Source organism: Pseudidiomarina atlantica (genome assembly GCF_000753735.1).
In the GTDB taxonomy this organism is placed as follows: domain Bacteria; phylum Pseudomonadota; class Gammaproteobacteria; order Enterobacterales; family Alteromonadaceae; genus Pseudidiomarina; species Pseudidiomarina atlantica.
Window position 1 is genome coordinate 111,509 of the sequence record NZ_JPIN01000007.1, and the last position, 115,343, is coordinate 226,851.

Genomic DNA, 115,343 nt, shown 5'->3' on the forward strand with positions numbered 1-115,343 from the left:
ACGCAACTGCATCATTGCCAAGCGCATGTGAACGAGGTCTGTGAGCGCTTACGGGCGCTGCCACAGGGCGGTACAGCCGTGGGTTCTGGCATCAACGCACCGCGTGAGTTTCGCAGCAAGTTTTGTGAACATTTGAGCGCCCGCACCAAGCAACAGTTTTACCCAGCCGATAATCCTTTCGCCGGCATTGCGGGGCAAGAGTTAAGTTTGCAATTAGCCGGCGCGCTGAATAGTTGCGGTGCTGTCTTGCTGAAAATCAGCAACGATTTGCGCTGGATGAACAGTGGTCCGTTAGCTGGGCTTGGTGAAATCAGCCTGACCGCCTTACAACCCGGTAGCAGCATCATGCCCGGCAAAGTGAACCCGGTGATCCCTGAGGCTGTCGCCATGGTTGCGGCCCACCTCGCCGGGAGCTATCAAACCATCGCCACAGCTGCGCAACAAGGCAACTTTCAGCTCAATGTCATGCTGCCATTGATTGCGTATCACCTCATCGAGTCCATTGAATTGAGTGCAAATGCGATGCGAGCCCTTGCAGATCAAGCCATTGCCGATTTCAGTGTCAATCATGAGCGACTTGAAGAAGCCTTGGCGCGAAATCCCATTTTGGTCACCGCCTTAAATTCGGTCATCGGCTACAACGAAGCAGCTAAAATTGCCAAACGCGCGTACCAAGAACAACGCCCTGTCATCGATGTTGCGGAAGAGATGACCGATTTATCGCGCACTGAGCTCGAGCAATTACTCGATCCGAAAAAGCTCACCCGCGGCGGAATTCCGGGCGCATCTGATTAATTAATTCATATTGAAACAATAGAAGGAGTTTTCATGAGTCAACACGTCGTTATTACCGGAGCGAATCGCGGCATCGGCCTAGCACTCGCCAAACAGTACCAGCAGCAAGGCGCTGAGGTCACTGCGGTTTGCCGTACGCCTTCTGCTGAACTTGAACAATTGGGCGTTGCCATTATCGATGGGATTGATGTCACCGACGCCAAAGCGCGCGAATTGTTAGCCGCGCGCCTCGCAGAGGATCCCATTGATATTCTCATCAATAACGCTGGCATCCTTGAAGGCGACAACTTCGACAGCTTCGCAGCCGACAGTATCCAACGCCAATTGACCGTGAATGCGGTGGCGCCGCTCGAGCTGAGTCGTACCCTGCGCCCTCTGTTAAAGAACGGTAGCAAGCTCATTCTCATCACCTCACGAATGGGCTCAATGACCGACAACGGCTCTGGTGGCCAATACGGCTATCGCATGAGTAAGGCCGCGCTCAACGCCGCTGGCGTCTCGTTGGCTAACGATTTAAAAGACGCAGGCATTGCCGTTGCCCTGCTTCACCCCGGCTACGTGCAAACCGACATGGTCGGCAATCGCGGCGACATTTCGGCAACCGAGGCCGCCACGCGCTTAGTTCAACGCATCAACGAACTAACGCTCGCCAACACAGGCTGCTTTCGTCACAGCAACGGCGAAAAGTTGCCTTGGTAAACGGCTGCGCGCGTCAATTGAATACGAATATGGACATGCTCGCATGTCCACAGGGCGAGAGCCATGGATGGCTCGAGTCACTCCTAGCGGGTGCGACATTTTTATTGGCCTGGAGCGCACCTCACTGATTTTATATTCTTTTGTATTTAGGCGCTATGAACAACGACCTCTCCACTTTTCCAATTGTTTTTCGGGCAAGCCGAGAACCATATAGTCTCCACGGGGTGTTAAGAACGTAAACATCGTTACCTGCCGATTACTAAATTCAACTTTCTTTATAGCTTCAGCGCCAATCGCCAGTTCACCACCAATACAATAGTACACATTTCCATTCGGGTAGCCTTGTTTCATCATTTCAGCCGAAAACTCAAACCCTGCGGCACCATTTGTGAATGGATCAAAAACCACCAAGGGAACACATGAACTCGACCTCGGCGCGCAAGCTTGATAACTCGTAGTTTCGGTCATTTTTCGCCAGGTATAAACTGCATCAAACGGTGTGAAATAATATGGACTGGACGAAAAATGGAGTTTAGAAGCCGAAGTAACTATGTAGTGTGTCCCAAGCATTTCCTGCAAAATTGTATGGCTTTCTGCAGTTACCGGCGCAAGTTCTTGTTGCAGCCAAAACCGCGCGCCATCCGCATATTTCAAAAGAAAGTGTGAAGCAACGAGAAAAAAGGTCACACTCACGACAAACGTACCAAATGGCGACAATGGATTTTTCATCTTAGCAAGCTTCCACATGTCCCGACCGCAACAACCAGCATAACTCCTAGAGTGCCAGATGCAGCGTCAAAATTATTAGCCTGCGCCCAATCAGCGTGAGCGACACTCATCTTCTGATACAAATCCCTCATTTCGCTCTGCTTTAACTGTAATTCCACTTTTCTTTCGAGGTTGTTACAGCTATTTGCTGCTGAACCGAGTTCGTCAACAGCTTGACCCAACATTGCAACCCCACGAGCATAAGGATTGTTTTCATAAGCGTTCATGGCAGCAGTTCGCACTCCCGCAGCATCAAAAGCAAACGCTCCAACTGACATCCCCAAACACACAACGCCAACCATTTTTTTACGAGATATACCGTCTGGGTCGCTATAAAGCAAAGGATTGCTATCGACGTAGGCATAAGTGTTTAAACCACCATTTAACCCAATCGGGTCTGACTGAATATAGCGCCCCGTGCTTGGGTCATAATCACGATGCCAGTTCTCATAATAAACGCTTGGTGAGCACGTAAAATAATACACTCGGCTGTCCTCTCAATATCAGAACTTATCAGATCAGCCAGCCTGTATTACTCGAACTGACGTTTAAAATAATACTAATACTCACACTGACTAGCATCAGAATTCCACCGTCCCCCACTATCCAAGCATTTATCTATATCAAAATACCCAAACGAAGCGATAAATAAACTAATTAAGAGAAGAAGTATTCCAAGGCCCAACGCAATCCAAAAAACGTGTTTGCGTGCAAGCGTCTTTTTCCTAAATAAGAAAATGGTGACGAAAATAAGTGCTATGACGATAAAAATGATCATAAATATCAATCTTAATATTTACCTGGAAGGCCCGGAGGTCTAAAAGGACTACAAATCTCCGAACAACTTTCATAAGAGCTATTCGAGCCATGTTTGCGACCATAATCATTTGCCTCACGATCTTCGTTACAGGCTTGCTCTGAGTCCCCTTTGAGATACTGATCAGTCAGCTCTCGCACCTCACTGACGATCATAGATTCAATTTGTCCTCCTAGCCCTCTACTCGCAGCTTGACAGTTCGCTTTGCAATGAAAATATTTATCTGCTCCGATAGTATTTGCGTTGCGCATATCTTGATAATTATTGTAAAAATCAAGATCAGCCATAATCGCGTCAGGGAAAATGGTTATGATATCTCGAATCGCATATAAGCCATATTTGTCAGTGAATAGTAATGGATTTCCACCCACATAAACATACGTATTCATCCCACCGCTCAACCCAATCGGGTCTGACTGGATATAGCGCCCGGTACTTGGGTCGTAATCACGATGCCAGTTCTGCCAAGTGCCGCTCTCGTTGTCCCAATATTGACCGGGGAAGCCGATATTCAGTGCACCAATGCTAGAGCTCACAATACTGCGGTCAAAGCTTTGCAAATCGGCCTCCCAAACTACCGCTTTCGTGTCATCGGTCACTTTGTGCGGGCGACCTAAGTGGTCGTTGTGCACAAAGTACAATTCATCATTATAAACAAGCGCAACCAACTCGCCTTCAAGCCAAATATAGCTTTTCACATGTGGCCCGTTCTTGGTTTCGCTCAGCAGTTCACCGCTTTGGCCATACAAAAAGGGCCATTCGGTCGTCGTTGAGCTCTTGGCGACCCGTTGCCCGTTAGTGTCATACCAGTTTTCGTAATAAAATCCTGATGAATGTGTCAGCCGGCGTACGCGGTTATCACCGCCATAGGTCCAAGTGTTGGTCTCTTTTTGGAGCTGATTACCCGCATAATCGTAAGCCCATAACGATGTATAGCTACCACTGGTTCCGACACGGTGCCCGGTCAATTGGTTGCTGTTTGCATCGAACGTATCACGATTAAAACAACATACCAACATCAGGTTCGACAAAACGGCAGGAACGCCGTTTTGGACATGCAAGCATGCCCACAGGGCGAGAGCCCTGTATGGCTCGGGTTACTCCTGTCGGGTGCGCCATTTCTACTTTTCTTAAAGATTGCCGTTACAAGCCTTTTGAGACATTCGTATGCGTCCTTAAAACCGCTTGCGTTGAATAAATAGCCAAACAAACGCTTTTTTGAGCAGTCGCGCCAACAAAAGCGTATTTTTGCGAAAAAGAGGTTGACGCTCGAGCCCCTGATTTGCATAATACGCGCCGCACTCACCGAGCGCAGTTTTAAAAAAATTTGGTATGGCTACGTAGCTCAGCTGGTTAGAGCACAGCACTCATAATGCTGGGGTCGCAAGTTCGAATCTCGCCGTAGCCACCAACCGAATCTCTGAGCGGACGTGGTGGAATTGGTAGACACGCTGGATTTAGGTTCCAGTGCCTCACGGCGTGAGAGTTCAAGTCTCTCCGTCCGCACCAACTTCGCATCGATGAGGGCAAAGTTTTTAAGCCTAGTTGGGGTATAGCCAAGCGGTAAGGCAGCGGGTTTTGATCCCGCCATTCCCAGGTTCAAATCCTGGTACCCCAGCCACTTAAAAGCTGTTTTCCGAGAGTTGGGGTATAGCCAAGCGGTAAGGCAGCGGGTTTTGATCCCGCCATTCCCAGGTTCAAATCCTGGTACCCCAGCCACTCTCCCTGCTTGTTGCGGTGGTGGCGGAATTGGTAGACGCGCTAGCTTCAGGTGCTAGTGTCCGAAAGGACGTGAGGGTTCAAGTCCCTCCCTCCGCACCATCTAATCCATGGTGATCGCAACAATGCTAAGAACCGCCGCCTGGCGGTTTTTTTTCGTCTAGCGCTTGCTCGCGTTCTCGTGTGTATTCGGCAAAAGTCTTCGTCACTTCACGCTCACATTCCATCCGTTGCATTTCGCTTGGCAACCGTTGGCACTGTTCCAAGCGCTCATCTTGCGCACCATAATACCAACCGGCGGCAGAACAACCGCTGACAATCAACGCACTGAATGTCATTAGTATCCACTTCATCGTTAGCTCCAGCCCATAGCGGCTTTAATGATCTGTTGTTTAATCGGTTTGATCTTCGCGACCGCTTGCAAACCTAATCCGACGGCCAAGCGCGGCAGCAAATGTTCACTGCGGAAACCAAAGTGAATTGCATCCATCATGCGCATCATTTGTTGATTCACTAGAGTTTGTTTTCTTTCATACGTTTTCAACGCAGTTCGCAACTCACTCGCTGCCAACGCGCTCATTAGTGTTTGTACGTCAACGAAACCGAGATTCACCCCTTGCCCTGCAAGCGGATGAATACTATGCGCGGCATCGCCAATGAGGACAACACCGCGAGAATCGAAGTAGCGTAATGCGCGCTGGCGGCGCAGCGGAAAACTCGCATGCTTTTGCAGGGTAAAAGCGCCGAGCACCGGCGCAAAGGTTTCATGGAGTGCTTGCTCAACCTGCTCGGTACTGGCATCACTCCACACAGCCTCTGCGCGATAATCAATCAGACAAGCCAAATGGTCGTTTAACGGTAACAACGCATAGGGTCCCTCGGCGCGAAAGACTTCCCAGGTTTTAGCCGCTAGCGGCTGCTCGACTTCGGCAATGGCGAGCAAGCAGCGCATATCGTAATCCCAACCACGCATACCTATCTCGGCAGCGCGTGCAACCGCAGAATTTGCGCCATCGGCACCGATGAGTAAGTCAAATAAGAGCGTCTCGTCATTGTTCAGGAGCAGGTGTTGCGACTCGAGCTCATAAGTTTTGATCTCAGTTTCAGCGCGTAAAGTCACGTTCTCAAATTCGCGCAACACTTGCCAACAGGCTCGCACCAAGGCGTCGTTTTCAACCATCACACCGAGTCGAGGCGCAGCCACGTCGGCCGCAGCAAACTCCACCGTTTGGCGGTCGCGCGTGGTAACACTCAAGCCGGCGTAACTGAAATATTTAGCACTGTCGACTTGCGTCCAAACACCCAGCTGTTCGAGCCACTCGACGTTTTTCTGGTGCACCGACGAGATGCGTAAGTCCCACTCCTGACTTACAGGCTGGTGATCAGGTGCTGCGCCGCGTTCGAGTAGCGTCACTTGATAGCCTTGACGTGCTGCGGCAACCGCCGCGGCCGCGCCGACCAATCCGCCTCCAACAATGACAATGTGCATCATTAAGCCTTATCCTGTTAACTTAGCTCGCATAATAAAAAAAACTGCTCCAAGAATACACAATCCAGCCCACAAATAATCCCAAGTCAGCTTCTCTTTCATGTAAAAAATAGCAAACGGCACAAATACAGTCAGCGTAATGACCTCCTGCAGAATCTTGAGTTGACCGAGATTCATCACTTCAAAACCGATACGATTTGCCGGTACTTGCAGCAAATATTCAAACAGTGCCACTCCCCAACTCAAAAATGCGGCAACAATCCAAGGCTTGTCAGCGAGGTTCTTTAAGTGTGCATACCACGCGAAGGTCATAAAAACATTGCTAAGTGTCAGTAAACTGATCGTGATAAGATAACGGTTCATGCGGTCCTTCCTTAATAAAGGCGGTTATGGAAACTCCTCAACGCACGGTGGTGATTGCCTCACTTTTGGTGTTGGGTGCAGAAATGTGTTTTGCCGGTGTCAGTGCGCTGGTGAAATATTTGAGCACCGACGTGCCCTCAGAACAACTGGTATTTTTTCGCAGTGTAATGACTTTTGTCGTGTTATTGCCGTGGCTCTGGCGCAAAGGCCCAAGCACTTTTAAAACAAAGGCTTGGCGCTTTCACTTGAGCCGTGGCCTAGCCGGACTCGCGGCAATGTATTTGTTCTTTTATGCCATCGCCACCATTCCGCTTGCACAAGCGACTTTAGTCCTACTGTTGTCGCCTTTTTTAATACCTATCATAGGTCGAATTTGGTTAGGCGAGCGTGTCTTGCCGCAAACTTGGATAGCTATCTCCATCGGCTTTATTGGCGTATTTGTCTTTTTAAATCCAGCCGCAACAAAATTATCGCCGGTGGTTGCCATCGCTTTTATTGCGGCCTGTCTTGCGGCCTTTACCAAAACCTTGATTCGGCAAATGTCGGCGACCGAGTCTTCAAGTAAAATCGTATTTTACTTTGCCGCCATTTCAACGGTAGTTTCAGCTATCCCCCTGCTATGGCTAGGGCAACCCATAGCGGCGGAACATTGGCTAGCGATAGGCATCATGGGATTACTCGCTGTTGCTGGACAATTGGGTATGACCAAAGCGTTCTCGCTCGCACCCGCTGCACGCGTAGGTGTTTTTACCTACAGCTCGGTTATGTTTGCCGCACTCATGGGTTATTGGTTCTGGGATGAAGCCATCACTTGGCACATGTTAACAGGTGCGGCCATCATCACCGTGGCAGGGTATCTTGCCATTCGCACGCGACGAAAAGCAGAAGTCGGCGGCAAAGTTGGCAGTTAAGGTCAGAACAGGCTAAAATAACGTCCCTTTTGAGATACACCAACGCAAGTGAGTACAACGAGTTTATGAGCAAGAAGTTATACATCAAAACTTGGGGTTGCCAAATGAACGAGTATGATTCTGCCAAAATGGCTGATCTACTGAAGGCAACTCATGGCTACGACGTAGCAGAAGAGCCAGAAGATGCTGATTTGATCCTGCTCAACACCTGTTCGATTCGTGAAAAAGCACAAGAAAAAGTGTTTCACCAACTCGGTCGTTGGAAGAACTTGAAAGACAAAAATCCCGATCTGGTGATTGGTGTCGGTGGCTGCGTGGCTTCACAAGAAGGCGAACATATTCGCGCACGGGCTCCTTATGTCGATATCGTATTCGGCCCGCAAACCTTGCATCGCTTACCAGAAATGGTCAAGCAAGTGCAAACTGAACACACGCCTATGGTCGATATCTCGTTTCCTGAAATCGAGAAATTTGACAGCCTGCCAGAGCCAAAAGCTGAAGGCCCAACTGCCTTTGTTTCCATCATGGAAGGTTGCAGTAAATATTGTACTTTCTGTGTGGTGCCCTACACCCGAGGTGAAGAAGTCAGTCGCCCCGTAGATGACGTTTTATTCGAAATTGCGCAACTTGCTGAGCAAGGTGTGCGCGAAGTAAACCTACTCGGCCAGAACGTTAACGCCTATCGTGGCGAACACTTCGACGGTAGCGTCTGTCGCTTTGCTGAGTTGTTGCACTTAGTTGCCGCGATTGATGGCATCGACCGGATTCGCTACACCACTTCGCACCCAGTCGAATTTACCGATGACATTATCGAAGCCTATGCCACCATTCCAGAGTTGGTGAATCATTTGCACTTACCGGTGCAAAGTGGCTCTGACCGAATTCTGACCTTGATGAAACGGGGTCATACCGCTCTGGAATACAAATCACAGATCCGTAAGTTGAAGAAAGTTCGCCCCAATATGGCGATGTCTTCTGACTTTATTATTGGTTTCCCAGGCGAAACCGATGCCGATTTCGAAGCGACGATGGATTTGATTCAAGCCGTTGACTACGATTTGAGCTTTAGTTTCATCTACAGCGCTCGCCCAGGCACACCAGCCGCTGATTTGCCTGACGACGTCAGTGAAGAAACGAAAAAACAACGTCTGCAACTGTTGCAACAGCGTTTAAATCAGCAGGCGCACGCGCACGCCCGGCGCATGGTCGGCACCGAACAGCGGATTTTGGTAATTGGTCCATCGAAAAAAGATCCAATGGAATTGAGCGGGCGTACCGAGAACAATCGCGTGGTCAACTTTGTCGGTGACCATCGCATGATCGGCCGTTTCGTTGATGTCAAAATCACCGATGTCTTCGCCAACTCACTGCGTGGTGAAGTCATTCGTGTGGAAGACGAAATGGGCTTACGGGTAGACACCGCGCCGCAAGCCATTCTTGCCAAGCAAGCGCGCACCCAGCCCGACGCATTAGGTGTGGCGAGCTATGTGCCGCCGCAGCAATCTTAAGCATTAGAGGTTTTTTTGAGTCCTAAGATCACAACTTTAGATATTCAACTAGAGCCGGCGGATAGTCGGCGCCTAGCTGAGCTTTGCGGCGCTTTCGATGAAAATTTAAAGCATATTGAACGCCGCCTCGGCATCGAAATCACTTACCGCAACCAAGATTTTCGTTTGATTGGCCCGCAACACACCGTCAATGCCGCCGCGAAACTGCTGCGTGAACTATACGTTGAAACCGCGCCAGCCAAAGGTGCACCCGGTGAAATCGAACCTCAACGAGTGCATTTAGCGATTCAACAGGCGAATGTGCTTGAGCAAGGGCATGGCGACCCCGCCGCTGAGAAAATGACGCACATCAAGACCAAGCGTGGCCTGATTAAGCCGCGCAATCATAATCAAGCTGAGTATGTTCGAGCGATTTTGAGCCATGATGTGAACTTCGGCGTCGGTCCTGCGGGCACCGGCAAAACCTATTTAGCGGTTGCAGCCGCGGTCGATGCACTGGAACGTCAAGAAATCCGCCGCATTTTGCTTACCCGCCCAGCGGTTGAAGCAGGTGAAAAACTGGGCTTCTTACCTGGCGATTTGGCGCAAAAAGTAGATCCTTATTTACGTCCGCTTTACGACGCTCTATTCGAAATGCTTGGCTTCGAAAAAGTTGAGAAGCTGATCGAACGCAATGTGATTGAAGTCGCGCCACTGGCTTACATGCGTGGCCGTACGCTCAATGACGCATTCATCATTTTGGATGAAAGCCAAAACACCACGTGCGAACAAATGAAGATGTTCCTGACCCGTATCGGCTTTAACTCCAGAGCGGTGATCACCGGCGATATCACCCAAGTCGACTTACCGCGCGGGCAAAAATCTGGCTTACGCCATGTCATCGAAGTGCTGCGTGATGTTGAAGATGTCAGTTTCACCTTCTTCCAAGCGGGCGACGTGGTCCGACACCCAGTCGTGCAACGTATCGTGCAAGCGTACGAGAGTTTTGAAGAGCCTAAAGCATGAACCTTGCGGTCGATCGACAGGTAGCAAGCACCGCGAGCGAACTACCGACTACTGAACAGCTTACAGCTTGGGTCGCGGCCGCTATCAGCGCTGCCCAACAGCAACTGGAAGACTGTGAGTTAACAGTACGTATTGTGGACGAAGCCGAAGGCTTAGAACTCAATCAGACATACCGTGAACGCGACTATGCGACCAATGTCTTGTCTTTTCCATTTGAAGCCCCCATTCCTCTGCCTGTGACCTTGTTGGGTGACTTGGTGGTATGTGCCCCGGTCGTCGCACGCGAAGCGACCGAACAACACAAGCCATTGGTCGCACATTGGGCCCACATGATTGTACACGGAACCTTGCATTTGCTAGGTTATGACCATATTGAAGACGACGAAGCTGAACATATGGAGCAGCTGGAGACTTCAATTTTATCGGAATTAGGGTATTCTGACCCTTATGCCACTGTTGGTGAATAAACGGAGCACTACCCGCTAATGAGCGATGACCATCCCCACTCTACCAACGGTTCTGCGCGTAAATCATGGGCTAGCAAATTGTTAGCACTGTTTACCGGAGAACCGAACAGTCGAGAAGAGTTAGTTGATCTCATTCAAGACGCTGAAGAACGTGACTTGATTGATAACGACACCAAAGAAATGATTGAAGGCGTGCTTGATGTCGCTGAACTTAAAGTCCGCGATATTATGGTGCCGCGTTCGCAAATGGTGACCATCGATATCAATCAAACGGTTGATGCTTTTTTACCTATCGTGATTGACTCACAACATAGCCGTTATCCGGTTGTCAGTGAGAACAAAGACCACGTCGAGGGAATTTTGCTTGCCAAAGACCTGTTGTCCTATGGTTTTGGCATGACTGACGAAGAATTTTCTCTGCATAAAGTGATTCGTCCCGCGGTCATCGTACCTGAGGGCAAACGCGTGGATGTGTTGCTCAAAGAGTTTCGCTCACAACGCTACCACATGGCGATCGTTGTTGACGAATACGGTGGGGTTTCGGGATTAGTGACGATTGAGGATATCCTCGAAGAAATCGTCGGTGATATCGAAGACGAAACCGATATCAATGAAGATACGCGCGCTGATATTCGCCGTATCAACAAATCGCGTTATTCGGTGAAAGCACTTACCACTATCGAAGATTTTAACGACTATTTCGGTACCCAGTTTGGTGATGAAGAATACGACACTATCGGCGGTATGGTCGCGCATGGTTTCGGTCACTTGCCCAAGCCCGGCGAAGAGATCAGTATTCAAGACATTCACTTTAAAGTGACAAGTGCCGATAAACGCCGCATTCAACAGCTGCAAGTGAGCTTTCCTGAGCCACCACCGGCCACCACTACGGATTCGTAAGCCATGTTCTGGCAATCACGACGCTGGCAAGCTGCGCTCACTCGCGTAGCTTGTTTTGTTTTAGGCTTGCTGATGGTATTCAGCTACGCCCCCTTCTATCAAGCGTGGCTGCCGTTTGTGGTGTTAAGCTTACTTATCGGGTTGATTCACAACAAATCGAGCGGTAACGCGTGGCGTTTAGGTTATTATTTTGGCTTTGGTTGGTTTACCGCCAGTCTGAGTTGGATTTATGTCAGTATTGATACCTTTGGCGGCCTTCATCCGCTGGCTTCAATAGGTATCTTGCTACTACTGTTCTTATACCTCAGTCTGTTCCCAGCGTTGGCGCTGTTCAGTTGGCGTTGGCTGACGCTGCGGGTCCATCCACTTGCCTACTGGAGTTTGCCTCTCACTTGGGCACTTGCGGAGGCCTTACGTGGTTGGTTGCTCACCGGTTTTCCGTGGCTGGAACTCGGTTACACGCAAACTGACACTTGGCTCGCGAACTACGCCAGTTGGCTTGGCGTGAGCGGCTTAAGCTTAGTGATTGTGAGTACCGCACTCATCATTTTTCGGGCCTACCAACAACGCTACTGGCCAACGCTTGCCAGTGCAGCGTTATTGCTCGTTACGCCTCTACTGTTACCGCAACTGACTGCTATCGAGCGCACCGGTGAAGTAGTGAAAGTTGGCATCGTGCAAGGCAATATTCAGCAGTCGATAAAGTGGAACCCCGATCAACACTGGCCAACGCTCAATCGTTACCTCGATTTTAGTCGTCAGTTGTACGCAGAACACGACCTCATTGTTTGGCCTGAATCTGCGGTAACCATGCCAGAACCCTATACCGATGACGTGCTGGCAGTGATTCATGATGAAATGCGCAAAACCGAAACTGCACTGATTACCGGTATTATCGATATTGAGCAAGACCAGTACTACAACTCAGTGATAGCACTCGGTCAAGATGCCAGCAATGGCGTGCAAGAAGCGTATCAGCACGGCCATGCCAATCGTTATCAAAAGCATCAATTGCTCCCCATTGGCGAGTTCGTTCCCTTTGGCGATCTGTTGCGTCCGCTAGCGCCATTGTTTAACTTACCGATGTCGTCATTTACCCGTGGTGAGTATCGACAGGAGCCACTGCGTGCCAAAGGTTGGCTGCTTACTACAGCAATCTGTTACGAAATTGCTTTTCCACAGCAGGTGCTTGCTAACTTCACACCAGCGACTGACTTTTTATTGACAGTCAGCAACGACACTTGGTTTGGACGTTCCCATGGACCTGCACAACACATGCAGATAGCTCGCATGCGCGCTATTGAGCTAGGTCGCCCACTAATTCGCTCGACCAACAATGGTATCACCGCGGTCATTGATGAACGTGGGCAATGGCTCGCTGCGTTACCGCAATTTAAAGCGGCAACCTTGAGTGCTGAAGTACCAGTGGTGCAAGGAATCACTCCCTATAGCCTCATCGGTAGTTGGGCAACATGGATTTTTGCGCTACTCGTATTGATTTGTGGCGCCATACCCGTAGTCATTCGGCGTCAAAATCAGTAAACTGTATGCACAATTTCGTTTCTCATCATACTGAGTTGGAATAGACCATGGAAAATATCTTTGCTGCCATTCTTTTTGCGATCCTAACAGCCGCTGGTACGCTCGGCGTTTCGAGCCTCGGCATGTTTATCTTTCACCGCGATCCGGATAACGCGGAAGCACAGCAAGAAGCGCGCGTTGAGTACGCGTTCTTCGGTATCGCTGGTTTAGTCATTACCCTGTTAATGTGGTACGCGCTGTAAGCAACAGCATCGAACAATGGATTCAAAGATGTCAAAAATAACGCAGGATAATTACGATCCAGCTCACATTGAAGCAGCTGTACAACAGCGCTGGGAAAATGATCAGGTTTTTCAGGTAACCGAGCAACCTGGCAAAGAAAAATTTTATTGTTTATCGATGTTTCCCTACCCAAGTGGCAAGCTCCACATGGGGCATGTGCGCAATTACACGCTTGGCGATGTGGTTTCGCGCTACCAGCGCATGCAAGGAAAAAATGTGTTGCAGCCGATGGGCTGGGATGCGTTTGGTCTGCCTGCCGAAAACGCTGCTATTGCTAACGAAACGGCCCCAGCGAAGTGGACCTACGAAAACATTGCCTATATGCGCAAGCAGCTAAAATCCCTCGGATTTGGCTACGATTGGTCACGTGAACTGGCAACCTGCAAACCTGATTATTATCGTTGGGAACAGTGGTTCTTCACTAAGCTTTATGAAAAGGGCTTGGTTTATAAAAAGAATGCCACCGTCAATTGGGATCCCATTGATCAAACTGTACTAGCCAACGAACAAGTCATTGACGGTAAAGGATGGCGCTCGGGTGCCCCAGTTGAGCAAAAAGAGATACCGCAGTGGTTTATCAAAATCACCGATTATGCCGATGAATTACTTGCTGATTTAGACCAGTTAGACGGCTGGCCTGAGCAAGTCAAAATTATGCAGCGTAATTGGATTGGGCGCTCTGAAGGGGTTGAGATCGATTTTAGTATCGTCGACAGCGATGAGCACCTGACGGTTTATACCACTCGCCCCGACACGCTGTTCGGTGTCACCTACATGGCCGTCGCAGCACAACATCCGCTCGCGCAACGCGCCGCTGCCGCGAATCCTGAATTAGCTGCGTTCATTGAAACCATCAAAAATACCAAGATGGCAGAAGCTGAACTTGCCACCATTGATAAAAAAGGTATGGCCACAGGCTTCTTTGCTGAGCATCCATTAACCGGTGAGCGGCTCCCGATTTGGGTCGCCAACTTTGTCCTCATGGATTACGGTTCAGGCGCTATTATGGCGGTACCAGGCCATGACCAGCGCGACTGGGAATTTGCTACTGTGTATCAGTTACCGATTGTGCCGGTTATCGAGCCAGCGCAAGGCGAACACGATATTCAGCAAGCCGCCATTACCGAGAAAGGCACGACCATCAACTCGGGTCCTTACTCTGGTTTGAGTAGCGAAGATGCCTTTAATGCTATTGCCGACGAACTGCAACAGCGCGGTATCGGCCGGCGTCAAGTAAACTACCGTTTACGCGACTGGGGTGTATCACGCCAACGCTATTGGGGCGCCCCCATTCCCATGCTGAACTTACCCGATGGAAGTTCGGTCCCGGTTCCTGCCGAGCAGTTGCCGGTTAAGTTGCCTGAAGATGTGGTAATGAATGGCACCCAGTCACCGCTCAAAGCCGACCCAGAATGGCGCAAGACCACCTACAACGGGCAACCTGCGGAACACGAAACCGATACCTTTGACACCTTTATGGAGTCTAGCTGGTATTACGCTCGCTACTGCAGCGCCAATTTCAACGACGGTATGCTAGATCCGGAGCAAGCGAATTATTGGTTGCCGGTCGATCAGTACATTGGCGGCATTGAACACGCGATTTTGCATTTACTGTACTCGCGTTTCTTCCATAAACTGCTGCGTGATACTGGCTTAGTAAGCTCAGACGAGCCGTTTAAGCGCTTGTTAACGCAGGGGATGGTGCTAGCCGACAGCTATTACCGTGAGGCCGAAAACGGCAAAATCACTTGGTACTCACCCACTGATGTCGACATTGTTGAACGTGACAATAAAGGTCGTATCGTTAAAGCAGTCCTGCGTAGCGATGGTAAAGAAGTCATCTACGGCGGCATGACGAAAATGTCGAAATCAAAGAACAACGGTATCGACCCGCAATTGATGATCGACAAATATGGTGCCGATACGGTTCGGCTATTTATGATGTTTGCCGCACCACCGGAAGCAACCTTAGAATGGTCAGATTCCGGTGTTGAAGGTGCACAGCGCTTTTTGCGCAGGGTCTGGCGCTTAGTTGCCGACTATCTCGAGCACGCTGACGCTGAGCATAGTAACGACTTTAGCCAGTTAAACAGCGCACAAGAAGAGTTACGTCGAGAAGTACATCGCACTATCGAAAAAGTCAGTGATGACATGGGGCGCCGGCAGAACTTCAATACCGCGATTGCCGCGATCATGGAGCTGTTGAATCGGCTACAGAAAGCGCCGCTCGAAAGCCCAGTGGACCGTGGCATTATGCGTGAAGCGCTAGACGCCGTCGTATTGATGTTGGCTCCAGTTACACCGCACTTAAGTGAGGTCTTGTGGCAACATTTAGGGCACCAAGATGACATCGTGTTTGCCGAGTGGCCACAAGTTGATGCCAGCGCCTTGGTAGCGAGCAGTATTCTCGTGGTAGTGCAAGTGAACGGTAAAGTGCGCGGTAAAATCGAAGTCGCCGCAGATGCCGATCAGTCAACGGTGATCGAGGCGGCTTTAGCCGACGAAAACGTGCAACGCTTCATCACCGAGAAAACCATTCGGAAACAAATCTATGTGCCAGGAAAACTGGTCAATATTGTTGCTAACTAAGGTTTGAACTGGCTATGACTCAACTGCTCAAATGCGCACTCTTGCTAACGTCAATTGTTGTTTTGAGCAGTTGTGGTTTTCGCTTACAAGGGAGTTATCAACTCCCTGATCAACTGCAACAAATGCAACTACAGGCGCCGCAATTCAGTGAGTTTGCCGAGCAAGCTAAAGATCGCTTCACGCAAGCAGGTATCGAGCTCGTTGAGCAGTCCGGTGTCTATCAAGTTGAAATTGTTGACGACACTCTGACGCGGCGTACCTTGAGCTTATCGGCGAGTGGCCAAGTTGCAGAGTATGAACTGATTTATAAAGTCAATTACCTGTTGCGTGATCCTCAGGGTCGCAGTGCCGCGCTAGAAGTGGAAGTGTTTCGCGACTACCAAGATGATCCTAATTTCGCCTTGGCAAAAACGCGTGAGCGTGAAATTATCGTTGCAGAAATGCGGGAACAGGCAGCACAGCAACTTCTGCGGCAAGTGATCGCGCGCGTCAGCGCCAGCACTAGCGAGTAAAACCATGCAACTAGCGCAGCTTCCGGAGCAACTCAAGCAACACGGCTTGCCCGCGCTTATCGGAATTTTCAGCGATAGTCCCCTGCTCATTGATGACACCCTACAATTGATTCGTCAGCAAGCAAGACAACAAGGTATCGATGAACGCTTACGCTGGGTGCAAGACGGTCAATTTGACTGGCAACAACTGCATAATGAAAGCGCAAACTTGGGGCTATTTTCAACGCAACGGTTAATCGAGCTTGAACTACCAGAAGCAAAGCCCGGACGTGAGGGTGCTGACGCCCTAAAACGTTACTGTGAGCAACTTCCCGACGACCAAATCTTGGTACTTACGGGGCCGAAACTCAAACAAGAGCAATTAAAAGCTAAATGGTTTCAGTTGCTGCAACAAGCTGGGCCGATGCTGCAAGCCAATAGTCCCGACCGACGGGAGATGCCGCGCTTCGTGCAGCAGCGTGCACAACGCTATCAACTCAGCCTAGCGAATGATGCAGTGCAGTTACTCGCCGATTGGTACGAGGGCAACCTGCTCGCACTTGATCAAGAATTGCAGAAGCTAGCGCTTAGCGATGTCCCCGCGCCCATTACTGCGCAAGCCCTCAGTGCAGTGAGCCAAGATCAAAGTCGCTTCACAGTCTTTGCCTTGCAAGACGCAATTGTTGCTGGTGATTTAACTACCGCACTCAAACGGCTGCAACGCCTACTCGCCGAAGAGACAGAAGTGGCGATTTTGAATTGGATGTTGCAACGTGAATGGCAAAAATTACAAGCCTTGCAGCAAGCAGAGAAACTTGGTCAAGGGCTTGGCCAACGCGAGCTTATGGCACTGGGCATCTGGCGTAATCAAGAGCCTGCTTATCGAGCCTTCGCCAAACGTCTCACAACGAGCCACATGGCCCAAGTTAGTCAGTTACTTGTGCGCCTAGAATATGCTTTTAAACGTGACTCCGGTGAGTCGCTCGCGACACTTTATACGCACTTGCTGATCTTACTGTGCGCCCCGCAGCAAGCGCCGAGTTTATAGAACATGTTACGACTTATTTTTGGCGGCACTTTTGATCCGATTCACCGCGGACACATCGAAACTTCTCTGAGCGCTTTTGCGCATTTGAGCGCCGACTGCATGCATGTGGTCCCTAGTGCACAACCGCCCCATCGGGATTACCCTGGCGCCAGCGCAACACAACGACTACGCATGACCGAACTAGCTTACGCCGAGCTGCCGCAAGTCTACGTTGATGATTGTGAATTACGCCGTGAGGGGCCCTCCTACAGCCTCTTGACCTTGCAACAGATGCGCGCACAGTGGCCCACCGATAGTCTGGTATTCTTATTAGGTGATGACGCTTTCGCTAAACTCGATACCTGGCACGGTTGGCAACAGCTGTTAAGCCATGCACATCTGGCAGTCATGCAACGTCCACATCATGCCAGCCAATGGTCGCCGACAGTCCAAGCCTTGTACCAACAGCATCGGGCTACCGAGTGTGAGGACCTTCATCAGCGCACAGCGGGTCACATCCTCACCCTAGCGACTCCAGCTATCGATGTTTCGGCTACCAGCTTGCGCCACGCCATTGCCAGCGGCGGTGAATGGCGACACTGGGTCGCCCCAGCAGTCGCTGATTATATTCAACAACAAGGCCTTTATTTAGCCAAGTAACCCCAGTGCTCAGGCACTGCTTTTCGCTGCTAGTCGTGGTAAACTTATCGGCATTTTTGCAAGCCATTTTGTAAAATAACTACGATTTGCCCGATGTGGGCTTTTTTCTGGAGAAATTTTCTTTGCAAGCAGAACAATTACGCGACTTCGTGGTCGATAAACTTGAAGACTTAAAGGGTCGTGACATCAAAGTTCTCGATGTCCACGATCAAACCGATATAGCCGAATTTATGGTGATTTGCTCAGGCAACTCGAAAACCCATGTGAAGAGCCTAGCCAATCATGTTGCCACCGAAGCCAAACATCACGGTGTGCCGCCGCTAGGTGTTGAAGGCGATGACAGCTCAGAATGGGTGTTAGTCGACTTAGGTGACGTAGTGGTGCACGTCATGCAAGAATCGATTCGTGACTTTTACGAATTAGAAAAGCTCTGGGGTCCGCGTTAATGCGAATTCAGCTGATTGCAGTGGGCCAAAAAATGCCTGATTGGGTCAGCACTGGCTTTACCACTTACGCAAAACGTCTACCTGCCGATTGTCAGCTACAACTTATTGAAATTGCAGCTGGCAAACGGGGTAAAAATGCCGACATTGCGCGCCTGACTAAGCAAGAAGGTGACGCAATGTTAACTGCCATTGGCAAAGGTAACCGCGTGGTAACGCTCGAGGTAAATGGACGCCCGTGGGATACCCCAAAACTTGCTGAACGACTCGGTCATTGGCAAATGGATGGTCGCGATGTCAGTCTGCTCATCGGTGGACCTGAAGGGCTTGCTGCCGAATGTTGTGCCATTGCCGATGAACGCTGGAGCTTGTCCCCGCTCACTTTACCGCACCCACTGGTGCGCGTGATCGTTGCAGAGGCGCTGTACCGGGCTTGGAGTATTAATAATAACCACCCTTACCATCGCGATTAACTATGAGAAAACGCCGTACCGCTATTCGAGATCGTCACGCTGAGGCAGCTTTATTTGGCCGCCGGGTGATATTTTCTTTAGTTGTAGTGGTGGCGGTTTTCAGTGTCTTGTTAGTCAACATGTACCAACTCCAAGTGGTCGAGTTTCAAACATTTCAAACGCGCTCTAATGACAACCGTATCAAGGTTGTTCCCCTCGCCCCTAATCGTGGCATTATTTATGACCGTAACGGTCGGATTCTTGCTGAAAATCGGCCGGTTTTGAGTTTGGAGTTAATTCCTGAACGAGTGCCTAATCTCGAACAAACACTCGCTGACCTCACTGAGCTACTTGGCTTGACCACCGAAGACCTTGAACGCTTTGAGCGCAATCGCCTACGTGAACGACGGTTTGAGCAAGTTATCTTGCTTGATCAACTCAGCGAAGAGCAGGCTGCCACTTTTGCTGCGCGCCAGCATGAATATCCCGGTATTAGTATCGAAGCTCGACTGGTTCGTCACTACCCCTATGGCGAAGCACTCACTCACGCTCTGGGTTATGTTGCAAAAATCAATCAACGCGATGCCGAGCGTCTGAAAGCCGCTGGTGTTGCCGCTAACTATGCAGCCACTCGCACCATCGGTAAATTGGGTGTTGAGGGCTATTACGAAGAGCAACTACATGGCACTGTTGGTTATCAACAAGTTGAAGTAGATATTCACGGGCGCCAACTACGCACACTTGCTGTTGAACCACCTATCCCCGGTCAAGATTTAGTGCTTGAAATAGATGTCGAGTTGCAACAGGCCGCACAAGAGATTCTCGCGGATAATCGTGGTAGCTTGATCTTGATGGACCCACGCGATGGCGCAATCTTGGCGATGGTCAGTCAGCCTAGTTACGACCCGAACTGGTTCGCGCAGGGCATTACCGTAGCACAGTACCAAAGCCTACTGAATTCGCGCCACTCCCCGTTGCTGAATCGCGCAACTCAAGGCGGTTACCCGCCCGCCTCGACGATCAAACCGCACCTTGGCATTGTCGGCCTTGAAGAAGGTATTGTGACCGCTGACACCCGCATTTGGGATCCAGGTTGGTATCAAATCAAAGGAGTTAATCATCGCTACCGTGACTGGTTGTCTTGGGGCCATGGTTGGGTTGATATCAATACAGCGATCATCGAGAGTTGTGATACCTATTACTATGACCTTGCACTGAAACTTGGGGTCGATACTATCTCCGAGCACATGACGCAATACGGCTTTGGTGAGCGCACCGGCATAGATATTGGCGAAGAGTCCGCAGCAGTGATGCCGAGTCGAGGCTGGAAGCGTGCTCGCTTTAATCAACCTTGGTACGCGGGCGAAACCGTTTCCATAGGTATCGGGCAAAGTTACTGGACGGTGACACCGATGCAGCTTGCCGTCTCAACTGCGGTCTTAGCAAATCGCGGTAAACGCCCAGTTCCACGCCTGTTGCGCGCGATTCGAGATGGTGGCATCGAATTGCCTGCGGTGGTAGAAGAGCGACCGCCAGTGCAATTGAAGAATCCCGAGCATTGGCAAATCGCTTTAGATGCTATGCAGGGTGTTGTCACTAGTATTAAAAGTTCGTCGCGCAGAGCTTTCAGTGATACCCCTTACACTTCGGCAGGTAAAACCGGTACTGCTCAAGTAAAAAGTATTGGCCAAGACGAAGAATACGATGCCGAGGCGATTGACGAACGTTTTCGTGATAACGCGATGTATATTGGCTTCGCTCCGGTTGAAGCGCCTGAAGTTGTGGTGGTAGTCGCCGCCGAGAACGTGATCGGTGGTGGTAGTAGCGTCGCTGCACCGATGGCACGCCAATTACTCGACGCCTACTTTAAAGTAGACAAGGTAGTTGCCAATGCACCATGATCACCAACGCCCATCGCTGCTACAACGGCTGCACATTGATGCGCCACTGTTTATCGCCTTATTCATTACCGCTCTGGTGAGTATCGTCACGGTCTACTCCGCAAGTGGTCAAGACCTTGGCATGACAGAACGCCAAGCAATTCGAATTGGTGCCGCATTTTTTGCCATGTTCGTGATTGCCCAAATCCCGCTCGATACCGTTCAACGTTGGTCATTGCCGCTGTTTGCGCTTGGCATTGCTTTGCTCTTGGCAGTGCTATTAGTGGGCGAGAGCAGCAAGGGTGCCCAGCGCTGGCTTAATCTGGGAATTGTTACCATCCAGCCCTCCGAATTAATGAAATTGGCGGTTCCTATGATGATCGCCTGGTTTATTTCTGAGCAAGGCATGCCGCCGACCCTTGGTCGTCTGGCTATGGCCTTTATTTTATTGATTATTCCGGTGCTGATGATTGCCAAGCAACCCGATCTCGGCACCTCGCTGTTGATCGCTTCATCGGGTATTTTTGTACTATTTTTAGCCGGCATGTCGTGGCGTTTGATTACGTTTTTTCTGGTCGCCGTAGGCTCATTTGTGCCCATCCTCTGGATGTTCCTGATGCGTGACTATCAACGCCAGCGCGTGTTGACCTTCCTCGATCCGGAACGGGATCCGCTCGGGGCTGGCTATCAAATCATCCAATCCAAAATCGCCATTGGCTCGGGAGGCATCGAAGGTAAAGGCTGGTTACAAGGCACCCAGTCGCAACTCGAATTTTTACCCGAGCGACACACCGATTTCATTTTCTCCGTCTTCAGTGAAGAATTTGGACTTATTGGCGTGTTGGGGCTTTTATTGCTGTACGGCTTCATCATTTTTCGTGGCATGATTATCGCCAACCGCGCGCAGCGGGTGTATCAAAAATTGCTAGCGGGTAGTCTGACACTGACCTTTTTTATCTACGTGTTAGTCAATATCGGTATGGTTTCAGGACTGCTACCGGTCGTGGGTGTCCCATTACCGTTAATTTCCTACGGTGGTACATCGATGGTGACATTGCTAGCTGGTTTTGGTTTACTTATGGCTATAGCGACGAATCGGCGATTGATTCACGCCTAATCATAAGTGCATCGCGGGTAGCGTTTGCAAGAGTTTTACCTAAACTAAAGTTAACTTTTGAAGGCGTTCTATGCGATCGTAGCGTATTCCATAGGATATTTTGCCACTCACTCGAGGTGATCATGCGTTTGCGTTTAATCTTCCTTCCGCTTATCACTTTTGCGCTATTTGCCTGTAGCTCTTCGGCGCCGCCAAGTCGTTACAGCCAAGAACATGACAGTATCCCATCGCGTCTGCCCACCCCCGATGAGCTGATTGAACCAGAGCCACGGGTCGAACCGCCAAGTCGTGGTGGCAATCGTACCTATACTTTATTTGGTCAAACCTACAACATTATTCCTGATGCCCGTGGTTTTAGTGAAGAAGGTTTAGCTTCTTGGTATGGCGAGAAATTTCACGGCCATTTAACTTCCAACGGTGAAACCTACGATATGTATGCCATGAGTGCCGCACATAAAACTTTGCCGTTGCCAACTTATGTACGCGTTACCAATCTTGCCAATCAACGTTCTGTAGTAGTTCGGGTCAATGACCGTGGTCCCTTTCATAGTAACCGCATTATCGACTTATCCTATGTTGCGGCCTACAAGCTAGGTATGTTGGCAAACGGAACTGCACGCGTTCGGGTCGAGGCATTACACCCAGAAAACACCAATCAACAACTAGCACTAACGACACCGCTAGCAGACGCCGGACAGTATTACGTGCAGGTTGTCGCCTCAAGCGATCCCCAGCGTAGTCGTGAGACCGCTGATCAACTTGCCGCAACCTATGATGTGCCTGCAACTACTCAGCTGAAAAATGGTCTACATGCTGTGTTGCTTGGGCCCTTCGCTGCAACTGAAACGGATCAGATGCTGCAAAGATTACGTGATGCTGGATTAGAAGGTGTATTTCGCGTTCCAGTGACCCCTTAAGCAACTGCCTTTGCAGCTCAGCTGTGGTAGTATTTGTGCGCTAGATTTCCATTTAAAAAAATTAGAGAAAGACAACCATGCAATCTGTATTCAAACAGTTCACGCGAATCCTCACTGTGTGTGCCAGCCTAGTCATTGTTGCTGCCCACGCGCAAATCATTCCGCCACCTCCGCAAGTCAATGCGAAGGGTTATATTTTAGTGGATTACACCACCGGCTATGTGATCGCTGAAGGTAATGCTGATGACCAATTAGCCCCCGCTAGCCTCACTAAAATGATGACCAGTTATATCATTGGTCGCGAGATTCAAGACGGCCGCATCGCACCTACTGATTTGGTCACCATCAGCGAAAATGCGTGGGCGAAAAATTTCCCTGAATCATCGAAGATGTTTATCGAAGTCGGCAAACAAGTCAGCGTCGAAGACCTCAACCGCGGCATCATCATCTCATCAGGTAACGATGCCTGTGTGGCGATGGCTGAACATATCGCCGGTAGCGAATCAGCCTTTGCGGATATGATGAACACCTACGCGATTGAGCTTGGCATGAGCAATAGTAACTTTGCCAACAGTCATGGCCTGCCTGATCCGAATCAATACACCTCGCCGCGCGACATGGCAACATTAGCTGCAGCTCTGATTCGTGACGTTCCGCGCGAATATGAAATCTACGCTGAAAAAGAATTTACTTATAATTCCATTAAGCAATACAACCGTAACTCCTTGCTGTGGGATGCCAGCATGAATGTGGACGGTATCAAAACCGGCCATACTGAAGAGGCTGGCTACAGCCTAGTGACTTCTGCGTACGAAGGTGACACCCGCCTGATCGCAGTGGTCATGGGTACCAGCAGCGAACAAGCGCGTAAAGTAGAAAGCAAAAAGCTGTTAAATTACGGCTTCCGTTACTACGAGACCGTGCAGGCCTATAGCGCTGGTGATAGCTTCGTTGATCAACGTGTATGGGGCGGTGAAACGGACACTGTTGCGCTCGGTATTGCCGAAGACGCAGTGATGACCCTGCCACGCGGCCAGCGCGAGAATCTGAAAGCGAGCATTCAGCTCGACACAGTGCTTGAGGCACCGCTCACCAAAGGAACAACCGTCGGCACCGTGGCCATTCAATTTGAAGGTGACACGCTCGCGAGTTACCCTCTAGTGGTGCTTACTGACGTGCCTGAGGGCGGTATCTTTAAACAACTTACCGACTGGGTCTTACGCAAATTTGAGGAATAACACTCAATGAGCTCTACAGTCTACCTGAACGGCGACTGGCTCGCCGCAGAACAAGCAAAAGTCTCGGTTTTTGACCGAGGCTTTTTGTTTGCGGATGGCATTTATGAAGTGGTGCCAGTTTATAGCGGCAAACCTTTCTTGCTTGAGCAACATTTGGCACGGCTTCACCGCTCGCTTGCGGCACTGACGATTCCCAGTCGCCCAGACCCCTTCTGGCACGATTTGATCACGCAGTTGCTAGAGCGCAATGCGATTGCCGATGGTTTGATTTATTTTCAGGTCACGCGCGGCGCCGAAGCACAACGCTCGCATTTACCGCAGACCGAGCTCGATCCCACCATTTTTGCCAGTGTCTCACCAATGCCAGTGCATTGGGACATCCCAGCGCCCGCCAAAGTCACACTATGTGAAGACATTCGCTGGCTGCGCTGCGATATTAAAAGCATCAGTCTACTCGGCAATATCATGCTGAAACAGGTCGCCCAGCAACGTGGAGCACTCGAACCACTACTGCACCGTAATGGTCTGATCACCGAGGGCGCCTCCAGCAATTACTTTGCGGTTAAACATGGCATTTTATACACCGCCCCTGCTGACCACTTGATTTTGCCTGGCATCACCCGCATGTGGGTGCTGGAGTTAGCAAAACAGTTAGGCCTCGAGGTCCGCGAAGAAGCATTTAGTGCCACTGATCTAGCACAACTGGACGAGCTATTCCTTACCAGCTCGAGTCGTGAGGTACAGCCTATCGGCCAAATTGATGATATAATCATCGGTGCTGGTCGTTGTGGCCCCGTTACCGCTAAGCTAGCGGAGGCCTTTCACGCGAGCAAGCAAGCTTATTTAAGTAAGGAGTCGTAAGACATGCAAAAAACCCGTTTCGATGAGCTGGTTGAATTTCCATGCCACTTCACTTTCAAAGTGATGGGCTTGGCTAAACCAGATCTACCCGACGCGGTGGTGGCTGTTGCGCAAGAACATGCCCCTGGCGATTATAGCCCGAGCGTAAAGCCTAGCAGCAAAGGTAATTACCACTCGGTTTCGATTCAGGTCAAAGTCGAAAGTCAGACCCACATCGAAACCCTTTACAAGGCGTTAGCTGACATCGAAGATGTGCGCTATGTCCTCTAAGCTGCTCATCCGACAGCTCGGTAGACAAGCCTACGAGCCCGTTTGGCACGCGATGCAAAAATTTACCGATGAGCGCGATAGCGACTCGGTCGATCAGCTGTGGGTGTTGGAACATGACCCCGTGTTTACCCAAGGTCAAGCCGGTAAAGCTGAGCATTTACTAGCGCCTGGTGACATCCCTGTGGTTAAAGTCGACCGCGGAGGTCAAGTAACCTACCACGGCCCCGGACAATTGGTGGTTTATTTTTTACTCGACCTTCGTCGTTTAAAAATCGGCGTCCGCCAATTAGTGACCCACATTGAAGAAACGATCGTAGCTGTTATGCAAGAGTATGGTATTGAAGCCGCGGCACGACCCGACGCTCCTGGCGTGTATGTAGGCAGCGACAAGCTCTGTTCGTTGGGTTTAAGGATCCGTAAAGGATGCTCGTTTCACGGTTTAGCGCTCAACGTGAATATGGACTTAAGTCCATTTTTACGCATTAATCCCTGCGGCTACGCCGGCATGCAGATGGTACAAAGCAAAGATTTAGGTGGCCCGCAAAACGTTAGCGAAGCAGCAGCAAGAGTCTGCAAAATATTCGCCGAGCGTTTGGGTTACCAAGACATTCATGAACAGACAGGATTTGAACAAGCCTATGTCGAAGCCAGTTAGAGTTGAACCCGGAGTAAAACTTCGCGACGCCGATAAAATGGCGCTGATCCCGGTGAAAGTGGTCCCAACTGAGCGTGACCAGATGTTGCGTAAGCCAGAGTGGTTGAAGGTAAAATTACCTTCTTCAACTCAACGCATCGACGAAATCAAGCAAGCAATGCGCAAGCATGGCTTACACTCAGTGTGTGAAGAAGCTTCGTGTCCTAACCTACCCGAGTGCTTCAACCACGGTACCGCGACCTTTATGATATTAGGTGCGATCTGTACCCGCCGTTGCCCATTTTGTGACGTTGCCCATGGTCGTCCACTGCCAGTAGACCCAGACGAAGCAGTTAAACTTGGCGCGACTATTCGCGATATGAAAGTAAAATATGTGGTGATCACCTCGGTAGATCGTGACGATTTGCGCGATGGCGGTGCTCAGCACTTCGCCGACTGTATTCGTGAGATCCGTGAGCAGTCACCTGGCATCCAAGTTGAAATTTTGGTGCCTGACTTCCGTGGTCGTATGCAAGTTGCGCTGGACATCTTGCGTGATGAAGCCCCTGATGTATTCAATCATAACCTTGAGACTGTGCCGCGCATGTACAAAGCCGCACGTCCTGGGGCTAACTATCAGTGGTCATTGGACCTACTGCGGCGCTATAAAGAAGAGCGCCCTGACATTCGTACTAAATCCGGCTTAATGGTTGGACTTGGTGAGACCAACGAAGAGATCCTTGACGTGATGCGTGACTTACGCGCGCACAACGTCGACATGTTAACCATCGGTCAGTATTTGCAACCGAGTCGTCATCATTTGCCGGTCACTCGTTATGTAACTCCTGACGAATTTGAAATGTTCCGGATTGAAGGCGAGAAAATGGGCTTCACCCATATCGCTAGCGGTCCTTTAGTGCGGTCTTCGTATCACGCCGACTTGCAAGCAGCCGGCAAAGAAGTCAAATAGGAGTGATCCCATGAGCACGTTGATTTGGTGTTTGCTAATTGCTGGACTTTTACCCATTGCCGCAAAAGCCCCAGTGGTCTACTTCCAAAACCGTGACAACGGTTACGATAACCATCATCCTCGTGCTCAACAACAACGTTTGACTGGTGCAGGTGCCCGCGCTGTTGCAGGCCACTATAATGCCTATGAAGCTTTTCCACTGTTTGCCGCCGCGGTCATTTTAGTGATCGCGACCGGACATACAGGTGCTTTTAATCAGTGGCTCGCAGTGGGGTTTGTGGTTTTTCGTGTGTTCTATCACATTCTCTATTTGGCCGACTGGGATAAACTACGCAGTTTAGTCTGGTTATTCGCCCTGCTCTGTCCAGTGATCATGATCGCGCAAACCGCTATCCAAGCCAGCTAAATAAGCTTTGGCCAGGCTGAGATACAGTTCTGGCCAATAATTTACATCGTGATACTGCATCGCCGTCCACTCAGCGATCGGCTTCCAGCTAAAAACACCCTCGACGTTAGCACATGTAGGACTGGGAAACAGTCCTATTTCCTGCTGCGCTGAGCTGCCTAATCGCCAACGGCCGTTGGCTTGTTGTTCACCAAGTTGCCGCCAATCAGGCACCGCATCGCGCCATGGTAATTGCTGCCACAAAGCGCGCAATGCGGCTGGCGACATTTCGGTCGTATCCGTTAGCACCACATTCAGCGAAGCGTGCTGATAACGCCCCTGACAGAAGCGCTCAGCGAGCTTTACCGACATCGGGTACTCATCGGCAAAGCCAAGCCAATGGCCGATTTCATGGGCCAGCAGATCAACATCAGCGTCGAGCGGCAATACTATTTGTGTTGCGTCAGCACTGGCGGTTTGGGTAGCAGTTAATATAATCTGGCGTTGATCAAGCTCACGCGGTAACAACGCGGGTTTACAACGCGCTCGCTGGCGTTCACCTTCAGTTTTGCACTGTAAATCAGTCGTTGTTTGATAGCTACGTAAGGTCAGACAGTCAAACAGCGGAAACAAGGGATGCTGCGCCCAATCGTCAAGTAACTGGGTAACTGTCGCAGCGGCAGTAGCAGGAAACCACAAGGTTGCATCGGCGGTGCTTTCGGTGCAAATGACAGCAGGCGATTGCGCTACAGTTGGCGCCACACTGCTAGGCAGCGCCGGCATCCCCCATTGCTGCAGTAATAATGCGAAACTAGCGCTGTGCGGCAGCCAACGCTTGCTGTTGGCTCCAATCCATCTCAATCCCAGCATAGCGGTGCTCCAAAAACATGTGAACATTGGTGGTCAGCGCTAGGCGGAAATAGACCGCAGCAGTATCCCATTCGCCCTGGAGTTGTTTGTATTTGCCTAAATAGAAATACACTTCGCACATTCTTTCAGCGAGGGTTTCATCACTGGCCATCGATTGCGTTGCATAGGATTGCAGAAACTCTTGTTCGCTCATGGCGCCCAAGTACAAGTCAACAATACCCCACGCCCACTTATCACTTGCGTGTTCTAAGCGCGCTTCAGCGAGTTGTTCAGTTGCATCTTCGAGCTCTACTTCAACCTCGATAAGAAAGCGCCAAATGGAACGGTACGGGTCACTGGGGTCGAGCTCAAAATAACGTTGTAAATCAGCACTGGCTAAGTCAAAGCGTGCGTCATAATAGGCGGCCACACCACGATTCAAATACGCATAGGGATGTTCAGGCTCGAGTTCAAGCGCGGCATCCAATGCCTCGTAGGCATATTCGTACTGGCCAATTTGCGTGTACTGAATACCGAGATAATTATAGGCGTCGGCTAAGCGCGGTTGATAGTCTAGCGCTCGATTAAAATCGATACGCGCCAGTACATTCAGGCCCAAGGCATCGTATAAACTGCCACGACGGTAGAGTAATTGCCCGATCGCTTCACTATCTAATTCTTCAGCACCATGACTGAGTACTTCATTGAGCTTCGCAACTTCTAACTGGTAGCGTTCATCGGCAACTTGTGGCGCAGCGACCACCAACTGTCCCAGCGGCGTCGAGGTTCCATCTGGCGTGCCCACGCAACCGCTTAGCAACCAGCACCCAAGCACGGCAACCGTTATCTTTCGAAGCTTCATACGACTTATCCTTTACCTTCTCTTTGCTGCCATCATACCCCAGCTTGCTAACAAAAAGAAAAGGGGCCGAGGCCCCTTTTCATACTTACTTTGTAAATAAACCTTTAGTTTGGTTTATTCAGCGTCGTCTTGCTGCTCTGCTGCAGGTTCAGCTGCTGGCTCAGCGGCTGGCTTTTCTGCCGCATCTTTCATGCTCAAACGAACGCGGCCTTGACGGTCAATTTCGAGTACTTTGACTGGCACGGTATCGCCAACTTTCAAGTATTCGTTGACATCGTTCACGCGCTCTTCAGCGATTTGTGAGATGTGCACCAAACCGTCTTTACCCGGTAGAATCGTCACAAAGGCACCGAAATCAACGATACGAGCAACTTTACCATGATAAATGCGACCTACTTCAACATCGGCAGTCAAAGCTTCAATACGGCTAATGGCTGCTTGCGCTGACTCAGAATCAGTTGCCGCGATACGCACTGTACCATCATCATTAATTTCGATGTTAGTGTTGGTACTTTCAGTCAACTCGCGAATAACCGCACCACCTTTACCAATCACATCACGAATCTTGTCTGGATTGATTTTCATGGTGTGATAACGCGGTGCAAAATCAGATAGCTCTTCACGTGCACCTGAAATCGCTTGGTCCATCACGTTAAGAATGTGCAAACGAGCGGCTTTTGCTTGCTCTAATGCCTGCTCCATGATTTCACGAGTGATACCGTCAATCTTGATATCCATCTGCAAGGCAGTGACGCCGTCTTTGCTACCAGCAACTTTAAAGTCCATGTCACCCAAGTGATCTTCATCACCTAAGATGTCAGAAAGCACCACAAATTTGTCGCCTTCTTTTACTAGACCCATTGCGATGCCCGCAACAGATGCTTTGATCGGTACGCCCGCGTCCATCAATGCCAGTGAAGTACCGCACACTGATGCCATTGAGCTTGAACCGTTTGATTCAGTGATTTCTGAAACCACACGAATGGTGTACGGGAATTCATCTTGAGATGGCATCACCGCTTGTACGCCACGTTTAGCAAGACGACCGTGACCAATTTCACGACGCTTCGGCGAACCGACCATGCCGGTTTCACCCACACAGTACGGAGGGAAGTTGTAATGCAACATGAAGCGGTTATTGCTTGAACCAATGAGGTCATCGATCATCTGTGCATCACGCTCGGTACCAAGCGTAGCGGCGACTAATGCCTGCGTTTCACCACGGGTAAATACGGCAGAACCATGCACCCGCGGCAAGATACCGGTGGCGATGTGTAAGCCACGAACCATATCTGGGTCACGACCATCGATACGTTTCTCACCGGCGATGATACGGCTACGTACAACGTCACTTTCCAAGGCGTGGAAGATATCGCCGATTTCTTTTGCGTTCAGTGTTTCGTCTTCAGCTGTCAATTGCGCGACAACTTCATCACGTAATTTTGAGATTTGCTCATAGCGCTCAGCTTTTTCAGTGATGCGATACGCATCGCCAATGCCTTGCTCGGCAAGTGCTTTAATTTTGTTCTTCAGTTCCGTATTTTCTGCAGGTGCCTGCCAATCCCACTTCGGTTTACCCGCTTCAGCAGTAAACTCGTTGATGGCGTTGATCACTGTTTGCATTTGCTCGTGACCATAAACCACTGCGCCTAACATGGTGTCTTCAGACAACAATTGCGCTTCAGATTCAACCATCAATACCGCTGATTCAGTACCCGCTACCACCAAATCAAGCTTCGATTCAGCAAGCTCATCTAAAGTTGGGTTCAGCACGTACTCATCGTTAATAACACCAACGCGTGCCGCACCGATTGGACCTGCAAATGGGACACCGGCAATCGACAAGGCAGCAGATGCGCCGATCAATGCAACGATATCAGGGCTCACTTGCGGGTTTACTGAAACCACGGTGGCAATGATTTGTACTTCGTTCTTGAAACCCTCTGGGAACAGAGGACGAATCGGACGGTCAATCAGACGCGACGTCAGTGTTTCGTTTTCTGAAGGACGACCTTCACGTTTGAAGAAGCCGCCTGGAATTTTACCTGCAGCGTAGGTACGCTCTTGATAATTGACTGTTAATGGGAAGAAATCTTGACCTTCTTTAGCTTCTTTTTTAGCCACTACAGTTACTAAAACAGTAGTGTCGTCCATGCTAGCTAGCACGGCTCCGGTCGCTTGGCGCGCCATCGCACCGGTTTCTAGGGTCACTGTGTGACGACCGTATTCAAATTGCTTGGTAATTGGATTCACGTTTTTTTCCTTTCCTACTTTCTTCTCTAAATTCGTTACTCGTTACTCGTTATTCGTTAATTGGCAGACTTACTCCACTAACGAATAACGACTAACGAATAACGCTCTCGGTATTCTATAAGTAAAAAGGGGCCTTGCGGCCCCCTTTCATGAACATTGCTTAGCGACGTAATTCGAGTCGCTCAATCAGAGTTGCATAACGCTGATTGTCTTTACGCTTCAAGTAGTCCAACAACTTACGACGTTGGCTTACCATGCGCAACAAACCACGACGTGAGTGGTGGTCCTTTGCATGCTCTTTAAAGTGGCTTTGCAGTTCGTTAATGTTAGCAGTTAACAAAGCAACTTGGACTTCTGGTGAACCAGTGTCGTTTTCGCCTTGACCGAATTCTTTAACGATTTCAGCTTTCTTTGCCGCAGTTAGTGACATATAAAACTCCTAGTTTGGATAAAAACGTTGGCGCCAATCACTAATTCAGCACCAACAAGATCGCTGCACATTATACGGGCTTAACTAGCGTTCCGCAATGCTAAGCACACGCTTGGGCACGATTTTATTGTCACGCCAAAAACCTAATCCTAAGAAGCGCTCTGAGGTCTCACTATACACGCGCAAAACCACTGCTTCATCGCGTACGTCGGCCGTTAGCGCCCGCGCCGGATTACCCGCACTAAACTTGATGGCATCGGCTTCCACTATGCGCACCACGGGGATTTGTTGAATAACACTATCGCAGGGTTGCAGTAAGGCATCGAGCACTTGGTAATCGTTATTCTCAGAATCGCACTGGGCCGCTAGTTGCTCTAATTCAGCAAAGCTAATCATGTTGCCAGTTACGCCTTCGATCCAAGTGCGGCGCAGCTCAGCTACGTGCGCGCCACAACCGAAGAACTGTCCCATATCGTCAATTAAGGTCCGAATGTAAGTGCCTTTCGAACAAGTGACTTCTAGTTTAAGCGAGCTGGCGTCAAGCGCCATTAAGTTGATTTTATGAATACAAATTTGCCGTGTTTTCCGCGGTACTTCAATGCCTTGCCGAGCGTACCAATAGAGTGGTCGGCCTTCATACTTTAACGCTGAAAACATCGATGGTGACTGTTCTTGCACGCCCGTAAAGTGGGCAATTGCCGCTTTGACCTGGGCTTCGTCGACGGCTACCGCTGCAGTGGCAACCACCTCACCTTCAGCATCGCTAGTGGTCGTTCGCACACCTAAGCGTGCGACTACCTCATAGGTCTTGTCGGCCTCGAGAGAGAAATGCGATAGCTTAGTGGCCTCACCAAAGCACAACGGCAGAACGCCTGTGGCAAGGGGATCTAAGGCGCCAGTATGTCCGGCTTTACGCGCATTAAAAAAACGCCGCACTTTTTGGAGAGCGGCGTTTGAGGTCAATTCTAGAGGTTTATCCAAGACAATCACGCCGCTGATATCGCGGCCTGACTTACGTCGTCCCATTAGTCCGCTCCGTTGGAATCCTTGTGATTGGCTTGCTCATCGCTGCTATCATCGTCGCTCGGCCCTTGACGTTCATGATCCTTGCGGATCGCTTCGTCAACCAACCGCGACATACGAATCCCTTCGTTCAATGAGCCATCGTGCACGAACTTGAGCTCGGGCACGATCCGCGCTCGAACGCGCTTGCCAAGCAGCGAGCGAATAAAACCAGAAGCATCATTCAGCACTTTCAGTGCTTGTTTCGTCTGCTTCTCGTCATCATGGAAAAAAGTGACAAAAACTTTCGCATAGGCCAAGTCTCGCGACACTTCAACGTCCGATACGGTGACCATGGTCACCCGCGGATCTTTGATTTCACGTTGCAGTATCAACGCGATCTCACGTTGATACTGCTGACCTACACGTTCGGTACGGCTATAGTCTTTTGCCATCTAACTTACAGACTCCGCTCTACTTGAACTGTTTCAAAGACTTCGATTTGGTCACCGACTTTAACGTCGTTGTAGTTCTTCACGCCGATACCACATTCCATACCGTTGCGAACTTCTTGTACGTCGTCTTTAAAGCGACGTAACGATTCCAGTTCACCTTCGTAAATCACCACATTATCACGCAGTACGCGAATCGGTGCTGAGCGTTTCACCACACCGTCAATTACCATACAACCTGCAATGGCACCAATCTTCGGCGACTTAAATACATCACGTACTTCTGCCAAGCCAATGATTTGCTGTTTGAATTCAGGCGCGAGCATACCGCCCATCGCCGCTTTCACTTCATCAATCAGGTCATAGATAACGCTGTAGTAGCGCAGATCAACGTTTTCTTGGTCGATAACTTTCTTCGCTGCGGCATCCGCACGTATGTTAAAGCCAACCACGATCGCGTCTGATGCACTCGCCAAGGAAGCGTCAGTTTCAGTGATACCACCAACACCACTACCGATGATGTTAACCTTCACTTCGTCAGTAGACAGCTTCTGCAACGAGTCCGCAATGGCTTCGAGTGAACCTTGAACATCTGACTTCAAAACGATGTTCAATTCTTTGACGTCGCCTTCTTGCATGTTGGCAAACATGTTCTCAAGCTTAGCTTTCTGCTGTTTCGCCAGTTTCACTTCGCGGTATTTGCCTTGACGGTAGTTGGCAACTTCACGGGCTTTACGCTCGTCTTTCACGACCGTTGCTTCATCACCTGCTTGCGGCACACCGGACAGACCCAAGATTTCCACTGGAATTGACGGCCCGGCTTCTTTAACTTCTTTACCGGTTTCATCGCGCATTGCACGAATACGGCCATATTCCAAACCACACAAGACGATGTCGCCTTGGCGTAAGGTGCCTTCTTGAACCAAGATAGAGGCTACAGGGCCACGACCTTTATCAAGTCGTGATTCAATCACGATCCCGTGCGCCATACCGTCAGATACAGCTTTCAAATCGAGCACTTCTGACTGTAGCAAGATAGCCTCAAGCAAGTCATCCATACCTTGTCCAGTGTGCGCTGATACTGGTACGAACTGCACGTCACCACCCCAATCTTCTGGAATAACATCACGTTGAGCAAGTTCGTTTTTCACTCGGTCTGGATCAGCTTCTGGCTTATCCATTTTGTTAATTGCGACCACAATCGGCACCCCTGCCGCTTTCGCGTGCTGGATGGCTTCAAGGGTTTGTGGCATCACGCCGTCATCTGCAGCAACAACGAGGATAACAATATCGGTTGCACTGGCACCACGGGCACGCATCGAGGTAAACGCGGCGTGGCCAGGAGTATCCAAGAAGGTGATCATGCCATGACCGGTCTCTACGTGGTAAGCACCAATGTGCTGGGTGATACCACCTGCTTCGCCACTGGCAACCTTCGCTTTCCGAATGTAATCCAGTAACGAGGTTTTACCGTGGTCAACGTGCCCCATAACAGTCACCACAGGCGCCCGTGTGATAGCGGTACGCTCTTCACCATCGTGACGTTCAGCTAACACTTCTTGCTCCAACGCGTTATCGCTAACCAGTTGGACTTTGTGACCCATTTCTTCAACCACTAGTGAAGCAGTCTCTTGGTCTAAAACCTGGTTAATCGTGACCATTTCACCCATTTTCATCATGGTTTTGATCACTTCGCTGGCTTTCACTGCCATGCGGTTTGCTAGTTCACCAACGGTAATGGTTTCGCCAAGTTTAACTTCGCGCTCCACCGGTGCTGCAGGCTTCGTAAAGGCTTGCTGTAGTGTTGAACGTTTTGAACCTTTACGACGTTTTTCACGACGTGGGGCTTCATCTCGTTCATCGTCTTTGGCACGACGTTTTGACTTCTTGCGATTACGACGCTCTTCATCAACGTCTTGCTCGTCTTCCGCTTGCTGAGCGTATTGTGAAGTGGTGAAGTGCACATCTTCTTGCTCTGCTTGCTTACGCTTAGCTTCTTCTTCTTGCCAACGCGCTTCGTTTTCTTCAGCAAGTTTACGTGCTTCTTCTGCCTGACGAGCCGCTTCTGCTTCAGCTTTTTTACGTGCTTCTTCTTCTTGCGCTTTACGCAAACGCTCGGCTTCAGCTTTCGCTTCGTCCGCTTTCTGACGCTCTTCTGGGCTCATTGCCGCACGTTTTTCAGCTTCTGCTTTGGCTTTTGCTTTTTCTTTCTCTTTGCGCGCTGCTTCTTGCTTCGCTTTTTCTTCCGCAGCTTTCTTCTCGGCTTTCGCTTTTGCTTCAGCCGCCGCTTTCGCCTCTTCTTCCTGACGCTTTGCCTCAGCTGCTAGACGTTCTTGTTCAGCTTTTTCTTGTTCTGCTTTTTGCTGCTCTTCAAGTGCAGAACGCTTCACGTAGGTGCGCTTCTTGCGAACTTCTACTTGCACTGACTTGCTGCGACCCGGACCACCACCGATGCTCAAGGTGCTTTTTTCTTTGCGCTTCAGTGTCATTTTGCTTGGTTCTTGCGGACCTTTACCGCCATGCTGCTTGTTCAAATGCGTCAACAGGCGTTGCTTTTCATCTTCGGTCACACTGTCGCCAGGGCTTTTCTTCATGCCCGCTTCAGCAAATTGCGTTACCAAACGATCAACTGTCGTACCTACATCTTTAGCTAGTTTATCCAGCGTTACTTCTTCCATAGTCTGTCGTACCCCCGTTGATCTTCTTATTCTTCGTCACCGAACCAGCAGATATTACGCGCTTGCATAATTAATTCGCCAGCTCGCTGCTCGGTTAACTCTTCGATGTCAGCAAGGTCGTCGATACCTTGTTCAGCAAGGTCTTCCAACGTGACGATCCCTTTGCTTGCTAACACATAGGCCAGATGTTTATCGAGGCCTTCTAAATTCAATAGACTTGCATCTGGCTCAGCGCTTTCCAGAGATTCTTCACTTGCCAGAGCTTTAGTCGTCAGCACGCCGCGCGCACGATTGCGCAGCTCTTCGACGATTTCTTCGTCCATGCCTTCAATGTTCAACAACTCATCCATCGGTACATAAGCAATTTCTTCAAGTGATGAGAAGCCTTCGTCTACTAGCACCGTAGCGAAATCTTCATCAATACCAAGGCTGCTGGTGAACAAATCGAGTAAGCGTTGATTTTCTGCTTCGTTTTTCTCAGTAAAGTCTTGGACTGACATGACGTTTAACTGCCAACCTGTTAGCTGACTTGCCAAGCGCACGTTCTGTCCTGCTTTACCAATCGCTTGTGCCAGATTACCTTCCTCTACAGCGATATCCATAGTGTGGGCATCTTCATCCACAACAATCGAAGCAACTTCAGCTGGTGCCATGGCGTTAATGACGAACTGCGCAGGGTTATCATCCCACAGCACGATATCAACACGTTCACCGCCAAGTTCACCAGAGACGGCTTGCACACGCGCACCGCGCATACCTACACAAGCGCCGACGGGGTCGATACGACGATCGTTACTTTTCACCGCAATTTTCGCTCGTGAACCTGGATCGCGAGCTGCGCCACGAATTTCAATCATCTCTTCGCCAATTTCTGGCACTTCGATGCGGAACAGTTCAATGAGAAAATCTGGATTTGTACGGCTCACAAACAACTGCGCGCCGCGCGCTTCTGGGCGCACGTCATACAACAAACCGCGTACACGGTCGCCAACACGAACAGATTCGCGCGGCAACATTTCTTCGCGGTAAATGATAGCTTCAGCGTTATTACCAAGGTCTAGCAACACGTGTTCGCGGTTTGCCCGCTTGACAATACCACTGACCAACTCACCTACTTGATCTTGGTATTCCTCAACAACTTTCGCGCGTTCTGCTTCACGTACTTTCTGTACGATAACCTGCTTCGCCGTTTGCGTCGTAATACGATCGAATTCGATAGACTCGATTTGCTCTTCGACATAATCACCAGCATTGACGCTTGCATCTTCATACTGCGCTGCAGCTAAGCTGATTTCGCGATAAGGATGCTCAAGTGGCTGTTCGCTATCATCTACCACCAACCAACGACGAAAAGTATCAAACTCGCCCGTTTGGCGGTCAATACTTACACGTACGTCGATATCGCCATCGTATTTTTTCTTGGTCGCATGAGCCAGCGCAGACTCTAGCGCCTCAAAGATCTTGTCTTTCGAAACGTCTTTTTCGTTCGATACAGCTTCTGCGACTAATAAAATTTCTTTTGCCATTATCCTGCCTCGCCTGCGCAATCCTTAGTTAAACTGAGGAACTAAATGAGCTTTTTTGACACTAGAATAGTTCACCAGTAATGGCTCACCATCTACGTTGAATTCGACGGTGTCACCTTCAACTTTGCTGATGACGCCTTTAAATTTGCGTTTATTCTGCTGCGCTACATTGAGCTCTACAGCAGCTATCTCACCAAGGTACTGTTGCATTTGCGCCGCACTGAAAAAGGGGCGTTCCATACCAGGTGAGGAAACTTCAAGGAAGTACTCGCTCTTGATGGGATCTTCGACGTCGAGCAACGCGCTTGCCTGATAACTTACCTCGGCACAGTCATCAACGCTGATGCCATCTTCGTGATCGATATACACCCGCAGGGTTGAATGCTTGCCCGCGCGGACAAATTCGACACCCCACAAGGTAAAGCCTAATGCTTCAACTGCTGGCGCTAATAAACTCACCAATTGTTGTTCGATTCTTGCCAAATTCTTGAACTCCTGAAACAAAAAAAGGGCGTAAACGCCCAGTGTTAGACTGCTTTGAGCAGTCGAGGTCACATAGTAAAAAGCCCCGAACTGCTGCGGGGCTTTTCAAACACTGGACCCTTTGTTAAATGGTTGCGGGGGCAGGATTTGAACCTACGACCTTCGGGTTATGAGCCCGACGAGCTACCAGACTGCTCCACCCCGCGTCCGAAAACGTGTCCATATTATAAAGATTCCCGAAGGAAACGCAACCGTGCAAGGCTGCTAATTTGGTGCGGATGGCGGGACTTGAACCCGCACGCCCGAAAGCACTACCCCCTCAAGATAGCGTGTCTACCAATTCCACCACATCCGCGTAAAAAGACCTACTTTACTTCGACTGCACTTAGTTCGATCCAGGAACTTCGCTGTCAGAGGCTGGTACTTCTTCAGTCATTGCCGGTGCTGAAAGATCTTCAAATTGACTTTCAGTGTCACCGTTGCCTGATGACAAGTTACCAAGCACTAAACTTAAGATAAAAAATACAATCGCAATAATTGCTGTCGTGCGAGTCAAGAAGTTACCTGAACCACTTGAGCCAAACACTGTGTTCGATGCGCCGGCACCGAAAGAAGCGCCCATATCTGCGCCTTTGCCTTGCTGAATCATGATGAAACCAATCAGCACTAGCGAAATAATTAAATAAGCGATAAGCAAAAATTCATACATATTGACTAACTCCGGGCTACTGCCGCACGACAGATGGCTACAAACGCATCGGGCTCGAGACTTGCGCCACCGATGAGGCCACCGTCGATATCTTGTTCAGCAAACAACGTCTCGGCATTATCTGCTTTTACACTGCCACCGTAAAGCAATGGCACTGTATCTGCTGCAGCGTATTTTTGCTGCAACCAGCTGCGAATAAATCTGTGAACCTCTTGCGCTTGAGCTGGACTTGCTGTTTTACCAGTACCAATCGCCCAAACCGGTTCGTAAGCAATGACGACGTGTGTCATCTGTGCCGCTGTAACTTGCTCTAAAGCGGCGCTCAGTTGCGCTTCAACAACTGTGGTTGTTTGATGCGTTTCACGCTCGGCTTCGGTTTCGCCAACGCACAAAACAACCTTTAACTGCTGCGCCTGATAATTCAATACGGCGTTAACTTTGGCACTAATACGTGCGTCCGTATCGCCATAATGTTGGCGCCGTTCCGAATGACCGATCAAGATGTATTCGGCACCCGCTTCGCCTAGCAACGCTAAACTATGTTCGCCGGTATGCGCACCATGCTCAAATTCGTTTACGTCTTGTGCACCTAAATGCACCGCATCGTAAAACACATGCTGCTGCCACGCTGGTAATAACACCGCCGGCGGGCATACTACGACTTGCACTTGACTCAACAACCCAGCTTCTTCGCGCAATGCTTCTGCCATTTGTTTGGCGAGCTGGCGATTGCCGTTCATTTTCCAGTTCGCGATCACTACTGGTTGCCGTTGCATCTAGACCTCTGCTACTAAGCTTTTAAGGTTAAGCGCTTGCTTCGTCAAGAGCGGCGAGATATTACATAACCTGCCGACAACTTACAAGCGCTGAATGAGAGAAAAAAGCGCGATTGCCTATTAATTCGCCGCAGCTTCAACTTCTCCGGCAATTTGCTGTGCGAGGGTTTTCACCGATTGTGGATCTCGCCCCTCAACCATGACCCGAATCAAGGGTTCTGTTCCTGATTTACGCAACAGAACGCGGCCTTGATCGCCGAGGCGTTGTTCAACATCTTGCACCGCTGCTTTGACGGCTTCGTCCTGCAACGGATCGGCACCCGCTTGAAAACGCACATTGACTAAAGCTTGCGGATATTTCTCGAAACCCTTTAACAAGTCGCTCAAGGCGCATTGTTCGCGTTGCATAGCGGTGAGTACTTGCAAACCTGCAATGATGCCGTCTCCGGTACTATGATACTGGCGATTGATGATGTGGCCAGAATTCTCCCCGCCCAATTTCCAATCACGCTTGACCAGTTCTTCCATGACGTAACGGTCGCCAACTTTAGCGCGGACAAATGGAATATGGTGATCAGCGAAGTGCTTCTCAAGGGCAAAGTTGGACATTAATGTGCCCACGACTCCCCCTTGCAACAAGCCGTCGTTCTGGGCCGTGCGCGCAAGAATATAGAGGATATCGTCACCATCAATAATACGGCCGTCTGCGGTCACCATCATAATGCGATCGCCATCACCATCGAGCGCGAAACCAACATCTGCATGATGTTCACGCACGGCGTTCTGCAACGCAGCTAAATCGGTTGCGCCACATTTATCATTAATATTGATGCCATTCGGCGCGGTGCCAATTTCGATGACCGTTGCACCAAGCTCTAATAACACATCAGGCGCAATGTGATAGGTAGCCCCGTGGGCACAATCCACCACGATTTTCAGACCGCTCAAGGATAATTCCGTGGGGAACACACTCTTGCAAAATTCAATATAACGCCCCGGCGCGTCGTCGATACGACTGGCGCGGCCCATTTGCTCCGACGGCACACACACGAGCGGCTCATCAAGCAAGCGTTCAATTTCACTCTCGACTGAATCAGCTAATTTACTGCCCGAATCAGAGAAGAATTTGATGCCATTATCGTAATAGGGATTATGTGAAGCGCTGATAACGATACCCGCTGCCGCGCGGAAATTGCGCGTGAGATAGGCAACCGCGGGTGTAGGCATCGGCCCTAAAAATTCAACGCTGACCCCAGCTGATAACAGACCGGCTTCCAAAGCTGATTCCAGCATATACCCTGATAACCGTGTGTCTTTACCAACTAATACGCGCTGATTACCCGATTTGGACAACACCGTACCGGCGGCCCAACCGAGTTTTACTGCAAAATCTGGCGTGATTGGAAAATCACCTACCCGTCCACGTACACCATCGGTGCCAAAATACTTACGTTGACTCAACTGAAATCTCCAGCCAAGGTTGCCGCGACGATCTTCATCGCATCAACCGTTTCCCTGACATCATGCACGCGAATAATGCGCGCCCCTTTCATCGCTGCGATAGTCGCAGCCGCGATACTTGCTGGTAAACGGTCGGTGACTTCGCGGTCGGTCACCTTACCGAGCATTGATTTACGCGACATGCCTATCAACAACGGCAATTGTAACTCATGTAACGCCTGTAGGCGGTGCAATAGCTGGTAATTATGCCTTACCGACTTACCAAAGCCAAAGCCTGGATCAAGAAAAATGCGGTCGCGCGCGATACCGGCAGCTTCACAGCGTGCGACTCGTGCTTGCAAAAACTGCTTAACCTCAAGCACCACATCGTCGTAACGCGGCTCTTCTTGCATTGTGCGCGGCTCACCCTGCATATGCATTAAACAGATTTCAGCATCGCTTTGTGCCAGCAGTTCCACTGCACCCTCATCGCGTAAAGCACGAATGTCGTTAATCATACGCACGCCAGCTTTCAGTCCTTCAGCCATTACCGCTGTTTTACAGGTGTCCAACGACACCGGAATACCAAACTCTTGGGTAAGGCGTTCAATCACTGGCATCACACGATCCAACTCTGCTTGTACCCCGACCGCCTCTGCACCTGGACGCGTTGATTCGCCGCCAACATCGATATAATGAGCACCATCCGCAATCATTTGTTGCGCCTGGCGCAAAGCGTGGTCTACCCGATCAAACCGACCACCGTCGGAAAATGAATCAGGGGTGACATTTAAAATCCCCATCACTTGGGGCAGCAGGTGTTGATTTGACATGGTTACATCCTCAAAAAAAAGCCCCGAGAACGGGGCTTTTACAAACTAGAATGATTAACTTGCAGGGGCGTCGCCTGTTTCGCCGGATAACGGTCGTTGGTCCGAACTAGTCTTTGCACCACCGCTCGAGTCATCGTTACGATCAGGTTTAACCCAATCACGTGGTTCACGCACCTCACGACGATTCATCAAATCATCGATTTGATCGGCATCGATAGTTTCGTACTTCATCAATGCATCTTTCATGCTGTGAAGAATGTCGATATTCTCTTCCAGAATTCGCTTGGCACGATCGTAGTTACGGTCGATGAACAATTTGATTTCTTGATCAATGGCACGCGCCGTCTCATCAGACATATGTTTATGCTGCGTTACCGAGCGCCCCAAGAACACTTCACCTTCGTCATCGGCATACAACAAAGGCCCCATTTTTTCAGACAAGCCCCATTGGGTCACCATTTTACGCGCAATCATAGTGGCGCGTTCGATGTCGTTTGAAGCACCTGTGGTCACTTTTTCGTCGCCATAAATAATTTGTTCTGCGAGACGTCCACCAAACAGGCTTGAAATCATACTTTCAAGGTGTTGCTTCGAATGGCTCACACGATCTTGCTCTGGCAAGTACATGGTGACACCGAGCGCTCGACCACGTGGAATGATCGACACTTTATAAACTGGATCGTGCTCAGGCACCAAACGACCGACGATAGCGTGACCAGCTTCGTGATAAGCGGTCATTGCTTTTTCTTCTTCGGTCATAACCATAGACCGACGCTCAGCACCCATCATGATCTTGTCTTTGGCCTTTTCAAACTCCTCCATACTGACGACACGTTTATTCAAGCGCGCAGAGAATAAAGCAGCTTCGTTTACGAGGTTAGCTAGGTCAGCACCCGAAAAGCCCGGGGTTCCGCGTGCAATCAAAGATGCATCAACATCATCCCCCAAAGGTACCTTACGCATATGTACTTTTAGAATCTGTTCACGACCACGAACGTCTGGCAGACCTACCATTACCTGACGGTCAAAACGGCCCGGACGTAACAACGCCGGGTCAAGTACGTCAGGACGGTTGGTAGCGGCAATCACGATAATACCCTCGTTGCCTTCAAAACCATCCATCTCGACCAACATTTGGTTCAAGGTCTGTTCACGTTCATCGTGACCACCACCTAACCCAGCGCCACGCTGACGACCCACAGCATCGATTTCATCGATAAAGATGATGCACGGTGCGGATTTTTTCGCTTGTTCAAACATGTCACGCACACGTGATGCACCGACACCAACGAACATTTCTACGAAGTCAGAGCCTGAAATCGAGAAGAATGGAACTTTCGCCTCACCAGCAATAGCTTTCGCCAGCAAGGTTTTACCAGTTCCTGGCGGACCTACCATCAACACACCTTTTGGAATTTTACCGCCAAGGCGTTGGAACTTGCTCGGGTCACGCAAGTATTCAACCAGCTCGGAGACTTCTTCTTTCGCTTCATCACAACCAGCCACATCGTTGAAGGTGGTTTTGATTTGGTCTTCACCCATAAGCCGTGCTTTGCTCTTACCGAAGGTCATGGCGCCACGACCGCCACCGCCTTGCATCTGGCGCATGAAGAAAATCCACACACCGATAAGCAGCAGCATCGGGAACCACGAAATAAAGATCGAGGTAAGAATGCTTGGTTCTTCTGGTGGTTTACCAACGACTTCGACATTGTTCGAAATCAGGTCATTGATAAGTTCCGGATCATTCAGCGGAATCACCGTGCTAAAAGTGTCGCCAGTACGCGACTGTGCGGTAATCATTCGACCATCGATGTCGACCTTACGCACAGCTCCGTTGTTCACCTGTGAGATGAATTGGCTGTAGGCAACTTGGTTGTTCGTACCAGCGCCTGGGCTAAAACCGTTAAAGACTGTGATAAGCACCACAGCGATAACGAGCCATAAAATTAGATTCTTTGCCATATCGCTCAAAGCTGACTACCTCATTTACTTGCGTTGCTGATGCAACAGCCTACTACAATTTGTATCCGGTCGCTACCAGATAGACTTCGCGCGAACGGGCTCGAGACGAGTCCGGCTTCCGCGTTTTCACGGTGGTAAACGCCGCGCGTACTTCTTTTAAAAACTCTTCAAAACCTTGACCATGAAATACTTTGACGACAAAACTACCGTTCGGTTTCAAAACTTGTCGACACATATCTAGTGCCAACTCAACAAGATACATCGCACGTGGTTGATCAACGTTGTCATTACCACTCATATTCGGAGCCATGTCTGACAATACTACATCTACGTTTTTACCACCGATGCGGTTCAATAAAGCTTGTAAAACCGCGTCATCGCGAAAGTCACCCTCAAGAAAATCGACCCCAGCGATTGGATCCATCGGTAAAATATCGCAAGCAATGACTTGGCAGTTGCCTTGCAGTGCATCGACCACATATTGAGACCAGCCTCCTGGCGCAGCCCCGAGGTCAACAACGGTCATGCCCTGTTTCAAAATTTTGTCTTTTTGCTGAATCTCGTCAATTTTAAATACCGCGCGCGAGCGCAAGCCTTGCTTCTGCGCCTTTTGTACATAGTGGTCATTAAAATGTTCTTGCAGCCAGCGTGAGCTGCTAGCCGATCGTTTTTTTCCCATAGCTTCGTTACCAAACTGGCTTCTTCTACCCAGATGGCGGTAGAATAGCGAAAATTCAAGTGATAGTGGGATATTATTGCATGACCGCAGGGTTAAACTTAAGTAATAAACAAAAACAGCATTTAAAAAGCTTGGCGCATTCACTTAAACCGGTGGTGCTGTTGGGCGCGAATGGCTTAACTGAGGGCGTGATGGCCGAGATCGAATTGGCTCTAAACCATCACGAACTGATTAAAGTGAAAGTACCTGAAGAGGACCGCGAGTTGCGTGAACAAATTTACGCGACCATTTTGGCACACACCCAGGCTTATCGTGTGCAAGTGGTTGGTAAAATTCTCACGCTCTACAAACCCAGCGCTGAAGCTAAAATCACGCTGCCCCGCAACTAATCTGCGAGCGGGTCGTCATTAACGGCACGAATTGCCGCGGCGACCTGTTCCAATGCGAGACGGGTTGGCACTTGGCCGGCGCGCTCAGCAAGACACAATGTCAACATCAATTCCTGATTAAACTGCGTTTCAGGCAGGCCATACTGTTGCAAAACTTTGCGAATTTCAGCCAATGCTGCTAACACTCGGGCGTTATTATCTGGGCAATTACTCGCGTATTTCGCACTCTCAACATCGGCAACATGTAACTGCTCACGACTTGGATAGTTCAAACGCTGCTCCGGTGCAAAAAACCAATCTAACGATATACCTTCGCGAATTAGACCACGTACTAAATGTTCATAAGTAACGCTGTTACGCTTACGCCAATTACCGTAAGTACTAGGCGGTATCTGCAGTCTTCGCATTATGCTTGGCACGCTCGATTCGCCATAGTACAGCCGCAACCGGGAGACACACTCATCCATGCTGAGTATTTCTTCTTTGCTTTTTTCTGTCTGGTGTGTACTATTCATTTTCGTGTCATTTGACATCATTTTTCCTTAATTAGTGTCTTTTGACCTTCTTTTGAGTTCATTTGAATGCAAAGTGAATTCAAAAAGAGTTCACAAGCAAATATATTCAACCACAGCCGAACCACAATGGATAGTCAAAAAATTAAAATGGAATTAGCGCAGCGCGGTTTTGATTTTTCAATGCTGGCAAACGCACTTGGTAAAAGCCCTTCGTTGGTCTCCAAAGTTGCAGCAAGAAAGGCTCGTTCACGAGTTGTTGCGGAAGCAATTGCGAAGGCGTTAGAGCTACCTGTTGCCGATGTGTTCCCAGATATTGAAAGCTACCGAGTGCCAGCGCCACATACGCCCAATCGGAAAAGAAAAGAGCGCGAATTGCTCGCGCTCTTGAAAGAAGAAAAGTAAGTAATGGTGAACGTTAGATATACTCGACGTTCACCACTTCATATTCAACTTCACCACTTGGCGTATTGACGCGCGCCACGTCATCAACTTGCTTGCCGATCAGCGCGCGCGCAATGGGTGAGTTCACAGAAATCAGGTTCTGTTTGATATCTGCTTCGTCATCTCCAACGATACGATAACGCACTTCTTTTTCGGTTGACGTGTTATAAAGCGTCACTGTTGCACCAAAGATCACCTTGCCTTGGTTGGGCACCTTGGTCACATCGATGATTTGTGCATTAGATAATTTCGCTTCAATTTCCTGAATCCGCCCTTCGCAAAAGCCTTGCTGTTCGCGCGCAGCGTGATACTCGGCATTCTCTTTCAAGTCGCCATGCTCACGCGCATCGGCGATTGCTTGAATAATGCGCGGTCGATCTTCAGTTTTAAGACGCTTCAATTCCTCCCGCAGCATCTCGGCGCCGCGGGTCGTCATTGGAATTTGACTCATGCTGTTTGAACCCTTTTGTGTAATGACTGCAGTGAATTCACTCGCGCACGGTCATCGGCAGTATTCGCTTTAACCGTTGCGAAGGCTGCATTTAACGTGGTGGTGTAAATCACTTTATTCAAGAGCGCTTCGCGGCGAATATAGACCGAATCTTCAATCGCCTGGCGCCCCTCTACGGTATTAATGATATAACTGTACTCGCCGTTCTTGATTGCATCAACAATATTCGGTCGGCCCTCTTGCAGTTTATTAACCACGGAGCAAGTCAAACCTTCATCATTCAGCAGTTTGGCAGTACCACGGGTCGCCTCTAAGCTAAACCCAAGACCAATCAAGCCACGCGCTAAGTCAAACAGCCGCGCTTTGTCACCATCGCGCACCGAAAGTAGGGCCTTGCCTGCTTTAGCCAAAGCTTCACCGGCTCCTAGGTTGGCTTTCGCATAAGCTTCTTCAAAGCTTTCACCAACGCCCATAACTTCGCCCGTAGAGCGCATCTCTGGACCACGGATCGGATCTACTCCTTGAAACTTGGCAAATGGAATCACCACTTCTTTGACCGAATAGTACGGCGGAATCACTTCTTTGGTATAGCCCTGCTCCTGCAAGCTTTGCCCTACCATGACGCGCGCTGCAATCTTTGCTAACGGTACACCAGTTGCTTTTGAGACGAACGGCACCGTACGCGCAGCACGAGGATTTACCTCAATCAGGTAGATTTCATCGTCTTTAATCGCAAACTGCGCGTTCATTAAGCCGTTGACGTTAAGCTCAAATGCAAGTCGACGCATTTGTTCACGCAGTTCATTTTGAATGGTATCGCTCAGCGAATATGGCGGTAACGAACAGGCAGAGTCGCCCGAGTGCACACCGGCTTGCTCTATGTGCTGCATAATGCCACCAATGAGAATGTCGCGACCGTCACAGATAGCATCGACGTCAACTTCAATAGCATTATCGAGGAAGCGATCAAGCAGAACCGGAGCTGAGTTCGATACTTTCACGGCATCCGTCAAATAACGTAACAGATCCGTTTCATCGTAGACGATTTCCATTGCGCGACCACCCAATACATAACTTGGACGCACCACCAGTGGATAACCAATCCGTTCTGCTTCACGCAACGCTTCATCTACTTGGGTAACCGTTGAGTTCTCAGGTTGTTTTAAGCCAAGACGCCGCACGGCACTTTGGAAGCGCTCACGGTCTTCTGCACGGTCGATAGCGTCGGGTGAAGTACCAATGATTGGCACACCATTCGCTTCGAGTTCACGTGCTAATTTCAATGGTGTTTGCCCACCATACTGCACAATCACGCCTTTTGGTTTTTCAACACGGACGATTTCGAGTACGTCCTCCAAAGTGATCGGCTCGAAATAAAGACGATCAGAGGTGTCATAGTCAGTAGAGACCGTTTCTGGGTTGCAGTTGACCATGATGGTTTCATAGCCATCATCACGTAATGCAAGTGCTGCGTGTACGCAACAGTAGTCAAACTCAATACCTTGGCCAATACGGTTTGGTCCGCCGCCAATGACCATGATCTTGTCGCGGTCTGATGGCGCCGCTTCGCACTCTTCGTCATAGGTCGAATACATGTAAGCGGTATCTGAGGCAAACTCAGCAGCACAGGTATCGACACGCTTGTAGACTGGGACAATACCCAAGTCGTGCCGACGACGGCGAATTTCAGCTTCAGCAACATCGATCAGGTCGGCAATTCGCGCATCGGCGAAGCCTTTGCGTTTCAACAGACGCAATACGCGCGCATCAAGCCCTGCCAAACCGAGTTTTTGCACTTCAGCTTCGAGCAAGACGATTTCTTCAATTTGAATCAGATACCATTCATCAATGCGTGTCAGTTCAAAAACTTCACGCACAGTCATACCTAAGCGGAAAGCATCGGCAATATAGAAAATCCGTTCAGCACCTGGTTCCTTCAATTCACGGACCACTTTGCCACGCGCTTCTGGATCATCAAGGCTGACCATAGGATCAAAGCCGGTAGCGCCGATCTCTAGGCCACGCAACGCCTTCTGCAACGACTCTTGCTGGTTGCGGCCAATGGCCATCACCTCACCCACCGATTTCATTTGGGTGGTTAGGCGATCGTTACAGCCAGCGAATTTTTCAAAGTTAAAGCGCGGGATTTTGGTCACAACATAGTCAAGCGCTGGCTCAAACGATGCTGGCGTCACGCCACCGGTGATTTCATTTTCAAGCTCATCAAGGGTGTAACCTACGGCAAGTTTTGCCGCCACTTTCGCAATCGGGAAACCAGTTGCTTTTGACGCCAGTGCAGACGAACGTGAAACGCGTGGGTTCATTTCGATAACAACCATACGGCCGGTGTCCGGATCAACCCCGAACTGCACGTTCGAGCCCCCCGTTTCCACGCCTATTTCACGCAATACCGCCATCGCTGCGTTACGCATGATTTGGTATTCTTTGTCCGTTAAGGTTTGCGCTGGTGCGACGGTAATGGAGTCACCCGTGTGGATGCCCATGGCATCGAAGTTCTCGATCGCACACACAATGATACAGTTGTCATTGCGGTCACGAACGACTTCCATTTCGTACTCTTTCCAACCAATCAGTGATTCATCAATCAACAACTCGTTGGTTGGCGACAAGTCGAGTCCACGCCGACAAATTTCTTCAAACTCTTCACGGTTGTAAGCGATACCACCACCGCTGCCGCCCATCGTAAAAGACGGACGAATAATACAAGGGAAACCACCGATACGTTCGAGTACCTGATAAGCTTCGTCAATACTGTGGGCCACTTCAGCGTTTGGCGTTTCCAGCCCAATAGCTTTCATTGCTTTGTCAAAGCGATCGCGGTCTTCCGCTTTATCGATAGCATCAGCGTTGGCGCCAATCATTTCAACGTTGTACTTTTCCAATACACCGTGACGATCAAGTTCTAGTGCGCAGTTCAGCGCGGTTTGTCCACCCATAGTAGGCAACACCGCGTCAGGACGCTCAACCTCAATAATCTTGGCGACAACTTCCCAATGAATCGGCTCAATGTAAGTCACATCAGCCATTTCCGGATCGGTCATGATAGTCGCTGGATTCGAGTTCACAAGAATGACCTTGTACCCCTCTTCACGCAGTGCTTTACAGGCTTGTGCGCCTGAGTAATCAAATTCACAGGCCTGGCCAATGACAATCGGGCCAGCGCCAAGAATGAGGATGCTTTTTATGTCGGTACGTTTTGGCATAATTCGGTTCGTCCTCCGGTTGGCTCGCGCTTACCCGCGCTGGCTCATCAGTTCAATGAAATGGTCAAACAAAGGTGCGGCATCATGTGGGCCCGGACTCGCTTCTGGGTGCCCTTGGAAGCTAAATGCCGGCACATCGGTACGGTGAATCCCTTGTAAAGTGCCATCGAACAAAGACTTATGAGTGACGCGTAAGTTCTCAGGTAAGTTGTCTTCATTGACCGCAAAACCGTGGTTTTGGCTGGTGATCATCACGCGCCCCGATTCAAGATCTTGCACCGGATGGTTGGCACCGTGGTGACCAAATTTCATTTTCGCAGTTTTTGCGCCGCTGGCTAAGGCCAGTAACTGATGCCCCAAACAGATACCAAAGACCGGTAATTTGGTTTCAATAATCTCTTGAATCGCTTTGATGGCGTAATCGCATGGCTCAGGATCGCCGGGGCCATTCGACAAAAACACACCGTCAGGCTTCATGGCAAGCACTTCGGCCGCAGGTGTTTGGGCCGGCACTAGCGTGACTTTACAACCACGGTCAGCAAGCATACGGAGGATATTGCGCTTGCAACCATAATCGTAAGCAACAACATGGAACTTCGGCTCAGTCACTTCGCTAAAACCTTTGCCCAACTGCCAGCTAGTGCTGGTCCACTCGTGCGGGGTACGAATGGTGACCTCTTTGGCGAGATCCATGCCCTGCAGTCCTGGAAACCCTTTCGCTAATTCTAGCGCTTGCTCGACATCGAGTTCGCCGTCCACATTACCGGCCATAATACAGCCGTTCTGTGCGCCTTTTTCACGCAAAATGCGCGTCAGTTTGCGCGTGTCGATATCGGCGATACCCACTACATTACGCTGCCGTAAATAATCACCCAATGATTGCTCACGACGGAAATTACTCGCTTTTAATGCGAGGTCACGAATAATTAAACCCTTCGCCCAAACGCGATTGGATTCTTCGTCTTCGTGGGTAGTTCCGTAGTTGCCAATGTGAGGATAAGTGAGGGTAACAATTTGTTCAGCGTAGGAAGGATCGGTGAGAATTTCTTGGTAACCAGTCATTGCAGTGTTAAAAACAACTTCGCCGACCGCCGTACCACCGGCCCCGATAGCCGTGCCGTGAAAAACAGTTCCATCCGCAAGCACCAAAATGGCTTTGCTCGCTGAATGGCTCGCTAGAATACTCAAGGTGAACCTCCGTACATAAAAAAACGGGTTCATCATCGTTAATGACTACCCGTTGATTACCTTGCACCAGCTTAAAAGTGCGCGTTTTCAGCTTACCAACTTTGCGTCGGCAAATTGGTCGTATTCTACTGAAAAAGCGCCTTTGCGTCTAGCTAAATTTCATTGAGTAATTGGCGCAGATGCTGCTCCATTTGCAAAGTATCAGCCAAGCGATAACGTCCCGCAGCTTGCCCACGCAACCACTGTGCTGCATGCAGCGCACCGCGGGCGAAAACGCGACGATCACTGACCCGATGACTGAGTTCCACGCGCTCTCCCGGTTGTGCGGCATAGACCGTGTGTTCACCAATAATGTCTGCGGCTCTTAGCACCGCAAAGCCGATACTCCCTTGGTGTCGTAGACCATTAGTACGAACGCCAGCACTAACTTCAGCAAGTTGCTGCAAGCGTCCTTTCGCCGCTGCCTCACCGAGCAATAATGCAGTTCCTGAAGGGCCATCACGTTTCGCGGCATGATGCGCTTCAAGAATTTCGATATCAGCATTCGGCAGACACGCACTGGTGAGCGTGACCAGCTGTTCTAACAAGCAGACCCCAACACTGGTATTGGCAGCGTATAACACTGGAACTGTTGCGGCAGCTTGGTCCAACAGTTGTTGTTGCTCGCTTGTAAGCCCAGTCGTGCAGACCACCGCAGCAGCCCGCAATCGCTGTGCCAGCTGCAAGTTATCAGCAAGCGCTGCGGGTAAACTAAAATCAATTAAAACATCAACGGCCTCGGGCGTGAGTTCACTGCCGTCACTATAGCGGAGACTGCTATCGACTTGCTGCCCCAGCACTTTGGAGTTCGAACTGACAATGGCGGCAACTAACTTAGCATCAGTTGCGCTCGCCAATTCATTGATCACCGCCTGTCCCATGCGCCCACTGGCGCCAATGACTGCTACTCGAATCACGATGTTGCTTCCACTGGTTGTTGTTCGCGTTCTTCGCGCCCTAGCATCACCGAAACCGCCATGTCACCGGTCACGTTAGTAGCGGTGCGGATCATGTCAATAATACGGTCAACGGCCGCAATAAACGCAATGCCTTCAAGCGGTAAGCCTATCACATTTAACGTCACTGTCAGCATTACCAAGGCCGTGCCCGGCACTCCGGCAGTACCTACAGAAGCCAGGGTGGCGGTAGCCGTTATCAGTAGGTAATCGGTAAATTCCAGCGGAATACCGTATAACTGAGCAATGAAGATAGACGCGATGGCCGGATAGATACCACCACAACCATCCATATTGATAGTAGCGCCAAGCGGCAAGACAAAACTGGCATAGGATTTTTGCACACCGAGCTTTTCGGTAATGGCTTGATGCGCTGCCGGTATAGTGCCAAAGCTGCTGCAGGTGGTAAACGCCACAAGCTGCGCGGAAAACACCGATTTAAAGAAGTACCAAGGTGACATGCCGGCGAGTTTCACCATAGTGCCATAGGTCAGCAACATATGTAGCAAGCAAGCTAGATAGATAGCTCCGATAAAGGCGGCCAATGGCGCCAAGCTCGCCAAACCATAATGACCGACGACCCAGGCCATCAAACCCAGTACCCCCAATGGCGTTAACTCGAGCACCATTTTAGTGATGCGATACATAGTTTGCGCACCAGCTTTTAGCACATTCCCGAGCGGTCGCGCCGGCTCCCCCACTTGTCGAATCGCTATACCAACCAAGGCCGCAAATACCACGATTTGCAGAATATTGCCTTCGGTGAGCGCTGCAAAGGGGTTCACCGGAATCATGTTAAGAAATACTTCGGCAGGCCCTGGCACTGCTTTCTCTTGATAATCGGCAACAGCACTCAGGTCTTGCGTGGCGCTAATATCGAGCAAACTACCAACACTCAAACCAATGACGCTAGCGATCACCGCGGTTAATAAAAACAAGCCAACGGTTTTAGCACCTATCGTACCGATACCTTCATCGTCGCCAAATTGCAAAATGGCGTTGACGATAGCGCAGAAAATCAAGGGGGCGACGAGCATTTTCAATGCCCGAATAAACAGGTCGCCAAGTGGCTTCAGTGCGACCGCCACGTCGGGCACCAGCAAACCGGCCGCGACGCCCACTACAAAGGCGCCCAGCACACGTTGCCAGAATGGAATTGCAAACCAAGCCTTCAGCATAAATCCTCACTGCTGTGGAAAATATGCCTATTGTACGGCGCTTAGTTCACCGTGGATTAGAACAAATCGTTATGCGATATGCGTTCTTCGTTAATCGTTACTCGTTAGGGCTGCGCAAATTCGTGTTTAGCTCACTAACGAGTAACGAATAACGATGAACGGCTGTTAGGTGGGTTTGGGGCAGTTGGCGCGGGGAGCATTGCGATACGCCGACATCGCACTCACCGCCAATTCTTCAAGCTTAGTGATGCGTGTCTCTGGTGATGGGTGCGTCGACAAAAACTCAGGTGGTTTTGGCCCACCCTGTTGCGCCATATTGCGCCACAACTCTGCCGCTTGACGCGGATCATAGCCAGCAGCAGCCATGTAGCGCAGGCCGAGTTCGTCTGATTCGCTTTCATGAATGCGTGAATACGGCAAAATGTAACCGAGCTGCACACCGACACCGAGTACGCCCATGATAAGCGCTGCTTCGTTACTATCCATTTCTTGACCGATCAACAAACCACCAAGTTGCAAGCCTAAGCCCGCAGCGAACTGATTCGACATCCGCTCGTTGCTATGTTGCGCGATGACGTGTCCAATTTCATGGCCGATAACCGCAGCCAGTTGGTCAGGTGTTTCGGCCACATCGATGAGGCCGGTATAAACACCGATTTTGCCACCAGGCAATGCAAACGCATTCACCATCTCGCTATCAAAAACGGTTACTTCCCAAGTCTGTTGAGCCCAAGGCTCCGGTAAGACCGCAATCAAATCGTTACTAATACATTGGACGTAACGATTGAGTGCGGGATCATTGGAGACTTTCTCTTGTTCTTTTAGAGAGTTATAGCTTTGCGCGCCAAGCTGCGCCAGCTCATCACTGCTAAACAGTTGTAGCTGTGAGCGCCCCGTCGGCGACTGGGTACAAGCAACTGCACTTAATACGGCTGCCGCAATCACTGCAGATTTCCAGATACGCATTGCCTAACTCCTTAAATGGTTAGCCGCGAAGGTCGTCAAAGAACCGCTTCACCCCATCAAAAAAACCTTTTTCTTTTGGACGGTAGCGCGCAGCTTCGTCACCTGTCCCCATGGAATCATCTAGCTGTCGCAACAAATCCTTCTGTTTTTCTGACAAGTTAACAGGCGTTTCGATCACGACTTTACAAATTAAATCTCCAACTGCGCCGCTACGCACCGATTTCACTCCCTTACCACGCAAGCGGAACAACTTGCCGGTCTGGGTTTCAGCAGGAATACGTAATTTCACTTTACCTTCGAGTGTCGGCACTTGGATTTCACCACCCAATGCCGCGTGGGTAAAGCTCAACGGTACCTCACAATATAGATTATTACCGTCGCGTTTGAAAATCGGATGCTCACGTACATGCACCTGAACGTATAAGTCACCTGCTGGTGCACCCATTTCGCCAGCTTCGCCTTCGCCATTTAGACGAATACGGTCACCTGTATCGACGCCAGCTGGAATTTTCACTGACAAGGTTTTGGTGCGCTCAACTCGCCCTTCGCCATGACAAGTACGGCAAGGGTCTTTGATCACTTTACCGCGGCCACGACAATGCGGACACGGCTGTTGCACGGCAAAGAAGCCTTGGCGCATTTGAATATGACCACTGCCATGACAGTGACCACAAGTTTCGGCACTGCTACCGGCACGAGCGCCCGAGCCATCACAGTCTTCACACTCAGATAATTTTGGAATCTTCAGCTCGACTTCTTTGCCACGTACGGCTTCTTCGAGCGACAACTCGAGGTTGTAGCGTAAGTCAGCACCACGCGCAGCTTGCGCGCGGCCGCCGCGGCGTCCGCCGCCAAAGATATCACCGAACACATCACCAAAAATATCGGCAAAGTCAGCAGCGCCAGCACCACCACCGCCAAAACCACCTTGGCCTTGTTCAAACGCTGCGTGCCCGTATTGGTCGTAAGCGGCGCGTTTCTGCGGATCGGTCAGCACTTCGTAGGCTGTCTTTACTTCTTTAAATTTTTGCTCAAGTTCTTTATCACCCTTGGTGCGGTCCGGGTGATATTTCATCGCCATACGTTTGTAGGCTTTCTTGATGTCGCGTTCGCTGGCATCTCTGCTTACGCCCAGCACTTCATACAAATCTGGTTTCGCCATAATCTTGCGTCTTCCACTCTTCTATTTGCTTTGTCCTGATACAAGTACACGGAGGCCACCTACTGGCAACCCCCGTGCGTTATGATCACAGACACCCGGTGGGCGTAGGATTACTTCTTCTCGTCGTCTTTGACTTCTTCAAACTCAGCATCAACAACATCATCGTCTTGCTTCGCTTGCTGACTACCAGCTTCCGCACCGCCCGCTTGCTGTGCTTTTTGCTGTGCTGCTTCCATGAGCTTGCCAGATGCTTCAATCAACGCTTGCTGCTTGGCTTCGATAGCTTCTTTATCGTTGCTCTTCACCGCCGCTTCAAGTTCATTGATAGCCGTTTCAATTTTCTCTTTTTCGGCGCTATCCAAGCCTTCGCCTACTTCCTCTAACTGCTTGCGGGTAGCATGCACGAGGCCGTCAGCTTGGTTACGGACTTGCACCATCTCTTCGAATTTACGATCTTCCTCGGCATGCGCCTCGGCGTCACGTACCATTTTCTCGACTTCATCATCGCTCAAGCCAGATGAAGCTTTAATGGTAATTTTCTGCTCTTTACCGGTATCTTTATCTTTCGCCGATACATGCAAGATACCATCAGCGTCCAAGTCAAAGGTAACTTCGATTTGCGGTACACCACGTGCTGCTGGACGAATGCCTTCAAGATTGAACTGACCCAGTGATTTGTTATCCGCAGCGCGCTTACGCTCACCTTGAATAACATGCACTGTTACCGCTGATTGGTTATCTTCAGCAGTTGAGAACACTTGCGATTGCTTAGTCGGAATCGTGGTGTTTTTCTCAATTAACTTGGTCATCACGCCGCCCATAGTTTCGATACCGAGCGACAATGGCGTTACGTCAAGCAACAAGACGTCTTTAACGTCACCTTGCAATACGCCTGCTTGCACTGCAGCACCGACCGCAACGGCTTCGTCAGGGTTGACGTCGCGACGTGGCTCTTTACCGAAGAAATCAGTCACTGCTTGCTGAACTTTCGGCATCCGCGTCTGACCACCGACCATGATGATGTCGTTGATGTCGCTCACTGACAAGCCAGCATCCGCAAGTGCTTGTTTCACTGGTGCTAACGATTTCGCAATCAGGTCTTCGACCAACGACTCCAACTTCGCGCGCGTCACTTTAATTGCTAAGTGCTTAGGACCGGTGTTATCCGCCGTGATGTACGGCAAGTTGACTTCGGTCTGTTGTGCTGATGACAACTCGATCTTGGCTTTTTCAGCAGCTTCCTTCAAACGTTGCATAGCCAGCGGATCTTTGCGCAAGTCGATGCCTTGGTCTTTCTGGAATTGCTCCACCAAGTAGTTGATCAAGCGGTTGTCAAAGTCTTCACCACCTAGGTGTGTGTCACCGTTGGTCGCAAGTACTTCGAAGGTGTGCTCACCTTCAACTTCATCGATCTCGATAATCGAGATATCGAAGGTACCACCACCTAAGTCATACACGGCAATGGTGTTGTCGCCTTTCTTCTTGTCCATACCGTAAGCAAGAGCTGCTGCGGTTGGCTCGTTGATAATCCGCTTCACTTCTAGACCGGCGATACGGCCCGCATCTTTGGTAGCTTGACGCTGCGCATCATTAAAGTACGCCGGTACAGTAATCACCGCTTCGGTTACTTTCTCACCGAGGAAATCTTCTGCTGTTTTCTTCATTTTCTTCAGAATTTCAGCTGAGATTTGCGGTGGCGCTTTTTTCTCGTCATTAATTTCAACCCATGCATCGCCATTGTCTGCTTTGACAATTTTGAATGGCATGATGCCGATATCACGCTGTACTTCTTCGTCCTCAAAGCGACGACCAATCAAGCGCTTAATCGCGAATAAAGTTTTGTTCGGGTTGGTCACTGCCTGACGTTTCGCTGGTTGACCTACTAAGGTCTCACCGTCGTCCGTAAACGCGACCACTGAAGGCGTGGTACGATCGCCTTCCGCATTTTCAATAACCCGTGGTTTACCACCGTCTAAAACTGCTACACACGAGTTAGTGGTACCTAAGTCGATGCCAATAATTTTGCCCATGATTGTCTCCAACTCCAACATTCAAAATGAATCTATAAACCTGATATGGGGTGCGCATTTGCGCTTTTCAATCCCTTTTTTCAGGCCGTAATCAAATGGTTGACAGTGTTATGGGGGTGCCGAAGCAGATTACAAGCGGTGGGATAAAAATTTTTAAGAAAAAGGCTGCCTGAAAGCTCAGGCAACCCATCCTGCAGGTTTAGTCGCGGTTGGATACTCAGCCATGCCCAGCACGCGTTGCAGCCAAAGCGCATGGGGTGGTAGCATCTGGTGTGCCATTTTTAAGCGTTGCATGATCGCTGGGTGAACTTTCGTAGGTGGCCGCTGCGTGCCGAACCATTGGTCACATTCGTCGCGCAGTGCATCCATGCCATACATAATGCACTCGTAACTTTCATGGTTCCACAGTCCACCGGTATCCGTCACGGGTCGCTGATCCTGCTGCGCACCTGCAATAGCCTCGGTCGGCATCTGCATAAACCATTGGTCTTGGAAATCGTGCGCACTGGGTGGCTTATGGCGCCAAAACTCAAATTTGGCCTGCAAGCGCTCGGTGATATGCTCTTTTTGCTGCACGGTACGCCAGAACTCGGTATCAGTACGCTTGGTCAGGCAATAATGCATATTGATAAAATCGAGTATTTCGAAATAGCGATTCGCCATCAAGCGATTATAACGCTCGGCTAGCACGGCTTGATCTTCGCGCCGCCAAGGAAAGTGCTCCGCCAACAGTACCGCACCTAAGTCACTTAAATAGAGCCCCGTTGACTCCAAGGGTTCGATAAACCCACCAGACAGACCAATTGCGACGCAGTTGCCCTGCCATTGTTGTAAGCGGCGGCCTGCTTTAAAAGGAATAAAGCGACAAGGCAAGTCCTCACAGCCCGGCCCTTGATAAGCGCGCATTTCTTTTTCAGCATCGGCCTCATTAATGAAATCGCTGCTATGCACGTAGCCAATTGAGCGCCGACTTTGCATCGGAATATCCCAAATCCAGCCGTTACTGAGCGCAGTCGCGGTAGTATAGGGGCGCACCATACCCGGATAAAAACGATCATAAGGTACATGCATGGTGACTGCGCGGTCGCACAGCAGAAACTGCTTAAAATCTTGATAGCCAACCCCCATCTGTTGCTCGAGCAACAAGGCGCGAAACCCAGTACAGTCAACAAATAGATCCGCCTCGAGACGTTGACCTTGATCGGTAGTCACTGCAGCAATGTCACCGTTAGGATGTTTGCTCACTGCGGCCATGTTAGCACTGATGTGGGTCACGCCGCGTGCAGTAGAGAAGTCGCGCAAGTAATCGGCAAACTTCTGCGCATTCATTTGATACGCATAATTTAAACGCGCGCCCATGCGCCATTCACCAAACATTTGTGGCGCGCGACCCCATTCGCATACTAAGGGTTGCACTGAACAGGTTTCCATAAACGGAATGCTGCGATCGCTTTGCAACCAGTCGCGTCCAGCATAGTCAATCGGCTGTAAACGCATACTGCTAAAAGGGTGATGATAAAAGCTATTATCGTTGTGCACCCAATTCACATACTTGATAGATTGCTTAAAAGTCGCCTCGGTGACTTTCATAAATTCCATTTCATCTACGCCAACCACAGCAAGGAGATGGCGCATTGACGGAATGGTTGCCTCACCAACTGAAATGCGTGGCGTATCGGGTGATTCAAGTAAGGTAATTTCAACGCGAGGATCTTCGCCGCGCCGATTCAGTGCACCGTTCAAGTATGCAGCGGTCATCCAACCGGCTGATCCGCCACCCACAATCACCAATTTAGGTTTTTGCATGACCATATCCCAAGAGTTCGCGTAAACCAGGCGCAGCATAATCGACCAGACGTTTTTGCTGCTCGCTCAATTGTGCAGGAATTTCAAACGCAGTATTGCTTAGGTTGTCACGGTAGGTCCCACTTTGCTCACGATCGGAGCCGACCCGCACCCGTTCGCGCCAGTCGCTTGGGAATTCACGCAACTGGAGCACACTCAAAAGTTCACGAAAATAGACTTCTGCCTCGTCGGTTTCGAGGTTTTTGACATGGTGCAGTAGCTCTTCCATGCGCACTAAGTTAACGCCCGTTCCCAGCCAAGCCACGGCATTATGGGTATAGATATCGCTCATTGATGGCGCTTTCTCGTGAATCCCAAAAATCATTAAGTTGATGATTTCATCAAGTTTAATCTGACCACTTTTGAGGTGTTCAAGATTGCCTTGAAAATTATCAGATAAGAAGAAACGCGCGCGTGCTAACACCCAATCATAAGGGTCGCGAACCACTAAAATTTGCTTCGATTTACGCAGTGCCATCGCCGATTCATCCGAGAATAATAAATGTCCCCAGCTGAGTTTTGGTTGTAACGGATTGAAGGCATGAATGTGCTGACGCAACAAAGGGATTTGAATGAAGGCGTCATGATATTGCTGATTCACCGGCACAAACATGCGAAAGATATTGCGAATCAAATGGGTACCGCATTTAGGTACTGAATTTAGAAAGACTGGCACGGTAAGTACTTGTTGCTGAAATTGCGGATTCAACTCATTTAATGTATCGGGCTTCGTATGCACTCTGACCATGGGATGTTCTCATTTTAGTTGTTATAGGCCCATTGGGCACGGCGTAGATAAGAAAATGCCGGCAAAACGCCGGCATTTTGCATACCTAGTTGTACCGAGTTTAGAACTGGTACGTCAAGTTCACGAACGCTCGACGGCCGAACCAATCGTACTGGCTGTAGAACGCTGCAGTACCTATGGTGGTCGCGTAAACGCTTGAAACTTGCGGTGGTTCTTTATCAAACGCGTTGGCTACACCGAAGGTTAAGCTCAAGTTGTCCCAGTCACGCGTTGCAGAAATCGCATGATAGAACGTAGTCGGTGTATCCAAATCAACAAGGACTGTTTCACCATAGTAGCTGGTTTCAAAACCGCCGTACTCGTCGTGATTTGAAGCCGAGCCAATCATGCGTGTGGTCCAGTTGTAGCTCCAGTCGTCCATCATCATGGCCAAGCTTAAATTGCCCACGTGTTTTGGACTACCGAGCTCACCTACACGATCTTGTGGAGTACTGGTAGGTAACAACTTACGCGAAGCTTCGATTTGAATCGTGTGCTCATAACGTACGTTGAACTCAGCAAAATCGGTGCTGAACGGGTAATTAAATTGTAAATCCACACCACGGTTGGTTTGTGATGCGATGTTCAAGTAATTACCTTCAACTTCTTCAACACGAAGATCGGTTTCGTTACGGAAGAACTGATCACATAAAGGTTCAGTCGAGAAGTTCTCTGATGCATAACAACCACCCACGATCTGAGCGGCTGACAGCAAGGTCACTTCACCATCGATTTGAATATCGAAATAATCGACGCTCATACTGAATTCAGTGAAGTCTGGAATCCACACAAATCCGAAAGTTTCAGCCACTGATGTTTCAGCTTCTAACTGACCAAAACCACCACCGGTAAACACGGTTGCTGAAATAGCACCACCGGCATAGTCCCGTGGAATCCCATCGGCTTCACAGTTTGCGGCTACAAATGGATTGATCGAACCATCGTCAGCGCCCTCGCCCCAACGAATACATGGGTCGATACTACGCTGGCCAATAAAGCTTGATTGGTCGTTCAAGAACAGCTCGTACAGTGCCGGTGAACGGAATGAAGTACCGCGTGAACCACGGATACGGAAACCTTCACCAACTAACCAGTTCACACTGGCTTTAAAGGTGGTATCACTGCCGTAAGTCGATACATCAGTCCAACGACCCGACAACGAGACATCTAAACGTTCTGCAAAGGCAGCATCACGTAAAATCGGTAACTGGAACTCACCAAAGAAAGCTTTGGTAGTTGATTTACCACGAGTAATACCGGCTGCACTTGAACCCCAAGCGTTACGCGCAAGCGTCACATCTCCGGGAGTGTCGACGATTTCATCACTCTGCCATTGCATACCCAATGCCATCCCAATTGGCCCGGCTGGTAAGTCATAGGCTTGGCCTGAAATCAATCCTTCTAGGGTCTCTTGTTTGTAGATGGTGTTACCCGTCTCTTCACCGAACAAGAAGTCCTTCATGCCTTGCGAGATATTACCCGCCAAGAATTGTGGGTCCAACCAAGGGATATCTTGACACGGAATACCACGCACCGAGAGCTCCATCCCTTCACACGAACCGGTCAGGAAGTTTTGGTCGAAAATCGCATCTTGGTAGATGATTTTGTTCTGATACTCACCGTCGCTGTAACTGCTTTGGTAGTTCACATCCCAGTTCCAGTCGCCGACCATACCTTCTAAACCGACCACAAAGCGACGATAATCAACGGTGATCTCACTGCCTGAATGATCAGTGATAGCCGTTGGGCTTAACCATTGCGCGCCCGTCCAACCTTCCGACAAGGTATTACCCGCAAAGAAGTCTTCGTTATAGATGTAACTCCAGAACTGGCGATAACCGTTAGAGATAGTTTTCCGGCGGTTCAGCAATACCTCACCGTATAAGGTAGTGGTATCGCTCATCCAATACTCACCTTGCAAGAACGCCGTTGCAACTTCAGTTTCAGGCGACAAGGTTTCGAGATCTTGGAATGGGTGATCAGCATTCACCAACGCATCTGATGCTTGGTCAAAGCCAACTGGATACCAGCCCTCTGGTGTGCGCATGGCGCCTGGGCCATCTTGCCACTCGTTGAACGGTGTCAGGTAATTGCCTAGGTCACCGTCGTAATCATACTGAGCAAGCGTTCCCGGCGGTACTAAGCCAGAGTAATCATAAATCCAGACATGGCCCCAAGGTAAGTCGTTACAATGGTACGTGCCTGTGCGTGGATCGATGATATCCGCGCGGTCACCCGTGCTTGGATCGATAACGTATGGGCTTGCACAAGCGAAGAAGTCGCGATCGCCACGCGTCAATTCTTGGGTTTTCTGATAGTCACCAACGATACGGAACGAACCGCTGTCGAAACTGCGGCCAAGCGTACCGTTAACACGCGCTGACGCACCGCCATCATCAAACGGATGGCTGTAGTTGACGTTGAAATTACTTTCGTCGCCATCTTTGGTGATAATGTTCACAACACCGGCAACGGCGTCAGAACCGTATAGTGAAGAAGCACCGTCTTTTAAGATCTCGACCCGCTCAATGGCAGCCAATGGCATGATGTTAAGGTCAAACGCGTTAACCTGTCCGCGCGTACCCGCAGGACCGATACGACGACCATTCAACAACACCAAGGTACGATTCGCACCCAAGCCACGCAGTGACAAGGTTTCGGTACCCGTACCACCTTCTGTCACAAAGGCTGTTGATGCGGCGGCGGTGATTTGGTTCGAGCCGGCGGCAACCGTTGAGGTACGCAGCAAATCACCCAAGGTGACAAGACCCTGATCAACTGCTTCGTCGGAGCTAATGATTTCTACTGGAGAGGCTTGGTCTAAGCCGTCGGTACGGATACGTGAGCCGGTAACCTGGATTTTTTCGGTCACTTCTTCCGCATTATTGTCATCGTCTTGATCACCGGTGTCTTGCGCATGTACAGCGCCGCTCGAGGCAGCAAATACACAACCCAAGGCCAGCGCGAGACGGCTGAGTTTCAGCTCTTCTGCTAACTGGATCATAAGATGTCCTTCACTTTTTTATTGTTGTGTTGACGTCAAAACGTAGGGACCGCTTGCTCAAGGATTGAGCACCCGTCTAACAATAGTAATAAATATCGGTAGATTTACAACTACGAAAAGGTGCTTTTTTGCACTAATTGGAGAGTCAGTAGGCAATAAGTTGTATAAAAAAGCGAAACAACGCCAGTGCGCTGTTTCGCTGAAATTGAGAATTTTTCTGCGGTAAAAACTTAATTCTTCACCACCATCACCATCGCCGGGCGTAGCAGACGTCCGCTCAATGTGTAGCCTTTTTGCATGACCGCAAGGATAGTATTGCTGTCTTTACCCTCCACGGCCTGCATCGACATGGCTTGATGTAACTCAGGATTGAACACCTCGCCTTCTTCACCTACGGCCTCTACACCGAACTTATTCAATGTGCTCTGCAGGCCTTTGTAGGTAAGCTCGATACCTTCAAGAAAATTTGCGTTAACATCTTCAGCGTCAGCAGCAATCTGTAGCGCTCGCTCGAGATTATCAACTGTAGTTAATAGCTCATTAGCAAATTTCTCTAACGCAAATTTATGCGCCTTGTCTACTTCTTGTGCAGCTCGACGACGGATGTTCTCCATTTCAGCAACCGCACGCACTGCACGATCATTTGCCTCGTCCGCGCGCTGTTCAGCAGTTGCTAGCGCCAACTCTAGTTCAGCTAAGCGTTCATCAGCTTCCTGAGTTAACGTCTCTGCTTGCGTTGCTTCGCTTTCGTCGGCCGCAGCCTCGGCATCCGCTTGTTGATGCTCATCCACCGCTTGCGCTTCGGCCTGTTGATTTTCCTGTGCAGATTCTTGTTTCGTCATGTTTCGTTACTCTTTCAATGTGATATAACTAACCTTGTGCACTGTTATGGGGGCAGCAATAAGTGATTCAAGGGCTGCTCGGACAAATTTTAAGGAAATCGAATGGCGTCAGCTACTGCTTTTGCATTTGAACGTATTGCGCTACTTGGCAAGGTCAACCATGAGGCGACCCATAGTACCTTGGTTACTTTAGCAAAAGAGCTCACCGCGCATGGCTTTACCGTCATTGTCGAAGAACGTACCGCGGCGCAACTTGCGCACAGCGAGTTGCCTACTTATCCACTGGAGCGGCTCGGTGAGGTCGCCGACCTGGCGATTGTCGTTGGCGGCGATGGCAATATGCTGGGTGCTGCCCGTGTGCTCTGTGAATGCGACATCGCGGTGCTCGGCGTCAACCGCGGCAACCTTGGATTTCTCACCGATATCGACCCCGATCAACTATTGGTCCAGCTATTGCCTGTGCTTAACGGCGAGTTTGTTGCAGAGCAACGCTTTTTATTGCAGGCAGAAGTTATTCGTGATGGGCAGCGCCATGATGTAGGTCGCGCTATCAACGAGATCGTACTGCATTCTGATAAAGTTGCGCACATGATCGAATTCGAGGTCTACGTCAACGATGACTTTGTTTATAGCCAACGCTCCGACGGCCTCATCATTAGTACACCCACAGGTTCGACCGCCTATTCTTTGTCGGCCGGTGGCACCATTTTGGCGCCGAACATCGATGCTATTCAGCTGGTTCCTATGTTTCCGCATACCTTAAGTAGTCGTCCGATTGTGGTTGATGCTAGCAGCACCCTGCATATTCGACCGGCGCCCAATAACGGTACCTTGCAACTCAGTTGCGATGGTCATCGGCGCATCGAAGTGCTCCCCGACGATGAAGTGATTATTCACAAATACGCCCATACGTTGCGCCTAATTCATCCTAAAGATCATAGCTATTACAAAGTGTTAAGAAACAAACTGGGGTGGGGTAGCCGACTGTTTTAAGTACCCTCTTGCAATACTGTATAAATACTGTATAACTACTGTACACAAACACAGTAGTTGTGCGAGAGGAGACCTTCTATGTTGGTGCATTTACAAGTGCGTAATCTAGCTGTGGTCAAACAGCTCAGTATCGACTTTCAAGCAGGCATGACCGCTATCACTGGTGAAACCGGTGCGGGTAAATCAATTGCCCTTGATGCCTTGGGACTCTGCCTCGGTGATCGCGCCGATAGCGACTTGGTGCGCAGCGATGCCGATAAAGCGGAAGTCATCGCCAGCTTTCAACTCAGCGCAAACAGCCCAGCGCAGCAATGGCTTGAACAACAAGAACTGCTTGATGAAGACGAACCTGAACACTGCGTTCTGCGGCGTTTGGTCACCCGTGAAGGGCGCTCCAAAGGCTGGATCAATGGTTATCCAGTGAATCTTGCGCAGTTAAAACAACTCGCGCCGCTACTCGTGAATATTCATGGTCAGCACGAACATCAATTGTTGACCCGCCCTGAGCACCAACTCTTGCTACTTGACAGTTACGCCCGTCACCAAACACTGCTGCAGGATGTCGCTGCGGCTTATCAACATTGGTATCAGTTGCGTAAGCAGCAAAAACTAGGCTTACAACAACAAGAAGAGCGGCAATCGCGCATGCAATTAGTGCGCTATCAAGTCGAGGAATTAGAACAATTCGCGTTGCGTGAAGGTGAATACGAAGAGCTCGAACAACAACACAAGCGTTTAAGTAACAGCTCAGCGTTACAAGAAGATAGTCAGTTTGCGCTGAATGCTTTGTACGAAGGTGAGCACAACAATGCCTACAGCTTGGTTCAGGCTGCATTACAGCGTCTTGAACAGCAAGTTGGCAATGATAGTGCGCTTGAGCCATTAGTAAAATTGCTTAGTGAGGCGAGTGTGCAAATCGAGGAAGCTGCGCGAGAACTGCGTCATTACAGTGACGCCATTGATTTGGACGAAAGCTCTTTGGTTGCCGCTGAACAGCGTGTGACGCAAGCGATACAACTTGCTCGCAAACACCAGCTTGAACCGCAAGCACTGCCACAACTGCAACAACAGCTCACCGCTGAGCTCGAGGCTTTAATGGCAACTGAAACGGAGCTTGCTGCATCAGATGAAGCCGTTCAAGCAGCGGCAAAAACTTACCGCGCAACGGCCAAGAAGTTAAGTCAACAACGCCAGCAGGCGGCACAAGAGCTTAGCGAACAGATTTCAGCGTCCATGCGCGGCTTAAATATGCCACATGGTCGATTTGTCGTTGCGGTAGAGCACGATGAAAAAGCGCCGGCGACCAAGCTGGGTACGGATCAAATTAGCTTCCAAGTCACGACCAATCCTGGACAACCCTTGCAGTCCCTTGCAAAAGTAGCCTCTGGTGGCGAGCTGTCGCGTATTAGCCTTGCGATTCAAGTCATTACCGCAGCACAAATGACAACGCCTACCCTCATGTTTGATGAGGTCGACGTAGGTGTCAGCGGTGCTACTGCAGCGACCGTCGGTAAGCTTTTACGTCAGTTGGGCCAAGCGGCACAAGTAATCTGTGTAACTCACCTACCGCAAGTCGCTGCCCATGCGCACCAGCAAATGCAAGTTGAGAAAACAACCGATGGTGAAACTACCGAAACCCGCATGACAGCTTTGGACCATGACAATCGTGTCATTGAGCTGGCACGTTTGCTGGGCGGTGACAAAGTCACGGACACCGCTAAGGCAAATGCGCGAGAATTGCTAGCAACGGCAAGCTAATAGGGAACCATCACTATCGATGTCTGTCTATCTGGTCGACAAGGCTAGTTATTCGAAGCTGCATTGTTTATTATCAATAACTAGTATTTACATCAACTAGAAGTAACAAGACTATTTATGAAAAAATTATTGATTGCCGGCATGGTGATCGCGCTCAGCGGTTGCTCCGTATTTGAAGGACTGGTGTATCGCATCGATGTACCGCAAGGAAATTACCTTGAGCAACGCGATGTTGACCAACTCCGTATTGGCATGACCAAAGAGCAAGTCAATTACGTGCTCGGTGCGCCTGTTGCCGACAACGTCTTTGCTAGTGACACTTGGTATTACGTATTCAATATGGAATCTGGTCGCGGCGATGACTACCGTCGCGCGATTACATTAACCTTTGAGAACGACAAGCTGGCAAGCTACGAAGGCGATTTTGACCGCCCGAAAAACTTCGATACGCCGCTGGATCAATAATTAGGCCGTTGCCAGCGCACTTCCAAAATTTTAACGCTACATGGGGAGTGTATGGACGCAAGCAACAGCCTTGATCTATTCACTGATATCATTCAAAGCCCTACCGACCATCGCCATTACGCGATGGTCGAGCTTGATAATGGCTTGCGTTGCACCCTCATCCACGACCCCCAAGCTCAACAGAGTACAGCAGCTCTAGCTGTCGCTGCAGGACACTTTCAAGACCCTGAAGATACGCAAGGCCTAGCTCACTTTCTCGAGCACATGCTGTTCCTAGGAACCAAAGATTTTCCGCAAGCCACCGCTTACCAAGATTACATCCATCAGCATGGCGGTAATCATAACGCTTGGACCGGAACAGAATACAGTAGTTATTATTTTCACTGCGATGCTAACGCTTTTGTTGGCGCACTCGAACGCTTCTCGCGGTTTTTTTACCAGCCACTCTTTAAACATGAATGGATTGCCAAAGAAATTCAAGCTGTTGAAGCTGAATATCGGCTCAAGCGTAATGATGAACTTAGAAGACTCTATCAGGTTCATAAAGCGACCGCCAATCCAGCTCATCCATTTCGTAAATTCTCCGTGGGAAATCTTGACACCTTGAGCCCCAATGGCACAACGACGCATCTTGAACAGCGTCTGCGTGAGTTCTTTCAACAATGGTATCGTGCCAATCGCATGACATTGGTATTAGCTGGGCCGCAGTCACTGACCGACTTAGCTCAACTTGCCCAGCAACACTTCGCCGCCATTCAAGGCAATGGTCCCGAGAAAGCGGCGTTAACACAACCCCTATATTTACCCGAACAGCTAGGGATTCGTTTGAACGTGCGTCCCCTCAAAGACGCCAGACGTTTGATCCTCGCTTTTGCCCTACCGGGCATTGACGCTGATTATCGCAACAAAACGACAAGCTTTATCGCCCACATGCTTGGCTATGAAGGACCTGGTAGTCTGTACGCCGAATTACATAGACGCAATCTCATCAATAGCCTGTCAGCCGGCGGCGGCATTAGTGGAAGTAACTTTAAAGACTTTAATATCAACATGCAGCTAACCGATACAGGGATGCACGCGATTGATACTATCGTCGAACAAGTTTTTGCGGCCATTCAGTTGATCCGCGACCAAGGACTTGAAGACTGGCGCTATGCGGAACGTCAAACGGCGATAGCAAATGCCTTTCGCTACCAAGAACCGGCTCGCACCAGCGACCTAGCACCACAACTTGCGATCAATATGCATCATTATGCGCCGCAAGATGTGATTTTTGGCGATTACCGAATGGATGGACTGGATCTACAACAAGCACAGCGCTTGCTGGGGCACATGACGCCAGATTACCTGCGCGTAACACTGATCCATAAAGAGGTAGAGGTCGATAGTTTTGAGCCGCTCTATGGTACGCACTATCAATTTCAGCCGATTTCCGTAGCGCAGCAACAGTTGTGGCATAAACCCTCGGCGACTTGGGCGAAATTGGCGCAGCCGAACCCCTATCTCCGCGAGCTTGGCGCACTCGCTGAAATTGAGAGCCCACAGCATCAGCTTCCGCAGTTTGAACTCATCGAGTCGGGGCTTACTCTTTGGTGGTTGCACGACCCCGATTTTCGCGCGCCGAAAGCGCATATATACAGCCAATTTACTCTGCCCAATGCAACTGCTTCAGCCCATCACTATGCCTGCGCAAGATTGTGGGCTGAACTGATGATAGACAGACTTAATGAGGCCTGTTATGACGCCGAAATCGCTGGGCTACATTTTAATATCTATCCCCAACAGTACGGCTTAACCTTGCATGTCAGCGGCTACTCGCCGGGCGTTGTGAAGCTTACAGAGCATCTACTTGCGGCATTTAAAACAACGCATTTTAATACGGAACGTTGGCAGGATATTCAGCAAAAGTTAACCGCCAATTGGCAGTCTGCGCTGGCGAATAAGCCTTTGAATTTGTTGTTCGCACGCTTGAACGTCTTACTCCAACCGCACATGTACTCGCTTACGGATTTAGCGAACGCGCTTGGCAATTTAAGTGAAGCTGATTTTGCCCACTGGCAAAGCACCTTATTTGAAACTGCAGAATTAAAAATATTTGCCCATGGTGACCTCCCGCGCACAACAGTAGCTCCTTTATTACTGCGAGCGCAGCAGGAGTTCGTTTTGACCAACGGACTGCAGGAAAGTATCCCCCCTACCCGTTCAATACAGAACTTGAAGCAAGAGGGGCGCTGGCAAATCCGCGGTAACTTGCAGACGCGACACAGAGACCATGCAGCAATGCTGGTCATCCAAACGGCGGGTAGTAGCATTCTTGAGCAAACAACGCTGTTACTGCTGAATCAGTTTATCCAACCACATCTGTTTAACCAGTTGCGCACTCATGAGCAGCTTGGCTATTTAGTCGGTAGTACTTATATGCCGATCGAACAACGCCCACAGTTGTTACTCTATGTGCAATCAAGCCAGTATGATAGTCAGCATTTATGCGAGCGAATTGAGCATTTTCGCAGCACGTTTATTGCACAATTAGCTGACTTGGCGGGTGAATTGCCTAAAATCCAAAACTTTCTTGTGCAAAAATTACGCGAACCAGACGTCAACTTACGCTTGCGTAGTCAACGATTGTGGACCTGTATTGCAGCCCCCAACGTTACCTTCGATAGACTCGAAAAAATAGCGCAAACCCTTGAAAAAAATGATAGTTATTTCTTCTTGAATGAGATTCGTAAGGTCCTGAATGCAACCGAACAGCAAGGCTTTCTGTCAGCGACTCCTAAAGGGCTTTGACAGCATCGAAAATATTCGTTAATTTGTCTCAAACATAACAAAAATAAGAGTTGTGGCCGAACACAACCCAACATCAGGAACCCCAGTGCATCTCAAACAACGATTTAGCAAGTTGTGGTTGTTGAGCACCCAACGGCTTAGCCAATTGGGATGTCTGAGTGTTGCCGCACCTTGGTTGATGTTATTATTTGTCATGGTGCCTGCCTTCGCATCACAGCCGCAGCTCGACAACAGTTGGCGCGTGGAACTCATCAGCTTACGTATTGCAAATGAACCGATTAGTGCTGATGAACTCGATAAGCGCAATAAAGCACAGCTCTACAACGCTGATACGCTATTCCTGCCTGACCTCGACAAAGCTTTTACGATTGAATTTGGTGCGCCCTATGCGCCAGCTGCGCAACGCCTTTACTATCGCTACAAGTTAGAAGGCTTTGACAAAGATTGGGTTTACACTGACGCGGAATATCGCCGAGCTACTTACACCAATCTCGATTTCGGTGCCTATCAGTTTGTCGTCGAAGCTTCACCCAATGGTGAGGTATGGCTTGGCGAACGTCGTATCGATGTCAACGTTGCCGCTCCCCTCTGGCTGTCCCCCTGGGCGATTGCACTTTACGCAGCTATGCTACTCGGCATTCTGATTGCCTTTGGCACGACCTTAAGCGCACGGCGCCAAGCATTACATTTGTTACGTGATAGTGAAGAGCGCCTCAAGCTAAGCTTGTGGGGTAGCGGCGATCAATTATGGGACTGGCATATCAATAACGACGACCTACATCGACACAATACCTGGCGGCATTTGAAGAAATTCCCCGAAGACGGTATTCGCGCCGGCATCGGTCATAGTAAAACCAACATCCATCCGCAAGACATCAAGAAGGTTCAGCGTACCTTGCAGGATTACCTTGACGGGCGCACTGATCATTACGAGCAAACCTATCGCGTTGCCTCTGATAAGGGCTGGGTATGGGTGCTCGATCGCGGCAAGATTGTCGCCTACGATGATCGACAACAACCCCTGCGCATGACGGGTACGCTCAAAGACATTACACCGCTCGTAAAAGCCGAAGAGCGCTTGAAAATGTTGGCAGCGTCGATTACCAATATTTCGGACGGCGTATGCATCTACGATCATGAATTTAAGGTCGTTGAGACCAACCAGTCGTTCAGTAAAATTACTGGGTATAGTCGAGAAGATATGATTGGTCGAGCGCTACAGTTCACACTCTACAGCCCTGACTATCTCGACCAAATCAAGCAAATCGTTCAGCAACAAGGCAGCTGGCATGGCGAACTCGAAGATGTGCACAAAGACGGAACCATGTACCAAATCGAACTTACTTTCGATGCGATTTACGATGAGGGTAATGAAATTTCCTATTACGTTGCAACGTTCTCAGATATTACCGAGCGCAAAAATGCCGAACGCGAGTTGCGCCGCTTGTCGAATACGGACACGCTGACTGGACTACCCAATCGTTCCTACTTCCAAGTAAGCCACTCAAACCTAGTTCGCAAACGCATCATGCACGCGCTCTTGCTGTTTGACTTGGACGACTTTAAGAAAATCAACGACTCGCTCGGTCATGAAGTCGGTGATCACTTACTCATGCACGTTGCTGAGCGCGTTGCAGAAGTCGGTCGGCCACAAGATACTTTTTACCGCCTCGGTGGCGATGAGTTTATTCTATTACTTGAAGATACCGCAGACGTTCGTGTCATCACTAACGCAGCTAAACGCATTCTCGACTGTCTCGCACAACCGTTTCACATTAATGGCCATGATATTGTAGTGAGCAGCTCGATTGGGATCGTGGTTTACCCAAGCGATGGTCAATCGTCACAAGAATTACTGCAAAACGCTGATACCGCTATGTATCACGCGAAAAACGCGGGGGGTGCCGCGCATCAGTTCTTTAATGAATCTATGAACAAAAACGCTGTGCGCCGCCTACAAGTCGAAAACCAGTTACGTCATGCACTGCGCAACAATTATCTGCAAGTCCATTACCAGCCTAAAGTATCCTTGCGCACGCAAAAATTTGTCGGCTTGGAGGCCTTAGTGCGGTTAGAGTTACCTGACGTTGGTATCGTCAGCCCAGCCGAATTTATCCCGCTCGCCGAAGAAACCGGCCTGATCATTGAAGTGGGTGAACGTGTGCTACGACAAACTTGCCGCGACATGCGAGAGTGGGTCGAAGCCGGTGCGGTGCAGGGCCGTGTCGCGGTTAACTTATCCGCCAAGCAGTTCCTGCAACCCGATTTAACCCAGCGCATCATGAGCATTCTCAAAGAGGAAGGGCTAAATCCGCAGTACCTTGAGCTCGAGATCACCGAAGGTGTGGTAATGGATGATCCTGAACGTGCCATCGAAATCATGACCGAGCTTAATAACTGCGGCATTCATTTGGCACTTGATGATTTTGGAACGGGTTATTCATCATTAGCGTATCTGAAACGCTTCCCAATCCAGACACTCAAAATCGATAAAGCCTTCATCGATGATATCAACGGCGCCGAACGTGACCGCAACATGGTCGCGTCCATTGTCGCCATGGCACATAACCTTGGCTTAGACGTAGTAGCAGAAGGTGTCGTCGACCAAGAGCAAGCGGCAACTCTCAGCCACTTAAAATGTGAATTTGCCCAAGGTTACTTGTTTGCCCAACCATTGCGGCGCGAGCACTTCTTAGAGCACATCAGCACCACACTGGCGAGTCTGAAAACTAAACCGACAATTTAATGAGGTTGCCAAACGACATTGCCACGTCCAAGTGTGCGCAGCAGCAACATTCGTTTGTGGGACACAAAGAAAGGTAGCACTAGTGGACCCAATACTAGACCTGCAGCGCCCCAGCGCTTGGCTCCCATAGCGTTTTTTAAAGCTTGAATATACAGCAATAGCGCAGACAACATACAACACAGCGCAATGAACACAACGACAACCTCCAATCTAACAACGAGCGACGGTGAACCGCCGCTCCTCATTCAACACTTAATCTTCAGGGTAGAACTTTTTCCCAGCATTTGCCATATCCACCAGCAGCGGTGCTGGTTCATAACGGTCGCCATGCTGTTTGGCGTACGCACGTAACTGCCCTACGACTTCGGCGCAACCAAGGCTATCCACATATCGGAAGGGGCCACCACGGAACGGTGGGAAGCCGATGCCGAAAATAGCACCGATGTCACCATCACGCGGACTGCGAATGATACCTTCAGCAAGACAGTAAACAGCCTCGTTGAGCATCAAGAATACCGTTCGTTGTGCAATTTCAGCGCCGGTTAATTGAGCTTGCGGTTGCACACCGAGCAATTGATATACGCTACTATCGACCTCTTTGCCGGGCTTTTTGCCTTGGTAGTCATAGAAGCCTTTCTTATTTTTCTTGCCTTTACGACCGTCATCTAACAATTTGCCGAAAGCATCCGGCGCGCGGAACCGATCACCCAGCTCATTCGCCATGATCGGAGCCACTTTCGATGCCACATCAATCCCCACTTCGTCCATCAGTTTCATCGGCCCTACTGGAAAACCGAACTTGACCAAGGCTTTGTCGACCACATCGATAGGTTCACCACCTAGCACTAAGCGCGCGGCTTCGTTCATGTACGGCGCTAAAATCCTGTTCACATAAAAGCCTGCGCCATCTTTGACGACAATCGGAGTTTTGCCCTGACGTTTGGCCAATGCAACTGTGGTGGCAATGGTCGCATCTGAAGTTTTCTCATGGGTAATGATTTCTGCCAATGGCATTTTATCAACCGGCGAAAAGTAATGAAGTCCGATGACATTCTCCGGGCGCTCTGCCTTTGCCGCGATTTGCGTAATGGGCAAACTTGAGGTATTGGTTGCAAAAATCGTTTCTGGTTTAGCTACGGCTTCGATGTCAGCGACCATTTTCTGCTTCAATTCGAGATCTTCAAATACCGCTTCAATCACCATATCAACGCGTTCGAAACCACTATAATCGAGCGTACCGCTCAGCCGTAACATAGTTTTCTCAAGCTCCGCACGTGGCATGTGCTTGCGTTTCACTTTCTTGTTCAACAAGTCATAGCTGTAACGCATGGCATGCACAATACCTTGCTCTGCGATATCCTTTATACGCGCTGGAATTCCGGCTTTGACTGCGGTCACATAAGCAATACCACCACCCATTAAGCCACCGCCGAGCACACCAACTCGATGAACTTTTGCTGGCTGAGTGTCGCCGGCTCCAGTCTCTTTTTTCATCGCGGTGGTGGCAAAAAAGATATTGCGTAGTTGCTTCGACTCAGGAGTCATCGCCAGCGCACCAAACTGCTTGGCCTCGTAAGCGAGTCCCTCTTGGAAACCGTGATCAGCTCCGAAGGCAATAGTATCGATAATTTTATCCAGCGCTGGATAATTGCCTTTGGCTTTTGCCTGCGCCTGTTCACGCGCCTTTTTGAATATAATGCCGCGACCAAAACTGGTCTTTTCCAGCGCTTTCTCAAGCGTCGATAGCTTCGCTTTGCGTACGCGCGCTTTACCCGCTAGAGCTTGTTTAACTGCTGCTTCAAGCAAGATACTGGCCGGTACCACATCATCAACAATGCCGAGTTTCTTGGCTTGTTTTGGGCGTAGCTGCTTACCGGTTAAAATCAACGGCAAAGCCTTTTGAATGCCGATCAAGCGCGGCAAACGTTGCGTGCCACCTGAGCCCGGTAATAAGCCAAGCTGTACTTCTGGTAAGCCAATCACGGTCTTGTCACTATCGGTACAGACACGATAATGACACGCCATTGCTAACTCTAAGCCGCCACCAAGACAGGCGCCATCAATGGCAGCTACTACCGGCACTTTGAGTTGCTCGATGCGATCAAACATCGCCTGCCCTTGGCGCGCTAAGCTTTCTGTATCAGCTGCTGTCTCACAAGCATCGATCATGCTGATATCTGCGCCAGCAACGAACGATCCGGGTTTGTCGCTGATTACCACCACGCCTTTCAGATCTTTTTCTTGTTCGAGCTGGGCTAAAACCTTGCTCACTTCATCGGCGAAACTAGCCTTTAAGGTGTTCATTGATTCGCCAGGCACGTCAATATGAATGACAGCGATGCCATCTTCGCGAGTTTCTAAAGTAAATGCGCGTTGCGAGTCATTCATTATTCTGCCTCCAAAATCATAGCTGTACCGAGACCACCCGCCGCGCAAGCAGTTGTCAGCGCAGTGCCACCACCACGGCGGCGCAGTTCATTTAGGGTTTGCGTAATCATGCGCGCGCCTGTTGCTGCAAACGGATGACCGTAAGCAATTGAACCACCGAGTACATTGAATTTGTCCATATCAATTTCGCCAATCGCTTCGCTGCGCCCCAACTCTTGCTCGGCAAAGGTTTTACTGGCAAACATCTTCACGTTCGCTAAGGTTTGCGCGGCAAAGGCTTCATGCATATCGATAAGATCCAGATCGCTAAGCTTCATACCGGCACGATCTAATGCCAACGGCGTAGCGTAAGACGGCCCCATCAACATGTCTTTTTCGACACCGATGGCGGTAAATGCATAACTCTTGATATAACCAAGGATATCGTAGCCGAGTGCTTTCGCTTTACTTTCCGTCATCAATAACACCGCTGCAGCGCCGTCGGTAAGCGGTGTACTATTCGCTGCGGTAACAGTGCCGTGCTTGCGATCAAACACTGGTTTCAACTTGGCGTAGCCCTCGAGCTTGCTGTCGCTGCGAATGGTGTTATCACGGCGCAAGAAATCTTTGTAAGGTTCGGCATATGCGGTCATCACTTCAGCATCAAGCTTGCCAGCTTCCCATGCCTCGTGAGCAAGACTGTGCGAGCGATGCGCCAGCGCGTCTTGGTCAGCGCGAGCAATGCTGTGGCTCTTCGCCATTTGCTCGGCGGTATCGCCCATGGTCAAACCGGTGCTGTATTCTGCAACGGCTGGCGGCACTGGCAACAAGTCTTTAAAGCTGAGTCGTTTGAGAATCGCAAGACGCTGTCCCAGACTGCGCGCCTTATTCAAATCCACTAAGGCATGCGCAAGCTTGCGCGATACCTGCACCGGCAATACCGACGATGAATCCGCGCCGCCCGCAATACCGCAGCTAATATTACCCGCAATCATTGCCTCGACGATGTTTGCAGTAGCCTGAAAACTGGTCGCGCAGGCACGTGAGATACTGTAAGCATCGGTTGCTACCGGCAGACTTGTACCCAACACAATTTCACGTGCAATGTTCGGCGCTGCCGGCATTTGCACCACCTGGCCAAAGACGATTTGTTCGATTTCTTTGCCTTCTAGGCCGTATCGGTTGAGCAGCTCTTGCACCACCATTTTGCCCAAATCTAATGCGGGCACGCCGTGAAAATAGCTTGCTTGCTTCGCAAACGGCGTGCGCAAACCTGCAACCACCGCAATGCGGTCACCACTTGCCGTCTTCAATTGTTGACGTGAAGTCATAGTTAACTGCCTCTGTCGCTATTTAGAGTCCAACGCTTATCTGGTCAGACCTCATGTTTTGATACAAATTTTAGCCGTTTCAGCCCGAGAATTAAACTCTTGTTTTCGTTAAAGTGCATATACAGTACAGTATACACATTCCACACGAACCAAGAGGTTAAGATGTCGGCAGCACAGTTTCAGCACCTGCGCGATTACCTAGATAGCCAAGTCCTAGGCCAACCGGAATTTACCGAAAGCCTATTGATAGCAGTCCTTGCAGACGGTCACTTACTTGTTGAGGGTCCCCCAGGGTTGGCCAAGACACGTGCGGTAAATGCACTCGCCAAAGGCATTGAAGGTGATTTTCATCGCATTCAATTCACCCCTGACTTGTTACCAGCCGACCTTACCGGTACTGATATTTATCGTCCCGAAACGGGACAATTCGTGTTTCAACAGGGCCCCCTGTTCCATAACGTGATTCTTGCGGACGAAATCAACCGCGCTCCAGCAAAAGTACAATCTGCATTACTAGAAGCCATGGCTGAGCGGCAAATCACCGTGGGACAGACAACTTATCCGTTGCCAGCGTTGTTTATGGTGTTAGCGACACAAAACCCGCTCGAGCAAGAAGGTACCTACCCGCTACCTGAAGCCCAGCTTGACCGCTTTTTGATGCAACTTAACCTCGATTACCCTGCCGCAGATACCGAATTAGATATTTTGCGTCTTACCCGCGGCGAAGAATTGCATGGTGAAGTCGATATGCCTGAACCATTAACGCAGGAGGCGATTTTTGCCGCACGCAAAGATGTGCTGGAAATTTTCATGGATGAAAATGTCGAAAATTACCTGGTTCAGTTGGTCATAGCGACGCGGCGACCTGAGTTTTATGATAGCGAACTCGCCAGTTGGTTGAGTTATGGAGGGAGCCCGCGCGCCACCATTGCCTTAGATCGCTGTGCACGTGCAAAAGCTTGGTTGGCTGGTCGCGACTTCGTGACACCTGACGATATTCAAGCTGTTTATCCACATGTCATGCGTCACCGCATTATTCTAAGTTACCAAGCTGAGGCTGATGGCGTGACCGCTGATCGCGTGCTTGAATTGCTGCTGCAACATGTCGCAACCCCCTAAGTAATGGTTCCTATGAGCAATAGCAATCCATGGCTCCAACAATGGCACAGCAATGGCATTGAAGTGACTGCTGCTGAGCTCATGTATTATCGCAGCAAAGTCGCGGCGTTTGCGCGTCACCGCCAATTACACCCACCCAAAAATCAAACGGGAGCCTTGCTGAGCAAAACCCGCGGGCGCGGGATGGAGTTTGACGAAGTTCGCCATTATCAGGCGGGTGACGACGTACGAGCGATCGACTGGCGCGTGACGGCTCGCACCGGACAGGCGCACACCAAATTATTTCGCGAAGAACGCGAACGTCCCGTCGTCATGTTGGTGGATTTCAGCGCCTCACTACAGTTTGGCAGCCAGTTGTTGTTAAAAAGCGTACAAGCTTGTCACTTAGCGGCTGCTCTTGCTTGGCAAGCGAGTCAGCGCGGCGATCGGGTGGGTGCCCTGCTCGGTCATGCCGAGCGCCACATGGAGATTCGTCCACAAGGTCGTCAACAAGGTGTGCTGCGGGTCATACATGGCTTAGTCGAAATGCAAAATCAAGCGCTCAATAGTCAACATCCACCGGCAGTGAATGTGCTCGAACAACTGATGCAGCGCGCGCGTCAAGTGGCGAAACCCGGCACTATCGTCAACATCATCAGCGATTGGAGTGAGCTCAGCGAAGCCACGGAACTGCTCATACAAACGCTTCAACGCCACTGCACGGTGAACTTACTACAATGTACCGACCCACTTGATCATGCCCTACCGCGCGAGTTAGACCAACAGGATGTAGCCCTTGTTGCTCACCAAGGAAAGCCTGATGATGCGGCACAACAACTTTTCTTTGCAGCCGGTGACCGGGCATCACGAGCTCTTTACGCAGAGCGTGCTCAGCAACAACAGCAACGCGTGCTCAAATTAGCGCAACAACTAGGTACCCCGTTGCGGGTTTTCAGTGCCGCAGAGGCGCTCGAAAATCAATGGCCAGAGGTCATGGTATGACGCCAATAGATCCACGCCTGCAAGATATGCAAGATATCATTGCGGCCCCAGCAGCTAGTTGGTGGCCATTAGCGCCCGGCTGGTATGCGCTAGCTGCGACCGCACTAACCCTTGTGTTGGTGACCAGTTGGTTGCTTTATCGCCGGTACCAAGAACGCCGGATGCAGCGAGCAGCGCTGCGACAACTACAGCAGTTAACGGCAACCGCCTCAATTGCAGAGCTGACACACTTGTTGAAACAAACAACCCAAGCGTATTTTCCCAATCACGCATTAGTAAGCTTGCCCACCGCGAAATGGCATGCGTTTTTACTGCAACAACTATCAAATTCAGCACAGGCACGCTACAGCGAGCTGCTCGATGAAATCGCCGCGCAAGCCTATCAAGATCCCTCGCGACAAACTACGCAACCCTATGGCGCGCTGCAACAGCGTTATTACCAGTTCGTCAAACACTGGCTCAAGCATGCATTGCCGCCTAACAAGCAGGCCTTAAGGGAGGCTAGCCATGATTGAGTTCGCGTGGCCTTGGTTAGGTCTGTTGTGGTTGTTAGCGCCTGGACTCTATCTGGTGCGTAAACGCAAACAACGGCAGTTTTCGTTATTGCAAATGCCCAAATTACAGCAAAGTAGCCAGCAACCCGAGCCAGCAAAGAAGCGATCTTGGCTAGTGTTACTTAGCCTGCTCGCTTGGACGCTATTAGTGCTCGCCGTTACACGCCCGCAATGGCTCGGGGAACCGGTTCAAGTGCGCAGTGAAGCACGGGAAATGGTGCTGGCTGTCGACTTATCCGGCAGTATGGAAATCGCCGATATGCAGATTGAAGGACGAGAAGTAAATCGGCTGACCATGGTGAAACATGTGGTGAGTGATTTCATAGAGCGCCGTCAGGGCGACAAAATGGGCCTCATATTGTTTGCCGACACCGCCTATGCGCAAGCACCTATTACCTATGACTTGCGCAGCGTGCGGCAATTACTGGAAGAAGCACAATTGCGTCTAATCGGTGAACGCACAGCGATCGGTGATGCCGTTGCACTCGCAGTGAAACGTTTTCGTGATAATGAAAACACCAATCGTATCCTTATCCTATTGACCGATGGGCAGAATACCGCCGGTAATGTTTCACCCGAACAAGCGACCCAGTTGGCCGCTTACTACGATGTTAAAATTTACTCCATTGGCGTGGGTGCCGACGAGGTCATTGTCGATAGCTTTTTTGGCAAGCGCCGCGTCAATCCTAGCCGCGACCTCGATGAAGACATGTTACGTGGCATGGCTGAAGCAACCGGCGGTGAATATTTCCGTGCGCGTAGTACTGAAGAGTTGGAAGAAATTTATCGCACCCTCGATGCTTATGAACCTGTAAGCGGTGACGAACAATTACGCCGACCACGCAGTGAATTATTCTTCTGGCCTGCTGGCGCCGCGTTCGCTGTATTCAGCCTTATTTGGCTCAGCAGCCTGCTGCGCCAGCACTGGCAACGCCGTACCGCGAGGTATGCAACTGATGCTTGAGCTTCATCTCGAACTGTTTCATTTTCTGCGCCCATGGTGGCTACTAGGGGTCATCCCCGTGCTCCTTATTGGTTGGCTACTTTGGCACCAGGGTCGCGCGCGTCGTGGCTGGCACGAAGTCATCGCCCCACACTTAACTGAGCGCTTGGTGCTCAAATCAGCTAAGCAGCAGCGGCAACCTTTGCGTTGGTCGTTGCCACTGGCGCTACTATGTCTTGTATTCGCACTCGCGGGCCCAACTTGGGAGCAACGTCCACAACCGGTTTATCAGTTAAACGCGGGGCAAGTCATCGTGATGGATCTATCGATGTCGATGCGCGCCACCGACTTGAACCCGAATCGCCTCGAACAAATGCGGTTTAAAGCGATGAGCCTTGCCAATGACTATTTAGATGGTGAAACCGGACTCATCGCCTATGCCGGCGATGCCTTTATCATTAGTCCGTTAACTCGTGATGCGGCCAGCTTGAGTAATCTGATCCGTGCCCTTAGCCCAGAAATCATGCCAGTCCAGGGAAGCTATCCACAAAGTGCTTTGGAACTTGCCGATCAGCTCTTACGCGAAGCTGGCTACGCCGAAGGTGACATTTATTGGTTTACCGATGGTATCGAAACGCGCGATCAAACCGAACTCACTAACTTTGTCCGCAATCACCCTCATCGCTTGGCTATTATGGCGCTCGGCAGTGAGCAAGGCGCGCCTATTAGTTTGCTCGATGGCAATCTACTGCGCGATCGTGGCGGTGACGTGGTAGTGCCAAAACTCACACCTGAACGCTTACAAACCCTGGCTGAACTCAGCAATGGTCGCTTCGTCCAGTGGCGGCAAGACGCACAAGACCTTGAATACTTGTCCTCGCTGCCACCGCTGTCGCGTGATGGCAGCGAAAGTGACGAGCAGCGTGGTGATGCATGGTACGACATGGGACCTTGGTTATTACTCACAAGCTTACTGTTATTCTTACCTAGTGCGCGCCGCGGCTTATTGTTGCTTGCCGGGTTGGGGCTATTGAGTAGTGCGCTGCTGACGCCTCCGGTTTACGCACAACAAGCGAGCTCAGCAGCCTCAGAGGATGGCCTAGCTTGGCACCAACAGCTATGGCAAACGCCTTATCAGCAGGCTGATGCTGCGATCCAGCAAGAAGACTATGAACGGGCGGCCCAAATTGCGACCGACCCGCTGCAGCGCGGTACCGCGAATTATAAACGGGGTGCATACGAACAAGCTTTACAGGACTTTTCGCAGGTCGACAGCGCTGTGGGCTATTACAATCAAGGCAACAGCTTGATGAAAATGGAACGCTATGACGAAGCCGCTAACGTCTACCGTGAAGCATTGCGGCGCGACCCTAACCTGCAGCAAGCCGAGCAAAACTTGGAGCTAGCCGAACAACTTGCTGCTGCGCAACAACAACAGCAACAAGGTGAAGGTGAGCAACAAGAAGGTGAGCAACAAGAAGGTGAGCAGTCACCGCAAGATCAGCAACAAAGCGGTGAGCAAAATAGTGACGGCAGCGGTGAACAGCAACAGGAACCAGAGGCTGGCGAACAACCCCAACAACAACAGAGCGAAGAACAACGTCAAGCCGAAGCGGCTGAGTCCAACGAAGCTAACGCACAAGATGATCGCGAAGGTGAAGAGCAACAGGCGCAAATGACACCTGCTGAACAACTTAGTGAAGAGCAACGCCAACAGTTAGAACAGTGGTTGAACCGCATTGAGGATAATCCGGCCTATCTGTTGCAACGCAAAATGTTAGAAGAAGCAAAACGTCGGGACCGCCAGAGTCCACCGCAAGGAGTCGAAAAACAGTGGTAGCCCTATTGCAGCAAAATTTCTCGAGGCGCTGGCAAGTCGTACGCCAGCTGATACTAGTGCTGATGTTCACCCTGGTGACCGTCCCTAGTGCCGTGGCGCAAAATGATGCCCCCAACAATGTCACTATTAGTGTGGATAAAAACCCTGTTGCCGCTGGCGACACCATTATTCTCACCGTCACTGTAGATAAACTGGTGAGTGATGCTGCATGGCGTCCGCGAGATGTTCTTAGCGACTTTCGTGTATTGGGCAGTTCTAGTAGTCGCAACACCCAAATCATTAACGGTAATACGCGCGCACAAACCACCTTCAACACTATTTTGCAGGTTCCCTCCGCTGCCGAAAAATATACGATTGGCCCGATTACCATTGAAGGCACCGACAGTAACCGTATCGAATTGGAAGTGTTGCCCGAGGGCGCCAACGCTGAGCTCAATGCACAGCGTAAGGCTTTTATGCAGGTAGAGATCAGTCGTGACCGAGTATTTGTGCAAGAACAAGTGCAACTAGTCACCAAGCTTTACCTCGCTGCAAACCTGCATAGCGGTAATATCATTCCGCCGCAGTTGGCAGATGCCGATATTCGCCAAGTTGGCAGCGATAGCGAGACTTCCGAGATTATCGATGGGAAGAAGTTTCAGGTGTTCACGCGTACCTACCTGATCATTCCGCAGCGCTCAGGCGAACAGACAATTCAAGGTCCAGTGTTTCAAGGACAAATTAACGCTAACAGCTCACGTACGATGTTCCCGTCATTCTCGTCAACCGAAGCCTTAACCACCGCTGCACAAGATATTCCGCTAACGGTCGAAGCTTTGCCGGCGGACTGGCCCTCTGACAGCGATTGGCTGCCGGCTGAACTCGTCAGCTTGTCAGTAAGCGTTGGCAACGAGGGGAGCGAGCAAGAATCGACTCAGCAACAATACACGCAAGGTGAGCCCATTACGCTCACTTATCGATTAACAGCCGTAGGGCCGTTGCCTGACCAATTGCCACGCCTCAACAAATTAGTCCAACAACTAGCGATCGAAGGGGCTACGCTCTATCCCGAAAGCCCTGAGTCGGCATCCAACCAGCGCAATGGTAAGATAATTTCGCAGCAGACCTTGCGGGTTACAGTATTACCAACACAAGCAGGCGAACTTAAAATACCGAGCCTACAGGTGGATTGGTTTAACACTCAGATGCGCGTAGCAGACATCGCAACAGCACCGGCGCAAACCTTTAGTATCGCTGCTGGAGCAATGCCAAATGACTTATCAGAATTGCCGGTACGCGAGCCGACAGCTGAAGCAACGGCATCTGAGACAACGCCTACGGTGATTGAAGAGCTTGTTGACCATGAGCAACTGCGTTGGTGGCAACTAGGGGCAGGTGGCATCGCAATCCTCTGGTTACTCACTTTAATTTGGGGATGGCGCCGTGGGCGTCGCGCGACAGTTGCGGATGCATTAGCTAAACCACCCGAAGTCGATGCGCAAAGCAGCCTTCATAGCCTCCGTAAAGCCTGTTTAGCCAACGACAGTGCTGCTACCGAACAATTGCTGAAACGTTGGGCACAACGCGCGTTAGGGCTGCGTAGTGCCCAATTAAGTAGTATTGCTGACAGCCTAGGTCACGTCGAATTGCGCCGCCAACTGTTGCATCTGCAACAATGCCGCTACGCGGCCAGCGCTAATGACTGGCAACAAGGCAAAGCCTTGTGGAAAGCTCTGCAAGATGCGCTCAAGCAAACACCGAAAAAGGCACCAAGCCAGCAGCTGCCACAATTGTATCCACCGTCGAGTTAAGAGGCTATTGCCAGTAAGTTAAGGCGCGCCGAAAGCGTGCATGCGCAATTGCAAAAAATAACGTTCCAATTATGGCTAAAGCAATAATTTGCGGCGTTACTAGGCTCAGACCAGCACCACGGAACAAGATGGCTTGGCTAGCTTCGATAAAGTGCGTTGTTGGCGCTGCACTCATCAGGTAATAAACTACTGGAGGTAAACTTTCTCGCGGCGTCATGCCACCGGATAGAATTTCCATCGGCAAAATAACGAGCATAAGTAACAAGCCAAACTGCGGCATTGAGCGCGCAAAAGACGCCAGGAATATTCCTAAGGAAGTGGTCGCGAAAAGGTGTAATACCAAGGCTAAGGTAAAAACGCTTAATGATCCCGCTAGTGGTATCTCTAATGCTGTTTGCACCACTAATACCAGCGATGCCAGCGCAGCGATCATGACGACCAGCGCCATCGACCAGACCTTTGCCGCCATGATCTCCATTGCTGAAATCGGCATCACCAATAAATGCTCGATTGTGCCATGCTCGCGCTCACGTAATAACGCGGCACCGGTTAAAATAATCGATAGCATAGTGATTTGCGAAATCACTTCATTAACGGCTGAAAACCAACCCGCGTTTAGTTCAGGGTTGAAGCGTGAACGCAAGTTCAACTCAATCGGTGGCAATGCGGTCGTGCCCATCACTGCTTGCAGCTCCTGTTGAATCATTACCTGCAAATAGCCACTTCCGGTGAACGCCTGAGTCATCCGAGTAGCATCAACTAACACCTGAATCGAGGTGGCATTACCGGCAAGAAAATCACGTTGAAAGTGACTTGGTATGTGCACAATAAAAGTGTATCGCCCCTGATCCATGAGTTGGTCGGCAAGTTGATAGCTGACGGATTCTGGCGGCAAAAAGTAAGGCTCACGAAAGGCTTGAACAATTCTTTGCGACAGTTGTGACTGGTCATCATCAATGACTGCAATGGGTGTTTTATGCAAGGTATCAGGCATTGCCGAGGCGGCAGTGTAGACCGAGACGCTAAAAGCAACCACAACAATCAATAGCAGTATCGGATCACGTACTATCGTTTGCAGTTCTTTCCAACCTAAGATGGCTACAGTTCGCAAACGCATTTCAACGCTCCTGTTTCCGCAGCAATAACGCAGCAGTTGTTAACAAGATCGGTATAGCGATAACGAGCGGCGCGATGGCTGGCAGCGCGTCTGTAAACGACATCCCTTTAGAAAACACGCCGCGCGTGACGACAATATGGTAGGTTGCCGGAAAAACCTCACCAATCCATCGTGCAGCTCCCTCAAGTGAGGGCACGGGTGTCAATAATCCTGAAAATTGTGCGGCGGGGACGATAGTTGCTAGCGTGGTCGCGAACAAAGCTGCTATTTGACTGCGCACAAACGCCGAAATGATGAGGCCAAATAAGGCTGCATTGATAACGTAGAATAAACTTGCCAGCGTTAAAGCCGCTAAACTACCCGTCAGCGGCACCTCAAATAAATAAACCGCCAACAACAATAACACTGCATAATTCACCATCCCTAGCACGACATAAGGCACTAATTTACCCAGCAGAAATTCAAGCCGTGTAGTTGGGGTTACATAAAAATTTAAAATCGAACCCAGTTCTTTCTCCCGAACCACCGCAAGCGACGTCAAAATGGCAGGAAACATTAACAACAACAGTGGAATAACCGCTGGCATCATCGCCGGTAAACTTTTCACCTCTGGGTTATAACGATAACGCGTGTCTATCCGTGCGGCAGCTGTGAGAGCGTCTTGCTCAGGTGTATAGCGTTGCTGCAACCAGTGCAGATGCAGACCCTGAACGTAGCCTTGTACTGTTTCCGCTCGCATCGGTAGCGATCCATCAATCCAAGCGCCAATCTCAACTCTTCGACCACTCTCCACATCACGAGCAAAACCGTACGGAAGCTCTAACGCCAAGCTTATTTCTCCACTGCGCAGACGCTGTTCCATATCCGCCTCGTTGATGAGCGGTGATTGTTCTGCAAAATAACGGCTCGCCGCAATGCTATGCGTGTAATCATGACTCAACTGGCTCTGGTCATAGTCAAGCACGGCAAAACTCAAATCCTCTACATCCATATTCATGCCATAACCCAACACTGTCATTAAAATCACACTGCCCAGTGCAGCCATCCACAGCCGAATGGGATCCCTTAACAACTCCATACTTTCGCGCCGCAGATAACTCCAGCAACGTCGCCAGCTAAAATATGGAGATCTTCGCTGTGACGATTCCGACGGTAATAGCTCTGTGGCTACTGGCGCCACGTTATCAGTTTGCGCGCGTTGCAGAAGCTGGACAAAGGCATCATCAAGTGATGCCGCATTTTCTTTCGCCATGATTGCTGTGGGAGTATCGGTGACGATAATTTTTCCAGCGTGCATTAATGAGATGCGATCGCAACGCGTTGCCTCTTCCATATAATGGGTTGAAATGAATATCGTCACCTGTTGCTGCTGCGCTAGATCAATTAATAATTGCCAGAACAATTCGCGCGCGACTGGATCAACTCCCGAAGTGGGCTCGTCGAGTATCAGCACTTCTGGTCGATGAATCATGGCAACAGCAAGACTCAGGCGTTGCCTTTCGCCTAAAGGCAACTGCGGTGGAAGTTCGTGTAACTGTTCGTTCAGGTTAAATTGTTCAGCCGCCCACTTTACTCGTGCCGCGACTTGGTGGCTCGCCACTTTAAACAGCTGCGCATGTAAGCGCAAATTTTGTTCGACTGTTAACTCGTTAAATAGCGAGAACTGTTGGGTCATGTAGCCGACTTTATATCGCGACGCTCTGCTGCTTGCGGCAATAGGTTCTCCCAGCAAGGTACCGGAACCACTGGTCGCGGGCAGTAATCCAGTCAACATTTTCATTGTGGTCGTTTTGCCACAGCCATTTGAGCCAAGAAAACCAAATATTTCGCCCCGTTTGACCGTCAGGTCGATAGTATCTACGGCCGTAAAAGCACCAAACTTCTTCGTTAGCGAGCGCGCTTCAATGGCAATCTCGTCGACTGGTTGTGCTCGGCTAGCGGTCGCCACAGCTGGCAGTTGATAGGTGTTCGGTAACAGTTGTAAAAAAGCTTGCTCGAGGGACTCTGCACCGGTTTTGTCTAATAATTCGAAAGGTTTGCAATGGGCGAGTATTTCACCATTGTGCATAACCACAAGCTGTTCGAAGCGCGCCGCTTCGCTCATAGAAGCGGTGGCAACCACGACGCTCAATTGCGGCTGCAATTGCTGCAGGCGCTCAATCAAACGCCAGAATTGACGACGCGAGAGTGGATCTATGCCTGTGGTGGGCTCATCAAGCAACAATAGGTCAGGATCATGAATCAACGCGCAGCATAGCCCTAACTTTTGCTTCATCCCACCCGACAATTGCCCCGCCCGTCGCTCCGCAAAATCAAGTAAGCCTGTTGCTGCCAACAATTGCTCGATTCGCTCGACTCGTTCCGATTTTGGTAGGGCGAACAGGCCGGCGAAAAAAGCGACATTTTCATAAACTGATAATGCTGGATACAAGTTTTTGCCAAGCCCCTGCGGCATATAGGCTACACGTTGGAAAAGGCGGTGGCGCCCCGGACCCAAACTCAGGTCTTCGCCCAGTGTACTGATGCTTCCTTGTTGCAGAACTTTAGCGCCTGCAATCAAGCCAAGCAGCGTTGATTTACCGACTCCATCAGGGCCAATAATTGCGGTGGTCGATGCCGCCGGCACCGACAAAGTGATAGACTTCAGGGCACATTTGTCACCGTAAAAATGGCTTACATTGACAAGCTCGGCCGCGGTATTCATGCTTTAGTTACTCATCTACCTGTTCGAGCAGTTGTAGATGATCCGGCCAAGGTTGTGCGGTATCGGTGCGCACGTACGTCACCCCTGGTAAGCCTGTTTTTACGTGTTCAATATAACGCTCAAGCAACGCGCGTGGTATTTGCGCGCGTACACGAAACATTAATTTGTCGCGCTCTGCCGCAGTCTCCACTGTTTTGGGTGTGAATTGTGCCTCATCAGCGATGAACGAAATAGTTGCTGGAATTACGTAATCTGGAGCTGTATCTAAGACAATCCGAGCCTCACTGCCAATTGCCAGTTTGCCAACCACTGCCGTCGGCAAAAAGAACGTCATATAGACATCCGTTACATCCATTAAATTTAACACGCGACCGCCGGCACCGATGACTTCACCCGGACGCGCCATAATGAATTGCACGCGCCCCGGCCGCGGTGCACGAATTTCACTCTCAGCTAACTCAACTAGCATGCTTTCAACACTCGCAAGTGCTGCTTCGACTGATGCTTCACTGCCTCGCACGTTCGTTTGTGCAGCGATGATAGCTGCATCAGCGGCAGCTATTTGTGCTTGCGTAGCCGCAATAGCAGCTTCCGCTCCTAACTTGGCCGCACGCGCGTCATCAAGCTCTTGCGCCGATACCGAACCCTGACGGGCAAGTTGCTCCGCTCGCTGATACCGAATTGTGGCCAACTCGAGTTCTGCTTGGCGTTGTTGTAGCACCGCTTGCGCAGCGCGATGTTCTGCTTCACGCAAGGCGATTTGACTCTGGGCAGCGGCAACTTGACTTTGTGCTTGCAACAGTTGGGCCTCTGCTTGGTGCAATTGCGCAGTGAGTGCCGCTGTATCGAGCACGGCTAAAAGTTGCCCAGCCTCAACCCATTCACCTTCTCTTACGTACACATCTTGCACGCGCCCAGGCCGTGGCGTCGACAAATTCATTTCCACCGCTTCAATACGACCATTACCGCTGGCCAAATAACTGGGGGGCTGTTGGTAAAGCGACTGAACGTAAGCGACTACAAACCAGACAATAATAATCAAGCCAGCCCCACGAAGGATCCATTTTGTGCGCGCTTTCATATTGTTTTCTCGCTGATTTATTATTGCTTCAGCTTAAAGACTTGATTCGTAAAAAGCCAATAAAAAAACCGCACTCAAGTCACCCTAAGTGCGGTTTCGTGATTCCTTGCTGCGTAAGATTACGGCTCTAGTGAGTCGCTATTTGAGCTTAGCAACATTTCAATCTCAGCATCGCCACGCAAGGCGTTAATCACTGCGCTGTATACCTCCTGCGAGTAATTATTCAGCAACTGCTCTTGCAACTGGACGCTTTGTTCCGCGTCGACCTGACCTGCGCTGACGCTGTCAAGACGCACCACCGCAATATCACCATTTTCCAATGTGACAGTGTCGATATTACTGCTGTCTGCAGCTGGCGCTGCCATACCGAACAAGGTCTGCACCACCATGCGTGGATACTCAGAACTTTGTCGAGTAGCATTGCTAACCTCAGTGAACTCCGCATCTGTTGCCTCACCAGAGCGAACCGCTGTGGCAATCGCATCAGCACGTTGCAACGCTAGTTCTTGTGCACGCTCGACGGTCAGTGCTTGGCGTACTTGATCGGTCACTTCGCTCAGCGGTTGGGTAGTCGCATCTTTATGATCGACTACGCGGACGACTACCGATTCAGTGTCACTGATTTCGATGATGTCACTGTTGAAACGATCGGTGATCATTTCGTTTGAGAATACCTCTTGTACCACCGCCGGTGCTGCAAGGGCGCCACGCGCTGAACCTTCGCTAATCCAATCTGAGGTTTGTGCGGTAAGTCCAGTTGCTTCTGTCACTGCCGAAAAAGTATCAGGCACTTCAAAAGCAAGCTTAGCGACTTCTTGTTGCAACTCGTAATAGCGGTTCTGTACTTGCTGTTCACGTAGGTTCTCAGCAATCTCCGCACGCACTTCTTCAAACGGCGTGACTGAGCCTTCTTCTTTGTCCGTCAGCTTAATGATGTGATAACCGAAGCTGGTCTCAACTACACCAGTAATATCACCGATATTTTCGAGCGCAAATGCCGCTTCTTCGAAATCCGCATCCATAGTGCCCGGCTCGATCCATTCCAGATCACCGCCCTGCTCACCAGAGAAAATATCGTCTGAGTTAGCTTGCGCGAGTTCAGCAAAATCGGCACCTTGCTCAATTTCCGCCAGCAAAGCTTCTGCTTCCGCTTCAGCAGCAGCCGCATCATCACCACTCTCAATCAAGATGTGCGAAAAGCGGTAACGCGGCGCATCTTCATAGCGCGATAAATTACCTTCGTAGTAGGCACGTGCGTCTTCTTCACTAACTTCGAGCTGTTCAGCTAATTCAGCACCGTCAATAAGGACATACTCGACCTTTACTTGTTCCGGCACGGCAAAGTTTTGCAAATTCTGATTATACCAAGTCTCGATATCGGCATCGCTAATCTCGACTTGGTCACGATAGTCTTCCCAAGCGATTTGCGTGAAAGCGCCACTACGCTCTTGGCCCAGCAGTTGCAGAGTGTTATCCACTTCACTTGGCAGCACAAATTCGCTGCCCACAATGCCACGAACTAACTGTTGTGTAATAAGGTCACGACGAATCAGTTCAGCAAAGCCATCTGGGGTATAACCCATGCTGCGCAAAGTCGTTAGGTACAAATCATTATCGAATTGACCGGCAACTTTGAAGCCTGAGATATCGCGAATTGCCGCTTTCACTTGCTCCGGCGATGCGCGCAAACCGCGATCACGCGCAGCTTGCTCTAATAATTTTTGGTTGATGAGGTCATTGACCACTTGCGCGCGAATACGCTGTGTATAACGCGGGTCGCGTGCTAGCTGCTCGTAAAAGTCGCCCAATTGCTGTTGCTGACGGTTACGTTCGCTTTCCACTGCGCGCTCAAACTCTACTTGGGTGATATCTTCGCCATTCACCACTGCCACCGCCGGCTCAGGCTGGTTTGCGATATAGCCACCAATCCCTGCTAAAGCGAACGTCAGCGCGATGAGTACAAGGAACACCTTGACCCAGAGGCTCTGTGACCCTTCACGAATCCTGTCCAACATAATTTCATTAACCTCAAAATGTTCTGTTTTTTACCGCGCGCTATTTTATCTCATTACGCGGAAAAAAAATAACCCGAAGACATGCTTCGGGTTACTTTCTCTATTCGCTGGCGGAACGGACGGGACTCGAACCCGCGACCCCCGGCGTGACAGGCCGGTATTCTAACCAACTGAACTACCGCTCCGCAGTGATTAGTTTACTGAATCTTTCAGTGCTTTACCGGCTTTGAAAGAAGGTACTTTCGCTGCAGCGATTTGGATAGTCTGGCCAGTTTGTGGGTTACGACCAGTGCGAGCTGAACGCTCACGTACTGCAAATGTGCCAAAACCGACGAGTTGTACTGAATCACCTTTTTTCAAAGCATCAGTTACTGCTTCGATGAAAGAGTCCAGAGCACGTCCTGCAGCAGCTTTAGAAATTTCTGCTCCCTCTGCAATTTTGTCAACTAACTGAGACTTGTTCACAGTATCATCCCCTTAGATTGTTATTATCAGATTTTGCGTGGTTCCATTTGCAATTTCATTTGCATGGGCCCGCGAAGGTTATAACAAGCCTGAACAACGTGTTCAAGCAATTCAACAGGTTTGCGACTACTCCACGTTTCCCTGTCTCTCAAGTGGTATGTCAGAGTCTTTCGATGTGTTTGCCTGACCATCACTTTGACTCTAGGCTACCACAAGATTTTCGATTGAGAACCCTTTTTCACAAATTTTTTGACGAAAGAATGCGGTCTGCAGCCAGATCATGGGCTCACAGGCCGCATTTTCACGTTTTGTTAGGCCTTTTTAACCTCAGGTTCACGCTCTAAAGCGACTTTTAACACTTCATCAATCCACTGTACCGGCTGGATTTTCAGGTCTGCCTTTACGTTGTCACTGATTTCTTGCAAGTCGCGTTCGTTGTCTTTCGGGATCAATACGTGCTTGATACCACCACGATGCGCAGCTAAAAGCTTCTCTTTTAAGCCACCGATGGCCAACACTTCACCACGTAGCGTGATTTCACCTGTCATGGCGACATCGGCACGCACTGGTATTTGGGTGAGCGATGACACCAACGCCGTCACCATGGCAATACCCGCACTTGGGCCATCTTTTGGTGTTGCGCCTTCTGGCACGTGCACGTGGATGTCGCGCTTTTCATGGAAGTCATCAGGAATACCCAATTTATCCGCACGGCTGCGTACCACCGTCAGCGCGGTTTGAATCGATTCTTGCATGACATCGCCTAGCGAACCGGTAGAGGTAATCTTACCCTTACCTGCTACGTTAGTGGCTTCAATGGTAAGTAAATCGCCCCCCACTTCGGTCCACGCTAAACCTGTCACCTGACCAATCTGGTTATTCTCTTCCGCTTTACCAAAGTCAAAGCGCTGCACACCTAAATAATCTTTCAGGTTATCCGCATTAATTTCAACTTTCTTAATGCGTTTATCGAGCACGATCTTCTTCACGGCTTTACGACATAAGCGCGAAATTTCGCGCTCGAGGTTACGCACACCGGCTTCACGCGTGTAGTAACGAATAATGCCCAGTATGGCATCGTCTTTGATATTTAACTCATTCTTGCGCAAACCGTTGCGTTCGAGCTGTTTCGGCAACAAATGACGCTTCGCAATATTGAGTTTCTCGTCTTCGGTATAGCCGGCCAACCGAATCACTTCCATGCGGTCAAGCAACGGCCCAGGAATGTTCATGCTGTTCGAAGTAGCAACAAACATGACGTCCGACAAATCGTAATCAACCTCTAAATAATGGTCGTTAAAATTGACGTTTTGTTCTGGGTCGAGCACTTCCAACAAGGCCGAAGCTGGGTCGCCACGCATATCAGCCGCCATCTTGTCAATTTCATCCAGCAAAAACAGTGGGTTACGAACGCCAACCTTTGCCATCTTCTGGATCAATTTGCCCGGCATTGAGCCAATATAGGTACGACGGTGTCCACGAATTTCAGCTTCGTCACGCACGCCACCTAACGCCATACGGATATACTTACGACCAGTCGCCTTGGCAATAGATTGACCTAACGAGGTTTTACCAACGCCCGGTGGTCCGACTAAGCACAGAATGGCACCACGCACTTTACTGGTGCGCTGTTGCACCGCAAGGTACTCAAGAATGCGTTCTTTTACTTTCTCGAGACCATAATGATCCGCATCGAGGATTTGCTCAGCATTGGCGAGATCTTTCTTGATCCGTGAACGCTTTTTCCATGGCACCGAGACCATCCAATCGATATAACCACGCACCACGGTCGCCTCAGCAGACATAGGTGACATCATCTTCAATTTTTGCAGCTCAGCACGGGTTTTCTTCTCGGCTTCTTCAGGCATTTTCGCGTCTTGAATTTTCTTCTCAAGCGTTTCAAATTCATCTGGGCCGTCTTCCATTTCGCCGAGTTCTTTTTGAATCGCTTTCATTTGCTCATTCAAATAGTACTCGCGCTGGCTTTTCTCCATTTGCTTTTTCACGCGTGAACGGATGCGCTTCTCAACTTGTAATAAGTCAATTTCGCCTTCCATAAGCGCCATCAAAAACTCTAAACGCTCACGCACATCGGTAATTTCCAATACTTTCTGCTTGTCGTTTAACTTCAACGGCATGTGCGCAGCCATAGTGTCGGCCAAGCGGTCAGCTTCTTCGATACCCGATAACGAAGTCAGAACCTCAGGTGGAATCTTCTTATTGAGCTTAACGTAGCCCTCAAATTGATTCACAGCAGAACGAATCATCACCTCTTCTTCTTTTTCTGGCATCTCTTCAGAGTCCAGGTAGTGCACTTTGGCACGGAAGAAGTCTTCATTATCTTCGAACGCATCAATCGCCGCTCGTTGTGAACCTTCAACCAGCACTTTGACTGTGCCATCAGGGAGTTTCAACAACTGCAAAATATTCGCAACCGTACCGATGCTATGAATATCTTTGGTTTCTGGCTCGTCTACACTGGCGTCCATTTGCGCCGACAGAAAAATTTGTTTGTTGTTTTCCATTGCCGCTTCGAGGCAGCGAATTGATTTCTCGCGTCCGACGAACAATGGAATGACCATATGCGGGTAGACCACTACATCACGCAGTGGCAAAACGGGAATACTTAACTGCTCGACCCGTGCTTCGCTCATCGTTATCTCCAGATTTGGTGATTAGGTGTCTTAAAATTTATCTTACTCTTAATATGAGGCCATGCGAAGAAAGTTCAATGATTTGCATAAAAAAAGGGCCAAAACGGCCCTTTTTGCACATTTTTCATGCTAACTGAGCTAGTTATTCACCTGAAGCATGCTTTTCTTTATCTTGATTTTGATAAATCATGATCGGCTTCGAATCGCCGGCAATCACCGATTCATCAATCACAACTTTGCTGACGTTGTCGATAGACGGTAATTCGTACATGGTATCGAGGAGCACGCCTTCAACAATCGAGCGCAAACCGCGCGCGCCTGTTTTGCGTTGCATTGCCTTACGGGCAATGGCGCGCAATGCGTCATCACGGAACTCAAGCTCGGCACCTTCCATTTCAAACAATGCTGAATATTGCTTGGTCAGCGCGTTCTTCGGTTCTTGCAGAATTTGCACCAAGGCATCTTCATCGAGCTCTTCGAGCGTCGCCAACACTGGCAAACGGCCAATAAACTCAGGAATCAAACCATATTTGACCAAGTCTTCAGGTTCTACCTGACGCAGCAAGTTCGCTGCTTGTTCACTGGCTTTCTTTTTCACTTCAGCACCAAAACCGATGCCGGTTCCGATACTCACCCGTTGCTCAATAACCTTGTCGAGACCTGCGAATGCACCACCACAGATAAACAAGATTTTCGAGGTATCCACCTGCACAAATTCTTGTTGCGGGTGCTTACGCCCGCCTTGCGGCGGCACGGCTGCAACTGTGCCCTCAATGAGCTTGAGCAAGGCTTGTTGTACGCCTTCACCAGATACGTCGCGAGTGATAGAGGGATTATCTGATTTACGTGAAATCTTGTCGATCTCATCAATATAAACAATACCGCGCTGTGCTTTTTCGACATCGTAATCGCACTTCTGCAGCAGCTTCTGGATGATGTTCTCGACATCTTCGCCAACGTAACCTGCTTCGGTTAAAGTCGTCGCATCAGCCATGGTAAAGGGTACATCTAAATAACGCGCCAGCGTTTCAGCTAGATACGTCTTACCCGACCCAGTTGGACCAATCAGCAAGATATTACTTTTTCCGAGTTCGACATCTTCTTTACCTTTACCTGAGTTGCGCAAGCGTTTGTAGTGGTTGTAAACCGCTACAGCCAACACCCGTTTGGCAAATTCTTGGCCGATAACGTAGGCATCTAAATGCGCACGAATTTCTTTCGGCGTCGGTAAATGGTCACTGTCACCTTGTGGGGCGATATTTTGAATTTCTTCTTCAAGAATGTCGTTACATAACTCGACACACTCGTCACAAATAAATACCGAAGGTCCTGCAATAAGTTTGCGCACCTCGTGCTGACTTTTCCCACAAAAGGTACAGAACAACGGCTGTTCGCCATCACCTTGGGTTTTATCAGTCATGCTATTCTCCAGCTCGTTGCGTCAATACTTTATCAACGACACCATAATCTACAGCTTCTTGCGCTGACATAAAGTAATCACGGTCGGTATCTTTTGCTACTTGCTCAACATCACGACCAGTGTTCTCCGCCAACATGCGGTTCATCTTGTCTTTTATATCGAGAATTTGCCGCGCATGGATCTCAAAGTCTGATGCTTGCCCTTGGAAACCACCTAAGGGTTGGTGAATCATAACCCGCGAGTTAGGTAAGCAATAACGCTTGCCTTTCGCGCCACCAGCCAACAAGAAAGCTCCCATGCTTGCCGCTTGCCCCATGCACACAGTACTTACGTCTGGCTTGATAAAGCGCATGGTGTCATAAATCGCCATACCTGCAGTTACCGCACCACCTGGTGAGTTGATATATAAAAAGATATCTTTTTCTGGGTTTTCTGATTCTAAAAACAGTAACTGCGCGACAATAAGGTTGGCCATATGGTCTTCAACCTGACCGACGCAGAAAATGACGCGTTCTTTTAATAGTCGTGAATAAATGTCGTAGGAACGCTCACCTTTTGAGGTTTGCTCCACAACCATAGGGACTAACTGCGCGATAGGATCGTGCGCGAGTTGCGACATAGGTACTACTCCTAAAATAAAAATGGCTCGTATAAGACTATACGAGCCATTAAACCAAGTTGTGAGTGATTCCGTCAACGCCTAGCGCACAGAATCCTTCAACTTACTTCTGCTTGGGGTTCATCAAATCGTCAAAGCTGGTTTTCTTCGCTTTAACTTTTGCTTGACCAAGAATGAAGTCAATTGCTTGCTCTTCAAGGGCAACGTTGCGCACTTGCTGCATCAACTCTTGGTTACCTTTGTAGTACTGCACAACTTCTTCTGGGTCTTCATAAGCAGAGGCATTGTTGGCAATGATCTCTTCAACTTTCGCATCGTCAACTTTCAATTCGTTGCCGCGAATCACTTCGCCCAACAACAAGCCAACTTTAACGCGCTCTTTAGCTTGTTCTTCAAACAAGTTAGCTGGCAATTCTGGCATTTGTGAAGCATTGTTGCCAAAACGCTGCATTGCTTGACGGCGTAATACGTCGATTTCTTGCTTCACCATCGCTGATGGCAAATCAACTTCGTTCGCGTCGACCAAACCTTTCAACACCTGCTCTTTCACTTTCGCTTTGATGGTGTTGCTGAGCTCACGCTCCATGTTCTTGCGGACTTCAGCTTTCAATGCATCAACGCCGCCTTCGGTAACCCCGAACAAAGCAACGAATTCATCGTCTAGCTCAGGCAGAACTTGCTCTTCAACTTTTTTCGCAACGATATCAAATTCCGCTTCTTTACCTTTCAGGTTTTCGGCGTGGTAGTCTTCTGGGAAAGTAACCTTGATGGTTTTCTCTTCACCCGCTTTCATACCGATGATGTCGTCTTCGAACCCAGGGATCATACGTCCTTGGCCTAGCTCTAATGCGAAGTCTTCAGCTTTACCGCCGGCAAATTCTTCACCGTCGATACGACCGGTGAAATCAATCGTGATGCGCTCACCTTTCTTCGATTTGCGCTTCACTTCTTTCCAGCTAGCATGCTGCTTACGCAAAGTTTCCAGCATGTTGTCGACGTCTTTATCTGTCACAGTTACGTCAGGTTTTTCAACCGCGATACTGTCTAAACCTTTGACTTCAACTTCTGGGTAAACTTCGAACGTTGCAACGAACTCAAGGTCTTTACCAGCTTCGTTGACTTTCGGCTCAATCGAAGGAGGACCTGCTGGGTTGATTTGTTCTTGCATGATCGCTTCGAAATACTTGCTTTGCATCAATTCAGATGCAGCGCGCGCCCGAGCTTCTTTGCCGAATAATTTTTGCAATACATTCGGTGGTACCTTGCCCTTACGGAAACCGTTGATACGGCGATTACGGTACTCGTTCTTTAACAGCTCTTTGACTTTCTCGTCGATGGTTGCCGCTGGCACAGTAATGGTGGCGCGGCGTTCTAATCCTTGGGTTGTCTCTACAGAAACCTGCATTGCTTTATTACCTCGGCTTCACTATTGGCCTTGAGCCCACGTCTAGCAAGGGACTCATTGAAAATGACGCAGCATTATAGCGAAGCGACACCCATCAGTCGAGTAGTGATGCTTATCTTTTTCGTTAGAAATTACTGGCGAGAGAGCAGAACGAAGCCGTCACGGCCTTCTGCTTTCGCTTGATAGACCGCATGGTCGACCTTACGTAGCACTTCGTCAGTGGTCAATGCAGACTGTGGTACCAACGAGAAAATACCGATGCTCACGGTCACGCCATCGAGCTTTTCGGAACTTCGAATCGCCTCCAATAACGCCGCAGCACGTTGACTTGCGTCAAAAGGCGTTAAGTTCGGTGCAATGACGATAAATTCATCGCCACCGTAACGCGCGACTTGCTCACCACTGCGTTGAAAGGTCGTTTTGAGTTGCTGTGCAACGCAGCACAGTGCCTCGTCACCGGCGATATGACCGCGCTCATCATTTAACCGTTTAAAATGGTCGATATCAATCATAAACACAGTTAACCGCTGTTGATTGCGTTGCGTGCGGCGCAATTCGCTATCCAGTACGGCATCAAGTCCGCGACGATTAAGCAACTGAGTAAGACTATCGTGCTGCGCTTGACGCGCGAGCAACGCGTTGGCTTCACGCAATTCGGCTTGCACGCGGGTAAGTTCAGCTTCGCTACGATGCCGCGCTATGGTGTTGGTGATCATATCAGCGACCAAGCGCATTTGACGAACATCTTCATTCTGCCAATGAGTCTTTCGTTGCACCAAGTCACAGCCGACAAAGCCGATCAATTTCGCCTCCAAATACATCCCGACGGCCATCATGGCACCAATATTTTCGCGCTCTAATTCAGCCTTGAACCCTGCCGTTTCGGCTGGTAACTGGCTGACATCATCCACTAGTAGCTTTCCGTCACGCAGCATCACCTCGAAAAACCAAGGCATGGCGTTAATTGGAACATCCTGTAAGTCTTCCTTGTGCGCGCTCACGCCTACAGCGACCCATTCATGGGTATTGGACATGGTTTGATAATTTTCATCGAACAGAAAGACGTAACACCGATCTTTACGCCCACCGCTACCGAGCGCTGCTAGCGCTTCTTCAATGTGACTTGCGGCTTCGTCAGGGGCGGCGTTGATCAAGTTGGTGCTGATATCAAGGATCAGGTAAGCAAAGCTATCGTCATTGTGGGTCGGCGATTGGGTCAGAGCCATTATTATAGGGTCACGTTACGTTAATGTAACAACTATGGGCGAAGATTGGTGACAATTCAAGCACTGTGACAACGAGAATGGTCGGCGAGACTGGATTCGAACCAGCGACCCCTTGGACCCAAACCAAGTGCGCTACCAAGCTGCGCTACTCGCCGACAACAATTAATGAGGGGGAATTCTTTAGAAATGGGGTGGCTGATGGGATTCGAACCCACGACCACCGGAATCACAATCCGGGGCTCTACCAACTGAGCTACAGCCACCACTACTGTTATGTCTTGCCAGGGCATTTATGGCGCACCCGGCAGGATTCGAACCTGCGACCCACGGCTTAGAAGGCCGTTGCTCTATCCAACTGAGCTACGGGCGCATGTTGCTTACATAAATCTTGCACAAATGGTCGGCGAGACTGGATTCGAACCAGCGACCCCTTGGACCCAAACCAAGTGCGCTACCAAGCTGCGCTACTCGCCGACAACAATTAATGAGGGGGAATTCTTTAGAAATGGGGTGGCTGATGGGATTCGAACCCACGACCACCGGAATCACAATCCGGGGCTCTACCAACTGAGCTACAGCCACCACTACTGTTATGTCTTGCCAGGGCATTTATGGCGCACCCGGCAGGATTCGAACCTGCGACCCACGGCTTAGAAGGCCGTTGCTCTATCCAACTGAGCTACGGGCGCATGTTGCTTACATAAATCTTGCACAAATGGTCGGCGAGACTGGATTCGAACCAGCGACCCCTTGGACCCAAACCAAGTGCGCTACCAAGCTGCGCTACTCGCCGACATTGCTTTGTACAACTTCATGTTAAACCCGTGCAGGACGCGGCCTGACAACGGGGGCGAATGATACCCACTCGTTGGCACAGCGTCAAACATTTTTTTGGGGATTTGCACCGACTGCCGATTTTTGCGCCAATTCGTCGGAATTATCATCGAAAGCGCATTTTCATGCTTGATTCTTAACTACAATAGTGCACCAAAACATGGCAAAATAGCGAGCCATTCGAGCCTTCTACCGTTCATCTTTTTTCGAGGATACGCATGTCAGCGCAACACATTGATGGGAAACGCGTCGCTCAAGAAGTTCGCGACCAAGTCAAACAGCGCATCGCCGAGCGCGTTGCACAAGGACTTCGAGCACCGGGCCTAGCCGTAATATTAGTCGGTAGCGATCCAGCCTCGCAGGTCTACGTTGGGAGTAAGCGACGCAGCTGCAAAGAAGTCGGTATCGTTTCAAAGTCGTACGATTTACCTGCCGATACTACGCAAGCGCAATTGCTGGCATTGATCGATGAGCTGAATGACGATGGCAGCGTCGATGGCATCTTAGTGCAACTACCATTACCGCAAGGTCTTGATGCCCAGGAATTACTCGAACGTATCGACCCAAAGAAAGATGTCGATGGCTTCCACCCGTTTAATATGGGGCGTCTAGCGCAACGTAATCCAGCCCTGCGTCCTTGTACGCCGCGCGGCGTTATTACGCTACTTGACTCAATCGGGCTAGATTTGCACGGCCAGCACGCGGTAGTGGTTGGCGCTTCCAATATTGTCGGTCGCCCCATGAGTCTTGAACTCTTATTAGCTGGTGCAACGACAACCGTCTGTCATCGCTTTACCAACGATCTGCAACAGCATGTTGAGCGCGCTGATGTTTTGGTTGTGGCTGTGGGTAAACCTAACTTTATTCCCGGCGAATGGGTTAAACCGGGCGCCGTCGTGATTGATGTCGGCATCAATCGACTTGAAGACGGCAGCTTGGTTGGTGATATCGGCTATGCCGCGGCTGCCGCGCGTGCCAGTTATATCACCCCGGTACCTGGAGGGGTTGGCCCGATGACCGTCGCTACACTGCTGCAAAACACCCTGCAAGCCTGCGAAACTTGGCACGCCCCAGCCTAATCGTTGAGGCCCTCGCGATAACCACTGAGCAGCGGCTGACTGAGCCGCTGCTGTAACGCCCACAACGGCTGTCCTAGCACTTCCGCCCGCAGCGCGCAGAAACGTTGCGCCGGTGCATCCCACCAGCTGCGTAACTCCATTATTACTTGAGCAGCCAACGGCACCTGCAAAGGTAAACACCACCAAACTTCAAGTTCGAGCATCGTCTCGCGTTGCCTTAGCGCAGGATGATCAACTGCGAGTTCATTCAGCCAACGGCCACTGGCTAAGTCATAACGCCGTTCTATTTGCGTTTTTAATTGCTCCGCGGTGGGTTGATGCACAGTGATCTTGCGCGCAAATTGCGCATGGAGGTGTTGTTGCAGCGTGGCACGCCAATGCGCGGTTCGTAACTCGCTACGCGTGGCTGGCTCCTCCTCCACACGTTGCGGCTGCAAACTGGCCATTCCGGCACTAAGCGTGCGTTCAATCGCTTGGGTGTTGCCGTGATTTAGACTCCCAGCGCGCACCGCAAAGGCCACCGCGACATTAAACGTCGACTGGGCAAACACCAACCATAACAGTTGCACAATCAACAAAGCCGTTAATAGCAACAGTGGCAGCACAACGACTGCCTCGATGCTGGCTTGACCGCTGGTTAACGACAGCCGCCGCTTGCTACACATTGCTGCCAACTCTGTTGTAGTGCCGCAAATTCGGTCAAAAGCTGCTTCACGTTGAATCCACCAATAATGGCATTATCACTCACCAATTCGATTGTTTCCGTGCTGTCGCTGCGCAATTGTCTAACCTCCGCAAGGTCGGCATAAACACTGTTGCCATTGAAGATATCGGCATCCACTCGGGAGACATTGCGGATAGCATTGCCGTTCAAATCGAGATGGGTTTCCATTTGTTGGTACTCCGGATGGGCCGGATCGGCAACGCGCTGCAAAAACCGTTGATTCAATACCACTTGTAGCGGTTGCCATACATGCAGACGAAGTTCATCTCGTGCCGACACATCGGCCCCGGTAAGTTGATGCGCGAGCGCTCTCGCTTGATTTGTACTTGGCGCCTGAATCGCCAGTCGCAACAGACCATTGTTATAACTTAGTTGCCATGGTTCTGCCCAAGGCTGCCACAGTTCAGTCACATAACCTTCGCTGATGAGCTCGGACAAGTCGTTGGGGCGCCGCTGTTCCGTCAACCAAAAGCGGTCGATGGCGTTGAGCATAATTTCCGCAGCCTGCACATCGTTTTGCAACTGCTGGGTGCGCTGATGGCGCAGCCACCACTGCTGACTAAAAACAAGGACCGTGGTCAAAATAGCCAAAGCAATAACCAGTTCGAATAGCACAAAAGCTCGTGAGTTCATGAAGCGTCTCCAAATTGCAGTTGCAGCAGCTGCCGGACTTGCTGTTGACTGCGCCACAACTGATCTGCCTGCAACTGCTGCGTCAGTACCTGTTGTTCGGTGACCACTTGTTCCAATTGCCAACTGCGGTCGCTGAATAGGGTCATCATCAACAACACAAACCCAGCCAGACAAGCCAGCGCCAACACCCACTCCAACAACAGGTAACCGACTTGTGCGACGTGCTTATTGCTCACTTGACTAGCTAGGTTCATCACAGACTAGCCTTGAAAACGTAAGGTTAAGGTTCCGGCGCTGTAAGTACTGTCGACCGTATATTCAACAAAGTCACGGGCCAAGCGAGCCCCCTCGCCATCATTGCCAATCCCGCCCATCGTTACCACATAACGGCTACTATCACTGGCATCAACATCCACTGAAATAGCGCCGCCCCATGGATTCATACCGGTACCATCGGCCCAGTTTTCTGGCACTGCGGCAATTTCTGACATCGAAGTCATGCTGATGCCGGTAAAGTCACCATTGCGCGGCCGCCACAGCTGGGCCCCCGCTTGCACTGTCACAATTTGGTTTTTTGCCTCACTCACGCGCGAATTGCCCACCGCCCAATCACGCACCGCAAGCGTGCCAATGGTGGCTAAAGCGATAATGGCTAGCACGGTAAGAACCTCAATGAACGTAAAGCCTTGTTGTTTCATCTTGCTACACTCCATGTATTGTTTAAAAAACGACTAACGTACGTGTTGTTGGGTAACGGCCATCAGCATGGAACCCATGCCGCCGACTGTCATTAACAACAACCAAAGGATCAGCAAATAGCAGCTGACTTGCATGAGCACCCGCAAGCGCGCCAGCGCCGCGATAGCATCCTTCGCGGCATAGCCTGCGACACGTTGCAAAGTGCCATGTTCAGTGGCATTGCGACTGCCATTCTGCAGTCGAAATAGCATTCTTGGCGACAGCAGTCCGCAGTCGAGGATCACGGCGAGGCGGCGTTCTCCTTGCGCTAGCAGCTGTCGTAGTTGCGGCAGGCAATAGCTTAACGAGCCTTGGCCAAATTCCTGCATGGCCTGCAACGCTCTATCTAGGCGAATACCAGCGCCTAGCAACACGGTTAAAGTTTGTAGGAGTAAAACACCGTCAAAGTAGCGCCGAATGACAAAAGCTCCTTGTTGCGCACACCAAAGCCAAACTGGTCGACGAAAATCGATAAGTGGATACGGCCCCCAAAACAATAACAGCAACCCAACTAACATCCCGGCAATACTGCTGAGCATCCACGGTGAACTGGTCACCATCAGTTGCTGTGCAAGCATTGGCCAATGCAGTTCATCCAGCCCGCTGGCAAGCTTCGGTAGCACCCACTGACCGACGGCGAAGCAGGCGAACATACTGACCAGCAGCATAATCAACGGGTAAATCAATGGCCGCCAGAAGGCATTAAGCGCCTCGCGACGTTGCAGCTCAAAGCGACGCTGGGCACTAAGTAATTCGGTCAGCAGCCCGCTGCGTTCCCCAACACTCACCAGCATACAAAGATCATGATCAAACCAGGGCCGCATCGCGGTGGCCATCGGCTGTCCCTGGTACAGTGCCGCTTGCATGGCTTGAATCGCATGGTTTTCGCGGCTGAGGCGTTGCTGATCAGCATGTTGACTCAGTTCATCACAAATCTGTGCGGCAGCCAGCCCGTCACCAATCGCCAATGCAATGTCTTCGAGCAAAGCACCCTGCTGTTCGCGCGTTAATGGCATAAAACTTCCTCGCGCAATTGCTGTGCCAATGGTTGCCAGCCCTGCTCGACGAGCTGTTGGTAATAGCTACTCAATTGGTCGGTGCGCAACGCTTGTAAGAACGCTGGCGTCATTTCCAGATACTCGACCACCAAACGACGCCGTCCAATACCGCTACCACCGCAACTGCTGCAGCCGGCACTAGCACCTACCAGACAATTGGGACAATCCTGTGGCACTAAGCGCTGTGCCATAATGCCGGCCAATACCCCGGGTTGCGCCAAGCTAGCGGCCGAGAGGCCTAAGTCCACCAGTCGTTGCACCACCCCAAAACAGTCATGGGCATGAATTGTAGCGGTCACCAAATGGCCGGTAAGTGCGGCCGTGTATGCCGCGTGAGCGGTTTTACTATCGCGGATCTCACTGATCGAAATGACATCGGGATCCTCCCGCAAGGCTACCTTAACCATATTGGCAAAGTTCAACTCAGCATGTTCAGCCAGCACTGGCTTCTGCTCGACGTGTGGCTGCACAATCTCGATTGGATCTTCGAGCGAAATTATCTTCTGATCCGGCGGAATCATTAAATTAAATGCCGCTAAGCTGGTGGTTTTACCCTGCCCCGTTGGCCCAGCTACGATCAGTAAGCCTTGCGGTTGTTCGAGCAATAGCCGCAACTTGGCGACAATACTGGGGGCTAAACCTAACTCGGCATAGCTGAGAATTTTCTGACGCTCGAATTGCACTCGCATGGTCACTGCAAAGCCGTTACGGATCGGAGATTTTTGCACGCGCAATCTTAAGCGCTGCGGTTGTCCCTGATGCACCACTGTCAAGTTAATACTAGCGCTTGACAAGCGTTGTTCGTCAAACAGTTCATGAAAGTCATCGGAGCTGGTATTTAGTGCCGCGGCGATGGCGGCAGCGAGCAGTTCGCGCGGTCGCTCGACGTGCCCCACCATACGACCATGCACACGAAATGAAAGCGCAGCAGCCTGTTGATCAAAACTTAAATGGATGTCTGATGCTTGCCAGTCTAACGCCTGCAACACCAGATCTTCCAAAGCCTGCTGGGCTCTTGTGCGATCGAACAAATGTTGTTGTTGCTGTCTTTGTTGTTGTTGCTGTAGCGCATCGGCATCATGCAAAAAACTGCGAATATCTCGGGCATCGGCAAGTAGGTGCATACGAAACTGCTGCCGAGCGCGCAACTCTTCACGTAAATTAGTCAACACTAACGACGCGTGTTGCCAGGCCTCGTTACTGGCAACTAGACAGCCATCACTGGTGACCACCACCGCCAGACCACTCGATTGCTGTTCACTAAGCGCCAAGCACTCGCGCAAATAACGCCCGTCAGCTTCAGCTTCCTGCCATTCTTCATGAGTGATGTAGCGCATCTTACATGCCCTCCGGCAAACTGAAGCGACGCTCTACGCCAGCTCGCGAAACAATCAGATGTTGATCATCCACTTCGACCACGAAGCCGAACTCGCTGTGCGCCGGGGTCAGCAACCACTGTTGCTCGGCATCACTCAGTCGCACCCACAATTGCCGGTCGGTACGAATCACACTTTGTAGCCGCAGTCCAGCCAAACTCTCTTGCGCAGCCATTGGCACCGCATGCGATGGCGCATCAATAGCGGCGATCTCACTGCGTAGTTGAGCTGCTTGCAATTCATACTGTAATTTACGCACTTGTGCGGCAGCGCGCAGTTCAGCAAGCTCATCAATGCGTAACTGACTCACCTGTTGTAGTTGTTGCGCTAGTTCCGTTGTGGGCGTGGTTGCACTGGTCAAGACAACCCCAAGAAAACTGATCCATGTCATCATGCTGCTGGGTCCTCTATTGCTGGTTGAAGTAGTTCGTAGTGGCGCAACGTCAGATCCAATTGCAAAGTTGCGCGATAGGATAGTTTAAGACCAATGATGCGCAGCTGTCGGTTGGTCAATAGCGCCTGCACGCGACGCAACTCCTCCCAACTGGTCGTCGGCAGCAACAGTTGCCATTGTTGCCATTGAAACCACTGGTCTTGCCCGCGCTGCACCGCATTCACTTGCAACTTGGGGAAATAGCGTTGTGCATTATCTTGCCAGGCCACGACTGACCAAGGCTCGCTCTGCTGCGGCTGGCTCCAACGCGGCTTATCAAGCATCGCAACGAGTTGTGTGGTCGCTTTGCCCGATTGCAATTGCCAGTCACTCGCTACTTGCGCCAGCAACTCCTCGCTGCGTCCGTAATTGGCTCGCAACTGCGCAGTCAATCGATTGCCTTGAAGATGCGCACTTTGCCATTGCCAGCCCGCTAAATGTTCAAATCCGGCAAACAACCGCGGCAAGTCCGCTAATAGATCCAGCGCTAATCCCGTCGGCGCAGGAGCAATTTGCGTTGGTTGTGTAGTATCCGCAGTGCTGGGTTGCGGCCAGAAGTACCACGCCACCATTGCCGCGCTGGCACACGCAAGGAGTAGTGCCAATAACAGTCGTTGTCGCTGTTGCCCCGCAGTAGGTTGCTGCAAACCCCGGAGTCGTGCCGGCTTTAAGAGCCGTAGGTCCTGAATATCAACTTGTGCCACCAGTAACCGCCAGCTGCTTAATTGTTGGCGACAAAATTGTTCAAGCTCCGCGGGGGCACTTTTGGCAAGTAACAATGCCGAGTCACTACGCCCACCGCTTTTCATTTCACTAAGTTGTAGTTGGATATGCGCCGCGCCATCGGCGTCATGTTCAACCGCACAGCAATGTAATAACTGCTGTTCCTGCCAGGCGACACAAACGAGCTGCCCCTGCCACAACGCCAAATAGATTCCGTGTCGAATTTTGGCGAATTGTCGACGAACGCAAATGGCTAAGTCATATTGTTCACTCGTGCTTGCTTCCGCACTGCAGGCAAGCCAATAGTGGCGCCCTTGCCGAACCAAAGCGTAGCGTTGTAAGTTTCGACTTTTCGCTAATTTGAGCGCAGCAGCTACTGCGCGACTTGATTTCACTTGCTGTCGCCACGCATTAATCAACCACAACTCACTCATCAGTTAGACTCCCGATGAATGATGGTCGGCGTTAGCAAAACTAAGGTTTCACTCTGCCGCTGCTGGTTCAACTGTTCGCCACCCAGCAACCAACTCACCCAGCTTTGTTGCTGCTGTTGCTGTTCACGCTCATTGCGCAGCCCAGAAAGCAGCAAGGTTTGGCCATCGCCAACCACCGCTTGCATAAAAAACTGCTTACGATTGGTATGGGGCGTTTGAATCAATTGTTCGCCTGAACGCACCTCATCGATACGTTGCAGATCAGATAACTCGGTCGAGAGCTGCAGAATCACTTCGCCATGGCGAATACTCGGCAAAACATAAAGCTCAAACCCTGTGCTCACGACGCCGGGCTGTAATGTGCTGGTCGCGCCAACATTGACAGTGTTGGTGGTTCCTGAGCTCGCCAAGTAGGTAGCATTGTCTTGTAAGGCAATCTTAGCGATTTGATTGTTGAGACTTAGCACCCGCGGCTGATTATTGATACGCACCAGACCTTGCTGCTCGAGCGCCTGCAAAAAGACTTCTGAGCCACTCATGCGTCCAGTTTGACGCTGCCAGAACAACTGTCCACCCAGCGCTTCCGCGGCGTTACCCAACGCGCCACCGGTCATACCGAACAGTGTATTGCCGCCAGCAGACTCAGCCAGCGCCCGCCAGTTTACCGCATGTTGTTGCTCATCGTTGAAGCTCACTTCAATGATCTGTACTTCGATAGCTACTTGTCGTGTTAGGCGCTCATTTTGCTGCTGCAGATAACGTTCCACTTGCGCTACATGATGGGGGGTATCTTTCACCAGCACTGAGGTAGAACTTTGATTGATCTGTAACTGCCCTTCCGCTGAGAGCAATAAGCTAAGTGCGATGCGCAAATCTTCCCAAACATTATGCTGGTTGTTACTAAAATTACTAAACTGATCACTGCTGGCGACCGCAGCCGTTGCAGCCTCACCCGCTTGACGTTGTTGTCCTTGACGCTGGTCGCGGTTCCCCATAAAAAATTCACTCGCACCCGCAATAAATGCGACATCAAACTCGGCGGTTTGCCAGCGGCTTATCACGACACGTTCAGCTTCAGTGTCGATAAACCAATTGCTATTTTGCCCAAGACGGCGGAGCAAACCCGCGATATCGCCTTGGTAATGAATACTCACGCGTTCATCAGCAAGCTTAGGTTCGGTAAACCACACACCCACCGCTTGCCCGAGCAAACTATCTTGCAGCAGATCGCGCACCGCAACCTGTTGCGCGCTCACCGTCACAGGAGCACTCAAATAGCCGGGTTGCTCGGCAAGATCAGCAGCAGGTAATTCAACAAATAATTCATCACTGTGATGCACGGTGAGTGCCTCAGTTATCGGCGTGCTCTGCCGATGCAGTTCCGCCAATTCTGCCAACGCCCGCTGCTTAGTGTCAGCTAGGGATGACTCAGATGGTGCTGCGCAAGCGGTTAACCAGGCGGCGCAGCTCAACATCAACCACCACTTCATGACGAACGCTCGGTACGCATGCTTACCACGGCGCTACGATTTGCATAGAGCGTCAGTTGTAAACCGAAGGGTTTGAGGATCTGCGTTAGTGCGCTGTTGTAGGAGTCAGCTTCAAGCTGATAGGCGGTCGCCCAACGAAAGTGGGGGGAGGCCTGCCAATACACTTTATCAACCTGAAAATGCTGCAGTAACAAGCTTTCAATTTGCGGTTGTAACAGCCCAGGCTCGAGCAGCACAGTGACGGCGTTTATTACTTGTTCAGGTTCAGCAACTGTTGTCGGCAGTTGCCGCTGCGCCGGACGTTCAAATGAGGTATTAAAAGGTTGGCATACACTTGGCGCCGTATCCTTGGCGCCAAGCAGACTTATGAAAAGCCAAAGTAAAGAACTCATGTAACGACCTCCATGTCTGAGTTAACCATCGCGTATCGTTGCGATGTTCATTCACTTTAGTCGTTCACTAGGCTTCCCTCAATTGCCTAAAATCGGATTGTGGTTAGCGTTATTTCTTACGTTTCTTCGGCTCTTGAACCTGCCACTTACCACCGCGATAATAGGCTTGCCAGCCCGTGGGCTTGCCGTTCTCTTCGGTGATGACATATTGCTCTTTTTGCTTACGGCTATAGCGCACGATAGCTTCGTTACCGTTATCGTCTTCCAGCGGCGCTTCGGCCAAATAATGGAATTTACTCGGTATCCGATCTTTAAAGCGCTTCAACTCGGCCACTTTCACGGCGCGAGTTTCACGCGATTTCGGGAAAGTATTGGCCGACATAAATATGCCCGATGCACCGTCACGCAACACAAAATACGCATCTGAGTTCTCGCACGGTAGCTCAGGGAACGGCACCGGATCTTCCTTCGGTGGCGCAGGTTGGCCGTTTTTCAGCAGTTTCCTAGTGTTCTTACACTCGTCATTACTGCAGTCGAAATACTTGCCAAAACGCCCCGTTTTCAGTTGCATGTCACTGCCACAGCGATCACACTCAAGGACTGGACCATCATAGCCCTTGATTCGAAAGGTACCTTCCTCAATAACATAACCATCGCAGGCCGGGTTATTACCACACACATGTAGCTTGCGTTTCTCGTCGATCAAGTAGCTATCCATCGCGGTACCGCATTTCGGGCAGCGCTTTTTCGCACGTAAGGCGTTGGTTTCTGCTTCTTCATCATCGCTGACTTTGACCGCTTCTTCGCCCGGCAGCAGATTGATAGTTTGCGTACAGCGTTCTTTTGGCGGTAGTTCATAGCCAGAGCACCCCAGGAAGACCCCGGTTGAAGCCGTGCGAATCCCCATAGGACGGCCACACTTCGGGCATTTAATGTCGGTCATCACCATTTGATTGCCGCGCATACCGCCCTCATCTGGCGGTAACTCAGCTTGCGCTAGCTTTTTCGAAAACTCTGCATAGAAGGCATCAAGGGTGTCTTTCCAATTGCGCTTACCCTCGGCGATATCATCCAGTGCTTGCTCCATTTCAGCAGTGAAATTGTAGTTGAGCAAACGCGAGAAATTTTCAACCAAACGGTCGTTGACGATTTCACCCATTTTTTCGGCATAGAAGCGCCGATTCTCGACCCGCACATAACCACGGTCTTGTATGGTTGAGATAATCGCCGCATAGGTCGACGGCCGGCCGATCCCACGTTTTTCGAGCTCTTTAACCAAAGAGGCCTCGCTGTAACGCGCCGGCGGCTTAGTGAAATGCTGTTGCGGGTCAATGGCTTTAAGATCCAGCGTATCGCCCTGCTTCACATCGGGCAAAGTCGCGTCTTCGGCGTTCTTCGAGCCTGCTGGTGGTTGCACTTTCGTCCAACCGGCAAAGCGCATTACCCGACCACGCGCTTTCAGCTCATAGTCCCCCGCAGCTACCGTAATGGTGGTCGCATCGTACTGAGCTGGCGTCATTTGACAGGCGACAAATTGGCGCCAAATCAATTCATACAAGCGTTGCGCATCACGTTCCATATCCTTCAAACTTTCAGACTTCACGCCAACATTGGACGGACGAATAGCTTCGTGCGCCTCTTGTGCGTTGGATTTTGCACCATAAACGTTCGGCTTCGCCGGCAAATAATCCTTGCCAAAGTTCTTTTCGATGTAGCTCCGACAGGTGGCAACCGCTTCTTGACTCAAATTGGTGGAATCCGTACGCATATAGGTAATGTGACCGGCTTCGTACAAACGCTGGGCCAACATCATGGTCTTCTTCACACCAAAGCCAAGTCGGGTGCTGGCCGCCTGCTGCAGCGTCGAAGTAATAAAAGGTGCTGACGGACGGCTGCTGGTGGGCTTATCTTCCCGCGCCAAAACCTTATAGGTGGCACTTTGCAACGCTTTGACCGCTACATCGGCAGCGTCTTTGTCGGTAGCCTTAAAAGTTTTGCCTTGGTACTTGGCAACCTGCATACGTAATGCTTCGGCAGTAGCCGTTGCGAGGTCGGTATAGATGTCCCAGTATTCTTCTGGCACAAAGGCTTTAATTTCACGCTCACGCTCAACCACTAGCCGCACGGCGACCGACTGTACACGTCCAGCCGACAACCCACGCGCAATCTTCTTCCACAGTAATGGCGACACCATAAAGCCGACCACGCGGTCGAGGAAGCGGCGCGTCTGTTGCGCATTGACACGGTCAATATTCAAATGGGCTGGACGTGAAAACGCGTCTTGAATCGCATTTTTAGTGATTTCGTTAAAGACTACCCGACGAAAACGATCGTCATCGCCACCAATGAGTTCACGCAGATGCCAAGCAATGGCTTCTCCTTCACGGTCCAAATCCGTCGCGAGGTAAATAGAGTCAGCTTTACTGGCTAGTTTCTTTAATTCGTTAACGACCTTCTCTTTGCCAGGGAGCACCTCGTAGTGAGCTTCCCAGCCGTGCTCGGGGTCGACCCCCATACGCATCACCAACTTACGAAACTCGCGCTTCTGTTTATACGCTTCTTTTTCTTCATCTGACATCTTGCGCACTTCGGCCGGCGATTTTTTCGCAACTTCACCAGTGGCTTTGGTAGGAAGGTCACGCACGTGGCCGACACTCGATTTCACAATAAAATCGTTGCCTAAATATTTATTGATCGTTTTAGCCTTGGCGGGGGATTCCACGATTACTAGTGATTTTGCCATGCGTCCTTTATGTCCTAGTCAAGAAGGGATCTTTTTTTAGATATATCGCTTCTACCGTCACGAAACAACCATGATTGGTAAAAATCATAAAAATTCGTCTATAGCTTATAGCTATGCAAGCACAACTCGGATCACCTTGTTTTACGCGGAGTTGCAGGCTTTGAAGGGCTTACACAAGCGAGTTGATGTGCGTATAATAGCGACTCTTGACTTGCTTGCAACTGCAATGGAGGAATTCGTGAGCACTCAGCATTTTGAAGTGAACTTCGATGGCTTAGTCGGCCCGACCCACAATTACGCTGGACTATCCTTTGGCAATGTCGCCTCGCTGTCCAACGCTAAAGCTGTGTCTAGCCCGCGTTCCGCCGCTAAGCAAGGCTTACAGAAAATGAAAGCATTGCACGATATGGGCATGGTGCAAGGCGTACTTGCCCCCCACGAACGTCCCGATATCGCCACCTTACGCCGCCTCGGTTTTACCGGTAACGATGGCGAAGTTTTATATAAAGCAGCAACGCAAGCACCGGAGATCTATCAAGCCGTATGCTCAGCTTCGAGCATGTGGACAGCTAATGCGGCTACTGTCTCGCCAGGTGCTGACACAGCAAATGGTAAAGTTCACTTCACCCCAGCCAACCTAACCAACAAATTTCACCGTTCGTTAGAGCCTATGACCAGCGGTCGCATTTTACAGGCGATGTTCAATAACTCGCGTTATTTCGAACATCACTTGCACTTGCCTGACAATGAGCATTTTGGCGACGAAGGTGCAGCGAACCACACCCGCTTGTGCAGTAATTACGGTCATGCCGGTGTTGAAATCTTTACTTTTGGGCGTTACGCCTTCGATAGTAGCAAGCCAGCTCCAACCAAATTCCCAGCGCGGCAAACCTTCGAGGCATCACAAGCGATTGCACGCTTGCATGGGTTGAGCGACGAAAATACCGTCTATATTCAGCAAAATCCTGACGTAATTGACCAAGGTGTGTTTCACAATGACGTTATCGCTGTCGGTAACCAGAACGTATTGTTCTATCATGAGCAAGCGTTTCTCGACACCGAGGCGAAATTACGCGAAATCCAGCAGAAGTTCGGCGATCAAGCGCTACATTTCATCGAAGTTAAAACTAATGAAGTGAGTGTGGCAGACGCTGTGCAGACCTACTTGTTTAACACCCAATTGCTCACCATGCCGGATGGCACTATGGCGATTATCGCCCCGACTGAGTGCCAAGATAATCCGCGCGTGGCGGCTTACTTAGAAGATTTAGTGAAGCGCGATACGCCGATTCAGCGCGTCCACTTTTTTGATGTGAAGCAAAGCATGCGTAATGGTGGTGGCCCTGCCTGCTTGCGTTTGCGCGTCGCTCTCAACGACGATGAGTTAGCCGCAGTGAATCCAGCCGTGATCATGTCTGACAGCTTGTTTGAACGTTTAAATCAATGGGTCGACAAGCACTATCGCGATGAACTGAGCGTGGCTGATCTACGCGATCCGCAACTACTTAATGAATCGCGCGCGGCACTCGATGAGCTCACGCAAATCTTAAAACTCGGTTCGGTTTACCCGTTCCAACAAGCCTAAAACAACAAAGCCGAGCATCCGCTCGGCTTTTTTCACTCACGAATAACGACTAACGAATAACCGTCTTTTCAATCGTCGTCGTTCTCGTTGTGTAGCTCTAGGTTCGCATCTTCCTCACCCTCGCCACCATGCCGCGCCACATCATTGCGCGCCGCATCCAAACGATCCAAGTAACTCTGATTAATATCACCAGTAATGTACTCACCATTGAATACGGAGGTTTCAAATTGGGTGATGCTTGGGTTTTCTTGCTGTACTGCGGCAATCAAGTCTTCGAGGTCTTGGTAAATCAGCCCATCAGCCTTAATCAGCGCATTGATTTCAGAACATTCGCGACCGTGACCAATCAACTCGTTCGCGCTTGGCATATCAATACCATAGACGTTCGGAAAACGAATTTCGGGCGCTGCCGAGGCAAAGTAGACTTTCTTCGCACCTGCTTCGCGTGCCATTTCGATAATTTGTTCAGACGTAGTTCCACGCACAATAGAGTCATCGACCAGCAACACATTTTTGCCACGGAATTCGGCGCCAATGGCATTTAGCTTACGTCGTACCGACTTCCGGCGCATGGTTTGCCCCGGCATAATAAAGGTACGCCCAATGTAGCGATTTTTTACAAAGCCTTGGCGGTAAGGAAGTCCCAAAATATTCGCCATTTCTAAGGCGATGTCACAACTCGTTTCTGGAATTGGAATCACCACATCGATGTCTAGATCAGCGTATTCACGCTTAATCTTCTCACCCAGTTTACGCCCCATATTGACCCGTGAAGCGTACACCGAGATCTTATCGATAAACGAGTCCGGGCGCGCGAAGTAAACATATTCAAAAATACAGGGGCAATGTTGCGGATTATCGGCGCACTGGCGTGAATAAAGCTCGCCATCCTCGGTGATGTAAACGGCTTCGCCTGGCTCGATATCACGCAAATAGGTGAAGCCGGTACCATCAATGGCAACGCTCTCAGAAGCCACAATGTACTCATTACCGTTCGCAGTTTCACGTTGCCCTAGTACCAACGGACGAATGCCCCATGGGTCGCGAAACGCCACGATACCATGCCCGATAATCATCGCGACTACGGCGTAAGCACCGCGGATTTGACGGTGCACGCGGCTCACTGTGGCAAATACATCGTCAGCGCTCGGATGCAAACTCTTTTGCTGATAAAGCTCGTGGGCAAACACGTTCAGCAAAATCTCAGAGTCAGAAGTGGTGTTGATGTGCCGACGCGCTTTGGCAAATAGCTGCTCTTGTAATTCAAGGGCATTCGTCAGGTTACCGTTGTGCGCCATGGCGATACCAAACGGTGAGTTGACATAAAATGGCTGGGCTTCAGCAGAACTTGAGCTACCTGCAGTCGGGTAACGCACGTGACCGATGCCGATACGACCCGCTAGGCGGTGCATATGGCGCGTATGAAACACATCGCGTACTAAGCCGTTCGCTTTGCGCAAACGCAAGGTGTTGTTGTGCACGGTCATAATACCTGCGGCGTCCTGGCCGCGATGCTGGAGCATCGTCAGACTGTCGTACAACGCTTGATTGACCGGGTCTTTACCTACAATACCAACAATGCCACACATGCTAGAACAACCTCATTTGCTTAGTTGGGGAGAAAACTCGAAGTTTGCTGAAAATACTCGAAGAACCACTGAATAAACACGGCAAAATGTGGGATCATCACCGACTGTTGCCACCAAGCTGCACTCGCAAGGCCAGTGAAACTGTCAACGAAGAACAACAATGCGCTGACAATCAGCACGCCACGCAAGGCACCAAAAACCCCGCCTAAAATGCGATCGGTGCCGGTGAGGCCGGTTTTATGGACCAACTGTCCAAGTACGTAATTGACAATGGCGCCGACTATTAAGGTGGCAATAAACAGCGCTAACACGGCGACGGCGCTGCGCACCATGTCATCTTCGATACCGGTGAAATAGCTCGCGAGGTCGGCATAGTACCAACTGGCGATAAAGAAAGCGGCAACCCATACTGCAAGGGACATCGCTTCTTTGACAAAACCGCGCACTAAACTAACGATAGTGGACAGCGCGATGATGATAAGAATGGCAAAATCTATCCAGACCATAAGGAAGTTCCTAGGGCTGTTGAAAACGCGCGCAGTGTAGCAGAAATCACATCAGAAAACGCCACTTTTTACGCAATTTTATGGCTCGAAGCGGATCACGCGGCCGTTCAGCCCAGTCAGCTTCTGTAGTTCTGGAAGTTGCTGCTCTAACTCGGCTTCCGTCAAGGCTGGGCCGACCATCAAGCGAATCAGTGCTTTACCATTCACTTGTACTGTTTCACTGTAAGCCGCAAAACCTTTTGCTTGTAATTCAGTGATCAGTTTGGCGACCGAGTCGGCATTGCTAAACGCCCCAAGCTGGATGACGTAACCAGGTTCCGTCAATGCTTCAGTTACTGGAGCGGCAGGCTGTGGCGCAGTAACTTCTGCCTCTTGGTCTAACTCAGGAGCAGTGTCAGCGGTCAGTTCCACTGGCTCAGGGTTGACCTGAATCGGCGTCCCTTCAAGTTCTGTCTCAGGATAGGTCACTGCCTGCTCAACCACTTCAGTTTCCGGCTGCAACGGCATGGCTTCGAATTCCTGCTGTTCACGCACCTGCTTACCATCGAGCAATTCCGGTAAGATGATGACTGCCAACGCGATCAGAATGATACTGCCAACAATTCGATTTTGTAATTGAGATGCCATGCCAGCTCCGTCTAGGTAATTTGTCCAACAGTGTAGAACGAGCCGCACACTAAGACCAGCGGTTGTTGTTGTGTACCTTGCGCGGCATCACGTGCCTGCGCACAGGCGGCCTCGAATGCAGCGGGTACAGTAGCGAAGCAGGTGATACTTGGTGGTGCAGCGCTAGTGCGCAATGCGGCCGCGAGCTCTTGCGCCGATGCTCCGCGTGGGCCCGATAAATCCGCAAGATACCAAGCCTGCACCAGCGGCTCAAGCGCTGCTAGGGTGCCAGCAATATCTTTGTCTTTCAGCATTCCAACCACTGCATAAATGGGTCGCTTGGGAAAACGCTGTTGTAGATAGCGTGTCAGAAATTCAGCGGCATGCGGATTGTGCGCGACATCGAGCAAATAATCAGGATTACCTTGGTGTATCTCAAGGCGCCCTGCCTCGCGTGCATTGGCAAGCCCAGTACGGATAGCCGCTAGCGATACCGGTAAATCGAGCGCCTCGAGTGCCATCAGTGCTGTAGCTGCATTGGGCAAAGGTAATTGCGGGACGGGTAACTCGCTGAGTTGGCTTTGCGGGCTACTAAACTGCCACGTGTCGCCACTTTCATGCAGCCGATAATGAAAACTGTCATTGACGCGCCGTGGGACAATAGCGCGCTGCGCCAGCTCTTGCAAAATCGCGGGCGGAAAATCAGGTTCACCAATAACGGCAACTTTGTCGGCACGGAAAATACCGGCTTTCTCGCGCGCGATACTGGTGCGATCTGGACCCAGGAACCCAACATGATCGATACCCACAGAAGTGAGCACCCCCACATCGGCATCGATACAGTTCACAGCATCAAGGCGTCCA

The 115,343-nt window shown here is 50.2% G+C and carries 100 protein-coding genes and 15 tRNA genes (2 of these 115 running past the window's edge); 44 read left to right on the forward strand and 71 right to left on the reverse strand.

What is annotated here, in order from left to right; all coding sequences use genetic code 11:
* Window positions 1-795, forward strand: partial view of a class II fumarate hydratase gene (locus IDAT_RS07740; protein ID WP_034732528.1) — the 3' portion only. The gene continues 615 nt to the left of window position 1, outside the view; the window shows 795 of its 1,410 coding nt (coding positions 616-1,410); its start codon lies off the left edge, out of view; the stop codon is at window positions 793-795.
* A 33-nt stretch (window positions 796-828) separates the two neighbouring features.
* Window positions 829-1,494 (forward strand): SDR family oxidoreductase, encoded by a 666-nt coding sequence (locus tag IDAT_RS07745; RefSeq protein ID WP_034732529.1) that lies wholly within the window; start codon window positions 829-831, stop codon window positions 1,492-1,494.
* A 153-nt stretch (window positions 1,495-1,647) separates the two neighbouring features.
* On the opposite strand, the gene IDAT_RS07750 is transcribed toward IDAT_RS07745, so the two are convergent.
* The 3 genes from IDAT_RS07750 to IDAT_RS13560 form a co-directional block, all read right to left on the reverse strand.
* On the reverse strand, window positions 1,648-2,241 hold the full coding sequence (locus IDAT_RS07750; RefSeq protein ID WP_162178395.1) for a hypothetical protein: 594 nt from the start codon (window positions 2,239-2,241) through the stop codon (window positions 1,648-1,650).
* Window positions 2,220-2,747 (reverse strand): RHS repeat-associated core domain-containing protein, encoded by a 528-nt coding sequence (locus IDAT_RS07755; RefSeq protein WP_034732531.1) that lies wholly within the window; start codon window positions 2,745-2,747, stop codon window positions 2,220-2,222. Before IDAT_RS07755 ends, IDAT_RS07750 begins: the two co-directional genes overlap by 22 nt.
* A 304-nt stretch (window positions 2,748-3,051) precedes the next feature.
* Window positions 3,052-4,047: an RHS repeat-associated core domain-containing protein gene (locus IDAT_RS13560; protein WP_162178396.1), complete on the reverse strand. Its 996-nt coding sequence runs from the start codon at window positions 4,045-4,047 to the stop codon at window positions 3,052-3,054.
* Between the two features lie 366 nt (window positions 4,048-4,413).
* On the opposite strand from IDAT_RS13560, the gene IDAT_RS07770 reads away from it, so the two are divergent.
* The 5 genes from IDAT_RS07770 (at window position 4,414) to IDAT_RS07790 (ending at window position 4,900) form a co-directional block, all read left to right on the forward strand.
* Window positions 4,414-4,490 (forward strand) — tRNA-Met (locus IDAT_RS07770).
* A gap of 13 nt (window positions 4,491-4,503) precedes the next feature.
* Window positions 4,504-4,588, forward strand: a tRNA-Leu gene (locus tag IDAT_RS07775).
* A 37-nt stretch (window positions 4,589-4,625) separates the two neighbouring features.
* Window positions 4,626-4,700 (forward strand) — tRNA-Gln (locus tag IDAT_RS07780).
* Window positions 4,701-4,723: 23 nt separating this feature from the next.
* Window positions 4,724-4,798, forward strand: a tRNA-Gln gene (locus IDAT_RS07785).
* Between the two features lie 15 nt (window positions 4,799-4,813).
* Window positions 4,814-4,900, forward strand: a tRNA-Leu gene (locus IDAT_RS07790).
* Window positions 4,901-4,926: 26 nt separating this feature from the next.
* On the opposite strand, the gene IDAT_RS07795 is transcribed toward IDAT_RS07790, so the two are convergent.
* From IDAT_RS07795 to IDAT_RS07805, 3 genes are read right to left on the reverse strand one after another with little or no spacing between them, the layout of a single operon-like run.
* Window positions 4,927-5,151, reverse strand: coding sequence for a hypothetical protein (locus IDAT_RS07795; RefSeq protein ID WP_034732534.1), 225 nt, complete (start codon window positions 5,149-5,151; stop codon window positions 4,927-4,929).
* A gap of 2 nt (window positions 5,152-5,153) precedes the next feature.
* On the reverse strand, window positions 5,154-6,290 hold the full coding sequence (locus IDAT_RS07800) for an FAD-dependent oxidoreductase (RefSeq protein ID WP_034732535.1): 1,137 nt from the start codon (window positions 6,288-6,290) through the stop codon (window positions 5,154-5,156).
* A gap of 6 nt (window positions 6,291-6,296) precedes the next feature.
* Window positions 6,297-6,650, reverse strand: a complete 354-nt coding sequence (locus IDAT_RS07805) for a DMT family protein (RefSeq protein WP_034732536.1) — start codon at window positions 6,648-6,650, stop codon at window positions 6,297-6,299.
* Between the two features lie 26 nt (window positions 6,651-6,676).
* Here IDAT_RS07805 and IDAT_RS07810 point away from each other — a divergent pair, with 26 nt between their 5' ends.
* The 22 genes from IDAT_RS07810 to IDAT_RS07915 all read left to right on the forward strand — a co-directional run bounded on the left by IDAT_RS07810 (window position 6,677) and on the right by IDAT_RS07915 (window position 27,220).
* Window positions 6,677-7,561: a DMT family transporter gene (locus tag IDAT_RS07810; RefSeq protein ID WP_034732537.1), complete on the forward strand. Its 885-nt coding sequence runs from the start codon at window positions 6,677-6,679 to the stop codon at window positions 7,559-7,561.
* Between the two features lie 65 nt (window positions 7,562-7,626).
* Window positions 7,627-9,069 (forward strand): tRNA (N6-isopentenyl adenosine(37)-C2)-methylthiotransferase MiaB, encoded by a 1,443-nt coding sequence (miaB, locus tag IDAT_RS07815; RefSeq protein ID WP_034732539.1) that lies wholly within the window; start codon window positions 7,627-7,629, stop codon window positions 9,067-9,069.
* Between the two features lie 15 nt (window positions 9,070-9,084).
* Entirely contained in the window at window positions 9,085-10,074 is a 990-nt protein-coding gene (locus IDAT_RS07820; RefSeq protein WP_034732540.1) for a PhoH family protein, read from the forward strand.
* Entirely contained in the window at window positions 10,071-10,541 is a 471-nt protein-coding gene (gene ybeY, locus IDAT_RS07825; protein WP_034732542.1) for an rRNA maturation RNase YbeY, read from the forward strand. Before IDAT_RS07820 ends, ybeY begins: the two co-directional genes overlap by 4 nt.
* Window positions 10,542-10,559: 18 nt before the next feature.
* Window positions 10,560-11,441 carry a CNNM family magnesium/cobalt transport protein CorC gene (gene corC, locus IDAT_RS07830; protein WP_034732543.1) on the forward strand — a complete coding sequence of 294 codons (882 nt, stop codon included), beginning with the start codon at window positions 10,560-10,562 and terminating at the stop codon, window positions 11,439-11,441.
* 3 nt (window positions 11,442-11,444) lie between these two features.
* Window positions 11,445-12,983: an apolipoprotein N-acyltransferase gene (gene lnt, locus IDAT_RS07835; protein WP_034732544.1), complete on the forward strand. Its 1,539-nt coding sequence runs from the start codon at window positions 11,445-11,447 to the stop codon at window positions 12,981-12,983.
* Window positions 12,984-13,030: 47 nt separating this feature from the next.
* On the forward strand, window positions 13,031-13,225 hold the full coding sequence (locus tag IDAT_RS07840) for a hypothetical protein (RefSeq protein WP_034732545.1): 195 nt from the start codon (window positions 13,031-13,033) through the stop codon (window positions 13,223-13,225).
* A gap of 28 nt (window positions 13,226-13,253) precedes the next feature.
* A complete protein-coding gene (gene leuS / locus IDAT_RS07845) occupies window positions 13,254-15,854 on the forward strand; it encodes a leucine--tRNA ligase (protein ID WP_034732546.1) in 2,601 nt (866 codons plus the stop codon).
* A 14-nt stretch (window positions 15,855-15,868) separates the two neighbouring features.
* A complete protein-coding gene (locus IDAT_RS07850; protein ID WP_034732547.1) occupies window positions 15,869-16,366 on the forward strand; it encodes an LPS-assembly lipoprotein LptE in 498 nt (165 codons plus the stop codon).
* A 4-nt stretch (window positions 16,367-16,370) separates the two neighbouring features.
* Complete coding sequence (holA, locus tag IDAT_RS07855) at window positions 16,371-17,393, forward strand: DNA polymerase III subunit delta (protein ID WP_051986655.1); 1,023 nt, start codon at window positions 16,371-16,373, stop codon at window positions 17,391-17,393.
* 3 nt (window positions 17,394-17,396) lie between these two features.
* Window positions 17,397-18,032 (forward strand): nicotinate-nucleotide adenylyltransferase, encoded by a 636-nt coding sequence (gene nadD / locus IDAT_RS07860; protein WP_034732548.1) that lies wholly within the window; start codon window positions 17,397-17,399, stop codon window positions 18,030-18,032.
* 122 nt (window positions 18,033-18,154) lie between these two features.
* Window positions 18,155-18,478, forward strand: coding sequence for a ribosome silencing factor (gene rsfS, locus IDAT_RS07865; RefSeq protein ID WP_034732753.1), 324 nt, complete (start codon window positions 18,155-18,157; stop codon window positions 18,476-18,478).
* On the forward strand, window positions 18,478-18,948 hold the full coding sequence (gene rlmH / locus IDAT_RS07870; RefSeq protein ID WP_034732549.1) for a 23S rRNA (pseudouridine(1915)-N(3))-methyltransferase RlmH: 471 nt from the start codon (window positions 18,478-18,480) through the stop codon (window positions 18,946-18,948). Before rsfS ends, rlmH begins: the two co-directional genes overlap by 1 nt.
* Before the next feature lie 2 nt (window positions 18,949-18,950).
* On the forward strand, window positions 18,951-20,828 hold the full coding sequence (gene mrdA / locus IDAT_RS07875) for a penicillin-binding protein 2 (RefSeq protein ID WP_034732550.1): 1,878 nt from the start codon (window positions 18,951-18,953) through the stop codon (window positions 20,826-20,828).
* Window positions 20,818-21,924 carry a rod shape-determining protein RodA gene (gene rodA, locus IDAT_RS07880; protein WP_034732558.1) on the forward strand — a complete coding sequence of 369 codons (1,107 nt, stop codon included), beginning with the start codon at window positions 20,818-20,820 and terminating at the stop codon, window positions 21,922-21,924. Before mrdA ends, rodA begins: the two co-directional genes overlap by 11 nt.
* A gap of 122 nt (window positions 21,925-22,046) precedes the next feature.
* Window positions 22,047-22,841 (forward strand): septal ring lytic transglycosylase RlpA family protein, encoded by a 795-nt coding sequence (locus IDAT_RS13565; RefSeq protein ID WP_034732560.1) that lies wholly within the window; start codon window positions 22,047-22,049, stop codon window positions 22,839-22,841.
* A gap of 77 nt (window positions 22,842-22,918) precedes the next feature.
* Window positions 22,919-24,079, forward strand: a complete 1,161-nt coding sequence (locus IDAT_RS07890; RefSeq protein WP_034732563.1) for a serine hydrolase — start codon at window positions 22,919-22,921, stop codon at window positions 24,077-24,079.
* Between the two features lie 6 nt (window positions 24,080-24,085).
* Entirely contained in the window at window positions 24,086-24,940 is an 855-nt protein-coding gene (locus IDAT_RS07895) for an aminotransferase class IV (RefSeq protein ID WP_034732565.1), read from the forward strand.
* A gap of 3 nt (window positions 24,941-24,943) precedes the next feature.
* Entirely contained in the window at window positions 24,944-25,210 is a 267-nt protein-coding gene (gene ybeD, locus IDAT_RS07900) for a DUF493 family protein YbeD (protein ID WP_034732566.1), read from the forward strand.
* Window positions 25,200-25,865 (forward strand): lipoyl(octanoyl) transferase LipB, encoded by a 666-nt coding sequence (gene lipB, locus IDAT_RS07905; RefSeq protein WP_034732568.1) that lies wholly within the window; start codon window positions 25,200-25,202, stop codon window positions 25,863-25,865. The genes ybeD and lipB overlap by 11 nt, the downstream gene beginning before the upstream one ends.
* The gene (gene lipA / locus IDAT_RS07910) at window positions 25,849-26,814 is read left to right on the forward strand and encodes a lipoyl synthase (protein ID WP_034732570.1); all 966 of its coding nucleotides are present in this window, start codon (window positions 25,849-25,851) and stop codon (window positions 26,812-26,814) included. The genes lipB and lipA overlap by 17 nt, the downstream gene beginning before the upstream one ends.
* Window positions 26,815-26,824: 10 nt before the next feature.
* On the forward strand, window positions 26,825-27,220 hold the full coding sequence (locus tag IDAT_RS07915) for an MAPEG family protein (protein ID WP_034732571.1): 396 nt from the start codon (window positions 26,825-26,827) through the stop codon (window positions 27,218-27,220).
* Here IDAT_RS07915 and IDAT_RS07920 read toward each other — a convergent pair.
* From IDAT_RS07920 to rlmE, 17 genes are all read right to left on the reverse strand, one after another.
* Window positions 27,161-28,069 (reverse strand): hypothetical protein, encoded by a 909-nt coding sequence (locus tag IDAT_RS07920; RefSeq protein ID WP_156099499.1) that lies wholly within the window; start codon window positions 28,067-28,069, stop codon window positions 27,161-27,163. The genes IDAT_RS07915 and IDAT_RS07920 overlap by 60 nt on opposite strands.
* Window positions 28,011-28,910 carry a lipoprotein NlpI gene (gene nlpI / locus IDAT_RS07925; protein WP_034732573.1) on the reverse strand — a complete coding sequence of 300 codons (900 nt, stop codon included), beginning with the start codon at window positions 28,908-28,910 and terminating at the stop codon, window positions 28,011-28,013. The genes IDAT_RS07920 and nlpI overlap by 59 nt, the downstream gene beginning before the upstream one ends.
* Before the next feature lie 114 nt (window positions 28,911-29,024).
* On the reverse strand, window positions 29,025-31,163 hold the full coding sequence (pnp, locus tag IDAT_RS07930) for a polyribonucleotide nucleotidyltransferase (RefSeq protein WP_034732575.1): 2,139 nt from the start codon (window positions 31,161-31,163) through the stop codon (window positions 29,025-29,027).
* Window positions 31,164-31,323: 160 nt separating this feature from the next.
* On the reverse strand, window positions 31,324-31,593 hold the full coding sequence (gene rpsO, locus IDAT_RS07935; protein WP_034732577.1) for a 30S ribosomal protein S15: 270 nt from the start codon (window positions 31,591-31,593) through the stop codon (window positions 31,324-31,326).
* 84 nt (window positions 31,594-31,677) lie between these two features.
* On the reverse strand, window positions 31,678-32,619 hold the full coding sequence (gene truB / locus IDAT_RS07940; RefSeq protein ID WP_034732579.1) for a tRNA pseudouridine(55) synthase TruB: 942 nt from the start codon (window positions 32,617-32,619) through the stop codon (window positions 31,678-31,680).
* Window positions 32,619-33,050, reverse strand: a complete 432-nt coding sequence (rbfA, locus tag IDAT_RS07945) for a 30S ribosome-binding factor RbfA (protein WP_034732580.1) — start codon at window positions 33,048-33,050, stop codon at window positions 32,619-32,621. The genes truB and rbfA overlap by 1 nt, the downstream gene beginning before the upstream one ends.
* A 5-nt stretch (window positions 33,051-33,055) precedes the next feature.
* Complete coding sequence (gene infB / locus IDAT_RS07950; protein WP_034732582.1) at window positions 33,056-35,725, reverse strand: translation initiation factor IF-2; 2,670 nt, start codon at window positions 35,723-35,725, stop codon at window positions 33,056-33,058.
* Between the two features lie 26 nt (window positions 35,726-35,751).
* Window positions 35,752-37,251: a transcription termination factor NusA gene (gene nusA / locus IDAT_RS07955; protein ID WP_034732584.1), complete on the reverse strand. Its 1,500-nt coding sequence runs from the start codon at window positions 37,249-37,251 to the stop codon at window positions 35,752-35,754.
* Between the two features lie 24 nt (window positions 37,252-37,275).
* On the reverse strand, window positions 37,276-37,734 hold the full coding sequence (gene rimP / locus IDAT_RS07960; protein ID WP_034732586.1) for a ribosome maturation factor RimP: 459 nt from the start codon (window positions 37,732-37,734) through the stop codon (window positions 37,276-37,278).
* Between the two features lie 129 nt (window positions 37,735-37,863).
* A tRNA-Met gene (locus IDAT_RS07965) sits at window positions 37,864-37,940 on the reverse strand.
* Window positions 37,941-38,004: 64 nt separating this feature from the next.
* Window positions 38,005-38,089 (reverse strand) — tRNA-Leu (locus IDAT_RS07970).
* A gap of 30 nt (window positions 38,090-38,119) precedes the next feature.
* On the reverse strand, window positions 38,120-38,443 hold the full coding sequence (gene secG, locus IDAT_RS07975) for a preprotein translocase subunit SecG (protein WP_034732588.1): 324 nt from the start codon (window positions 38,441-38,443) through the stop codon (window positions 38,120-38,122).
* Between the two features lie 5 nt (window positions 38,444-38,448).
* Entirely contained in the window at window positions 38,449-39,219 is a 771-nt protein-coding gene (tpiA, locus tag IDAT_RS07980) for a triose-phosphate isomerase (protein ID WP_034732590.1), read from the reverse strand.
* Window positions 39,220-39,339: 120 nt separating this feature from the next.
* Complete coding sequence (gene glmM, locus IDAT_RS07985) at window positions 39,340-40,680, reverse strand: phosphoglucosamine mutase (RefSeq protein ID WP_034732592.1); 1,341 nt, start codon at window positions 40,678-40,680, stop codon at window positions 39,340-39,342.
* Entirely contained in the window at window positions 40,677-41,492 is an 816-nt protein-coding gene (gene folP / locus IDAT_RS07990) for a dihydropteroate synthase (protein ID WP_034732593.1), read from the reverse strand. Before folP ends, glmM begins: the two co-directional genes overlap by 4 nt.
* Before the next feature lie 54 nt (window positions 41,493-41,546).
* Complete coding sequence (ftsH, locus tag IDAT_RS07995; protein ID WP_034732594.1) at window positions 41,547-43,466, reverse strand: ATP-dependent zinc metalloprotease FtsH; 1,920 nt, start codon at window positions 43,464-43,466, stop codon at window positions 41,547-41,549.
* A gap of 43 nt (window positions 43,467-43,509) precedes the next feature.
* A complete protein-coding gene (gene rlmE / locus IDAT_RS08000; RefSeq protein ID WP_034732595.1) occupies window positions 43,510-44,136 on the reverse strand; it encodes a 23S rRNA (uridine(2552)-2'-O)-methyltransferase RlmE in 627 nt (208 codons plus the stop codon).
* Window positions 44,137-44,216: 80 nt separating this feature from the next.
* On the opposite strand from rlmE, the gene yhbY reads away from it, so the two are divergent.
* Window positions 44,217-44,525, forward strand: a complete 309-nt coding sequence (gene yhbY, locus IDAT_RS08005) for a ribosome assembly RNA-binding protein YhbY (RefSeq protein WP_034732596.1) — start codon at window positions 44,217-44,219, stop codon at window positions 44,523-44,525.
* Here yhbY and IDAT_RS08010 read toward each other — a convergent pair.
* Window positions 44,522-44,932 carry a helix-turn-helix domain-containing protein gene (locus IDAT_RS08010; RefSeq protein ID WP_156099500.1) on the reverse strand — a complete coding sequence of 137 codons (411 nt, stop codon included), beginning with the start codon at window positions 44,930-44,932 and terminating at the stop codon, window positions 44,522-44,524. The two genes, yhbY and IDAT_RS08010, sit on opposite strands and share 4 nt — an antisense overlap.
* 174 nt (window positions 44,933-45,106) lie before the next feature.
* Here IDAT_RS08010 and IDAT_RS08015 point away from each other — a divergent pair, with 174 nt between their 5' ends.
* Complete coding sequence (locus tag IDAT_RS08015; protein WP_156099501.1) at window positions 45,107-45,442, forward strand: helix-turn-helix domain-containing protein; 336 nt, start codon at window positions 45,107-45,109, stop codon at window positions 45,440-45,442.
* 13 nt (window positions 45,443-45,455) lie between these two features.
* Here the strand turns inward: IDAT_RS08015 and greA are convergent, their stop codons facing one another.
* From greA to grpE, 12 genes are all read right to left on the reverse strand, one after another.
* Window positions 45,456-45,932: a transcription elongation factor GreA gene (gene greA / locus IDAT_RS08020; RefSeq protein ID WP_034732601.1), complete on the reverse strand. Its 477-nt coding sequence runs from the start codon at window positions 45,930-45,932 to the stop codon at window positions 45,456-45,458.
* Window positions 45,929-49,156, reverse strand: a complete 3,228-nt coding sequence (gene carB, locus IDAT_RS08025) for a carbamoyl-phosphate synthase large subunit (protein ID WP_034732603.1) — start codon at window positions 49,154-49,156, stop codon at window positions 45,929-45,931. Before carB ends, greA begins: the two co-directional genes overlap by 4 nt.
* A 30-nt stretch (window positions 49,157-49,186) precedes the next feature.
* Entirely contained in the window at window positions 49,187-50,344 is a 1,158-nt protein-coding gene (gene carA, locus IDAT_RS08030; protein ID WP_034732604.1) for a glutamine-hydrolyzing carbamoyl-phosphate synthase small subunit, read from the reverse strand.
* 152 nt (window positions 50,345-50,496) lie between these two features.
* Window positions 50,497-51,300 carry a 4-hydroxy-tetrahydrodipicolinate reductase gene (gene dapB / locus IDAT_RS08035; protein WP_034732613.1) on the reverse strand — a complete coding sequence of 268 codons (804 nt, stop codon included), beginning with the start codon at window positions 51,298-51,300 and terminating at the stop codon, window positions 50,497-50,499.
* Window positions 51,297-52,517: a dicarboxylate/amino acid:cation symporter gene (locus IDAT_RS08040; protein ID WP_034732615.1), complete on the reverse strand. Its 1,221-nt coding sequence runs from the start codon at window positions 52,515-52,517 to the stop codon at window positions 51,297-51,299. The genes dapB and IDAT_RS08040 overlap by 4 nt, the downstream gene beginning before the upstream one ends.
* 165 nt (window positions 52,518-52,682) lie before the next feature.
* Window positions 52,683-53,483, reverse strand: a complete 801-nt coding sequence (locus IDAT_RS08045; RefSeq protein WP_034732616.1) for a M48 family metallopeptidase — start codon at window positions 53,481-53,483, stop codon at window positions 52,683-52,685.
* Between the two features lie 19 nt (window positions 53,484-53,502).
* Window positions 53,503-54,645 (reverse strand): molecular chaperone DnaJ, encoded by a 1,143-nt coding sequence (dnaJ, locus tag IDAT_RS08050; RefSeq protein ID WP_034732618.1) that lies wholly within the window; start codon window positions 54,643-54,645, stop codon window positions 53,503-53,505.
* 110 nt (window positions 54,646-54,755) lie between these two features.
* Window positions 54,756-56,675, reverse strand: a complete 1,920-nt coding sequence (gene dnaK, locus IDAT_RS08055; protein WP_034732619.1) for a molecular chaperone DnaK — start codon at window positions 56,673-56,675, stop codon at window positions 54,756-54,758.
* Window positions 56,676-56,852: 177 nt separating this feature from the next.
* On the reverse strand, window positions 56,853-58,481 hold the full coding sequence (locus IDAT_RS08060) for a tryptophan halogenase family protein (protein ID WP_051986658.1): 1,629 nt from the start codon (window positions 58,479-58,481) through the stop codon (window positions 56,853-56,855).
* Entirely contained in the window at window positions 58,468-59,268 is an 801-nt protein-coding gene (locus tag IDAT_RS08065; RefSeq protein WP_034732621.1) for a hypothetical protein, read from the reverse strand. The genes IDAT_RS08060 and IDAT_RS08065 overlap by 14 nt, the downstream gene beginning before the upstream one ends.
* A 100-nt stretch (window positions 59,269-59,368) precedes the next feature.
* Entirely contained in the window at window positions 59,369-62,311 is a 2,943-nt protein-coding gene (locus IDAT_RS08070) for a TonB-dependent receptor domain-containing protein (RefSeq protein ID WP_034732624.1), read from the reverse strand.
* A gap of 230 nt (window positions 62,312-62,541) precedes the next feature.
* Complete coding sequence (gene grpE, locus IDAT_RS08075; protein ID WP_034732626.1) at window positions 62,542-63,153, reverse strand: nucleotide exchange factor GrpE; 612 nt, start codon at window positions 63,151-63,153, stop codon at window positions 62,542-62,544.
* A gap of 102 nt (window positions 63,154-63,255) precedes the next feature.
* Here grpE and nadK point away from each other — a divergent pair, with 102 nt between their 5' ends.
* The 5 genes from nadK to IDAT_RS08100 all read left to right on the forward strand — a co-directional run bounded on the left by nadK (window position 63,256) and on the right by IDAT_RS08100 (window position 71,905).
* The gene (gene nadK / locus IDAT_RS08080) at window positions 63,256-64,146 is read left to right on the forward strand and encodes an NAD(+) kinase (RefSeq protein ID WP_034732627.1); all 891 of its coding nucleotides are present in this window, start codon (window positions 63,256-63,258) and stop codon (window positions 64,144-64,146) included.
* A gap of 78 nt (window positions 64,147-64,224) precedes the next feature.
* Entirely contained in the window at window positions 64,225-65,904 is a 1,680-nt protein-coding gene (gene recN / locus IDAT_RS08085; protein WP_034732629.1) for a DNA repair protein RecN, read from the forward strand.
* A gap of 117 nt (window positions 65,905-66,021) precedes the next feature.
* Window positions 66,022-66,369 (forward strand): outer membrane protein assembly factor BamE, encoded by a 348-nt coding sequence (gene bamE, locus IDAT_RS08090; RefSeq protein WP_034732632.1) that lies wholly within the window; start codon window positions 66,022-66,024, stop codon window positions 66,367-66,369.
* Between the two features lie 51 nt (window positions 66,370-66,420).
* Window positions 66,421-69,159, forward strand: a complete 2,739-nt coding sequence (locus tag IDAT_RS08095; protein WP_051986659.1) for an insulinase family protein — start codon at window positions 66,421-66,423, stop codon at window positions 69,157-69,159.
* A gap of 85 nt (window positions 69,160-69,244) precedes the next feature.
* A complete protein-coding gene (locus IDAT_RS08100) occupies window positions 69,245-71,905 on the forward strand; it encodes an EAL domain-containing protein (protein ID WP_051986660.1) in 2,661 nt (886 codons plus the stop codon).
* A gap of 252 nt (window positions 71,906-72,157) precedes the next feature.
* Here IDAT_RS08100 and fadJ read toward each other — a convergent pair whose 3' ends face one another.
* Window positions 72,158-74,293 carry a fatty acid oxidation complex subunit alpha FadJ gene (fadJ, locus tag IDAT_RS08110; protein WP_034732635.1) on the reverse strand — a complete coding sequence of 712 codons (2,136 nt, stop codon included), beginning with the start codon at window positions 74,291-74,293 and terminating at the stop codon, window positions 72,158-72,160.
* Window positions 74,293-75,603 (reverse strand): acetyl-CoA C-acyltransferase FadI, encoded by a 1,311-nt coding sequence (gene fadI / locus IDAT_RS08115; protein WP_034732637.1) that lies wholly within the window; start codon window positions 75,601-75,603, stop codon window positions 74,293-74,295. Before fadI ends, fadJ begins: the two co-directional genes overlap by 1 nt.
* A 162-nt stretch (window positions 75,604-75,765) precedes the next feature.
* On the opposite strand from fadI, the gene IDAT_RS08120 reads away from it, so the two are divergent.
* The 6 genes from IDAT_RS08120 to IDAT_RS08145 all read left to right on the forward strand — a co-directional run bounded on the left by IDAT_RS08120 (window position 75,766) and on the right by IDAT_RS08145 (window position 82,830).
* On the forward strand, window positions 75,766-76,722 hold the full coding sequence (locus IDAT_RS08120; RefSeq protein ID WP_034732639.1) for an AAA family ATPase: 957 nt from the start codon (window positions 75,766-75,768) through the stop codon (window positions 76,720-76,722).
* 12 nt (window positions 76,723-76,734) lie between these two features.
* Complete coding sequence (locus IDAT_RS08125) at window positions 76,735-77,703, forward strand: DUF58 domain-containing protein (RefSeq protein WP_051986662.1); 969 nt, start codon at window positions 76,735-76,737, stop codon at window positions 77,701-77,703.
* Entirely contained in the window at window positions 77,700-78,218 is a 519-nt protein-coding gene (locus IDAT_RS08130) for a DUF4381 domain-containing protein (protein ID WP_034732643.1), read from the forward strand. Before IDAT_RS08125 ends, IDAT_RS08130 begins: the two co-directional genes overlap by 4 nt.
* Window positions 78,211-79,221: a vWA domain-containing protein gene (locus tag IDAT_RS13495; protein ID WP_034732645.1), complete on the forward strand. Its 1,011-nt coding sequence runs from the start codon at window positions 78,211-78,213 to the stop codon at window positions 79,219-79,221. The genes IDAT_RS08130 and IDAT_RS13495 overlap by 8 nt, the downstream gene beginning before the upstream one ends.
* A gap of 295 nt (window positions 79,222-79,516) precedes the next feature.
* Complete coding sequence (locus IDAT_RS08140; RefSeq protein WP_280113584.1) at window positions 79,517-81,040, forward strand: vWA domain-containing protein; 1,524 nt, start codon at window positions 79,517-79,519, stop codon at window positions 81,038-81,040.
* A complete protein-coding gene (locus IDAT_RS08145) occupies window positions 81,034-82,830 on the forward strand; it encodes a BatD family protein (RefSeq protein WP_034732649.1) in 1,797 nt (598 codons plus the stop codon). Before IDAT_RS08140 ends, IDAT_RS08145 begins: the two co-directional genes overlap by 7 nt.
* 4 nt (window positions 82,831-82,834) lie before the next feature.
* Here the strand turns inward: IDAT_RS08145 and IDAT_RS08150 are convergent, their stop codons facing one another.
* The 18 genes from IDAT_RS08150 to IDAT_RS08235 all read right to left on the reverse strand — a co-directional run bounded on the left by IDAT_RS08150 (window position 82,835) and on the right by IDAT_RS08235 (window position 98,329).
* Complete coding sequence (locus tag IDAT_RS08150) at window positions 82,835-83,947, reverse strand: ABC transporter permease (RefSeq protein WP_034732652.1); 1,113 nt, start codon at window positions 83,945-83,947, stop codon at window positions 82,835-82,837.
* 1 nt (window position 83,948) lies between these two features.
* Complete coding sequence (rbbA, locus tag IDAT_RS08155) at window positions 83,949-86,651, reverse strand: ribosome-associated ATPase/putative transporter RbbA (RefSeq protein WP_034732654.1); 2,703 nt, start codon at window positions 86,649-86,651, stop codon at window positions 83,949-83,951.
* A 7-nt stretch (window positions 86,652-86,658) separates the two neighbouring features.
* A complete protein-coding gene (locus IDAT_RS08160; protein WP_034732656.1) occupies window positions 86,659-87,732 on the reverse strand; it encodes an HlyD family secretion protein in 1,074 nt (357 codons plus the stop codon).
* A gap of 119 nt (window positions 87,733-87,851) precedes the next feature.
* Complete coding sequence (locus tag IDAT_RS08165; RefSeq protein WP_034732657.1) at window positions 87,852-89,747, reverse strand: SurA N-terminal domain-containing protein; 1,896 nt, start codon at window positions 89,745-89,747, stop codon at window positions 87,852-87,854.
* Between the two features lie 108 nt (window positions 89,748-89,855).
* Window positions 89,856-89,932, reverse strand: a tRNA-Asp gene (locus tag IDAT_RS08170).
* A gap of 7 nt (window positions 89,933-89,939) precedes the next feature.
* Entirely contained in the window at window positions 89,940-90,212 is a 273-nt protein-coding gene (gene hupB, locus IDAT_RS08175) for a nucleoid-associated protein HU-beta (protein WP_034732659.1), read from the reverse strand.
* Window positions 90,213-90,523: 311 nt separating this feature from the next.
* Window positions 90,524-92,866 carry an endopeptidase La gene (gene lon, locus IDAT_RS08180; protein WP_034732660.1) on the reverse strand — a complete coding sequence of 781 codons (2,343 nt, stop codon included), beginning with the start codon at window positions 92,864-92,866 and terminating at the stop codon, window positions 90,524-90,526.
* A gap of 142 nt (window positions 92,867-93,008) precedes the next feature.
* Window positions 93,009-94,286 (reverse strand): ATP-dependent protease ATP-binding subunit ClpX, encoded by a 1,278-nt coding sequence (gene clpX / locus IDAT_RS08185; RefSeq protein ID WP_034732662.1) that lies wholly within the window; start codon window positions 94,284-94,286, stop codon window positions 93,009-93,011.
* Window position 94,287: 1 nt separating this feature from the next.
* On the reverse strand, window positions 94,288-94,905 hold the full coding sequence (clpP, locus tag IDAT_RS08190) for an ATP-dependent Clp endopeptidase proteolytic subunit ClpP (protein ID WP_034732664.1): 618 nt from the start codon (window positions 94,903-94,905) through the stop codon (window positions 94,288-94,290).
* A gap of 103 nt (window positions 94,906-95,008) precedes the next feature.
* Window positions 95,009-96,310, reverse strand: a complete 1,302-nt coding sequence (tig, locus tag IDAT_RS08195; protein ID WP_034732666.1) for a trigger factor — start codon at window positions 96,308-96,310, stop codon at window positions 95,009-95,011.
* Between the two features lie 131 nt (window positions 96,311-96,441).
* Window positions 96,442-97,536, reverse strand: coding sequence for a GGDEF domain-containing protein (locus tag IDAT_RS08200; RefSeq protein ID WP_051986663.1), 1,095 nt, complete (start codon window positions 97,534-97,536; stop codon window positions 96,442-96,444).
* 78 nt (window positions 97,537-97,614) lie between these two features.
* A tRNA-Pro gene (locus IDAT_RS08205) sits at window positions 97,615-97,691 on the reverse strand.
* A 32-nt stretch (window positions 97,692-97,723) separates the two neighbouring features.
* A tRNA-His gene (locus tag IDAT_RS08210) sits at window positions 97,724-97,799 on the reverse strand.
* Between the two features lie 30 nt (window positions 97,800-97,829).
* Window positions 97,830-97,906, reverse strand: a tRNA-Arg gene (locus IDAT_RS08215).
* A 27-nt stretch (window positions 97,907-97,933) separates the two neighbouring features.
* Window positions 97,934-98,010, reverse strand: a tRNA-Pro gene (locus IDAT_RS08220).
* A gap of 32 nt (window positions 98,011-98,042) precedes the next feature.
* A tRNA-His gene (locus IDAT_RS08225) sits at window positions 98,043-98,118 on the reverse strand.
* A 30-nt stretch (window positions 98,119-98,148) separates the two neighbouring features.
* Window positions 98,149-98,225 (reverse strand) — tRNA-Arg (locus tag IDAT_RS08230).
* A gap of 27 nt (window positions 98,226-98,252) precedes the next feature.
* A tRNA-Pro gene (locus IDAT_RS08235) sits at window positions 98,253-98,329 on the reverse strand.
* Window positions 98,330-98,588: 259 nt separating this feature from the next.
* On the opposite strand from IDAT_RS08235, the gene folD reads away from it, so the two are divergent.
* On the forward strand, window positions 98,589-99,449 hold the full coding sequence (gene folD, locus IDAT_RS08240) for a bifunctional methylenetetrahydrofolate dehydrogenase/methenyltetrahydrofolate cyclohydrolase FolD (protein ID WP_034732668.1): 861 nt from the start codon (window positions 98,589-98,591) through the stop codon (window positions 99,447-99,449).
* On the opposite strand, the gene IDAT_RS08245 is transcribed toward folD, so the two are convergent.
* The 11 genes from IDAT_RS08245 to topA form a co-directional block, all read right to left on the reverse strand.
* Window positions 99,446-100,114 (reverse strand): TadE/TadG family type IV pilus assembly protein, encoded by a 669-nt coding sequence (locus tag IDAT_RS08245; RefSeq protein WP_034732670.1) that lies wholly within the window; start codon window positions 100,112-100,114, stop codon window positions 99,446-99,448. The genes folD and IDAT_RS08245 overlap by 4 nt on opposite strands.
* Window positions 100,087-100,806 (reverse strand): type II secretion system protein, encoded by a 720-nt coding sequence (locus IDAT_RS08250; protein ID WP_034732672.1) that lies wholly within the window; start codon window positions 100,804-100,806, stop codon window positions 100,087-100,089. The genes IDAT_RS08245 and IDAT_RS08250 overlap by 28 nt, the downstream gene beginning before the upstream one ends.
* Window positions 100,803-101,060: a hypothetical protein gene (locus IDAT_RS08255; protein WP_034732674.1), complete on the reverse strand. Its 258-nt coding sequence runs from the start codon at window positions 101,058-101,060 to the stop codon at window positions 100,803-100,805. Before IDAT_RS08255 ends, IDAT_RS08250 begins: the two co-directional genes overlap by 4 nt.
* A gap of 6 nt (window positions 101,061-101,066) precedes the next feature.
* Window positions 101,067-101,504: a type II secretion system protein gene (locus IDAT_RS08260; RefSeq protein ID WP_244441615.1), complete on the reverse strand. Its 438-nt coding sequence runs from the start codon at window positions 101,502-101,504 to the stop codon at window positions 101,067-101,069.
* Window positions 101,505-101,537: 33 nt separating this feature from the next.
* On the reverse strand, window positions 101,538-102,560 hold the full coding sequence (locus IDAT_RS08265; RefSeq protein WP_034732679.1) for a type II secretion system F family protein: 1,023 nt from the start codon (window positions 102,558-102,560) through the stop codon (window positions 101,538-101,540).
* Entirely contained in the window at window positions 102,551-103,939 is a 1,389-nt protein-coding gene (locus tag IDAT_RS08270; protein ID WP_034732681.1) for a GspE/PulE family protein, read from the reverse strand. The genes IDAT_RS08265 and IDAT_RS08270 overlap by 10 nt, the downstream gene beginning before the upstream one ends.
* 1 nt (window position 103,940) lies before the next feature.
* Window positions 103,941-104,372 (reverse strand): hypothetical protein, encoded by a 432-nt coding sequence (locus tag IDAT_RS08275; protein WP_034732684.1) that lies wholly within the window; start codon window positions 104,370-104,372, stop codon window positions 103,941-103,943.
* A complete protein-coding gene (locus IDAT_RS08280) occupies window positions 104,369-105,568 on the reverse strand; it encodes a hypothetical protein (RefSeq protein WP_034732686.1) in 1,200 nt (399 codons plus the stop codon). The genes IDAT_RS08275 and IDAT_RS08280 overlap by 4 nt, the downstream gene beginning before the upstream one ends.
* Window positions 105,568-107,058, reverse strand: coding sequence for a hypothetical protein (locus IDAT_RS08285; RefSeq protein ID WP_034732688.1), 1,491 nt, complete (start codon window positions 107,056-107,058; stop codon window positions 105,568-105,570). The genes IDAT_RS08280 and IDAT_RS08285 overlap by 1 nt, the downstream gene beginning before the upstream one ends.
* On the reverse strand, window positions 107,055-107,450 hold the full coding sequence (locus IDAT_RS08290) for a hypothetical protein (RefSeq protein WP_034732691.1): 396 nt from the start codon (window positions 107,448-107,450) through the stop codon (window positions 107,055-107,057). The genes IDAT_RS08285 and IDAT_RS08290 overlap by 4 nt, the downstream gene beginning before the upstream one ends.
* A 109-nt stretch (window positions 107,451-107,559) precedes the next feature.
* Window positions 107,560-110,193, reverse strand: coding sequence for a type I DNA topoisomerase (topA, locus tag IDAT_RS08295; RefSeq protein ID WP_034732693.1), 2,634 nt, complete (start codon window positions 110,191-110,193; stop codon window positions 107,560-107,562).
* 238 nt (window positions 110,194-110,431) lie between these two features.
* Here topA and astB point away from each other — a divergent pair, with 238 nt between their 5' ends.
* Window positions 110,432-111,778, forward strand: coding sequence for an N-succinylarginine dihydrolase (gene astB / locus IDAT_RS08300; protein WP_244441616.1), 1,347 nt, complete (start codon window positions 110,432-110,434; stop codon window positions 111,776-111,778).
* A 68-nt stretch (window positions 111,779-111,846) separates the two neighbouring features.
* Here the strand turns inward: astB and purF are convergent, their stop codons facing one another.
* The 4 genes from purF to folC form a co-directional block, all read right to left on the reverse strand.
* Window positions 111,847-113,367, reverse strand: a complete 1,521-nt coding sequence (gene purF / locus IDAT_RS08305) for an amidophosphoribosyltransferase (RefSeq protein ID WP_034732695.1) — start codon at window positions 113,365-113,367, stop codon at window positions 111,847-111,849.
* 20 nt (window positions 113,368-113,387) lie between these two features.
* The gene (locus IDAT_RS08310; protein WP_034732697.1) at window positions 113,388-113,873 is read right to left on the reverse strand and encodes a CvpA family protein; all 486 of its coding nucleotides are present in this window, start codon (window positions 113,871-113,873) and stop codon (window positions 113,388-113,390) included.
* A 78-nt stretch (window positions 113,874-113,951) separates the two neighbouring features.
* The gene (locus IDAT_RS08315; RefSeq protein WP_034732699.1) at window positions 113,952-114,500 is read right to left on the reverse strand and encodes an SPOR domain-containing protein; all 549 of its coding nucleotides are present in this window, start codon (window positions 114,498-114,500) and stop codon (window positions 113,952-113,954) included.
* A gap of 11 nt (window positions 114,501-114,511) precedes the next feature.
* Window positions 114,512-115,343: the 3' portion of a bifunctional tetrahydrofolate synthase/dihydrofolate synthase gene (gene folC, locus IDAT_RS08320; RefSeq protein ID WP_034732702.1), read on the reverse strand. Its footprint extends 443 nt past the window's final position; the window shows 832 of its 1,275 coding nt (coding positions 444-1,275); its start codon lies off the right edge, out of view — the gene reads right to left on this strand; it ends in the stop codon at window positions 114,512-114,514.

Coding starts and splice junctions, on each gene's coding strand:
- IDAT_RS08150 (WP_034732652.1), bottom strand. CDS start 83,947: ATGCGTTTGCGAACTGTAGCCATCTTAGGTTGGAAAGAACTGCAAACG.
- IDAT_RS07805 (WP_034732536.1), bottom strand. CDS start 6,650: ATGAACCGTTATCTTATCACGATCAGTTTACTGACACTTAGCAATGTT.
- IDAT_RS08125 (WP_051986662.1), top strand. CDS start 76,735: ATGAGCAATAGCAATCCATGGCTCCAACAATGGCACAGCAATGGCATT.
- lipB (WP_034732568.1), top strand. CDS start 25,200: ATGTCCTCTAAGCTGCTCATCCGACAGCTCGGTAGACAAGCCTACGAG.
- lipA (WP_034732570.1), top strand. CDS start 25,849: ATGTCGAAGCCAGTTAGAGTTGAACCCGGAGTAAAACTTCGCGACGCC.
- IDAT_RS08290 (WP_034732691.1), bottom strand. CDS start 107,450: ATGAGTTCTTTACTTTGGCTTTTCATAAGTCTGCTTGGCGCCAAGGAT.
- IDAT_RS08270 (WP_034732681.1), bottom strand. CDS start 103,939: ATGCGCTACATCACTCATGAAGAATGGCAGGAAGCTGAAGCTGACGGG.
- IDAT_RS07920 (WP_156099499.1), bottom strand. CDS start 28,069: ATGCTGGGATTGAGATGGATTGGAGCCAACAGCAAGCGTTGGCTGCCG.
- rlmH (WP_034732549.1), top strand. CDS start 18,478: ATGCGAATTCAGCTGATTGCAGTGGGCCAAAAAATGCCTGATTGGGTC.
- rbbA (WP_034732654.1), bottom strand. CDS start 86,651: ATGAATACCGCGGCCGAGCTTGTCAATGTAAGCCATTTTTACGGTGAC.
- clpP (WP_034732664.1), bottom strand. CDS start 94,905: ATGTCGCAACTCGCGCACGATCCTATCGCGCAGTTAGTCCCTATGGTT.
- tpiA (WP_034732590.1), bottom strand. CDS start 39,219: ATGCAACGGCAACCAGTAGTGATCGCGAACTGGAAAATGAACGGCAAT.
- IDAT_RS08045 (WP_034732616.1), bottom strand. CDS start 53,483: ATGCGTATCTGGAAATCTGCAGTGATTGCGGCAGCCGTATTAAGTGCA.
- leuS (WP_034732546.1), top strand. CDS start 13,254: ATGTCAAAAATAACGCAGGATAATTACGATCCAGCTCACATTGAAGCA.
- IDAT_RS08060 (WP_051986658.1), bottom strand. CDS start 58,481: ATGCAAAAACCTAAATTGGTGATTGTGGGTGGCGGATCAGCCGGTTGG.
- IDAT_RS08010 (WP_156099500.1), bottom strand. CDS start 44,932: ATGCGAAGACTGCAGATACCGCCTAGTACTTACGGTAATTGGCGTAAG.
- recN (WP_034732629.1), top strand. CDS start 64,225: ATGTTGGTGCATTTACAAGTGCGTAATCTAGCTGTGGTCAAACAGCTC.
- truB (WP_034732579.1), bottom strand. CDS start 32,619: ATGGGACGACGTAAGTCAGGCCGCGATATCAGCGGCGTGATTGTCTTG.
- IDAT_RS08120 (WP_034732639.1), top strand. CDS start 75,766: ATGTCGGCAGCACAGTTTCAGCACCTGCGCGATTACCTAGATAGCCAA.
- IDAT_RS08065 (WP_034732621.1), bottom strand. CDS start 59,268: ATGGTCAGAGTGCATACGAAGCCCGATACATTAAATGAGTTGAATCCG.
- IDAT_RS08280 (WP_034732686.1), bottom strand. CDS start 105,568: ATGAGTGAGTTGTGGTTGATTAATGCGTGGCGACAGCAAGTGAAATCA.
- IDAT_RS07890 (WP_034732563.1), top strand. CDS start 22,919: ATGCAATCTGTATTCAAACAGTTCACGCGAATCCTCACTGTGTGTGCC.
- ybeY (WP_034732542.1), top strand. CDS start 10,071: ATGAACCTTGCGGTCGATCGACAGGTAGCAAGCACCGCGAGCGAACTA.
- IDAT_RS08165 (WP_034732657.1), bottom strand. CDS start 89,747: ATGTTGGACAGGATTCGTGAAGGGTCACAGAGCCTCTGGGTCAAGGTG.
- IDAT_RS08095 (WP_051986659.1), top strand. CDS start 66,421: ATGGACGCAAGCAACAGCCTTGATCTATTCACTGATATCATTCAAAGC.
- rlmE (WP_034732595.1), bottom strand. CDS start 44,136: ATGGGAAAAAAACGATCGGCTAGCAGCTCACGCTGGCTGCAAGAACAT.
- IDAT_RS08200 (WP_051986663.1), bottom strand. CDS start 97,536: ATGGCTCTGACCCAATCGCCGACCCACAATGACGATAGCTTTGCTTAC.
- IDAT_RS08140 (WP_280113584.1), top strand. CDS start 79,517: ATGGATCTATCGATGTCGATGCGCGCCACCGACTTGAACCCGAATCGC.
- nadK (WP_034732627.1), top strand. CDS start 63,256: ATGGCGTCAGCTACTGCTTTTGCATTTGAACGTATTGCGCTACTTGGC.
- IDAT_RS07850 (WP_034732547.1), top strand. CDS start 15,869: ATGACTCAACTGCTCAAATGCGCACTCTTGCTAACGTCAATTGTTGTT.
- IDAT_RS08040 (WP_034732615.1), bottom strand. CDS start 52,517: ATGCTGAAGGCTTGGTTTGCAATTCCATTCTGGCAACGTGTGCTGGGC.
- nlpI (WP_034732573.1), bottom strand. CDS start 28,910: ATGAAGCTTCGAAAGATAACGGTTGCCGTGCTTGGGTGCTGGTTGCTA.
- IDAT_RS08285 (WP_034732688.1), bottom strand. CDS start 107,058: ATGAAGTGGTGGTTGATGTTGAGCTGCGCCGCCTGGTTAACCGCTTGC.
- IDAT_RS08245 (WP_034732670.1), bottom strand. CDS start 100,114: ATGTGTAGCAAGCGGCGGCTGTCGTTAACCAGCGGTCAAGCCAGCATC.
- topA (WP_034732693.1), bottom strand. CDS start 110,193: ATGGCAAAATCACTAGTAATCGTGGAATCCCCCGCCAAGGCTAAAACG.
- IDAT_RS08250 (WP_034732672.1), bottom strand. CDS start 100,806: ATGAACTCACGAGCTTTTGTGCTATTCGAACTGGTTATTGCTTTGGCT.
- IDAT_RS08160 (WP_034732656.1), bottom strand. CDS start 87,732: ATGAAAGCGCGCACAAAATGGATCCTTCGTGGGGCTGGCTTGATTATT.
- bamE (WP_034732632.1), top strand. CDS start 66,022: ATGAAAAAATTATTGATTGCCGGCATGGTGATCGCGCTCAGCGGTTGC.
- clpX (WP_034732662.1), bottom strand. CDS start 94,286: ATGACTGATAAAACCCAAGGTGATGGCGAACAGCCGTTGTTCTGTACC.
- rodA (WP_034732558.1), top strand. CDS start 20,818: ATGCACCATGATCACCAACGCCCATCGCTGCTACAACGGCTGCACATT.
- IDAT_RS08255 (WP_034732674.1), bottom strand. CDS start 101,060: ATGAACCTAGCTAGTCAAGTGAGCAATAAGCACGTCGCACAAGTCGGT.
- rbfA (WP_034732580.1), bottom strand. CDS start 33,050: ATGGCAAAAGACTATAGCCGTACCGAACGTGTAGGTCAGCAGTATCAA.
- purF (WP_034732695.1), bottom strand. CDS start 113,367: ATGTGTGGCATTGTTGGTATTGTAGGTAAAGACCCGGTCAATCAAGCG.
- secG (WP_034732588.1), bottom strand. CDS start 38,443: ATGTATGAATTTTTGCTTATCGCTTATTTAATTATTTCGCTAGTGCTG.
- folD (WP_034732668.1), top strand. CDS start 98,589: ATGTCAGCGCAACACATTGATGGGAAACGCGTCGCTCAAGAAGTTCGC.
- nadD (WP_034732548.1), top strand. CDS start 17,397: ATGTTACGACTTATTTTTGGCGGCACTTTTGATCCGATTCACCGCGGA.
- dnaK (WP_034732619.1), bottom strand. CDS start 56,675: ATGGGCAAAATTATTGGCATCGACTTAGGTACCACTAACTCGTGTGTA.
- IDAT_RS07840 (WP_034732545.1), top strand. CDS start 13,031: ATGGAAAATATCTTTGCTGCCATTCTTTTTGCGATCCTAACAGCCGCT.
- fadI (WP_034732637.1), bottom strand. CDS start 75,603: ATGACTTCACGTCAACAATTGAAGACGGCAAGTGGTGACCGCATTGCG.
- holA (WP_051986655.1), top strand. CDS start 16,371: ATGCAACTAGCGCAGCTTCCGGAGCAACTCAAGCAACACGGCTTGCCC.
- IDAT_RS08015 (WP_156099501.1), top strand. CDS start 45,107: ATGCAAAGTGAATTCAAAAAGAGTTCACAAGCAAATATATTCAACCAC.
- IDAT_RS07810 (WP_034732537.1), top strand. CDS start 6,677: ATGGAAACTCCTCAACGCACGGTGGTGATTGCCTCACTTTTGGTGTTG.
- ybeD (WP_034732566.1), top strand. CDS start 24,944: ATGCAAAAAACCCGTTTCGATGAGCTGGTTGAATTTCCATGCCACTTC.
- rpsO (WP_034732577.1), bottom strand. CDS start 31,593: ATGTCACTAACTGCGGCAAAGAAAGCTGAAATCGTTAAAGAATTCGGT.
- mrdA (WP_034732550.1), top strand. CDS start 18,951: ATGAGAAAACGCCGTACCGCTATTCGAGATCGTCACGCTGAGGCAGCT.
- IDAT_RS13495 (WP_034732645.1), top strand. CDS start 78,211: ATGATTGAGTTCGCGTGGCCTTGGTTAGGTCTGTTGTGGTTGTTAGCG.
- dnaJ (WP_034732618.1), bottom strand. CDS start 54,645: ATGGCGAAACCAGATTTGTATGAAGTGCTGGGCGTAAGCAGAGATGCC.
- IDAT_RS08130 (WP_034732643.1), top strand. CDS start 77,700: ATGACGCCAATAGATCCACGCCTGCAAGATATGCAAGATATCATTGCG.
- IDAT_RS07795 (WP_034732534.1), bottom strand. CDS start 5,151: ATGAAGTGGATACTAATGACATTCAGTGCGTTGATTGTCAGCGGTTGT.
- nusA (WP_034732584.1), bottom strand. CDS start 37,251: ATGGCAAAAGAAATTTTATTAGTCGCAGAAGCTGTATCGAACGAAAAA.
- IDAT_RS08315 (WP_034732699.1), bottom strand. CDS start 114,500: ATGGCATCTCAATTACAAAATCGAATTGTTGGCAGTATCATTCTGATC.
- IDAT_RS08260 (WP_244441615.1), bottom strand. CDS start 101,504: ATGAAACAACAAGGCTTTACGTTCATTGAGGTTCTTACCGTGCTAGCC.
- IDAT_RS08275 (WP_034732684.1), bottom strand. CDS start 104,372: ATGATGACATGGATCAGTTTTCTTGGGGTTGTCTTGACCAGTGCAACC.
- fadJ (WP_034732635.1), bottom strand. CDS start 74,293: ATGAATGACTCGCAACGCGCATTTACTTTAGAAACTCGCGAAGATGGC.
- IDAT_RS07895 (WP_034732565.1), top strand. CDS start 24,086: ATGAGCTCTACAGTCTACCTGAACGGCGACTGGCTCGCCGCAGAACAA.
- lon (WP_034732660.1), bottom strand. CDS start 92,866: ATGAGCGAAGCACGGGTCGAGCAGTTAAGTATTCCCGTTTTGCCACTG.
- infB (WP_034732582.1), bottom strand. CDS start 35,725: ATGGAAGAAGTAACGCTGGATAAACTAGCTAAAGATGTAGGTACGACA.
- carB (WP_034732603.1), bottom strand. CDS start 49,156: ATGCCAAAACGTACCGACATAAAAAGCATCCTCATTCTTGGCGCTGGC.
- IDAT_RS07915 (WP_034732571.1), top strand. CDS start 26,825: ATGAGCACGTTGATTTGGTGTTTGCTAATTGCTGGACTTTTACCCATT.
- IDAT_RS07800 (WP_034732535.1), bottom strand. CDS start 6,290: ATGATGCACATTGTCATTGTTGGAGGCGGATTGGTCGGCGCGGCCGCG.
- IDAT_RS08070 (WP_034732624.1), bottom strand. CDS start 62,311: ATGATCCAGTTAGCAGAAGAGCTGAAACTCAGCCGTCTCGCGCTGGCC.
- folP (WP_034732593.1), bottom strand. CDS start 41,492: ATGTCAAATCAACACCTGCTGCCCCAAGTGATGGGGATTTTAAATGTC.
- lnt (WP_034732544.1), top strand. CDS start 11,445: ATGTTCTGGCAATCACGACGCTGGCAAGCTGCGCTCACTCGCGTAGCT.
- IDAT_RS13565 (WP_034732560.1), top strand. CDS start 22,047: ATGCGTTTGCGTTTAATCTTCCTTCCGCTTATCACTTTTGCGCTATTT.
- miaB (WP_034732539.1), top strand. CDS start 7,627: ATGAGCAAGAAGTTATACATCAAAACTTGGGGTTGCCAAATGAACGAG.
- yhbY (WP_034732596.1), top strand. CDS start 44,217: ATGACCGCAGGGTTAAACTTAAGTAATAAACAAAAACAGCATTTAAAA.
- IDAT_RS08265 (WP_034732679.1), bottom strand. CDS start 102,560: ATGCCATTAACGCGCGAACAGCAGGGTGCTTTGCTCGAAGACATTGCA.
- IDAT_RS08310 (WP_034732697.1), bottom strand. CDS start 113,873: ATGGTCTGGATAGATTTTGCCATTCTTATCATCATCGCGCTGTCCACT.
- IDAT_RS07750 (WP_162178395.1), bottom strand. CDS start 2,241: ATGTGGAAGCTTGCTAAGATGAAAAATCCATTGTCGCCATTTGGTACG.
- tig (WP_034732666.1), bottom strand. CDS start 96,310: ATGCAGGTTTCTGTAGAGACAACCCAAGGATTAGAACGCCGCGCCACC.
- corC (WP_034732543.1), top strand. CDS start 10,560: ATGAGCGATGACCATCCCCACTCTACCAACGGTTCTGCGCGTAAATCA.
- IDAT_RS07745 (WP_034732529.1), top strand. CDS start 829: ATGAGTCAACACGTCGTTATTACCGGAGCGAATCGCGGCATCGGCCTA.
- greA (WP_034732601.1), bottom strand. CDS start 45,932: ATGAGTCAAATTCCAATGACGACCCGCGGCGCCGAGATGCTGCGGGAG.
- grpE (WP_034732626.1), bottom strand. CDS start 63,153: ATGACGAAACAAGAATCTGCACAGGAAAATCAACAGGCCGAAGCGCAA.